General features: G+C 70.7%; 99 protein-coding genes and 1 pseudogene (2 of these 100 only partly in view). 41 read left to right on the top strand and 59 right to left on the bottom strand.

Annotated elements, in window-relative coordinates:
- A protein-coding gene (gene pdhA / locus QQX10_RS06425; protein ID WP_301119148.1) for a pyruvate dehydrogenase (acetyl-transferring) E1 component subunit alpha crosses the window boundary here: on the bottom strand, nucleotides 1-406 show its start. 722 nt of this gene lie to the left of the window's left edge; only the first 406 of its 1,128 coding nucleotides appear in the window; it begins with the start codon at nucleotides 404-406; its stop codon lies off the left edge, out of view.
- A 210-nt stretch (nucleotides 407-616) separates the two neighbouring features.
- On the opposite strand from pdhA, the gene QQX10_RS06420 reads away from it, so the two are divergent.
- From QQX10_RS06420 to QQX10_RS06405, 4 genes are read left to right on the top strand one after another with little or no spacing between them, the layout of a single operon-like run.
- Nucleotides 617-1,018 carry an FAD synthase family protein gene (locus tag QQX10_RS06420; RefSeq protein ID WP_301119146.1) on the top strand — a complete coding sequence of 134 codons (402 nt, stop codon included), beginning with the start codon at nucleotides 617-619 and terminating at the stop codon, nucleotides 1,016-1,018.
- A 38-nt stretch (nucleotides 1,019-1,056) separates the two neighbouring features.
- The gene (locus QQX10_RS06415; RefSeq protein WP_301119144.1) at nucleotides 1,057-2,328 is read left to right on the top strand and encodes a CDP-glycerol glycerophosphotransferase family protein; all 1,272 of its coding nucleotides are present in this window, start codon (nucleotides 1,057-1,059) and stop codon (nucleotides 2,326-2,328) included.
- On the top strand, nucleotides 2,325-3,494 hold the full coding sequence (locus QQX10_RS06410) for a CDP-glycerol glycerophosphotransferase family protein (protein WP_301119138.1): 1,170 nt from the start codon (nucleotides 2,325-2,327) through the stop codon (nucleotides 3,492-3,494). The genes QQX10_RS06415 and QQX10_RS06410 overlap by 4 nt, the downstream gene beginning before the upstream one ends.
- The gene (locus QQX10_RS06405; protein ID WP_301119136.1) at nucleotides 3,491-4,702 is read left to right on the top strand and encodes a CDP-glycerol glycerophosphotransferase family protein; all 1,212 of its coding nucleotides are present in this window, start codon (nucleotides 3,491-3,493) and stop codon (nucleotides 4,700-4,702) included. Before QQX10_RS06410 ends, QQX10_RS06405 begins: the two co-directional genes overlap by 4 nt.
- A 45-nt stretch (nucleotides 4,703-4,747) precedes the next feature.
- Here QQX10_RS06405 and QQX10_RS06400 read toward each other — a convergent pair whose 3' ends face one another.
- From QQX10_RS06400 to QQX10_RS06370, 7 genes are all read right to left on the bottom strand, one after another.
- The gene (locus QQX10_RS06400; protein ID WP_301119134.1) at nucleotides 4,748-5,488 is read right to left on the bottom strand and encodes an ABC transporter ATP-binding protein; all 741 of its coding nucleotides are present in this window, start codon (nucleotides 5,486-5,488) and stop codon (nucleotides 4,748-4,750) included.
- Nucleotides 5,475-6,341, bottom strand: coding sequence for an ABC transporter permease (locus QQX10_RS06395; protein WP_301119132.1), 867 nt, complete (start codon nucleotides 6,339-6,341; stop codon nucleotides 5,475-5,477). Before QQX10_RS06395 ends, QQX10_RS06400 begins: the two co-directional genes overlap by 14 nt.
- Before the next feature lie 12 nt (nucleotides 6,342-6,353).
- The gene (locus tag QQX10_RS06390) at nucleotides 6,354-7,106 is read right to left on the bottom strand and encodes an ABC transporter ATP-binding protein (protein WP_301119130.1); all 753 of its coding nucleotides are present in this window, start codon (nucleotides 7,104-7,106) and stop codon (nucleotides 6,354-6,356) included.
- The gene (locus tag QQX10_RS06385) at nucleotides 7,106-7,993 is read right to left on the bottom strand and encodes an ABC transporter permease (protein WP_301119128.1); all 888 of its coding nucleotides are present in this window, start codon (nucleotides 7,991-7,993) and stop codon (nucleotides 7,106-7,108) included. Before QQX10_RS06385 ends, QQX10_RS06390 begins: the two co-directional genes overlap by 1 nt.
- The gene (locus QQX10_RS06380; protein ID WP_301119126.1) at nucleotides 7,986-9,998 is read right to left on the bottom strand and encodes a glycosyltransferase; all 2,013 of its coding nucleotides are present in this window, start codon (nucleotides 9,996-9,998) and stop codon (nucleotides 7,986-7,988) included. The genes QQX10_RS06385 and QQX10_RS06380 overlap by 8 nt, the downstream gene beginning before the upstream one ends.
- Nucleotides 9,998-11,161 carry a UDP-galactopyranose mutase gene (gene glf, locus QQX10_RS06375; protein WP_301119125.1) on the bottom strand — a complete coding sequence of 388 codons (1,164 nt, stop codon included), beginning with the start codon at nucleotides 11,159-11,161 and terminating at the stop codon, nucleotides 9,998-10,000. Before glf ends, QQX10_RS06380 begins: the two co-directional genes overlap by 1 nt.
- Before the next feature lie 105 nt (nucleotides 11,162-11,266).
- Entirely contained in the window at nucleotides 11,267-12,847 is a 1,581-nt protein-coding gene (locus QQX10_RS06370) for a DUF2142 domain-containing protein (protein ID WP_301119124.1), read from the bottom strand.
- A gap of 162 nt (nucleotides 12,848-13,009) precedes the next feature.
- Between QQX10_RS06370 and QQX10_RS06365 the strand changes: the two genes are divergently transcribed.
- The gene (locus QQX10_RS06365; protein WP_301119123.1) at nucleotides 13,010-14,824 is read left to right on the top strand and encodes a hypothetical protein; all 1,815 of its coding nucleotides are present in this window, start codon (nucleotides 13,010-13,012) and stop codon (nucleotides 14,822-14,824) included.
- A 19-nt stretch (nucleotides 14,825-14,843) separates the two neighbouring features.
- On the opposite strand, the gene QQX10_RS06360 is transcribed toward QQX10_RS06365, so the two are convergent.
- The 9 genes from QQX10_RS06360 to QQX10_RS06320 all read right to left on the bottom strand — a co-directional run bounded on the left by QQX10_RS06360 (nucleotide 14,844) and on the right by QQX10_RS06320 (nucleotide 24,497).
- Complete coding sequence (locus QQX10_RS06360) at nucleotides 14,844-16,598, bottom strand: S-layer homology domain-containing protein (RefSeq protein ID WP_301119122.1); 1,755 nt, start codon at nucleotides 16,596-16,598, stop codon at nucleotides 14,844-14,846.
- Nucleotides 16,595-17,176 carry a hypothetical protein gene (locus tag QQX10_RS06355; protein ID WP_301119121.1) on the bottom strand — a complete coding sequence of 194 codons (582 nt, stop codon included), beginning with the start codon at nucleotides 17,174-17,176 and terminating at the stop codon, nucleotides 16,595-16,597. Before QQX10_RS06355 ends, QQX10_RS06360 begins: the two co-directional genes overlap by 4 nt.
- A 73-nt stretch (nucleotides 17,177-17,249) precedes the next feature.
- Complete coding sequence (locus tag QQX10_RS06350) at nucleotides 17,250-18,539, bottom strand: polysaccharide pyruvyl transferase family protein (protein WP_301119120.1); 1,290 nt, start codon at nucleotides 18,537-18,539, stop codon at nucleotides 17,250-17,252.
- Nucleotides 18,536-19,552, bottom strand: coding sequence for a lysylphosphatidylglycerol synthase domain-containing protein (locus QQX10_RS06345; RefSeq protein ID WP_301119119.1), 1,017 nt, complete (start codon nucleotides 19,550-19,552; stop codon nucleotides 18,536-18,538). Before QQX10_RS06345 ends, QQX10_RS06350 begins: the two co-directional genes overlap by 4 nt.
- Nucleotides 19,545-20,630: a nitroreductase family protein gene (locus tag QQX10_RS06340; protein WP_301119118.1), complete on the bottom strand. Its 1,086-nt coding sequence runs from the start codon at nucleotides 20,628-20,630 to the stop codon at nucleotides 19,545-19,547. Before QQX10_RS06340 ends, QQX10_RS06345 begins: the two co-directional genes overlap by 8 nt.
- Entirely contained in the window at nucleotides 20,627-21,598 is a 972-nt protein-coding gene (locus QQX10_RS06335) for a glycosyltransferase family 2 protein (RefSeq protein ID WP_301119117.1), read from the bottom strand. The genes QQX10_RS06340 and QQX10_RS06335 overlap by 4 nt, the downstream gene beginning before the upstream one ends.
- 52 nt (nucleotides 21,599-21,650) lie before the next feature.
- On the bottom strand, nucleotides 21,651-22,466 hold the full coding sequence (locus QQX10_RS06330) for a glycosyltransferase (RefSeq protein WP_301119116.1): 816 nt from the start codon (nucleotides 22,464-22,466) through the stop codon (nucleotides 21,651-21,653).
- Complete coding sequence (locus QQX10_RS06325; RefSeq protein WP_301144532.1) at nucleotides 22,459-23,397, bottom strand: glycosyltransferase; 939 nt, start codon at nucleotides 23,395-23,397, stop codon at nucleotides 22,459-22,461. Before QQX10_RS06325 ends, QQX10_RS06330 begins: the two co-directional genes overlap by 8 nt.
- A complete protein-coding gene (locus QQX10_RS06320; RefSeq protein ID WP_301119114.1) occupies nucleotides 23,394-24,497 on the bottom strand; it encodes a histidinol-phosphate transaminase in 1,104 nt (367 codons plus the stop codon). Before QQX10_RS06320 ends, QQX10_RS06325 begins: the two co-directional genes overlap by 4 nt.
- Before the next feature lie 38 nt (nucleotides 24,498-24,535).
- On the opposite strand from QQX10_RS06320, the gene QQX10_RS06315 reads away from it, so the two are divergent.
- Nucleotides 24,536-24,925 (top strand): phage holin family protein, encoded by a 390-nt coding sequence (locus tag QQX10_RS06315; protein WP_301119113.1) that lies wholly within the window; start codon nucleotides 24,536-24,538, stop codon nucleotides 24,923-24,925.
- 132 nt (nucleotides 24,926-25,057) lie between these two features.
- Here the strand turns inward: QQX10_RS06315 and QQX10_RS06310 are convergent, their stop codons facing one another.
- Together QQX10_RS06310 and QQX10_RS06305 are read right to left on the bottom strand one after the other, a co-directional pair.
- Nucleotides 25,058-26,380, bottom strand: a complete 1,323-nt coding sequence (locus QQX10_RS06310) for an alpha/beta hydrolase family protein (protein WP_301119112.1) — start codon at nucleotides 26,378-26,380, stop codon at nucleotides 25,058-25,060.
- Nucleotides 26,377-26,592: a hypothetical protein gene (locus QQX10_RS06305; protein ID WP_301119111.1), complete on the bottom strand. Its 216-nt coding sequence runs from the start codon at nucleotides 26,590-26,592 to the stop codon at nucleotides 26,377-26,379. Before QQX10_RS06305 ends, QQX10_RS06310 begins: the two co-directional genes overlap by 4 nt.
- Before the next feature lie 293 nt (nucleotides 26,593-26,885).
- Here QQX10_RS06305 and purB point away from each other — a divergent pair, with 293 nt between their 5' ends.
- Nucleotides 26,886-28,292, top strand: a complete 1,407-nt coding sequence (gene purB / locus QQX10_RS06300; RefSeq protein ID WP_301119110.1) for an adenylosuccinate lyase — start codon at nucleotides 26,886-26,888, stop codon at nucleotides 28,290-28,292.
- A gap of 134 nt (nucleotides 28,293-28,426) precedes the next feature.
- Here purB and QQX10_RS06295 read toward each other — a convergent pair whose 3' ends face one another.
- Nucleotides 28,427-29,119, bottom strand: a complete 693-nt coding sequence (locus QQX10_RS06295; RefSeq protein ID WP_301119109.1) for an MOSC domain-containing protein — start codon at nucleotides 29,117-29,119, stop codon at nucleotides 28,427-28,429.
- Between the two features lie 47 nt (nucleotides 29,120-29,166).
- Between QQX10_RS06295 and QQX10_RS06290 the strand changes: the two genes are divergently transcribed.
- Nucleotides 29,167-29,991 carry a CPBP family intramembrane glutamic endopeptidase gene (locus tag QQX10_RS06290; protein WP_301119108.1) on the top strand — a complete coding sequence of 275 codons (825 nt, stop codon included), beginning with the start codon at nucleotides 29,167-29,169 and terminating at the stop codon, nucleotides 29,989-29,991.
- A gap of 60 nt (nucleotides 29,992-30,051) precedes the next feature.
- On the top strand, nucleotides 30,052-32,520 hold the full coding sequence (locus tag QQX10_RS06285; protein ID WP_301119107.1) for a lysylphosphatidylglycerol synthase transmembrane domain-containing protein: 2,469 nt from the start codon (nucleotides 30,052-30,054) through the stop codon (nucleotides 32,518-32,520).
- 230 nt (nucleotides 32,521-32,750) lie between these two features.
- On the opposite strand, the pseudogene QQX10_RS06280 reads toward QQX10_RS06285, so the two are convergent.
- The 5 genes and pseudogenes from QQX10_RS06280 to QQX10_RS06260 all read right to left on the bottom strand — a co-directional run bounded on the left by QQX10_RS06280 (nucleotide 32,751) and on the right by QQX10_RS06260 (nucleotide 40,218).
- Nucleotides 32,751-33,991: pseudogene (locus tag QQX10_RS06280) on the bottom strand (IS3 family transposase).
- Nucleotides 33,992-34,058: 67 nt separating this feature from the next.
- Nucleotides 34,059-36,851: a DUF5695 domain-containing protein gene (locus QQX10_RS06275; RefSeq protein ID WP_301119106.1), complete on the bottom strand. Its 2,793-nt coding sequence runs from the start codon at nucleotides 36,849-36,851 to the stop codon at nucleotides 34,059-34,061.
- 135 nt (nucleotides 36,852-36,986) lie between these two features.
- Complete coding sequence (locus tag QQX10_RS06270; protein ID WP_301119105.1) at nucleotides 36,987-37,919, bottom strand: carbohydrate ABC transporter permease; 933 nt, start codon at nucleotides 37,917-37,919, stop codon at nucleotides 36,987-36,989.
- Nucleotides 37,916-38,758: a carbohydrate ABC transporter permease gene (locus QQX10_RS06265; RefSeq protein ID WP_301119104.1), complete on the bottom strand. Its 843-nt coding sequence runs from the start codon at nucleotides 38,756-38,758 to the stop codon at nucleotides 37,916-37,918. Before QQX10_RS06265 ends, QQX10_RS06270 begins: the two co-directional genes overlap by 4 nt.
- A 110-nt stretch (nucleotides 38,759-38,868) precedes the next feature.
- A complete protein-coding gene (locus tag QQX10_RS06260; protein WP_301119103.1) occupies nucleotides 38,869-40,218 on the bottom strand; it encodes an ABC transporter substrate-binding protein in 1,350 nt (449 codons plus the stop codon).
- Between the two features lie 332 nt (nucleotides 40,219-40,550).
- Between QQX10_RS06260 and QQX10_RS06255 the strand changes: the two genes are divergently transcribed.
- Entirely contained in the window at nucleotides 40,551-43,175 is a 2,625-nt protein-coding gene (locus QQX10_RS06255; RefSeq protein WP_301119102.1) for a DUF5695 domain-containing protein, read from the top strand.
- A gap of 66 nt (nucleotides 43,176-43,241) precedes the next feature.
- On the opposite strand, the gene QQX10_RS06250 is transcribed toward QQX10_RS06255, so the two are convergent.
- Nucleotides 43,242-45,149 carry a glycoside hydrolase family 127 protein gene (locus QQX10_RS06250; RefSeq protein ID WP_301119366.1) on the bottom strand — a complete coding sequence of 636 codons (1,908 nt, stop codon included), beginning with the start codon at nucleotides 45,147-45,149 and terminating at the stop codon, nucleotides 43,242-43,244.
- A gap of 159 nt (nucleotides 45,150-45,308) precedes the next feature.
- Here QQX10_RS06250 and QQX10_RS06245 point away from each other — a divergent pair, with 159 nt between their 5' ends.
- Nucleotides 45,309-46,373: a LacI family DNA-binding transcriptional regulator gene (locus tag QQX10_RS06245; protein WP_301119101.1), complete on the top strand. Its 1,065-nt coding sequence runs from the start codon at nucleotides 45,309-45,311 to the stop codon at nucleotides 46,371-46,373.
- 700 nt (nucleotides 46,374-47,073) lie between these two features.
- Here QQX10_RS06245 and QQX10_RS06240 read toward each other — a convergent pair.
- Nucleotides 47,074-48,291 (bottom strand): MFS transporter, encoded by a 1,218-nt coding sequence (locus tag QQX10_RS06240; protein ID WP_301119100.1) that lies wholly within the window; start codon nucleotides 48,289-48,291, stop codon nucleotides 47,074-47,076.
- Between the two features lie 104 nt (nucleotides 48,292-48,395).
- Between QQX10_RS06240 and QQX10_RS06235 the strand changes: the two genes are divergently transcribed.
- The 3 genes from QQX10_RS06235 to QQX10_RS06225 are packed head-to-tail and all read left to right on the top strand — an operon-like array spanning nucleotide 48,396 to nucleotide 51,224.
- Nucleotides 48,396-50,306: an FAD-dependent monooxygenase gene (locus QQX10_RS06235; RefSeq protein WP_301119099.1), complete on the top strand. Its 1,911-nt coding sequence runs from the start codon at nucleotides 48,396-48,398 to the stop codon at nucleotides 50,304-50,306.
- A 7-nt stretch (nucleotides 50,307-50,313) separates the two neighbouring features.
- Nucleotides 50,314-50,739 (top strand): MarR family winged helix-turn-helix transcriptional regulator, encoded by a 426-nt coding sequence (locus QQX10_RS06230; RefSeq protein ID WP_301119098.1) that lies wholly within the window; start codon nucleotides 50,314-50,316, stop codon nucleotides 50,737-50,739.
- Between the two features lie 44 nt (nucleotides 50,740-50,783).
- Nucleotides 50,784-51,224 (top strand): hypothetical protein, encoded by a 441-nt coding sequence (locus QQX10_RS06225; RefSeq protein WP_301119097.1) that lies wholly within the window; start codon nucleotides 50,784-50,786, stop codon nucleotides 51,222-51,224.
- 22 nt (nucleotides 51,225-51,246) lie between these two features.
- Here the strand turns inward: QQX10_RS06225 and QQX10_RS06220 are convergent, their stop codons facing one another.
- The 3 genes from QQX10_RS06220 to QQX10_RS06210 are packed head-to-tail and all read right to left on the bottom strand — an operon-like array spanning nucleotide 51,247 to nucleotide 54,490.
- Nucleotides 51,247-52,149, bottom strand: a complete 903-nt coding sequence (locus QQX10_RS06220; protein WP_301119096.1) for an aldose 1-epimerase family protein — start codon at nucleotides 52,147-52,149, stop codon at nucleotides 51,247-51,249.
- A gap of 58 nt (nucleotides 52,150-52,207) precedes the next feature.
- The gene (locus QQX10_RS06215; RefSeq protein ID WP_301119095.1) at nucleotides 52,208-53,905 is read right to left on the bottom strand and encodes an ABC1 kinase family protein; all 1,698 of its coding nucleotides are present in this window, start codon (nucleotides 53,903-53,905) and stop codon (nucleotides 52,208-52,210) included.
- Between the two features lie 51 nt (nucleotides 53,906-53,956).
- Nucleotides 53,957-54,490, bottom strand: coding sequence for a PadR family transcriptional regulator (locus tag QQX10_RS06210; protein ID WP_301119094.1), 534 nt, complete (start codon nucleotides 54,488-54,490; stop codon nucleotides 53,957-53,959).
- A gap of 269 nt (nucleotides 54,491-54,759) precedes the next feature.
- Between QQX10_RS06210 and QQX10_RS06205 the strand changes: the two genes are divergently transcribed.
- Entirely contained in the window at nucleotides 54,760-55,653 is an 894-nt protein-coding gene (locus tag QQX10_RS06205; RefSeq protein WP_301119093.1) for a cytochrome c biogenesis CcdA family protein, read from the top strand.
- Entirely contained in the window at nucleotides 55,650-56,261 is a 612-nt protein-coding gene (locus tag QQX10_RS06200) for a GyrI-like domain-containing protein (RefSeq protein ID WP_301119092.1), read from the top strand. Before QQX10_RS06205 ends, QQX10_RS06200 begins: the two co-directional genes overlap by 4 nt.
- 23 nt (nucleotides 56,262-56,284) lie before the next feature.
- On the opposite strand, the gene QQX10_RS06195 is transcribed toward QQX10_RS06200, so the two are convergent.
- From QQX10_RS06195 to rpsF, 7 genes are all read right to left on the bottom strand, one after another.
- The gene (locus tag QQX10_RS06195; protein ID WP_301119091.1) at nucleotides 56,285-56,845 is read right to left on the bottom strand and encodes a redoxin family protein; all 561 of its coding nucleotides are present in this window, start codon (nucleotides 56,843-56,845) and stop codon (nucleotides 56,285-56,287) included.
- Nucleotides 56,846-56,951: 106 nt separating this feature from the next.
- Nucleotides 56,952-58,325, bottom strand: coding sequence for a replicative DNA helicase (gene dnaB / locus QQX10_RS06190; RefSeq protein ID WP_301119090.1), 1,374 nt, complete (start codon nucleotides 58,323-58,325; stop codon nucleotides 56,952-56,954).
- Nucleotides 58,326-58,849: 524 nt separating this feature from the next.
- Complete coding sequence (locus tag QQX10_RS06185; RefSeq protein WP_301119089.1) at nucleotides 58,850-59,779, bottom strand: DUF559 domain-containing protein; 930 nt, start codon at nucleotides 59,777-59,779, stop codon at nucleotides 58,850-58,852.
- Nucleotides 59,780-60,245: 466 nt separating this feature from the next.
- A complete protein-coding gene (gene rplI / locus QQX10_RS06180; protein WP_301119088.1) occupies nucleotides 60,246-60,692 on the bottom strand; it encodes a 50S ribosomal protein L9 in 447 nt (148 codons plus the stop codon).
- Nucleotides 60,693-60,707: 15 nt separating this feature from the next.
- The gene (gene rpsR / locus QQX10_RS06175; protein ID WP_301119087.1) at nucleotides 60,708-60,944 is read right to left on the bottom strand and encodes a 30S ribosomal protein S18; all 237 of its coding nucleotides are present in this window, start codon (nucleotides 60,942-60,944) and stop codon (nucleotides 60,708-60,710) included.
- Between the two features lie 27 nt (nucleotides 60,945-60,971).
- Nucleotides 60,972-61,481, bottom strand: coding sequence for a single-stranded DNA-binding protein (locus QQX10_RS06170; protein WP_301119086.1), 510 nt, complete (start codon nucleotides 61,479-61,481; stop codon nucleotides 60,972-60,974).
- Between the two features lie 55 nt (nucleotides 61,482-61,536).
- Nucleotides 61,537-61,827: a 30S ribosomal protein S6 gene (gene rpsF, locus QQX10_RS06165; RefSeq protein WP_301119085.1), complete on the bottom strand. Its 291-nt coding sequence runs from the start codon at nucleotides 61,825-61,827 to the stop codon at nucleotides 61,537-61,539.
- Between the two features lie 206 nt (nucleotides 61,828-62,033).
- On the opposite strand from rpsF, the gene QQX10_RS06160 reads away from it, so the two are divergent.
- Entirely contained in the window at nucleotides 62,034-63,293 is a 1,260-nt protein-coding gene (locus QQX10_RS06160; protein WP_301119084.1) for a carboxylate--amine ligase, read from the top strand.
- A gap of 19 nt (nucleotides 63,294-63,312) precedes the next feature.
- Complete coding sequence (locus QQX10_RS06155) at nucleotides 63,313-64,353, top strand: lipid II:glycine glycyltransferase FemX (protein ID WP_301119083.1); 1,041 nt, start codon at nucleotides 63,313-63,315, stop codon at nucleotides 64,351-64,353.
- A gap of 17 nt (nucleotides 64,354-64,370) precedes the next feature.
- On the opposite strand, the gene QQX10_RS06150 is transcribed toward QQX10_RS06155, so the two are convergent.
- Nucleotides 64,371-66,728 (bottom strand): transglycosylase domain-containing protein, encoded by a 2,358-nt coding sequence (locus tag QQX10_RS06150; RefSeq protein ID WP_301119082.1) that lies wholly within the window; start codon nucleotides 66,726-66,728, stop codon nucleotides 64,371-64,373.
- A 227-nt stretch (nucleotides 66,729-66,955) separates the two neighbouring features.
- On the opposite strand from QQX10_RS06150, the gene QQX10_RS06145 reads away from it, so the two are divergent.
- Both QQX10_RS06145 and QQX10_RS06140 read left to right on the top strand, forming a co-directional pair.
- Nucleotides 66,956-67,543 (top strand): PadR family transcriptional regulator, encoded by a 588-nt coding sequence (locus QQX10_RS06145; protein ID WP_301119081.1) that lies wholly within the window; start codon nucleotides 66,956-66,958, stop codon nucleotides 67,541-67,543.
- Between the two features lie 16 nt (nucleotides 67,544-67,559).
- Nucleotides 67,560-68,654, top strand: a complete 1,095-nt coding sequence (locus QQX10_RS06140; RefSeq protein WP_301119080.1) for an inositol-3-phosphate synthase — start codon at nucleotides 67,560-67,562, stop codon at nucleotides 68,652-68,654.
- A 218-nt stretch (nucleotides 68,655-68,872) separates the two neighbouring features.
- Here QQX10_RS06140 and QQX10_RS06135 read toward each other — a convergent pair whose 3' ends face one another.
- The 8 genes from QQX10_RS06135 to QQX10_RS06100 form a co-directional block, all read right to left on the bottom strand.
- Complete coding sequence (locus tag QQX10_RS06135) at nucleotides 68,873-69,379, bottom strand: DUF805 domain-containing protein (protein WP_301119079.1); 507 nt, start codon at nucleotides 69,377-69,379, stop codon at nucleotides 68,873-68,875.
- Nucleotides 69,380-69,476: 97 nt separating this feature from the next.
- Nucleotides 69,477-69,854: a DUF805 domain-containing protein gene (locus tag QQX10_RS06130; RefSeq protein WP_301119078.1), complete on the bottom strand. Its 378-nt coding sequence runs from the start codon at nucleotides 69,852-69,854 to the stop codon at nucleotides 69,477-69,479.
- Nucleotides 69,855-69,881: 27 nt separating this feature from the next.
- Nucleotides 69,882-70,259 (bottom strand): DUF805 domain-containing protein, encoded by a 378-nt coding sequence (locus QQX10_RS06125; protein WP_301119077.1) that lies wholly within the window; start codon nucleotides 70,257-70,259, stop codon nucleotides 69,882-69,884.
- A gap of 107 nt (nucleotides 70,260-70,366) precedes the next feature.
- Nucleotides 70,367-71,047, bottom strand: coding sequence for an SDR family oxidoreductase (locus QQX10_RS06120; protein WP_301119076.1), 681 nt, complete (start codon nucleotides 71,045-71,047; stop codon nucleotides 70,367-70,369).
- Nucleotides 71,048-71,108: 61 nt separating this feature from the next.
- Entirely contained in the window at nucleotides 71,109-71,486 is a 378-nt protein-coding gene (locus QQX10_RS06115) for a DUF805 domain-containing protein (protein ID WP_301119075.1), read from the bottom strand.
- Nucleotides 71,487-71,595: 109 nt separating this feature from the next.
- Nucleotides 71,596-72,234 carry a LysE family translocator gene (locus QQX10_RS06110; protein WP_301119074.1) on the bottom strand — a complete coding sequence of 213 codons (639 nt, stop codon included), beginning with the start codon at nucleotides 72,232-72,234 and terminating at the stop codon, nucleotides 71,596-71,598.
- The gene (locus tag QQX10_RS06105) at nucleotides 72,231-72,689 is read right to left on the bottom strand and encodes a DUF805 domain-containing protein (protein WP_301119073.1); all 459 of its coding nucleotides are present in this window, start codon (nucleotides 72,687-72,689) and stop codon (nucleotides 72,231-72,233) included. Before QQX10_RS06105 ends, QQX10_RS06110 begins: the two co-directional genes overlap by 4 nt.
- 31 nt (nucleotides 72,690-72,720) lie before the next feature.
- Nucleotides 72,721-74,079, bottom strand: a complete 1,359-nt coding sequence (locus tag QQX10_RS06100) for an acyltransferase family protein (RefSeq protein WP_301119072.1) — start codon at nucleotides 74,077-74,079, stop codon at nucleotides 72,721-72,723.
- A gap of 35 nt (nucleotides 74,080-74,114) precedes the next feature.
- Here QQX10_RS06100 and QQX10_RS06095 point away from each other — a divergent pair, with 35 nt between their 5' ends.
- Entirely contained in the window at nucleotides 74,115-75,437 is a 1,323-nt protein-coding gene (locus QQX10_RS06095; RefSeq protein ID WP_301119071.1) for an MFS transporter, read from the top strand.
- Between the two features lie 64 nt (nucleotides 75,438-75,501).
- Here QQX10_RS06095 and QQX10_RS06090 read toward each other — a convergent pair whose 3' ends face one another.
- Nucleotides 75,502-76,038, bottom strand: coding sequence for an Lrp/AsnC family transcriptional regulator (locus QQX10_RS06090; protein ID WP_301144530.1), 537 nt, complete (start codon nucleotides 76,036-76,038; stop codon nucleotides 75,502-75,504).
- Nucleotides 76,039-76,169: 131 nt separating this feature from the next.
- Between QQX10_RS06090 and ald the strand changes: the two genes are divergently transcribed.
- Nucleotides 76,170-77,264 (top strand): alanine dehydrogenase, encoded by a 1,095-nt coding sequence (ald, locus tag QQX10_RS06085; RefSeq protein WP_301119069.1) that lies wholly within the window; start codon nucleotides 76,170-76,172, stop codon nucleotides 77,262-77,264.
- A 28-nt stretch (nucleotides 77,265-77,292) separates the two neighbouring features.
- Here the strand turns inward: ald and QQX10_RS06080 are convergent, their stop codons facing one another.
- On the bottom strand, nucleotides 77,293-78,195 hold the full coding sequence (locus QQX10_RS06080) for an endonuclease domain-containing protein (RefSeq protein WP_301119068.1): 903 nt from the start codon (nucleotides 78,193-78,195) through the stop codon (nucleotides 77,293-77,295).
- 321 nt (nucleotides 78,196-78,516) lie between these two features.
- Nucleotides 78,517-79,977, bottom strand: coding sequence for a CCA tRNA nucleotidyltransferase (locus QQX10_RS06075; RefSeq protein ID WP_301119067.1), 1,461 nt, complete (start codon nucleotides 79,975-79,977; stop codon nucleotides 78,517-78,519).
- 77 nt (nucleotides 79,978-80,054) lie between these two features.
- On the opposite strand from QQX10_RS06075, the gene QQX10_RS06070 reads away from it, so the two are divergent.
- From QQX10_RS06070 to QQX10_RS06035, 7 genes are all read left to right on the top strand, one after another.
- Complete coding sequence (locus QQX10_RS06070) at nucleotides 80,055-80,600, top strand: NUDIX hydrolase (protein ID WP_301119066.1); 546 nt, start codon at nucleotides 80,055-80,057, stop codon at nucleotides 80,598-80,600.
- Nucleotides 80,597-82,633, top strand: a complete 2,037-nt coding sequence (locus tag QQX10_RS06065; protein ID WP_301119065.1) for a DUF6049 family protein — start codon at nucleotides 80,597-80,599, stop codon at nucleotides 82,631-82,633. Before QQX10_RS06070 ends, QQX10_RS06065 begins: the two co-directional genes overlap by 4 nt.
- 1 nt (nucleotide 82,634) lies before the next feature.
- Entirely contained in the window at nucleotides 82,635-84,341 is a 1,707-nt protein-coding gene (murJ, locus tag QQX10_RS06060) for a murein biosynthesis integral membrane protein MurJ (RefSeq protein ID WP_301119063.1), read from the top strand.
- Between the two features lie 33 nt (nucleotides 84,342-84,374).
- Nucleotides 84,375-85,781 (top strand): protein kinase family protein, encoded by a 1,407-nt coding sequence (locus tag QQX10_RS06055; protein ID WP_301119062.1) that lies wholly within the window; start codon nucleotides 84,375-84,377, stop codon nucleotides 85,779-85,781.
- A gap of 130 nt (nucleotides 85,782-85,911) precedes the next feature.
- On the top strand, nucleotides 85,912-87,231 hold the full coding sequence (trxB, locus tag QQX10_RS06050; protein ID WP_436968571.1) for a thioredoxin-disulfide reductase: 1,320 nt from the start codon (nucleotides 85,912-85,914) through the stop codon (nucleotides 87,229-87,231).
- A gap of 91 nt (nucleotides 87,232-87,322) precedes the next feature.
- Entirely contained in the window at nucleotides 87,323-88,633 is a 1,311-nt protein-coding gene (locus QQX10_RS06040; protein WP_301119061.1) for an aminotransferase-like domain-containing protein, read from the top strand.
- Nucleotides 88,634-88,657: 24 nt separating this feature from the next.
- A complete protein-coding gene (locus QQX10_RS06035; protein ID WP_301119060.1) occupies nucleotides 88,658-89,608 on the top strand; it encodes a D-alanine--D-alanine ligase family protein in 951 nt (316 codons plus the stop codon).
- A 39-nt stretch (nucleotides 89,609-89,647) separates the two neighbouring features.
- Here the strand turns inward: QQX10_RS06035 and QQX10_RS06030 are convergent, their stop codons facing one another.
- The 8 genes from QQX10_RS06030 to rpmH all read right to left on the bottom strand — a co-directional run bounded on the left by QQX10_RS06030 (nucleotide 89,648) and on the right by rpmH (nucleotide 94,819).
- Nucleotides 89,648-90,634: a ParB/RepB/Spo0J family partition protein gene (locus QQX10_RS06030; RefSeq protein WP_301119059.1), complete on the bottom strand. Its 987-nt coding sequence runs from the start codon at nucleotides 90,632-90,634 to the stop codon at nucleotides 89,648-89,650.
- Nucleotides 90,631-91,491, bottom strand: coding sequence for a ParA family protein (locus tag QQX10_RS06025; RefSeq protein ID WP_301119058.1), 861 nt, complete (start codon nucleotides 91,489-91,491; stop codon nucleotides 90,631-90,633). The genes QQX10_RS06030 and QQX10_RS06025 overlap by 4 nt, the downstream gene beginning before the upstream one ends.
- A 348-nt stretch (nucleotides 91,492-91,839) precedes the next feature.
- The gene (rsmG, locus tag QQX10_RS06020) at nucleotides 91,840-92,487 is read right to left on the bottom strand and encodes a 16S rRNA (guanine(527)-N(7))-methyltransferase RsmG (RefSeq protein ID WP_301119057.1); all 648 of its coding nucleotides are present in this window, start codon (nucleotides 92,485-92,487) and stop codon (nucleotides 91,840-91,842) included.
- Between the two features lie 19 nt (nucleotides 92,488-92,506).
- Nucleotides 92,507-92,986, bottom strand: a complete 480-nt coding sequence (locus QQX10_RS06015; RefSeq protein WP_301119056.1) for a Jag family protein — start codon at nucleotides 92,984-92,986, stop codon at nucleotides 92,507-92,509.
- Complete coding sequence (gene yidC / locus QQX10_RS06010) at nucleotides 92,983-94,026, bottom strand: membrane protein insertase YidC (protein ID WP_301119055.1); 1,044 nt, start codon at nucleotides 94,024-94,026, stop codon at nucleotides 92,983-92,985. Before yidC ends, QQX10_RS06015 begins: the two co-directional genes overlap by 4 nt.
- A 14-nt stretch (nucleotides 94,027-94,040) precedes the next feature.
- The gene (gene yidD / locus QQX10_RS06005; RefSeq protein ID WP_301119054.1) at nucleotides 94,041-94,337 is read right to left on the bottom strand and encodes a membrane protein insertion efficiency factor YidD; all 297 of its coding nucleotides are present in this window, start codon (nucleotides 94,335-94,337) and stop codon (nucleotides 94,041-94,043) included.
- Entirely contained in the window at nucleotides 94,334-94,678 is a 345-nt protein-coding gene (gene rnpA, locus QQX10_RS06000) for a ribonuclease P protein component (RefSeq protein ID WP_301119053.1), read from the bottom strand. The genes yidD and rnpA overlap by 4 nt, the downstream gene beginning before the upstream one ends.
- 3 nt (nucleotides 94,679-94,681) lie before the next feature.
- Complete coding sequence (gene rpmH, locus QQX10_RS05995; RefSeq protein WP_301119052.1) at nucleotides 94,682-94,819, bottom strand: 50S ribosomal protein L34; 138 nt, start codon at nucleotides 94,817-94,819, stop codon at nucleotides 94,682-94,684.
- Between the two features lie 243 nt (nucleotides 94,820-95,062).
- On the opposite strand from rpmH, the gene dnaA reads away from it, so the two are divergent.
- The 9 genes from dnaA (at nucleotide 95,063) to QQX10_RS05950 (ending at nucleotide 107,792) form a co-directional block, all read left to right on the top strand.
- Entirely contained in the window at nucleotides 95,063-96,448 is a 1,386-nt protein-coding gene (gene dnaA / locus QQX10_RS05990) for a chromosomal replication initiator protein DnaA (RefSeq protein WP_436968572.1), read from the top strand.
- 418 nt (nucleotides 96,449-96,866) lie between these two features.
- A complete protein-coding gene (gene dnaN, locus QQX10_RS05985) occupies nucleotides 96,867-97,994 on the top strand; it encodes a DNA polymerase III subunit beta (protein WP_301119051.1) in 1,128 nt (375 codons plus the stop codon).
- Complete coding sequence (gene recF / locus QQX10_RS05980; protein WP_301119050.1) at nucleotides 97,994-99,145, top strand: DNA replication/repair protein RecF; 1,152 nt, start codon at nucleotides 97,994-97,996, stop codon at nucleotides 99,143-99,145. Before dnaN ends, recF begins: the two co-directional genes overlap by 1 nt.
- Nucleotides 99,142-99,690 (top strand): DciA family protein, encoded by a 549-nt coding sequence (locus QQX10_RS05975; protein WP_301119049.1) that lies wholly within the window; start codon nucleotides 99,142-99,144, stop codon nucleotides 99,688-99,690. The genes recF and QQX10_RS05975 overlap by 4 nt, the downstream gene beginning before the upstream one ends.
- Nucleotides 99,691-99,934: 244 nt before the next feature.
- Nucleotides 99,935-100,804: a DUF4190 domain-containing protein gene (locus tag QQX10_RS05970; RefSeq protein WP_301119048.1), complete on the top strand. Its 870-nt coding sequence runs from the start codon at nucleotides 99,935-99,937 to the stop codon at nucleotides 100,802-100,804.
- 183 nt (nucleotides 100,805-100,987) lie between these two features.
- On the top strand, nucleotides 100,988-101,503 hold the full coding sequence (locus tag QQX10_RS05965; protein ID WP_301119047.1) for a DUF4352 domain-containing protein: 516 nt from the start codon (nucleotides 100,988-100,990) through the stop codon (nucleotides 101,501-101,503).
- Between the two features lie 176 nt (nucleotides 101,504-101,679).
- Complete coding sequence (gene gyrB / locus QQX10_RS05960) at nucleotides 101,680-103,686, top strand: DNA topoisomerase (ATP-hydrolyzing) subunit B (protein ID WP_301119046.1); 2,007 nt, start codon at nucleotides 101,680-101,682, stop codon at nucleotides 103,684-103,686.
- The gene (gyrA, locus tag QQX10_RS05955; protein ID WP_301119045.1) at nucleotides 103,676-106,228 is read left to right on the top strand and encodes a DNA gyrase subunit A; all 2,553 of its coding nucleotides are present in this window, start codon (nucleotides 103,676-103,678) and stop codon (nucleotides 106,226-106,228) included. Before gyrB ends, gyrA begins: the two co-directional genes overlap by 11 nt.
- Before the next feature lie 190 nt (nucleotides 106,229-106,418).
- Nucleotides 106,419-107,792: an MFS transporter gene (locus QQX10_RS05950; RefSeq protein ID WP_301119044.1), complete on the top strand. Its 1,374-nt coding sequence runs from the start codon at nucleotides 106,419-106,421 to the stop codon at nucleotides 107,790-107,792.
- Between the two features lie 109 nt (nucleotides 107,793-107,901).
- Here the strand turns inward: QQX10_RS05950 and QQX10_RS05945 are convergent, their stop codons facing one another.
- A complete protein-coding gene (locus QQX10_RS05945) occupies nucleotides 107,902-110,403 on the bottom strand; it encodes an FAD-dependent oxidoreductase (protein WP_301119043.1) in 2,502 nt (833 codons plus the stop codon).
- Between the two features lie 240 nt (nucleotides 110,404-110,643).
- Between QQX10_RS05945 and QQX10_RS05940 the strand changes: the two genes are divergently transcribed.
- The 3 genes from QQX10_RS05940 to QQX10_RS05930 all read left to right on the top strand — a co-directional run bounded on the left by QQX10_RS05940 (nucleotide 110,644) and on the right by QQX10_RS05930 (nucleotide 114,420).
- The gene (locus tag QQX10_RS05940; RefSeq protein WP_301119042.1) at nucleotides 110,644-111,096 is read left to right on the top strand and encodes a Fur family transcriptional regulator; all 453 of its coding nucleotides are present in this window, start codon (nucleotides 110,644-110,646) and stop codon (nucleotides 111,094-111,096) included.
- A 39-nt stretch (nucleotides 111,097-111,135) separates the two neighbouring features.
- Nucleotides 111,136-112,653 (top strand): catalase, encoded by a 1,518-nt coding sequence (locus QQX10_RS05935; protein WP_301119041.1) that lies wholly within the window; start codon nucleotides 111,136-111,138, stop codon nucleotides 112,651-112,653.
- A gap of 219 nt (nucleotides 112,654-112,872) precedes the next feature.
- Nucleotides 112,873-114,420 (top strand): SulP family inorganic anion transporter, encoded by a 1,548-nt coding sequence (locus QQX10_RS05930; protein ID WP_301119040.1) that lies wholly within the window; start codon nucleotides 112,873-112,875, stop codon nucleotides 114,418-114,420.
- Nucleotides 114,421-114,558: 138 nt separating this feature from the next.
- Here QQX10_RS05930 and QQX10_RS05925 read toward each other — a convergent pair whose 3' ends face one another.
- Nucleotides 114,559-115,343, bottom strand: partial view of a DUF2156 domain-containing protein gene (locus QQX10_RS05925; protein WP_301119039.1) — the end only. The gene runs 1,558 nt beyond the window's last position; 785 of the gene's 2,343 nt are visible here — the last part of the coding sequence; the start codon falls outside the window, past its right edge; the stop codon is at nucleotides 114,559-114,561.

Genomic DNA, 115,343 nt, shown 5'->3' with positions numbered 1-115,343 from the left:
GCGTGTACAGGTGGAAGCCGTGCTCCGCCGCGTCCCACGCGCCGTGCTGCAGTCCGCGGAAGATGCGCAGGATCTCGGGCAGGTCCACGCCGCGGGTGAGGGCGATGCCGTGCTCGCGATAGGACGGGAACACGAAGTCGGACTCGCGCAGGGCGTGGCCGGCGCCGATCTGCGCGGCCTCCTGGCCGAGCGACGGCACCCAGAGCCCGAGCTCGCCCTGGCGCTGGAGGCTGGTGGCCTCCTTGTCGAAGGCCCGTACCACCGTCATGTCGTGCCACATCGCGAGCAGCGCCTCGAGATCGAGGTCCGCCGCGTACCGCGAGAAGCGCTCGTCCTCGAGGCGCTCGCCGTGGCGGTTCAGCAGCTGGACCAGACCCTGGTCCGAGAGCGGTCCGTGAGCGTCCACGTGTCCCTCCGTCCTTGCATCAATCTTGCGTGCGGCGGGGCCGCCGCACGAACCTACGCCATCGTAGGTTACGGAACCGTAGGTTTCAAGCGGACCCCTTGCAGCGCGCACGGGACGCGACGCTCCCGACCAAGGTCGCACCCCGGCCTCGGCGCCACGTGTAACCTTATGTTCACCTTCATTCCACCATTCTCGTCAGGGGGCGCAACCGTGGGCACTCGCGTGATCACCTTCGGCACCTTCGACGTGTTCCACATCGGTCACGTCAACATGCTGACGCGCGCGCACGAGCTCGGCGACCACCTGACCGTCGGCGTCTCCACCGACGATCTCAACTTCTCGAAGAAGGGTCGGTACCCGATCTACCGCGAGGAGCACCGCATCGGCATCGTCAGCCGCCTGTCCTGCGTCGACGACGTCTTCTTGGAGCACTCGCTCGAGCTCAAGCGCGACTACCTGATCGAGCACCGCGCGGACATCCTGGTGATGGGCGACGACTGGGCCGGCAAGTTCGACGAGTTCCGAGACGTCTGCGAGGTCATCTACCTGCCGCGCACGCGCGACATCTCCACGACCGAGATCATCGCGAACATCCGAGCGCTCGACCTGTAGGAGGCCCGGCCTCCTCCGCGCCCCTGGTCGACTCCGCGATGGACAACCTCGCCGCCACGGCAGCACGCGGCCTCATGAAGCGCTCCCCCGCGCTCCGACGGCGGATGCGCGCCGCCGTGCGGTCGGTGCGCCGACTGGGCACCCGACGCCACGGGCACGCACCCTTCGATCCCCGCACCGCGCTGTTCGAGTCGTTCCAGGCGCGCTCGTACGCCGGGTCGCCTCGGGCCGTGTACGAGCACCTGCTGGCCGACCCGCGCTTCGCGGACTGGCGGTTCGTGTGGGCGTTCCGTGAGCCTCCGGCGCCCACGCTGCTCTCCGGACCGCTGTCCGACCCTCGCACCTCCTGGGTGATCTACCGCCGTGCCGACTACCACCGCGCGGCCGCAACCGCCGGGTGGTGGATCACCAACGCGATCATGCCGGAGTACCTCGCGCTCGCGCCCGGGCAGCGACAGCTCCAGACCTGGCACGGCACCCCGCTGAAGAGGCTCGGGGCCGACATCATCGACAACACGACGACCGCGACCAGCGGCAAGAGCGAGATCGTGGAGCGCTACCGCCGCGCCGGCGAGGTCGCCACCTACCTGCTCAGCCCGTCGGGATTCGCGTCGCAGGCGTTCGCATCCGCGTTCGCGATGGACCCGGACCGGGCGGCGACCACGATCCTCGAGACCGGCAACCCGCGCAACGACGCGCTGGTGCACGCCGACGCCGCCGACGCGGCACGCACGCGCGAGGAGCTGGGCATCCCCCTGGGCGCACGGGTCGTCCTCTTCGCGCCGACGTGGCGCGACGATCAGCACTCGACCCGCCACGGCTACCGGCTCAGCCTGGGCCTCGACCCCGCGGAGCTCGCGGCCCGCCTCGGGCCCGACCACGTGGTCGTGCTCCGCGCTCACTATCTGGTGTCGGAGGCGATCGACGCCCGGTGTCTCCCCGACAACGTCGTCGACGCGTCACGTCACCCCGACATCAACGACCTGTTCCTCGCGAGCGACGTCCTGGTCACCGATTACTCGAGCGCGCTGTTCGACTACGCCCTGCTCGATCGACCCATGGTCTTCTTCATGCACGACCTCGACCGATACCGGGGGCAGCTGCGCGGGCTCTACCTCGAGCCCGACGACCTCCCGGGGCCGGTGGTCACGGATCTGGACGCCCTGGTCGACGCCGTCGCGACCACGGGCGAGCGCGCCGGCGACGAGGCCGCGGCGCGTGCCGCCTTCCGCGCGACGTACGCGACCGTCGACGACGGCCGGGCGTCCGGGCGCGCCGCCGACCTGCTCCTCGAGGCGCCGGCCTCATGATCTCCCTGGCGACACGCATCGGCGTCGAGGCGGCCGTGCGGCTCCTGCGCGGCGTCGACCTCGTCATCGGCCGCCGTCCCACGGAGGACCTGGTGGTCATGATCAGCCGCCAGCACCGCACCACCTCCGGCGACTTCGCGCGGATCCGCAAGGAGATCGCTCGCGCGTCGCCCTCGACGCGCGTCGTGGTGCTCAACCACCGCAGCACCCGCAACCCGTTCATCGAGGCCGCTCGGATCCTGCAGCAGACGAGGCTGCTCGGCGCGGCTCGCGCCGCGGTCGTCGACACCTACATCATCCCGGTGAGCGTGCTGCGCCCCCGGCCGCACCGGCCCGTGGTGCAGATCTGGCACGCGAGCGGCGCGATCAAGCGGTTCGGCGTCGCCTCCGTCGGCACCGACGAGGGAGCGTCGCCCGCGGTCGCGCGCGGGATGCGGATGCATCGGGGGTACTCCGCGATCGTCGCGGGCGGCCCCGACGCGGCGGCGGAGTTCCGCGCCGGCTTCGGCGTGCCCGCCGAGGTGGTCGTCGAGACCGGCCAGCCCCGTCACGACCGGCTGGGCGATCCGGAGCACTGGGAGGGCGCCATGCGCCGTCTCCGCGCGTCCTACCCCGACCTCGTGGGTCGCGGCGGCATCGTCGTCTACGCCCCGACCATGCGGCGCAACGCCGCGATCCGCTGGGAGCTCCTGTCCGCGGCCCTGCAGGACGCGGGCTACACGCCCGTCATCTGCCGCCACCCGCTCGACGGCCGTACCGCTATCCACGGCCCCGGGGTGGTCGACGGGAGCGCCGTCGCCACCTCCGACTGGCTCGCGGTCGCCGACCACCTGGTGACCGACTACTCGGCGCTCGCGTTCGACTCCGTCGCGCGGGACATCCCCACATGGCTGTTCACCTACGACATCGACGACTACCGGCGCTCCCCTGGGCTCTTCACCGACCCCACCGCCGACCTGGTCCCGATCACGTCCACGAGCCCGGCGGACCTGGTCGCGCGGATCGCCCGGCACGATGCGTCCGGATCGCCGGAGGCCGTCGCCATATGGGACCGCCTCCGCGCGGGGCACTGGGCGGTCACCGACGGGCTCGCGACCCGGCGGCTCGTCGGGCTGCTCGGCCTCGCCCCCGACGCCGTCCCCCCGCATCCCTCAGGAGCAGCATGAGGCTCTCGCACGACGCGCGTCGCGCGGTCGACCTGGTCCGCCAGGTCGCCGACCGCCGCCGGGCCGCGCACGCCTGGCGCGGGCTCGCCTCCGAGCGGGCGGTCCCGGACCGGGTCACCCTCGAGGCGGTGGTCTACTTCGCGGACCCGCCGGTCAACCTGTACCAGATGCGGCAGTGGTACGAGCCCCTTCGCCGTCTCGCGGAGCAGCACCCGGCGGCCGTCATCACGCGCACCATCGAGAGCGCCGTCGCGCTCGCGCGGGAGTGCCCGCTCCCGGTGATCCACGCGCACAGCGTCGCGGACATCGAGACGCTGGTCGACGCCAACGACCTGACCGCCGTGTTCTACGTCAACCAGAACACGCGCAACTTCCAGATGCTGCGGTTCCGCCGGCCCGCGCACGTGTTCCTCAGCCACGGCGAGTCCGACAAGGACTACATGGCGTCCAACCAGCTCAAGGCCTACGACTACACCTTCATCGCCGGAGATGCCGCCCGCGCGCGCCTCACCGGGAAGCTGGTCGGGTTCGACGTCGAGACGCGCACCCTCGAGATCGGGCGCCCGCAGCTCGACGTCCATCACGAGCCCCCTCTCCCGCTGCCCGATGACGACCGCCGGGTGGTCCTGTACGCACCCACGTGGGAGGGCGACCGCCCCTCGATGACCTACTCGTCGCTGGCCTCGCACGGGACTACGATGGTCCGGGCCCTGCTCGCGACGGGTCGCGACCGCGTGATCTACCGGCCGCACCCCCGGACCGGGATCGCGGACCCCCGGTTCCGCCGGGCCCACGACCAGGTGGTGCAGCTGCTCCGGGACGCCTCGCACGCGGACCCGGAGGCCGGGCACCTGGTGGACACCGAGAGCGCGTTCGGCTGGCAGCTCGACGCGGCCGATGCGTGCATCGCCGACATCTCCGCCGTCGCCTTCGACTGGCTCGCCACGGGCAAGGCGCTGGTGCTCACCGAGCCGGCGAGCCCCGACGCGCACACCGACGGGGACGGCATCGCCGCGACGCTGCCGACGGTGGCGCAGGACCGCGCGGCGGACGTGCCGATGCTGCTGACCGACGCCGACGGCGAGGAGCGGCGCGCGGAGCGCGCACGGCTCGTGCATCACTACTTCGGGGACACCACGCCGGGCGCGAGCATGGCGCGCTGGGTCGCCGCCGCCGAGCAGGTCATGGCGGAGCGCGCCGCCCTCTGAGCCGCGGGCGCGGCACGGTGCACGGCCGGCCGCCTCCGGGAACGGTCAGCGAGAGGCGTTGTACGCCTTGACGACCGCCTTCGGCTCCCCGTCCATGCGCAGCTCGCCGTGGTCGATCCAGAGGACGCGGGTGCAGGTGTCGCGGATGGACGACATCGAGTGGGAGACCAGGAACACGGTGCTCGCCTGGTCGCGCATGTCGCGGATGCGCTGCTCGCTCTTGGCCCGGAACTCCTTGTCGCCGACGGCCAGCGCCTCGTCGACCAGCAGGATCTGGTGGTGGCGCGCCATCGCGATCGAGAACCGCAGCCGTGCCTGCATGCCCGACGAGTACGTCTTCATGGGCAGGTCGATGAACTCCGCCAGCCCGGAGAACTCGACGATCTCCTCGCGGGCGGCCTCGACCTCCTCGGGGGTGAGCCCGAGCGCGAGACCGCCGAGCGTGATGTTCTTGTCCCCGGACAGGTCGGGGATCAGCGCGGCGTTGACGCCCAGGAGAGCCGGACGCGCGGAAGCGTAGACCGCTCCGGCCGCCGGCGACTGGAGCCCCGCGATCGCGCGCATCAGGGTCGACTTCCCGGACCCGTTGTGCCCGATGACGCCGATCGACTCCCCCTCGTCCACACGGAACGAGACGCCCTTGAGCGCGTGGACCACCCGCACGCCCCGCTGCCGGCGCAGCAGCGACGGGCGGTCCGCGGCGGCCTTGCCCGACGCGAACGAGCGGTACTCCACCTCGAGCCCGTCGACCACCACGGTCGGACGCCTGGTCTCAAGCGCGTCCATAGCGCTCCTCCGCCCGCCAGAAGAAGACCACTCCGAACACGAGAGTGACCAGCGCGGAGCCAGACGCGACCACCCACAGGAGAGGCTCGAGCTCCTGCGTGGTCTGGAGCGCTCCACGGCCGAGCTCGATGAACGCGTGGACGGGGTTGAACTGCGCGACCTGCAGCATCCAGGCCGGATGCGCCGGCGGTGCGAGCACCAGATCGATCGAGTAGAAGATGCCGCTCGCGTAGAACAGGATCCTGGTGATGATCGGGATCAGCTGGCCGATGTCGCGCAGGTGCACCGTGAGCCTCGCGGCGATCAGGGCGACCCCCAGGTTGAACATGGTCATCAGGGCGAGGATCGGCACCATCAGCAGCCAGTTCAGCGTCGGCAGCTCCCCGAACCCGATGAGGATCGCCACCAGCACCACGAGCATGGGGGCGAGCGTGTACAGCTCCTTGAGCACCGCCGATACCGGCAGCAGCATGCGCGGGAAGTGGAGGCTCCTGACCAGGGACACGTTGCCCGTCAGCGCCTTCGCGCCCTGCGAGAAGGACTGCGAGAAGAACGTGAACAGGAAGAAGCCGGTGACCAGGAACGGCACGAAGTTGTCCGGCCGCGAGTCGCTGGTCATGATGATCCCGAACACCGTGCCGTAGACCGCCGCCTGCAGCAGCGGGCTGATCACCACCCAGGCGATCCCCAGCCGCTGCTCGGAGAGCGTCGCCTCGAGCCGGTAGCGCGCGAGCGTGGTCGCGAAGCGGCGCCGATGCCAGAGGTCGACGAGGTACCGCCACAGGGACGGGCGAGCGCCGACGCGGGGAAGCCCCGCCTCGATCGCGACGGCCCGGTAGTCGATGTCAGCCAACGCGCCGCCCCCTTAGCCCTCGCCCCGCATGCGGCGCACCACCGCGTGCGGCTCATCGTCCATCACGACCACGCCGTGCTCGAGGAGGATCCCACGGTCGCACAGGTCGGCGACCATGTTGAGGTCGTGGCTCACGATCACGAGCGTCTTGCCCGAGGCGCGCAGCTCGCGGATCCGGTCCAGGCACTTGCGCTGGAAGGGCTCATCTCCCACCGCCAGGATCTCGTCGACCAGGAACACGTCAGGATCAGTGTGCACCGCGACGGAGAAGGCCAGGCGAAGGAACATGCCCGACGAGTAGAACTTGACCTCCTGGTCGATGAACTCCTCGATCTCGGAGAAGGCGACGATCTGCTCGAAGCGCGCCTCGATCTCGGCCTCGCTCATCCCGAGGATCGCGCCGTTCAGGTAGACGTTCTCCCGCCCCGTGAGGTCCGGGTGGAAGCCGGCCCCCACCTCGATCAGGCCGGCGATGCGACCGCGGACGCCGATCTGGCCCTCGTCGGGCGTGAGCACCCCGGAGATGCACTTCAGCAGGGTCGACTTGCCCGATCCGTTGAATCCCAGCAGCGCGACGGTCTCGCCCTGGCGGATGGTGAGGTTCACGTCCTTGAGCGCGGTGAACTCGTCGGTCTCCACCGTGGCGCGGCGCACCCACCGGGCCACGGTCTCCTTGAGCGAGTGGACGTGCCGGAAGCGGAAGCGCTTGACCAGGCCGTCGACGACGATCGCCTCGGGCGTCTCGATGGACGGGTCGGTTGCCATCACAGCTCCTGCGCGAAGTTGCGGGACAGGCGGGTGAACACGCGGTCGCCGACCCACAGCAGGCCCATGCACACGACGAGCGCGATGACCCCGCGCCACATGACGTGGTCGATCAGGGCGCCGTCCCGGACGCCGGGCTCGGCCGCCGGGTACCAGAAGGCCCGGTGGAACAGCTCGACGGCGATGGTGAGCGGGTTCGCCTCGTACAGGCGCGTGAGCCAGCTGTCGGCACCGAAGTGGTCGCGCACGAGCCCGATGTTGTACAGCACCGGCGAGAACCACACCGCGACCATGAGGATCAGGTCGACGGTGTTCTCGGTGTCGCGGAAGGCGACGTTGACCGCGCCGAACAGGAGGCCGAGCGCGAGCGCGAAGACGATCACGAGCACGGCGCCCAGGAGGGCCGCACCGAGCGCGGCGGGGTCGGGTCGCCACCCCGAGACGAGCGCGCCGATCACCAGGATGACCAGCTGCGGCAGGAAGTGCACGAGCGCGACGAGCACCGTCGACAGGGGGAACAGCTGGCGTGGCAGGAAGATCTTGCGCACCAGCGGGGCGTTGCCGACGACGGAGCGGGTCGCGTTGCCCAGGATCTCCGAGAACAGGTTGACGACGACGATGCCGGAGAACAGGAAGATCGCGTAGGGAGGGATCGAACGGGACAGCTGGAGGAACTGCCCCATCACGAAGAAGAACACGGCGAACTGCGCGCCCGGCTTCACATAGCTCCACGCGAGTCCGAGCACGGATGCCTGGTACCGGACGCGCAGCTCCTTGCGCACCAGCAGGGTCAGCAGGTAGCGATGGGAGACCAGGGTGAGGAGGCCGCGAGCGACCCCCGGCCGCTCCATCCCTTCGGGGAGCGGCCTCGGGGAGACCTCAGTCATCCTCGTCCACGCCGTTCGCCGCGAACGTCGCCTTCCACTGGTCGGGGGAGGTGAAGGAGTCCAGCGCGCCGCGGTACTCGGCCTGAAGGTCGTCCCACCTCGCGATCGCCTTGCGGTGCAGGTTCAGGCTGCGGCGGAGATAGGCGCTGAACAGCTCGCGATCGCGGACGTAGAGCGACACCCCGGTGCCGTCGGCCGAGGTCACCACCGCCGAGTCGATCTGCGACAGCCTCCACCACTTCGCGGCCATCGAGGCGACGCGCTCCTCGGGGATCGCGAGGGCCTCGTCACGGACGGGACGCAGCTGGCGCAAGGCGCCGACCGCCGCGCCGATCACGAACGAGACGGGGTTGGTGGGCCGCTCCGGGTCCCGCCCCTTCGACGGCGGACGATGCCGGCGCGTGATGGGGTAGGCGGCCGGGTCCTTGGTGACCACCGCGTCGGTGTGCTTCACGCGCATCGACCGCACCTCGCCGAGCGTGGTCCCGATGGTGCGGTGCAGGTGATCGGGGCCCTCGAGCAGCTCCTCGAGCGCCTTGAGCCGCAGCTCGACGGCCGAGTACTGCAGCGACAGCAGGTGCTTCACGTCGGAGGTGAAGCTGGCGCGCGGGAGCACCCCTCCCCGCTTGTAGGGCGAGTGCAGCAGCGCCGCGAGCCAGCGGTTGCGCTGGTGGTAGTACGCCTGCCAGTCGATCGAGTCGTCCTTGTCCGTCCACGGCACGTGCCAGACGGCCGCACCCGGCAGGGACACGGTCGGGATCCCGTGGGCGCCGGCGCGAAGCGCGTACTCGGAGTCGTCCCACTTGATGAACACCGGCAGCGACAGCCCCACCTCGCGCAGCGCGTGGGTGGGGATGAGGCACATCCACCAGCCGTTGTAGTCGCCGTCGTGACGGCGGTGGAGCCAGGTGGTCGCGCGCAGGGGGTAGGACCCGAAGTCGTGGCCCTCCTTGGTGCCCGCGGCGGGACCCCACCAGAACGAGTAGCGGTTCACGCGCTCGGCATAGGCGTGCAGCACCGACTTCTCGTGCATCGAGAACATGTGCCCGCCCACGATCGTCGGGATCCGGCAGAAGTTCGCGAAGGCGACCGCGCGAAGGATGCCCTCGGGCTCGGACACCACGTCGTCGTCGAGCAGCAGCACGTAGTCCGACTCGCTGGCGGCGAGGGTCTCCGCCATCGCGCGGGAGAAACCGCCCGAGCCGCCCAGGTTGCCCTGGCGCAGGTATGCCAGGCGGTCCCCCAGCACCTCGGCGGCCTGCGCGAAGCGCGGCTCGTCCTTGACCCGCTGGTTGCCCTGGTCGACCACGTAGATCCGGTCGATGACCCCGTCGAGCGACCGGTCCGCGCCCATGGTGAGGAGCTGGTCGACGCAGTAGTCGGGGCGGTTGAACGTGGTGATCCCGACCGAGGCGGTCCCGGTGACCCGCTCGTGCGCGGCGGACACGGTCCACTCGGCGCGAACCAGCCGCACGGGGCCGTCCGAGGCGAGCAGGTCGAACCAGTACCACCCGCCGTCGCCGAACGGCGCGAGCGGCAGGTCGAACTCGGACGCGCCGCCGTCGGACGCGACCATCTCGACGCGCTGCGCGTGCCCGCGCGCGTTCGACTTGTAGACGACCAGCGTCGCGGGTCCCGACAGCTCGACCACCAGACGGACCGTGTCGACGTCGGTCCAGCGGCGCCAGTAGGAGGCCGGGAACGCGTTGAAGTACGTCGCGAAGGACACGTGCGAGCCGTCCTCGAGCGCGAGCGCGCGCCTGCTGACGAGGGTGGCGCCCGCATCGTGCGGACTGATCGCGAGCACCGGGTCGTCGAACACCCCGGCCGCCTCGCGCTTGCGCTGCGCCTGCTCCGTCAGCACCTGCGCGCGCGCCTGCGTGAAGTCGACGTACAGCGGGAGGGTGTCCGGGTCCGAGTCGGTCGGGAGCACCACCCGGTGGACGATGCGGCGGTCGGCCGCCGCGTGCGCGGTGCTGCCCGCGGTCGTCGCCGTCGCGGTCATCAGGCCGCCTTCCCGCCGAAGATCGGCTCGAGCTTGTTGTCCACCATGGACAGAGCCGAACCGATCGCCATGTGCATGTCGAGGTACTGGTACGTGCCCAGCCGGCCGCCGAAGAACACGTCCTTCTCGCCGGTCATGAGGTCGCGGTAGCGCCCCAGCCGGTCGCGATCGGCAGGGGTGTTGACCGGATAGTACGGCTCGTCGCCTCGCTCCGCGAAGCGCGAGTACTCCTTCACCACGACCGTCCGGTCCTTCGGGTACCAGTCACGCTCGGGGTGCAGGTGCCGGAACTCGAGGATCCGGGTGTAGGGCACGTCCAGGTCGGCGTAGTTCATCACGGGGGTGCCCTGGAAGTCGCCCACGTTCAGCACCTCCTGCTCGAAGTCGATCGTGCGCCACGACAGGTCGCCCTCGGTGAAGTCGAAGTAGCGGTCGACGGGACCGGTGTAGACCACGGGCACCTGGCCGACCACGGCCGCCTTGCTCGCGTCCTGGGATGCGTCGAAGAAGTCGGTGTCGAGGCGGACCTCGATGCGCTTGTGGTCCGCCATGCGCTCGAGCCACGCGGTGTAGCCGTCGACCGGCAGGCCCTCGTAGGTGTCGTTGAAGTAGCGGTTGTCGTAGGTGTACCGGACCGGCAGGCGCGAGATCACGGACGCCGGCAGCTCCGTCGGGTCCGTCTGCCACTGCTTCGCGGTGTAGTTGCGGATGAAGGCCTCGTAGAGGGGACGGCCGATGAGGTTCACGCCCTGCTCGTCGAGGTTGGAGGGCTCCTTGCCTCCGAGCTCCGCGGCCTGCTCGCGGATCGCGGCCTTCGCCTCCTCGGGCCCGTAGGCGCTGCGGAAGAACTGGTTGATGGTGCCGAGGTTGATCGGCATCGGGAAGACCTCGCCGCGGTGGGTCGTGTAGACCTTGTGCACGTAGCCCGTGAACGCGGTGAAGCGGTTGACGTACTCCCACACGCGCTCGTTCGACGTGTGGAACAGGTGGGTCCCGTACTGGTGGACCTCGATCCCGGTCTCCGGCTCGGGTGCGCTGTACGCGTTGCCCCCGATGTGGGCCCTCCGGTCGATCAGGAGCACGTTGGCGCCGTGCTGCTCGGCGAGCCGCTCCGCGACCGTGAGGCCGAAGAAGCCGGAACCCACCACCACGACATCAGTCATGCGAAAACTCCCATGGTCGTCGTGCGCTCCTGGACGGGCGCACAGTCGCGTCAAGGCTACCTGCGGCCATGAGAGGCCAGCAAAACGGGCGGTCCTGGCGGGTCCTCAGGACGGGGCGAGGGCGGGGGCGACCGGGACGGTTCGCGCATCGTCGTCGGTGCCGCGCTGGACGGCGACGGCGGCCGCCGTGAGCGCGAGCGCGGCGAAGGCGGCGACGACCAGGACGTTCGCGACCACACCCGGCACCCCGAGCGCCGCGGACATGACCGCGAGGCCCTCGCCGACGGAGCCGGCCTCCGGCCAGAACCCGTGCAGCGCGACCATCCAGCCCGCGCACGCCACCGCGCCCAGGCCCAGCACGGCGACCGCTCCCCCGATCGCGGGCAGCGGCGCGCGCAGCCGCCGCTCGACCACGGACCAGCTGATCGCCACGAGGACGCCGAGGATCAGGATCGCGGGGAACAGGTATCTCCCCTGGATCCCACGGAACAGTCCGTAGTTCCAGTAGATCTCCCACGCGTGGTTGAGCGTGATGGCGAGCAGCGCCACCGGGTACGCCGCGAGCACCAGCAGGATCAGACGATGCCGGGAGCGGATGGCACCCACCACCACCACGAGGAGCGTGACGACGAGGGCGCCGGCCAGGTACCAGCCGGGGAGCGCGAGCGCGGGGTTGAGGGAGCCCCAGAAGGTCGAGTTGAGTCGCAGCAGCGCCGTGGTGACGAACTCGAGGAGGTCGTAGCCCTCGGCCGCGACGTCCTCCCGGCCGGATCCGAAGTTGCTCGGCTGGATCGCACCGTAGACCAGGAGGTTGCGCAGGTACCACCAGCCGCCGGTCGCGAAGGCGACCGCCATGGCGATCGCGGGCGCGATCAGGGCACGCCACCGCCAGCCGTGCCGGCGGACCGCCGGCACCGCGAGCGCGATCGCGACCACCGGGATCAGCGTGAGGAACAGCCCCTTGACGAACAGCCCCGCGCCCAGGGTCAGGCCGAGCACCGCCGCCCGCCGCCACGAGCCACGCTCCGAGTCCATGGCGACCACGCACTGGTGCAGCACCAGCGAGGCCAGGAGCACCGAGAGCGCGTCGTTCGACACCAGCGCGCCCACGTGGAAGTACTGCGGGATCGCCAGCACCGCCGCCGCTCCCACGAGCGCGCCCCGTGGGGATCCCGACAGGCGTCGTGCCGCGAGCGCGACAGGGATCGTGGCGAGCGCGACCCACAGGTCGCTGAGCAGCCGCATCGCGAGCAGCGCGTGGTCCCAGCTCCAGCCGTGCCCGCCGACGGCGGAGATCAGTCCGGCGGTGAGCCCGTAGTAGCCGGGAGGGTGCTGCGTCATCCAGTCCGGATCGTCGGCGATCCCGCGCGTGGACCCCTCGTGCTCGTCGAGCGCAGAGCGCTCGCCCGGGAGCGCGGGGGAGGCCTCGTCGCCCGCGAAGGGATGCCCGGCCTCGGACGCGGCGACGCGCACCGCGTCGAGCAGCGGCGCCTCCCGCGGTGCGGGCCACCCGCCGCCCTCCATGAGGCGCACCACCGAGTTGAAGTGGCGCGGCTCGTCGACCTTGGTGAACGGCTCGGCCATGAGGGACCATGCCGCTCCCACCAGCAGGACCAGCAGGGTCACGGAGGCGAGGCCGAGCCGCCAGGTCCGGCGCTCCCGCGCTCGCGTCTCGACTGCGCTCACGGCTGCCCATTCTGGCACGCGGCACCGCCGCATCGTCCGCCACCGTGCCGGGCGGGCACGGCAGGTATCCTCACGTACGAGCAGGACGCGCGTGCCCGTCGTCGCCGCGGAGGCCCGCCGGGCGCGGCCGGCGTGCGCAGACCCGACGAAAGGACGTGACGGATGCAGGCCGCCACCTCGGTGATGCCCACGACCCTCGGGTCCTCGCCGCTGCCCAGCCGTCTGCGGGACTCGCGGTGGTGGTGGGTGCTCGCCGCGGCCTCCGTCGCCATGCTCCTCCTCGCGATGTACGTCGTGTCGCGCTCCGCGATCGCGCCGCGGACGCCGTGGGACGAGAACGGCGTCCTCGAGCTCGCGCGCGTCTTCGCCGGCCAGGACGATGTGCCGCTGATGATCACCCGCGGGTACTACCCGCTGGCCTCGATCGTGATCGCGCCCATCTGGTGGTTCACGTCCGACGCGGCGACGGTCTACGCGTGGGCCAACCTGGTCTCCAACGTGGTGGGCTTCGCGACCATCCTGCCGCTGATCGGCCTGGCCAGGCGCATGGGCCTCTCGACGCCGCAGGCGATCCTCGCCTCTGCGGTCACGCTGACCCTCCCCGCGTACACGGGACTGGCCGACTACGTCCTGGCCGAGCAGTTCGTCGGCTTCCTGCTGGTGCTGGCCGCCTACCTCGCCTACCGCTACTGGGAGCGCCCGACCTTCGGGAGAGCGGGCCTCCTTGCGCTCGCCCTGCTCGCGGGGGTCTTCACGCATCCGCGGATGATCGTCGGGATCGGCGTGGCCGCGATCTGGCTCGCCGGCCTCCTGTTCTCCCGCACGCACCGGCTCACCGCAGGGGTCACCCTGGCGGTGCTCGTCCCGGCATCCCTGCTGGTCAACCGCGCCGCCAAGGCGCTCGCCGAGCTCGTGCTGTGGGGAGACTTCAGCCAGGGCGGCGCGCTGCAGCGGTCCCTGTCGGATCTCGATCCGGTGCTGATCATGAAGATCGCCTTCTCGCAGACCTGGGCGCAGCTCGTCGGCACGCTGGGCCTGGTGGCCTTCGGTGCCGTGGTGGTCGCGGTGTGGGCCGGTCGCGAGGTGCTCACGGAGCGCCGCTTCGGTCCCGGCGTCTTCATCCTCGGGCTGTCCCTCGCCGGGTGCCTGGTGTCGATCCTCAACTGGTCCAACCTCGGGGCTCACTTCTACAACGCCGAGCCGCGCCTGGACTCGTGGCTCTACACCCGCTACATCGCGCCGTTCGTGCTGGTGGTGATCCTGGCGGGCATCGCGGCCCTGCTGCGGCGCATGTCGCTGGCGCTGATCGGCATCGCCGTCGGGTCGACGGTCGTGGTCGTCGCGGGCATGCTGACGGTGTTCGCCGACTCGATCCCGACGTGGGGCTCCACCTACGGCCCGGGCAACGTGGCGGCGCTGCGCGCCTGGGAGGGCATGTGGCCGACCGAGCCGCACGCGATCCCGCTGACCCCGACGCTCACCGGGCCCAACCGGTTCTGGGTGATCGCCTCCCTCGTGGTGCTCGCGGCACAGGCGGTCACGGTCGTGCTGTCGCGCTGGCCCCGCGTCCTCGCGGGCGCCCTCGTGGTCGGTGCCGCCTGGTACGCGCACCTGTCCGACCCGTCGCTCGCACGTGAGCTGCCCGACCGGATCGAGTCCGGGATCGACCGTGTCGAGACGGTCAGCGACGGACTCGTCGCGATCGACGTGGACATCGACTGCGGCGCCAGCATCGCCGGCCGCGACACGACCGCCAACTGGGTGGGCTACTGGCTCTCGCCCCGACAGGTGGACCTGGTCGGCGACGAGGAGGCCTTCGCCGCGGACGTGGTGATCGCGTGCGACGACTGGGATCTCGCGGCCGACCTCGGCGCGCTCAACGTGCCCGACTCGAGCAACTACGGCTACAGCGTGTGGGTGCCCGCCGGCGGGCTCCAGGACAGCCTCGTGGACGCGGGCGTGCTCGCTCGTCCCTGACCGCCCCGGGCCCGCGGGCTCAGCCGTCGAGCTGGTCGAACCTGTACAGGAACGCCGCCATGGCGTCGCGACCGATGGTCGAGCCCGGCCGGTACTCCGCGCCCGCCGAGGTGTTCCAGCCGGTCGAGATGCCGGTCTCCGCGAGCCAGCAGATCTCCGTGTAGAACGGGTGGGACGGCGTGACGTCGACGAACGGCGAGCTGGTCGGAGCGACGTAGTCCTCGGGGGCCGCGAGCCGGTAGAGGAACGCGGCCATCGCGTCGCGGGTGATGTTCGACAGCGGGCGGTACTCGGCCCCGGCCGAGGTGCTCCAGCCCGTCGACACCCCCGTCGAGGCGAGCCACTCGATCTCGGCGAAGAACGAGGAGGTGGTCGTCACGTCGATGAAGCTCGACGAGCCCGGCGGGCTGTAGTCGGGCGCCGTGTACCGGTAGAGGAAGGCGGCCATCGCGTCGCGGGTGATCCTCGAGAGGGGGCGGTAGACGACGCCCTCGGTGGTGTCCCAGCCGGTCGACAGGCCCGACGACGCCATCCAGAAGATGGCCTCCGCGTGCTCGCTGTAGTCGTTCGACGCGGCGTTCGCGGACACGTCGGCGAACGGGTAGCCCACGACGACCGTGCCGCCCACGTACGCCGCGCGCACCTCGCGGAACTCGATGACGTTGACGCCGTCCTCCTTGACGCGGTCCGCGATGGGCCAGCCCCAGGCACCCCCGGGCCCGCCGGCCGCCTTGTACGCCGTCGCGATCGAGCCGTTGGGCACGTACGTGAAGATCCCGTCGGCCGTCTGGTACAGCGTGCCGTTGGAGAACCGCTGGTACCAGCCTCCGCCGTTCGCGTCGACGCGCACGCCGGCCGTCAGCGCTGCGCCCAGGACGTCAGCGCCGCCATGGGACTCGTACGTCGAGGCGAAGCGGGCCGCCACCGGGTAGCCCGTGGTCGGGCCGAACCAGGTCGTGTAGTAGTTGTAGAAGTTGCGGTTGCCGTACGACGAGCAGGTGTCGCCGGTGCCCCAGCCGGCCGCCAGCGCCGCCGCGTTCGGCGTGTAGGGCGTGTAGTTGTACAGGCCGGCCGTGGCCTGGTTCTTGATGACCACCTCGATGGTCGCCGTGCACGAGGCGGTCGCCGTGGTGTTCGCCGGGTGGATCTTCAGGTTCGTGGTGCGTCCGGCGACATGGCCGTAGCTCGTCGGGTTCGCCTGGTAGCGCTTGAACTGCTTCGCCGCGTTGTAGACCTGGTTGAAGAACCCGTAGTAGAGCTCCGCGCACGTGCCGCTGTCCGGGCACCCGTAGCCCATCGCCGACCGGTAGCGCCAGGAGCTCGGGTAGGTGTTCGTGACCAGGCCCTGCTCCTTCTGCAGGGTGACCAGGATCACCTTCTGGCTCACCCCGCAGGCGCGGGCGACGATATCGATCACCTTCGCGGCGGTCACCCCGGTGCGCGCGCTGATCGCCTTGCACAGCACGGTGCCGTCGGCGAGCACCGCGGCGTCCCGAGCCGCGAACTCCGTCACGTAGTCCTTGAGGCACACGATGTCGTCCGGATCCGCGTCTCGCTCGGGCTCGCACTCCGGGACCTTCTCGTCGAGGAAGGCCTGGATCTCCTTCGCCGTCATCGCGTCGGAGTCGTAGAACAGCGCGTCCGAGATGATCATCGACCGGTCGAACCCATCGGTGACGAGGGCCGCGGCGGGCTGCGCGGGCGCCAGCACGGCGACCAGGGTCGCGAGGCCCAGGACGAGCACGGTGAGCCTCGAGCCGACGGCGACGGTCATGGGATGTCCACCTCCTGGGGGGCCGAGGTCCCCTCGGCGGTGTCCGACCGGAAGGCGATCGTGAGCGCCCAGGTCCCGCTCGACAGGTCGTCGAGGTCGACGATCAGCCCGTCGCCGCAGCTGCTCGACGCCGCGGAGCGCGCTGACTGGCCGTTGGCCGTCACGGTGCGGTCACCCTTGGTCATGGTCATGAAGCAGAGGGCCCCGTCCTCGACGACGCCCTCGACCACCGCGCCGGCGGAGAACAGTCCGTTGGACACGCCCCAGCTGGTCACCGTGACCGTGACCTGCGCGCGGCTCTCCCCCGGTGCCGGCGTGGGGGTGGTCGCCGGGGGGTCGCTCGCGACAGCGTCCACCGTCGGCGTCGGCTCGGGGGTGGACGATGCGTCGGCGGAGGTGGCGCCCGCGCTCGGCTCGGACGGCGCCGCCGTCCCGGTGCCCGAGGCCTCCGCGGTGGGGCTCGCCGAGGCCTCGGTCCCGGCCGTCGAGGTGCAGCCCGACAGCACCGCACCGAGCGCCGCGGCGGATGCGGCGGCGATCAGGGTGCGGCGAGCGCGTGGCGTCGAGGTCCTCAGCATGGTCGGCCCATGCTACGTCCGTCGGCGGAGCCGCTGAGGCAGCCTCGCCGCGCGTCGCCGCGACTCCCAGGAACTAGCGCTCGGAGGGCGCGGGCGTGCTGAGGTAGCCCTTGATCGCGGCCTTCGCGGCGCGGCCGATCCGCCCCTCGCGGGCCACGCGACGGATGATGCCGAACTGCTCCATCGCGGTCTCGCGCACGGCGGGGACGGCCGTGGTGAGCTGCGCGCGGATCTCCTGCTTGGCCCGGTCGAGGTCGGTCATGCGCTCCTCGAAGGCCTCGACGGTGGCGTCGCTGGCCGCCATCGCCCACTCGGCCTGACCCACCTGGTCGAGCACCTCGCGGTACTTGTGCGACCAGCCGAGCACCAGGGTCGGCACGCCCTGCGCCAGCGAGGAGACCATGGCGTGGAAACGGGAGGCGACGAACAGGTCGCACTGCCCGATGAGCACGCGCAGGGCACCCGGCGTGAGCTCGCCCTCGGCGAAGCGCACCTTCTCCGGCGACGCGACGTTCGCGAGGATCTCGCGGCACACGGGGCCGTCGTTGTTGTGGAGCTTGTCGGGGTTGGGGCGCGTGGAGTGCGCGATGAGCAGGACCGGACGGCCCATGACCTCGGTGAGGTGGTCGATGTGGCGGACCACCTCGGCCACGTAGTCCTCGCCGCGCTTCGCGGCGGACTCGCGCAGCACCTGGGAGGGCGAGTAGCCCACCACATCGCCGCCCGCGAAGAACGAGGCGGGCACCGAGGCCTCCGCGATCTCGCGGTCCTCCGGCGTGATGTCGAGCGTGAACGCCATGTCCGCGCCGGCGGTGACGTTGGTGAGGCCCAGGCCCATGAGGTGCTCGTGCGTGATGGCGCCGCGCGAGATGATCGCCGCCATCTTCGGCAGGTAGATGCCGGCGAGCGCGCGGTTCACCGGGTTCTCGAACGGCCCGAGCGCCTGCGCGCACTTCACCACCGGCGTCCCGGTGTTGAGCGCGGGGAGGATGGACGCGACGTTGTAGATCAGGTACTTCTCGCGGCCGTCCACGAAGGTGATGCCACCCTCGTCGAGGAGCACGTCGGCATCGGCGATCGCGCCGACCTCGGGCACCGCCTTGCGGATCGCGTCGCGCGCCGGGGGCAGCAGGCGCCACAGCAGCGCGCCGCCGTTGATGAGCACGCCCAGCCGCAGGGGCGACGCATCCATGACCTCCACGTTGTCGTGCACGTTGAGGTCCGCGTCCGAGCGCGGGTACATGCTGAGGTGCGTGATCTCGACGTCGTCGCCCTGCGCGGTGAGATGCGCGATGGAGCTCTCGAGCATCGCGGCGGCGCCGCGGTTGCCGGAGAAGGCCGAACCGATGATGGCCACCTTCATGACTGCTGCCTCGTCTTTCGGGTCTGGAGGGTGAGGATGCCGTAGACGCCCGCGATCAGGGCGTCGGCGACGGTCGCGAGCACGCGTGCCACGAGCGAGACCACGATCGCCTTCTCGGTGCCGAGGTACGGCGCCGCGAAGAGGACGAACACGGCCTCCCGCACGCCGAGTCCGCTGGGCACGAACACCGCCAGGATGCCGACCGCGCCCGCAACAGCATAGGCCGCGGTCAACGGGAGCCACGACTCGGGGCCGGCGCCCGCGAGCGCCGCTGCGATGAACGCGATGCCCACGCCGTTGATCACCCGGGGCAGGAGGAACGCGGCCTGGAAGCGCATCGTCACCCCGAACGGGAGGAACAGGTCGCGGGGGACGTCACGCTTGAGCGTGCGTCGTCCCAGCACCGACACCACGCGGTGGAACACCGCGGGGTGGGTGGCGGCCGCGAGCGGCACCATGGCCGCGAGGGCGAGCCACACCGTCCCCGAGACCTCGAGAGAGCCGCCGCGGGCGAGGGCGAGGATGGCGACCATGGGGATGGTCGAGCCGAGCAGCAGGAAGGCGTTCTCGTAGACGACCGAGATGAGGATCACCAGCCGCGAGACGCCGCGCCGCTGCCCCCACACCACCTTGTTGAGGACGAACCCGACCTGCCCGGGCACGTACTTCAGGAGCCACGAGGAGAAGTGGACGCGGACCGCCTCGACGCCCGAGACCGGGGTCGGGTCGAGCCGGCGGACGATCCGTCCCCACAGGGTGCCGGAGACGGCCACGGCGAGCACGAACGCGACGGTCGCGGCGACCGCCCACCAGCCCAGCGAGAGGTCCTCCTCGCGGAGATTGTCCCAGTTGCTCGCCAGGGACCGGCCGAAGAAGTACGCGACCACGCCGATGACCGCGACCGCGACCGCGGTCCGCATCGCCCTGCCACGCCACCAGGGGGCGCGGCGCGCCGGAGTCGGCGAGCCGTCCGACGCGTCGAGGTCGTCGTCTCCCGCCGGGCTGTCAGCCAAGGGAGTTGTACGTCCTGATGTTGTCGATCTCCTTCTTCTTGGAGTACGCGACCAGGGCGTCGGGATCGGCGTAGCCGACGGCGATGAGCATGATCACCCGCTCGTGCGGCGCGAGGCCGAGGGTCTTCGCCATCTTCGCCTCGAGCGGCTCGAAGTCGGGCCAGTTGATGATCGAGGAGCTGAGGCCGAGCGTCTCGAGGGCGTAGATGAAGCCCATGGTGGCGAGCGACGAGTCGATGTACGGCACGTGGCGGTCCCGCGGCGAGAAGTAGTTCGACAGGTCGCCCTTGACCACGACGATCGTGGGGATCTGATGGCCGTACCCGGCGGCGCCGAACGGGATCCCCGACACGACCTTGACCTGCTCCGGCTCGTCGAACACCAGGAACTCGTACGGCAGGCGGTTGCAGGCGGAGGGCGACTGGCGTGCGACCAGCAGCGCCTGGTCGACCAGCTCACGCGGGACGGGCTTGTCCTGGAACCAGCGGATGGAGCGACGCGACTCGGCGAGCTGCAGCATCTGGTCGAACGTGATGTCGGTGCGTGCGAGCGTGCCCTGCGGATAGGGGCGCACGTCCGCGGACGACGAGTAGGCGGGCAGCGACTCGAAGCGGACGCGCGAGCGCGCGACGCCCGGGTCGTCGTCCGTGACGATCGAGAAGTACTCGGAGAGGACGTCGTAGGCCCACTGCATCTCGCCCGCATCGATGTTCGACACCGTGTGCGGCCGCTCCAGCGCGTGCGCGTAGAACTCGACCGTCTCCTCGATGTAGTCGCGCGCGAAGACCGCGCGGCGCGGCTGCATCAGGATGCCCTTCTCGAGCCGGTGGACGTTGCGACGGAGCTCCACGTGGTTCGCGCGGTGCGTGGTGAGGTTCCGGTAGTACGCGCGCCGGCCCGACAGGACCGCCCACTGCTCGCGGTTGTGCGTGGCGAAGCCCAGCAGCGAGTACGCCGTGGCGCCCACCCGCGTGGAGGCGGCGACCTCGAGGACGCCGCGGTTGGCGGCGTTGTAGGTCTTGCGGATGGCGGGGTTCGCCAGCGCGGTCTTGGCGATGCTCTTGAGCTTGCCGATCACGGGATCTCCTTGATTCCGACCCGCGGGGTGACGGGGCCGTACTGCTGCTCCTTGAGGCGTTCGAGCGCCTGCTCCTGGAGGATGCGGTTGGTCTTGGACAGGTCGGAGAGCACTCCGAGCGCGATGGACAGCAGCGCGCCGATCAGGAGCAGCGTGCCGAGCATGAGCGACTGGAAGTGGTTGCCGTGGTCGCCGGTGGCGAGCAGCACGGCGTAGCGCACGAACGGGTAGAGGCCGATCAGCCCGAAGACCCACGCCAGCGCCGCGAAGATGCTCCACGGCTTGAACATGATGTACGAGCGCAGGATCGCCTGGCCCGACTTCAGCATGTGCTCGAACATGTTCGAGAACAGCCGCGACTCGCGGGTCTTCGGGTTCGTGTCGATGGGCACGGAGGCGATGGACAGCCGCTTGTTGCCCGCCTGGATGATGGTCTCCATGCAGTACGAGAACTGCGTGACCACGTTGAGGCGGTAGAGCGACCAGCGCGAGTAGGCGCGGAAGCCGGAGGCGGCGTCGGGCAGGTCGGTGCCCGCCGCCCGGTTCACCACCCACGAGCCGAACCGCTGCATCGTCTTCTTGAACGGCGAGAAGTGCTCGATGGTGTGGGTCTGGCGGTCGCCGATCGCGATGTCGGCGACCCCGTCGAGGACCGGACGGACCAGATCCGGGATGCGCTCCTGCGGGTACTGGTTGTCGCCGTCGGTGTTGACCACGATGTCGGCACCGTGGGCGAGCGCGTAGTCGATGCCGTCGCGGAACGACTGCGCGAGACCCATCGGGCGCGTGTGGCGCAGCACGTGCGCGCCGAACTCGCGCGCGATCTCGCCGGTGCGGTCCGACGAGCCGTCGTCGATCACCAGGAGCTCGATCTCGTCGATGCCCTCGATCTCCGTCGGGATCCCTCCGAGCACGGTGGCGAGGGTGGCTTCCTCGTTGAGGCAGGGCACTTGGACGATGAGCTTCACGTAGGAAAGGGTAACGCGCACGGACCTGCGTGCACGCGCGCCCGCCTGCGGCTCAGTGCCCGAAGGCGCCGCGGTAGACGACCCGCCTCACGGCGGTCGGCATCAGGCGGTACGCGCCCCTCACCGCCAGGTTCCGCAGCTCCTGGGTGCGCGTGGTGAAGCCGATCCTCCGGAACGCGCGCTGCAGCTCGATCTCGGACTTGAACTGGTCCCATCCCCCGCGACGCCGGTAGGCGCCGGCGTCGACGCGGTACCCGAGCAGAGGCTCCGGGATGTTGTCCGCCTTCGCGCCCTGCATCAGCATCCGCGCGAACAGCCAGTAGTCCTCCATGCGGCCCATGGGCTGGTACCCGCCCGCGGCCGCCACCACCGAGCGCCGGTAGACCACCGTGGGGTGGTTGAAGGGCTGGTGGAAGCGGGCCGTCGCCCGGATCCTGTCGCCGACCGGCGGGGTCCGCCGCCCGACCACGTGGTCCATGTCCGTCTCGAACTCGTACAGGCCGGTGCCCACCAGGTCGAGGCCGGCGTCCATCGCGGACAGCTGCCGGGCGAAGCGACCGGGCAGCGAGATGTCGTCGGCGTCCATCCGCGCGACGATGTCGTGCGCGCTGGCCTCCAGGCCGCGCTCGAGCGCGCCGTAGAGGCCGATGTTGGTGTCGAGGGGCACCAGCGTGATGGTGGGATCCTCGCGCCTCACCGACGCCAGCACGTCGGCGAGCTCGTCGCCCACCGGTCCGTCCCGGACGATCACCACCTGATCGGGGCGTCGCGACTGCTCGTCGGTGCTCGACCGGTAGGCGGTGAGGAAGTCGCGCGCGCTGTCGCCGCGGTACACGGGCAGCAGCAGCGAGAAGGGCGATTCAGCCACGCGCTCTCCCTGCCTCCACTGCGGCGATGTCCGCCGCCACTGTACCGACATCGGCGAGCGCGGTGGCGTTGGGGCGCGGCACGGTGCGCCAGCCGTCCCGCCAGCCGCGCCGGAAGGCGTCGCGGAGCGTGGCACGGTCGGTCGAGCCGCGCCACGTCCGGGCCCACCGCAGCACCGTGGCGCCGCCGTACAGCGCCTTCTCCGCCGGGTTGAGGGACGCGGAGCGCCGCAGCATCCAGAGCTTGTTCCGCACCTCGTAGTAGAAGCGCGGCCCGGGGTCGACGTCGGTGCTGCCGAACGCCTTGGTCTTGTGGATCACCACCGACGCGGGCGCGTAGATGCCGTCGCGGCCGCGCAGCAGGCGCGTCGAGTACTCGAAGTCGTCGTTCCAGATGAAGTAGTCCGCGACCGGCAGTCCCTGCTCCCGCGCGGCATCCGCGCGCACCAGGATCGACACGAAGGAGGCGGAGCGCACCGGGATGCCCCCCGCCCGGGCGGCCGCCGCCCGGCGGCGGGACGATGCGAAGGGCCGCTGCCGCGGCGTGTTCATGGGGTGGTCGCGGCCGTCGTGCCAGACCACGCGGGACGCGGCGAGCACCGCGCCCGACACCTCGGCGGCCACGCGCAGCTCCGCTGCCGCGGTCGGGGTCGGCACGGAGTCGTCGTCCATGATCCAGATCCAGTCCGGCTCGTGGTGGACCAGCGCTCGCGCGATGCCGGCGGCGAACCCGCCCGCGCCGCCGGTGTTGCGGTCGAGGGCGACCAGGTCGACGTCCGTGGCGGCCGCCACGTCGCGCGTGCCGTCGGTCGACGCGTTGTCCACCACGACGATCCCGGCGAGCGGCTCCGTCTGAGCACGCAGGCCGTCGAGCACCTCGACCAGCAGCTCCGCGCGGTTGAAGGCGACGACGACCGCGACGACTCGGGTCACGTCGCCGCCCGGGGACCCTGCCAGGAGCCCAGCCGCGCGAGCAGCGCATCGTTCTCCGCCGGCGCGCCGATGGTGACACGGACGCCCTCGCCGGCGAACGGCCTCACGAGGATCGCCGGCTCGGAGGCGCCCAGGTGCTTGACCAGGTCGAGGGTCGCGGGGCCCACCGGCAGCCAGACGAAGTTGCCCTGCGCGTCCGGGACGGTCCAGCCGTCGGCGCGGAGCGCGGCGGCGACGCGCTCGCGCTCGGCGACCACGGCGGCCGCCCGCTCGAGGTAGGTCTCACGCGCGGCGAGCGCCGCGAGCGCGCCCGCCTGGGCCGGTCCGGACACCGAGAACGGGGTCACGCAGGCGCGGATCGGCGCGATCAGCCCGGCCGGTCCAACCGCGTAGCCCACGCGGAGCCCCGCGAGCGCGTACGCCTTCGAGAAGGTGCGCAGCAGCAGCAGGTTGGGGTGCCGGTCGAGCACGGCGGGACCGGAGACCGCGTCCTGCGCGCGGACGTACTCGACGTACGCCTCGTCGAGGACCACGAGCACGCGGGTCGGCACGGCCGCCATGAACTCCTCGAGCTCGGCCGTCGAGATGGTCGGACCGGTGGGGTTATTCGGCGAGCACAGCATCACCACGCGCGTGGCGTCGGTCACCGCCGCGGCCATCGCCGGGAGGTCGTGGCGGGCCTCGGCGGTCAGCGGGACCTTGACCGCCGTCGCGCCGGCCACCGCGGTGAGGATCGGGTACGCCTCGAAGCTGCGCCACGCGAAGATCACCTCGTCGCCCGGGCCCGCGTACGCCTGCAGGAGGTGCGCGAGCACCGCCACCGAGCCCGCGCCCACGACGACCTCCGCCGGGTCGCGGTCGAGGGACGCGGCGATCGCGGCCGTGATCTCGGTCGCGGCCATGTCCGGGTAGCGGTGGATCGCCTCGCTCGCCGCGGCGGCGGCGTCGACCACGCCGACCACGGGACCGTCCGGGCTCTCGTTCGAGGACAGCTTCACCGGCGGCACCGCGGAGCTGCCACGCGCGCCGGGCACGTAGGCGGGAAGCGCGGCGATGGCGGGCAGAGGCGTGGGCAGGGCGGTCTCGCGCGTGTCGGGCATACCCAGAAGCATGTCACCCCCGTGGAAGAATGACCGCCATGCGTTTCGTGCTCCTGTCAGCGATCACCGCCCTCGCCGTCTGGCTCGTGACCTTCCTGCCCCTGGGCGTGGTGGTCGACGGGGGCGAGACCGGCACGTGGGCCCGGATCGGGGTGTTCCTGCTCGTGGGCGCCGTGATGACCGCCGCGAACCTGCTCATCAAGCCGATCGTCGACGTCCTCACGCTGCCGGTCAAGATCCTCACACTCGGCCTGTTCTCCCTGGTGGTGGCCTGGTTCATGCTGTGGCTCACCTCGTGGCTCAGCACCCTGGTGCCCTGGGCCGAGCTGACCATCGGCGGCTTCTGGGAGACCGTGCTCGCCGCGCTGGTGATCTCGATCATCACCGCGATCCTGAGCGCGATCGTGCCCGGCGCCCGCCGGGACTGACGCTCCGCGACCGGCCCTCCACGATGGAGGATCAGTGCACGAAAGCCGCGGTTCTCGTGCACCGATCCGCCATTTCGCACCGGGGGCGCATGGCTGCGGCGACCGGGGCGCGACCGAGGTGCACGTGGCCCCTCATGACGCGGGCCGGTACACGCTGATCTCCGAGCGGCCCCCCGTCAGGTAGGCGCCGGCCGAGTCCGTCCAGGCGCGCACCGAGGGACCCGCGCCGCGGTCGACCAGCGCGCCGGTGGCGGCGTAGCCCTCGAGCGCGTGGGCCTCGGCCACGGTCCGCGAGCCGTCCGGGGCCTCGGCCTGCCCGGACCGGCGCCTGTCGTGCACCACCGTGACGCGGTCGCGCGTGTCGGGGTTCGCGCGCCCGTCGAGGCCGGGCACCACGTCGCGCGTGTTCTCGAGGTGCAGGACCGCGACCCCGGACGGCGTCGCGATCCTGCCCGTGGGGGAGCCGGCCGTGAGGACGTGGGTGATCCGGTAGCGGTCGGCGAGCGCGCTCGCACCCACCGCCGCGACGAGCCCGCCCTGGCTGTGGCCGGCGAGCATCACGGGCTCGTCGGGGGCGACGCCATGCGCGTCGAGGGCGTCGCGGACCGCACGGCCCGCGTCGGGGACCCCGCCGGTGACCGCGACCAGGTTGGCGTGAGCATCGGCGGGGTTGGGGTCCGTCACGCCCCAGTCCTGGGTGCCGGGGATGTACACGACGTGACGTCGCGACCCGTCGGACGCGGCGACCGTCTCGATGGCGACCGCGCCGCCGCCGAGCTGCTCGGTCCAGTCCAGGCGCCGCATCGTCCCCGCGACGCCGGCGTCCCGGAGCGCCACCGGGCGCGGGCCCGGCTCGGGGACCACCCCGCGGTAGTCGGGCTCGAGCGCCTCGGCGGCCGCGAGCGCGCCGGCGAGCGCCGCGACCGCGCGGTCGTAGTCCTCGACCCGGGCGGCGACCGTGGCGTGCGCGAGCTCGCCGTTCAGCCAGGAGGTGTGCGGCGGCAGGCCTCCGGGCGCGAGCCGGCGCGGACCGTCGTCCCACAGCAGCGACGCCGCGCCGATCGGGCTCGCGAGGGCCGTCGCGAGCACCGCGCCCCACCGCAGCCCCCAGCCGACGGAGCCCGCGGCGTCGGCACCCACCTCGCCCAGGCGGACGGCGAGGGACAGACCGGAGGCGGCCTCGCGCTCGGCCTCGGCGTAGCGCTCCACGGCGATCGCCAGCGCGGCGGAGAGCGCCCGGCAGCTCAGCGCGATCCCGGAGGCGCGGGCGGCGAGACCCGCCGGGCCGGCCCCCGTCGCGGGGCCGCCGGCTCGAGCCGCGGACGCGAGGGTCCAGACGGCGTCCTCGAGCTCGCCGCCCGCGAGCGCGAGCACCGCCTGCGCCCGCTCCAGGTCCTCGAGGCGGACCGCGAGCCCTGCGGCACCGCCGTACGACCAGAGCGGCTCGTCGCTCACGCGGCGGCCCGGAGCGCCGCGAGCGCCTGGGCGTAGGCCGCGTCGACCTCCGCGAGCAGCGTCGCGCAGGCCGCCCGGCGCTCGTCCAGGCGCTCCCGGTACGACCAGGCGCTCGGGCCCGCCCAGGCCGCGTCGTCCGCGGCGGCCAGCAGCCGCTCGGCGTGCGCGAGCTGGTCGCGGGCCCGGGCGAGGAAGCGGAGCGAGTCGTCCATGCGGTGGACGCTAGGCGGCGGACGTCCTGCCGGGGCGCGGGTCCTCGGTCGCTGGGGAGCGACGATGCGCGGCGCGCGGTTGGGGACGCCGCCCGCGCATCGTCCGCGCCCCACGCATCGTCCCCGGCCACGCACCGTCCCCGCCCACGCACCGTCCCCGCCCCCAGCGCACCCCCCTACTCGCGAGATGGCGATCCGGTGCACGAAAGCAGCGACTTTCGTGCACCGAGTCGCCATTTCGGCGGCTGGAGCCGCCCGACGCGCCGCCCGCGCCTGCATGGAACAATGTGCGCGTGACCTGGACCTCCCTCGCAGCCATCGAGCCCCCCATCGCCCTCGGCCCCCTCGACGGCCGCTACCGCGGCGCCGTCGCCGGGCTGGTCGACCACCTCTCCGAGCCCGCGCTCAACCGCATGCGCCTCCACGTCGAGGTCGAGTGGTTCATCCACCTGTGCGAGCAGGACGCGGTCCCGGGCGTCCGCCCTCTGACCGACGACGAGAAGGCGCTCCTGCGCGCGATCCCCGCGGACTTCGGCGCCGACGGCATCGCCGAGCACGCCGAGATCGAGAAGGTCACGGTCCACGACGTCAAGGCCGTCGAGTACTACATCAAGCGCCGGATCGAGGGCACGTCGCTCGCGCCGCTCAGCGAGCTGGTCCACTTCGCCTGCACCTCGGAGGACATCAACAACCTCTCCTACGCGCTCATGGTCAAGGGCGCGGTCGAGGACGTGTGGCTGCCCGCGGCGACGTCCCTGGTCGGGCAGGTCGCCGACCTGGCGCGCGCCGCCAAGGCCGTGCCGATGCTGTCGCGCACCCACGGCCAGACCGCCACCCCCACCACGCTGGGCAAGGAGTTCGCGGTGCTCGCGCACCGCCTGGGCCGCCAGCTGCACCGCGTCTCCTCCCAGGAGTACCTGGGCAAGATCAACGGCGCGACCGGCACCTTCGGCGCCCACACCGCCGCCGTGCCGGGCACCGACTGGATCGAGGTGTCGCGGACGTTCGTCGAGGGCCTCGGGCTCACGTGGAACCCGCTGACCACCCAGATCGAGAGCCACGACTGGCAGGCCGAGCTCTACGCCGACGTCGCCCGGTTCGGCCGCATTCTCCACAACCTCGCGACCGACGTGTGGACCTACGTGTCGCTCGGCTACTTCGCGCAGGCGACCACCAAGGGCTCCATCGGGTCGAGCGCGATGCCGCACAAGATCAACCCGATCCGCTTCGAGAACGCGGAGGCCAACCTCGAGATCTCGGCGGCGCTGCTCGACACGCTCGGTGCCACGCTGGTGACCTCGCGGCTCCAGCGCGACCTCACCGACTCGAGCTCGCAGCGCAACATCGGCCCCGCGTTCGGGCACTCGCTGCTCGCGATCGACAACGTGCGCCGCGGCCTGGGCACGCTGAGCGTGAACGAGGCGGCGCTGGCCGCCGACCTCGACGCCTCCTGGGAGGTGCTCGCCGAGCCGATCCAGTCGGCCATGCGCGCCGCCGCGATCGCGGGCGTGCCCGGCATGGAGAACCCCTACGAGCGCCTCAAGGAGCTCACGCGCGGTCAGCAGATCGACGCCGCCGCGATCCAGGCCTTCGTGGGCGGCCTCGAGCTGCCCGCCGAGACCAAGGACCGTCTCGCCGCGCTCACGCCGGGCGGCTACGTGGGCCTCGCCGAGACGCTGGTCGACCGCTTCCTGGCCTGACGGTCCTCCTCCCTGCCGGACCGTGCGCACGGAGCTCGCGGCGACACGCCGCGCGCGAGGGGACGATGCGGGGTCCGGCCCGGCGTGTCGACTTCACCTCCGTGCGGAGTGTCCGGGGGTGGGGGCTGCAGAAGTCAGGCGGTGAGGGGCGCGACCGGGTCGCCCACGCGGACGATGCCCGGGGTCGCCACCGTCGCGTAGACCGCCACGCACCCGTCCCGACGGTCGCCCAGCGGCTTGAGCCACCGCGTCCGCTCGGTCGCCCCGTTCTGCGCCTGGTCGATGACCCGACAGCGTGTGTTGCGCTTCACCACGTCGAGCGCGACGTCGCCCAGCCCGATCCGCGACCCGATCCAGCTCTCCTCGACGAACGGCTCGTCGGTCTCGACCACGACGTTGACGCGCAGGCGGCGCGGATCGGCGTCCGCGCCGAGCTCCGCCCGGCACCAGTCCAGGGTGGCCGTGCCCACGATCGACACCGGCTTCGCGTCGAAGAAGTCCGTCTCGCCCGGGGTCTCGGCCACCACGCGCATCGGCTCCCCCGTCGCCGCGGAGAGCTCGGCATCGAGCCCGGGCGACCCCGCCTCCCACGCGGCGTCGCCGCGGAGGACCACCACCGCATCGTCCCGCGCCGTGGCAGCGAAGCCGAAGATCGCCTCGTGCGGACGCCACCGCGACCCGCGCTTGCCCGCCGCGAACATCCCGTCCGCATCGACCACCGCGAACGCCCGGTCGTGCGCGAGCCCGCGGCCGTCCACGCGCACCGCGTCGATGTCCTCGCCGCCCATCGCCTTCACGGGGAAGCGGTGGAGGGAGACGATGCGCATGGCGCCAGCGTAGGCCGGGAACCCCCGCTCGTTAGAGTGGCGTGACGATGGACACCGCAGCCGCCCCGGTCGAGACCCCTCCCTCACCTCCCGCCGCGGGCGTGACGCTGCCCTCGAAGCGACGCATGCGCGCCGAGGTCTGGATCGTCATGGGCCTGTCGCTGGGTCAGACCGCGGTGTACGCGGCGGTGCGGCTCATCGAGCGGTACCTGGACTCCACACCCATCTCGGGCCAGACCACCACGCTGAACCCCAGCCGGTCGAGCATCGACGTCATCGACCTGATCCGTCAGCTGCTGACCATCGGCTTCGCGCTGGTGCCGGTCGCGCTGGCGCTGTACCTGCTGAGCCAGCACGGCGCGTCGGCCCGCCGGCGGTTGGGCCTGGTCGGCCCCGCGCGCGCCTGGTGGAAGGACCTGGGCTGGGGAGCGATCCTCGCGGCGATGATCGGCCTGCCCGGCCTCGCGCTGTACGCGATCTCTCGCGCATTCGGCCAGACCGTGACGGTCGACACGTCCGGCCTCCCGGACGCCTGGTGGGCGGCGACCATCCTGCTGCTGTCTGCCGCGGCGGCGGGCGTGCTCGAGGAGTTCGTGGTGGTCGGGTTCGTGCTGACGCGGCTCCGCGACCTGGGCCGGAGCCCCTGGACCGCGATCATCCTCGCGGCCCTGCTCCGCGGTGCCTACCACCTGTACCAGGGCTGGCCGATGGCGCTCGGGAACGTGGTGATGGGCCTGGTGTTCGGCTGGGTCTACGTCCGGCGCGGACGGCTGGCGCCGCTGGTGCTCGCGCACTGGACGCTCGACGCGGTCGCGTTCATCGGACCCGAGCTGGTGCCGCACGAGTGGTTGGTGCAGCTGGGCGTCGCCTGAGCGCGGCGAGCGGGTGCGTCCGCCCCGGGTCCCGGTACCGGCGGCCGTAGACTCGCGCACATGGCCGACGACACCGCTTCCGCCGCCGTGTCCTCGGACACCCCGGCCGTGCGCATCGTCGACGAGCCGCAGGCCCGCATCCGGCGCTTCACCGACCTGCTGGCGCTGGTCGGCACGGCGCTGGGCGTGGTCCTGGTGCTCTTCCTCGCGGAGTACGCGCTGAGCACCACCCAGGGCATCGCGCAGGACATCGCGGGGGTGTCGCCCCTGCTCCAGCGCCTGCTCGTGGCGCCGGTGAACCTCTTCAACGGCATCGTCGCGGTGATCATCCCGGCCACCCTGGTCATCGACCTGATCGTGCGCCGGGAGCCTCGCCGCCTCATTGAGGTGTTCGCGGCCGCGGTAGGCGCGTTCATCCTCACGCTGCTGCTCGCCGCCGGCCTGGTGCTGTGGGGCACGCCCGAGCTGGGCCTCAGCCTGACGCCCCGGGGGGCGGAGTCGCTGCAGCTCCCGAGCTTCGTGGCCGCGATCTCCGCGATGCTGACGGCGGCCGGCCGCCGCAACACCCGGCGCACGCTGTCGATCTCGTGGAACCTGCTGTGGCTCGGGCTCGCGATCGGCATCATCTTCAGCGTGGTCACCATCCCGTCGGCCCTGCTGACGGTGCTCCTGGGGCGCGCGGCGGGACTCGGCCTGCGCTACTGGCTCGGCTCCACCGCGGACCGCGCGTACGGCGATGCGCTGGTCGAGGGCGTGCGACGCGCGGGCTTCCACCCGCGCACGATGGTGCGAGCGGACATGGAGCATGTCCACGAGCACCCCGAGCTGGACGCCGTCACCGACGCGCTCGCGCGCACCCGTCAGGGTCGCGTCTACGCGATGACCACGGTCGAGCACCACCACCTGCTCGTGGTCGCCCTCGACGGAGACCAGCAGGCCGCAGGCTTCCTGTCCAAGCTGTGGGGATCGCTGCGGCTGCGTGGCGTCGACACGCGCGCCGACGTGTCGCTGCGGTCCAGCGCGGAGTCCACGGCCCTCGTGTCGCATGCAGCCCGCGTCGCCGGGGTGCGCACGGGCCGCGTGCTCGGCATGAGCCAGATCCGCGACACGATGCTGCTGGTCTACCAGCGCCCGCCCGCGGTCCGGCCGTTCGCGGACGTCCCGGAGGACGAGGTCGACGATGCGCTGCTGGACGCCATCTGGACCGAGGTGGATCGCGCGCACGGCGCCGGACTGTCGCACCGCCGCCTCGACGCCGACACCGTGCTGGTGGGCGACGAGGTGCCCGGCACGCTGCCGACCGTGTGGCTGACCGCCTGGGAGCTGGGCGAGGTCGCGACGTCGGTTCTCGCCAAGCGCATCGACGCCGCCCAGGTGCTGGCGCTCACCGCCGCGAAGGTGGGTCCGGAGCGCGCGGTCGACTCCGCCTTCCGCGTCCTGGGCGCCGAGACCGTCGAGCAGGCCGCCCCCCTGCTCCAGAGCATCGTCCTGCCGGCGACCACGCGGAGGTCGCTCCGGGGCAACCCCCACGGCAAGGTGCTCGAGGCGGTCCGCCAGGAGATCCTCGAGCGGTCGCCCGACGCGGAGGTGGGGTCGGAGAACATCGTGCGGTTCGGGTGGCGCACCGTCGCCACCATCGCGCTGGCGCTGGTCGCCGTCGCGGTCATCGCGGTGCAGTTCAACACCGAGGACTTCCTCGACGCCGTGCAGCAGGCGAACCCCTGGTGGCTGGTGGTCGGCTTCGCGTGGGCGCTGCTCACGTTCGTCGGTGCGGCGCTCGCGATGGTCGCGTTCAGCCCCGTCAGGCTGCCGTTCTCACGGGTGCTGCTCACCCAGGTCGCGGCGGCCTACGTCGCTCTCGCGGTGCCGGCTGGCGTGGGGCCCGCCGCGTTGAACCTGCGGCTGCTGACACGCCGGAAGGTCGCGACGCCGCTCGCCGTCGCGACCGTGGCGCTGGTGCAGGTGAGCTCCGTGGTGGTGACCGTGGTCGGCCTGGTGATCCTCACCGTGGTCTCCGGGGGCAACGGCGCGCTGGCGGCGCTGCCCTCGACCTCGATCCTCATCGGGCTGGGCGTGGTCGCCGCCGCGATCGGGCTCGCATTGACCGTGCCGCGGGTGCGCGCGTGGGCGGCGAAGCGGATCATGCCGACCGTGCGGCAGACGTGGCCGCGCCTGTCGCAGGTGCTCGGTCAGCCGTGGCGGCTCGGGCTCGGACTGCTGGGCAACCTGCTCCTCACCGTGGGCTTCGTGGGCGCGTTCCACGCCTCGCTGATGGCCTTCGGCCAGGACATGGCGATCATCGACCTCGCGGTGCTGTTCTTCGTCGGCAACGCGGTGGGCGCCGCGGTGCCGACGCCCGGTGGTCTCGGTGCCGTCGAGCTCGCGCTCACCACCGGCCTCACCGGCTCGGGCATGCCCTACGCCCTCGCGCTGTCCGCCGTGCTGATCTATCGACTCCTCAGCTACTGGCTGCGGATCCCCCTGGGCTACGTCGCCATGAAGTACCTGGAGGGCAAGGGCGAGCTGTAGGCAGTGTCGGTTGCCGGTCTATCTAGGCAAACGGCGCTAGTTCGGCAAAGTTGCCGTGCGAGTCTGGCAATTGCCGACTTGTGCAGCAGGTCCACTCGGCCGTCTGTGCGCCACGCCCGCCACACCGTAGTGCCGAACGGCGGCCGCCCAAACGCGCGCTTCGCACTCGTGCCGTCACGCTTCATGTGGGTCGCATCACCAGATCTGAATTGGCCTGAGTTTCGTTCCGCTCAGTTTCTTTGTCCGACAGACGCTACTTGGGCGGCTGCGAGGTCAGCGTAGTACTCGGCTTCAACCTCCTCGGGGGTGCGCATGCCGAGTTCGCCGTGGAGGCGCTGGTGGTTCCACCACCAGACGTATTCGAGGGTGGCGAGCTCGACCTGCTCGACGGTCCGCCAGGGGCCTCTCTGGCGGATCAGCTCGGTCTTGTAGAGGTTGTTGATCGCCTCGGCCAGAGCGTTGTCATACGAGTCGCCGACGGTTCCCGTCGAGGGTTTCGCGCCGAGTTCGACGACGCGGTCGGTGTAGACCATCGACTGATAGTTCGAGCCGTGGTCCGAGTGGTGCGTGAGCCCGGTGAGGTCGCCTCCGGCGTCCCATGCGGCCATGTCGAGGGCCTGCAAGGGCAGGATCTCGGCCTTCAGCGTCGAGGCGACGTTCCAGCCCACGATCCTGCGTGAGAAGACGTCGGTGACGAACGCGACGTAGGCGAAGCCCGACCAGGTGGCGACATACGTGATGTCGGCCACCCACAGACGGCGAGGAGCGTCGGCCCTGAAGTGGCGCTTCACGAGATCCTTCGGCAGAGCCGCGGCCGGGTCGGACTTCGTGGTGAAGACGCGTTTGGACTTCTTCACGCCCCGCACGCCTGCGAGCCTCATGAGCCGCTCGGTCTGGTCCCGCCCGATGTCCCAGCCCTGACGGCGCATGAGCGCATGCATCTTGCGCCGTCCGTAGACGCCGTAGTTCTCCGCGTGCAGACGGGCGACCTCGGGGATGAGCAGCTCGTCACGCAGCTGCCGTGCGGACGGTGTTCTGGTCTTCGCGGCGCGCTAGCCGCGCGCGGTGAGGAATCCCTGGACTGCCGGGCGCAAGACACGGCAGATGGGCTCGACCCCGAACTGATCCCGATGTTCATCAGTGAAGCGGATCATCTCGGTCAGGGGCGGTCGAGCTCCTTGGCGAAAAACACGCTCGCAGCCTTGAGGATCTCGTTGGCCTTGCGAAGCTCGGCGTTCTCGCGCTTGAGACGCTTGATCTCCGCCGCCGCGTCGGCGACGTTCGCGACCTTGCCGCCCGCGTTGGCCTCCATCTGGCGCTGCCACAGGCGAAGCGTCTCGGAACTCATCCCGAGCATCCCCGCCACGTGCCGCGTCGCCGAGGTCAGGTTCGGGTGATCCGGAAGCGCCTCCGCGAGCATTCGCAAGGCGCGCTCACGCATCTCCGGCGTGTATCGAGTCATGGGTTCCATCCTTGTCGATCAGACGGAACGAAACTCAGGCCAGTTCACTCAACCGACACGAGAGGCTGGGGTTCTTCTAGCGGCTAGCCGGAGCCAGCTCGCGAGTCAGCCGCACCTCGCCGGAACCGCCGGGCAGGTCGACGGTCGCCGTCCCCGCTCCACCTTCCACAGCGAGGCTGCCGGCGGCCTCGCCGTCGACCTCGACCGCGTACGTGCCGTCGACCGCACGGCTCAGCCGCATCGTGAAGGCGCCCCCTCCGGCCGCCCCGTGCTCGACGGCCAGGGTGATCTCCGTGAGCGCATTGTCGACCGTGGCACGCGCGTACCGCGCGCCGGTGAGCTCGAAGCGGAAGCCGCCGTGCTGGTAGAACGTGGCCCGCTGCCGCACGCCGTCTCTGGGGACGATGGAGAGGCCGCTGGCCGATGCTGAGAGGTCGCCGCCGTAGGCATACAAGCCCACGATTCGGTCTTCCACCACCGCCACCTCGGAAGCGCGGAGGCCTCCCCAGAATCCCAGGTCGGCCTCGCCCGACCACGCCCACCAGCCGTCGATCTGGGGCATGAACGCCCAGTTCGGCTCGGGGACGCCCAGCTGGCTCTGGTACTGCCAGGACGCCGCGCCGATGTTCGCCGGGTCAGCGCTGATCTGCCCGGCGTTGATGTTGGCCCAGCCGGCGAGGAGGGCGCCGTAGGTCGAGCGCATCGACTCGTCGAAGTCCCTGTCTCCCGCCGCCATCTCCTCGCGCAGGTAGTCCTGCTGCTGCCATGCGCCGAGCTGCGTCTCGTAGCCCAGGTTCCACCACGACTCGCCCATGTGACGGTTGTCCGAGCCGTAGTAGTACCAGAGCGGCTGCATCCCGCGCGCGGCCAGCGACGACCTCTGGACACGGTCCTTGAGCGCCTCATCGTCGTACATCTTCGCGAACACGTATGACGCTTCAAAGCCCGTGGTGTCGATGCTCGCCTCCGAGGCGAACGGGTACTTCTGCGCGAAAAGCGTCTCGCTCTTGGCGTCCAGCAGCGAGCGCAGGGCCGCCGCCTGGGCGATCATGCCCTCGCCGTCCAGCGCCGCGAGGATCTCGGGATAGGTCCCCTCGCCCATGAGGCCCAGGTCGTGCGCCGCGTCGCCAATTGGCGTCGGCAGCGGGATCTTGGTGAACATCGCCTCGAGGGTCCGGAAGGCCAGGTCGAGGTACTCGCGGGCGGGGCGGGCAGTCTCGAGGTTCGGGTACGTGGTCGCGACCTCGTACATCGCGACGTAGGTGTTGGCGATGTGCGTGTAGTTGTACGCCCGCCACACGCCCTGGTCGCAGGGAGTCCCGTCGCAGCCGTCGTACCAGCGGTAGACCTGCCAGGTGCGCTCCCCGTCCTCGGTTGCCGCCTGAAGGTAGCCCAGAAGGAAGCTGTCGATATACCGGTCGAGGGCGTCGATCTCCGCCTGGTCGGGGCTGGTGAGGTTCTTGCGGGCCAGGTACAGGGCGGGCGCGAGCCCCGAGTCGTCGGAGCCTCCCGCCATCCACTCCTTCCAGCCGCCGCCCGGGTAGTCGTGCCAGGACACGGGCTTGCCGGTCGCCATGCTCCACTGGAGAAAGGCTCCGTCGTAGTCGTGCTCCGTGCGCGCCTGCTGGTGATCCACGAGGAAACGGGCGTGGGAGTCGATCAGCGTCTCGACCGGCGCGATGGCGTAGTACTGAAGTACCGACGTGCGGCCGCCGTCGAACGTCACAGTGACCTTGTTCGGCCCGAGACGGGGCATCGTGAGCCGGTAGAGCTCGTACCCGTTCCGGGTCCCCACCGAGGTGACGGAGACGGACCGGCCGTCCTCACCTGCGACCCCCTCGATCCCGCCCGTGGCGCGCACGGCGAGGGTGACGTCCGTGTCGGTCGGCACCACCATCCCCGGGAGCGAGACCACGTCAACCACGCCCGCGTCGAACAGCACGTCGCGCAGGTCCGTGTAGTCCGCGGCCCACCGGAAGGTGAAGCCGTAGGACGCCGAGCCCCCGGCCGGCACGGTGCCGGACGTCGCCGGAAGGTAACCGCCGATCTTGCCCTCGCGCTCGGGCTGCAACACGGCGGAGTGGATCGCGAACGTCACCAATCCCTCCCACGCGGGATCCAGCTCGCCGAAGATGGTCTGTCCCGTCCGGCTCTTGTCGCGGAACTCCAGCGACGTGCCGGGCTTCGGCACCATCACCAGGAAGGGTCCTTCGCCGTTCGGACGCTGCCAGTACGCGTAGGAGCCGTCCCCCGCGACGTACGAGTGACGCACCACGTTCTGCTCGTAGATCGCGGTCTGGTCGCCGGCGTTCCACCATGCGTTCATCAGCATGGGTACGCCGAGGTCCTCGATGGTGAGCGGCTCCGATGAAGGGTTGGTCAGGGTGATCGACCAGTCGAAGACGTCGCGGTCCTCGCCGGTGAGCGCGTAGGTCTCCGTCAGGCCGAAGCCCCGGATGCCGTCCTCCCGCGCGGCCTCGCCGTCGTACGCGACCACCACGCGGTCGCCCGAGGACGCGACCGTGCGGATGTCGTCCGACGCGCTCGTCAGCCGCTCCGCGCCGTCGACCCGCATCACGAGGTCGCCTACCCAGCGCGAGTCGTCGATGTCCCAGTCCGGGTGGATGTCGGGATTGGCGACGAATGTGGTGCCGTAGGAATCCGCGGGATGCGAGAGCTCGAAGACTCCTCCGCTCGCGCCGTCGATCCCCACGCGGAAGGTGTCGGAGCTCAGGGTGGCCATCTGCTCGGGCGATACGGGCACGGGGGCGTCTCCATTCGTGACGAGGGCTCGGATGAGCATGGACGATGCGCCGGCGGTCACGATCGCGGCCGCGACGGTCAGCCCGATCCGGACAGGTCTGCGCATGGGCGTGTGAACCTTTCGTCGGCCGGGTGGACCGGCGGGCGGCGCGGGTGCCGCGGCGGGGATCTGGCGAACGCAAGGTCGCCCGCCGAGGGTGGGCGTCGCGGCCGGCGGTTCGCCGGGCCGCGGCGCCCCGCGTCAGCCTTTGAGGCCTGGGTTGAGGTTCGCGCCCTCGATGATCGGCTTCTGGAAGGTGAACAGGACGATCACGATCGGCAGGATGGTCGCGACGGACGCCGCCATCAAGAGGTTCCACTGCGTACCGTACGTCTGCTTGAAGGACGTCAGGCCGAGCGCGATCGTGTAGTTGTCGTTGCTCGTCAGGTAGATCAGCGGTCCTAGGAAGTCGTTCCACACCCCGATGAAGGTGAAGATCGCCACCACCAGGAGCGCGGGCTTCACCATCGGCATGATGATGTACCGCAGGATGTACCAGTGGCTCGCACCGTCCATCTGCGCGGCCTCGTCGAAGTCCTTAGGGATCTGCATCATGAACTGGCGCAGCAGGAAGATGTTGAACGCGCCCCCGCCGAACCATGCGGGCAGGGCGAGCGGCCAGAACGTGTCGATCGCGCCCACCTTGGACCAGCCGATGAACAGCGGCACCAGCGTGACGGCGAACGGCACCATCATGGTCGCGAGCGTCGCACCGAAGACCAGGTCGCGGCCGCGCCACTGGACCCGGCTGAACGCGTAGGCCGCGAGGAGGCTGGTCAGGAGGGTCCCGACGATGATCAGGAGCTCGAGGATCATCGTGTTGAAGAAGAACCGGATGAAGTTCGGGCTGGTGCCGAGCAGCGCCTCCGCGTAGTACTCGAAGGTGAACTGCTCCGGGATCCAGGTGGCCGGGATCTTGAAGACCTCGGAGTTGGCTTTGAATGAGGTGGAGACCATCCAGAAGAGCGGCAGCAGCGCCGCGAGGGATCCGATGATCAGAAGCGCATAAATCGTGGCCCGACCGAGGATGTGGCGCACCAGGTCGCCCGTCGATCGACGTGCCTTTCGCGTGGGCCGCTGCGGCGGGAGTCCGGCGACCTCGTGGACGCCTTGCGTGAGTTCGGGAGTGGTCACTTCTGCCTGCTCTCGTAGAAGACCCAGAGGCTCGAGGATCGGAAGGTGATCGCGGTAAGGATGAGCGTGATGAAGAACAGCAGCATCGCCAGCGCCGACGCGTAGCCCATCTGACCGCCCTGGAAGGCCCTCTGATAGAGGTAGAGGTTGAAGAACAGCGCCGACTGCCCGGACCCGCTGCCGATAAGGAAGCCCTGCGCGAAGGTCTGCATGGCGGCGATGATGCCGATCACCAGGGTGAAGAGGATGACCGGCGAGAGCATCGGCAGCGTCACGGCCTTGAACTGCTGCCATGGGCCCGCGCCATCCAGGGATGCCGCCTCGTAGAGCGTGGGCGAGATGCCGCGCCGCGCGGCGAGGAAGATCAGCGCCGAGCCTCCGACGCCCCACAGGTTCATCAGCACGAACGAGGGGATCACCAGATTCGGGTCCGAGAACCAGTCCAACGTCGGCAGGCCCACCTTCTCGAGGCCCTGGTTGACCAGGCCGTACGACGGGTCCAGCAGCCATAACCACACAACGATGACTGCGACGACCGGGAGGATCGACGGCAGGTAGAAGAGTACGACGAAGAGCCGGTTGAACCGGGTCTTCTGGTTGAGGAGCAGGGCCATCAGCAGGGCTCCGATGATGCCGGTGGGCACCGAGAGCAGCGCGAAGTAGAAAGTGACCCCGAGGGACTTGCCGACCAGCGGGTCGGAGAAGATGGCCCGGTAGTTGTCCAGTCCGATGAACTCGGGAGAGCTCAGGAGGCCCCAGTCGGTGAAACTGATCACCACGGCGGCCCCGAGCGGGAGGACGAAGAACACCACAAGGCCGAGGATGGCGGGGGTGGCCATCGCCACCCCCGCCGCTGCCTCGTGGCGACGACGCGTGCCCTTCCCGCGGCTGGCGTCGGCACGAGTGCCGGTGCGAGCCGAGCCGGTTGGCTTTCGAGTCGTCGCGTTCATCACTGCGCCTGGAGCATCTGGTCGACGGTGGGCTTGAACCCGTCGAGCGCGGCGCCGAGGTCGGGCACCAGGTCGGTGAAGTACCCGTTGATGCCATCGTCAGTCCACTGCACGGTGTTCCAGACGTTGATCAGGTCCCGGACCTTGCGGGACGGGTCGTCCATGACGATGTCGAGCGAGTTGTCGATCGTCTCCTCGAAGCCGAGCGGACGGTTGCCCGTGGTGAGCCAGGTCTCGCGGCCGTTGCCCTCCGTGGCGGCCCGGGTCGCGGGAACGCCGTCGTAGGCGGCCGGGTTGTTCTCTGCCTGGGTCGCGAAGTGCACGAACTCCGCCGCGAGCTCGGGATTCTGTGTCTTGGCCGAAACCACGAGCTGGTCGGTGACCGCCATCGACTTCGGGTCGCCGTAGGACGGGTAGAGCGCCATGCCGGCATCCTCACCCCACGCCTCGGTGACGGCCTGGAGGTTCCAGGTGCCGCCCGGGTACAGCGGGGCCTGGCGCGACTGCAAGACCACGTCGAGACCCATCGAGCTCAGGTTCGCCGGCGGGATGGACACCCCAGTGTCCGCGAGGGCCTTGATGTTCTCGTAGACCTCCACCGCGCTCGGGTCATTGAGCGTGAACTCCATCGCCTCCTCGTCGAACCAGTACGCGCCGTTCGACGCCAGCAGCGGCGCCGTCACCAGCGGGTCGGTGAGGATCATCGATCCCCAGCCGTCCCCCTCGGACGAGGGGTCCGACAGGGCCGTGGCGGCGGCCACGAAGTCATCCCACGACCAGGCCTCAGCCGGGTCGGTCGGGGGCGTATCGATACCGGCGGCGTCGAACGCGGCCTTGTCGTAGAACATCACCATGAGGTGGATCAGCGGCGAGAGTCCCCAGACCGACTCGTCCTCGCGCCAGATCGCGGGTTCGAGGTACTCGCTGTCGAGGTCGATGCCGAGCTCGTCGTACACAGGTGCGAGGTCGAGCAGCGTGCCTGCGTCGATGAAGCGGCCCATGCCCGCAGAGTTCATGAAGAACACGTCCGGGGTCTGGTTGGCCGCGACGAGGGTCTGGATCTTCGTGTCGTACTCCGCGGGCTGGTGGATGTACTCGATCTTCACGTTCTCGTGGCCGTCGGCAATGAAGGCGTCGCCGAGCGTCTTCCACTGCTCGGGTGCACGCTCGTCACCCCAGAACATGATCGTGAGGTTCTGGTCGCCGGCGGGCTGGCCGGGCTCGCCCGAGCTGCCACCGTCGCCACCGTCGCTCGACGAGCAGGCGGAGAGGGTGAGGGCGACGGCCCCCATGCCGGCGAGCATGGCGCCGGCGCCGGTGCGACGCCAACGGAAACTGCGCTGTCCCATGACATTCCTTTCAGTGTGTGGTGCGGCATCCGGCCGGCCTCGTCCTTGAGTGGCTGAGCAGAACACCTGACCGAGCTCCTTCGTCGAGCTCCAGTCTCCCCGATCGGCTTCCCCATTGAAAGGCCTTTCGACGATGACGGCGACGATACTCTCGCCGATTCGCCGATGTCAACAGCGCGGTGCCGTCGTCGCCGAATCGCCACCCATCATCCCTGTTGCTCGGGTGGGTCGCTGCGGGTACCGTTGGACGAAAGGCCTTTCATCCTGGCCTGGCCGTGCACCCCGACGACCGGGGCGCGCGGCCTCTACGCTTCAACGAGGAAGGGTCGACAGTGGCGCCTGAGGACGATGCGGTGGTGTGGGAGATCGGCGACCTGCGCGCGGGGTTCGACCCCGTGCGCGCGGCATGGACGTCGATGCGTTCGGCGAGCGATCGCCACGGCACGGAGTTCCTGCTTCCGGTGGACGATTTCGAGGAGTACGACGGTCCGGGCTCGCGCTGGCTGGGCACCGTGGGGATCGAGGTCGCGTCGCCCGCGGGACCCCCGGCCGCGTTCCTCACCTCGGAGCTCGCCGCGCAGCGCACGGTCTCCGTCGCGAGGGACCGCATTCAGGTGTCCTTCTCGCCGTCGGAGTCGACGTCCCACCTCTCCGTGACGCAGGAGTACCGGCGCACCGCTCAGGGCCTTCGATGGGACACCCTGATCCGCAACGACGGCGACGCCGCCGTCAAGCTCGCCCGCGTCGGGGTCCCGCTGCTCATGAACCAGTACTTCCGCGGGGACGACACGTACAAGTACGAGCAGTGCGTGCTGAGGCACGCGGCGATCTGCCATGCGAACTCGTGGTTCACCTGGGCGAAGTCGAGCGGCGACATGCCCCTGCTGGTGCTCAAGACGATGGGCGACACGACGATCGACAGCTTCGACGTCGCGCACGACGATCCGCGGTGGGGGCCCCGGAGCACCTTCTCGGAGTCGTTCGAGGGGCTCTACACGGCGTACCCCATCGACTCGGAGAACCCCGCGTTCGGCGTCGACGGGGACGGTCGGACGCTCGACCCCGGCGCAGAGGTCACCCTCTCGCTGCTGGTGTCGATGCAGGCGGACCACGAGGCCACGCACCGCTGGCTCGCGGCCAACGGGGGCGTCTACCTGGAGACGACCCCGGGGATGGTGCTCCCGGTCGGGCTCGAGGCGGCGGCGACGGTCTACGCCGACGCACGCCCGGACGTCACCACGGACCCCGCCGACATGGCGCTCGGAACGCTCGAGAGCCTCTGCGACGGCACCTGGCGGCTCCCGCTCACGCTGCGCGGCCACGGGCGGCGCACCCTGCGGGTGTCCGTCGGCAGCCATGAGTCCCGCATCGTCTTCTGGGGCATCGAGGATCCCGAGGCCATCTACTCGCAGCAGGCGGCGTTCATCGCCGAGCGGCAGTTCGAGACCGACCCCGCCGATCCGGCGTTCCACGGGCTGCTGATGTGGGACCTGGCCGGGCGCCAGCGCGTGAACGCGGCCTCGACCACGGACGTGCCGGAGTGGATGGCGGGGGGCAGCGACGAGATCGGCCTGGTCAGCGGCCTCTTCCTATCCGAGTGGAACGTGCACCGGCCCGACGAGGACCAGATCCGGACCCTGCAGGCCTACTGCAAGGACTTCATCGAGGACCGGCTCACCGAGCAGCCGGGCTGGCGCGTCCATCGCGCCGTGCCGTGGTTCTCGATGTTCGAGCCGTGGGCCGGCAACGGCGCCGACGACGTATGGCGTGCGTTCAACTACGTCCACGTGGCGAACACCTACGTGAACATGTACCGGATCGCGACGCTGTACCGCTACGACTGGCTCGACGCGCCCGTCGAGTGGCTTCGGAAGGCTTACTTCTACGCCCGCGCGATGTTCGCGTACTGGATGTTCCCCGACGGCGTCGGCGCCGACCGCTTCGGCAACATGGGCGAGCTCGGCATCGCGCTCGACCTGCCGGCCGCGCTCCGGCGGGAGGGGCTCGACCAGGAGGCCGCCCATCTCGAGGCGCTCGTCACCAAGAAGGCGATGCACTTCGCCGGCAAGGAGTACCCCTTCGGCTCGGAGATGGCGTACGACTCGACCGCATTCGAGGCGGTCTACGCCTACGGCAAGGCCGTGGGCGACCAGGCCGTGATGGAGAAGTCCGCGCGGGCGTCGCTGGCCAACCGCGGCCGCCAGCCCGTGTGGCACCTCTACATGACCGACCTGCGCGCCCACGGCGACAGCCAGTGGAACGCGAGCTACATGACGCAGCTGGGCGCGTACGCGCTGTTCGACTGGGCGCTGGAGCAGCAGCACGCGGACCCGGAGCTTCTGAAGGCCGCCTACGCGTCCTACCTGGCAGGCTTCTCGATCTTCAACTCCGGCGGCTGCCTGAGCGAGGCCCCCGAGAACCGTGGGGCAAGCGGCTGGATCGTGGTGGGCCATCACGGCGACCTCTCGGGTCGCGCAGGCGGCGAGGACCTCCTGCACGGCGTGGTGGCCCTCTCCGGCGAGAGCGCGCTGGGGTGGTTCGGGGCGCTGCGTTGCGCCGCCTCGATCGTGTACGCCGAGGAGGGCCGCGACGCGGGCCTCGGCTGCACGGTGACGGCAACCGGGCATGGCGTTACCGTGGTCCCGCACGACGGCCTGCGCGCACGCTTCTTCGACGTCGCTCGCGGGTGGGCGGTGGTCCTCGAGCGTGACGCCATCGTGGAGGTGCGCATCGCAGATGACGGTTGCGTGCTCGAGCTCGAGAACATCACCGCGGATGCCCACGAGCTTGCGCTCGAGGTCCGCGCGCCGAGCGCCGGGTCCTACGCCGTCGAGATCGACGGCCGGCGCCTCGACGGCGACGCGACGATGCGCCCCGGCTGGAACCGCGTCACCGTCGCCCTGCCGACGGGGGCGGGGGCGACTGTCTCGCTGCGCTCGGTCGCGACGGCGAGGTGACGTCGAGGGCCCCGAGACCTCGCAGTCTCGGGGCCCTCGACCCTCTCGTCGCGCGGGCGTTCCCGGCTACCGCTCCGGGAGCCAGACCGCCATGGTCGACTGCCCGCGGTTAGCCCACGCGAAGTACGGGATGGCACGGATCCACTGCGGCTGCAGGCGCGGATCCTCGGTCGAGTACAGCTGCCCGTCGGCGAGCGGCTCCACGCGCCTAGCGTCGGCGGCGATGGCGTGCACACCCGCGACAGGGCCCTCCTCGACCACGAGCGCGGCCTCGCGCGGGAGCACGATGCTGTGGGCGGGGACGCCGTCGAGGTCGACGCCCTCCAAGCAGTGGACCAGAGGGCCGCGCTGCAGGGCGACGCGCCCGGCGTCCGCAGCGACGCGAGGATCGGCGCGGACCCGGAAGGGTGCATCGTCGAACGACAGCTCCACCACGTCGCCCTCGGCCCACTCGCGTGTCAGGCGCGCATAGCCGTCCCGGACCACCTCGGCCAGCGCGATCTCCTCACCGTTCACTCGGACAGATGTCGTAGCCGACCACGCGGGGACACGCAACGCAAGCGTCCACGCGGCGTCCGCCTGCACGTCTCGGAAGGTGAGCGCGACACGGCCGTCCGCAGGCAGGGCGGTCGCGACGTCGACCGTCGCGCCGCCCCCGGCCGTGGTCGTCACACTGCCCCCGATGTAGAGGTGCACGGCGAGCTCGTCGTCGCCCTGGGCATACGCATAGGTCTGGAGGGACGCCAGCAGCCGGGCGAGGTTCGGCGGGCAGCACGCGACTCCGAACCACTCGTGACGATGCACGTCGCCGGCGCTGGCGAGCGGGTTGCCGTAGAAGTAGCAGACGCCGTCGGACGAGGCACCGGCGAGAACGCCGTTGTACAGGGCGCGCTCGAGCACGTCGGCATAGCGACCGTCGCGGGTGATGTTCGCCATGCGCTGCGCCCACATGACGAGGCCGATCGCCGCGCAGGTCTCGCCATAGCCGGTGTAGTTCGGCAGGTCGAAGGGAGCGGAGAAGCCCTCGATGGACGGGTCCGACCCGAGCCCGCCGGTGACGTACATCTTCCCGCCCACCATCGACTCCCAAAGTCGCTCGCAGGCGCTCAGGAGGCCCGGGTCGTCCGTGTCGACGGCCAGGTCGGCCATCGCGATGAGCATGTACATGGCCCGCACCGAGTGTCCGACGATCTCGGACTGCTCGCGCACGGGCAGGTGGGACTGGTTGTACTCCCGGAAGCGCTCGGCCTGCTGCTCACGGTTGCGGAACTCCCGGCTGAAGTAGCCGGGTGTACCGCGGCGCTCCAGCTCCGCCTCGAAGTAGTACGGCTGCGTCCCACGAGCGTCGATCATGCGCTTGGCGAGTTCCACATACCTCGCATCCCCGGTGGCGCGCGACAACTTCACGAGCGCGAGCTCGATCTCCTGGTGGCCGTCGTAGCCGCCCTCGCAGGAGCCGCCCGGTCCGAACTCCCGAACCACCAGGTCCGCGTAGCGACGGACGATGTCGAGGAAGCTGGTGCTACCGGTCGCGTCGAAGTGCGCGACCGCGCCCTCGATGAGATGGCCGAGGCAGTAGAGCTCGTGGGCGTCGCGCAGGTCGGTGAAGCGCTCACCGGGCTTCACCACGGTGAAGTAGGTATTGAGATAGCCGTCAGGCTGTTGCGCCCCGCGGAGCAGATCGATGGCCTCGTCGACCGATGCCTCGAGGTCGGGATCGGGGTGCGTCGCGAGCGTGTAGCTGGCGGCCTCGATCCACTTGCCGATGTCGCTCTCCCAGAAGATGTGGGGCTCGCCGGGGTCGCCGGGTCGCCATGCGAGCCTGAGGGCTTCGAACTGACCGCCCGTCCGTAGCTGGTGCTCCTGCTGCGGGATCGTATGTGCGCGCACCGTCTCGCGCCGGGGCGCCCAGAACCCGTCGGCGATGACCGCGTCGCGCAGGGCGAGCGGCTGGAGCGTCGAAATTGTCGTCATGGTGGTCACAGTCACACCTTCCTCATCAGGCACCGTTGCACGCTGAAGGTCTATAGTTGCGAAAGGCCTTTCGCTGAGTCGAAGGTACGGTCTTCCCGGGAACGATGTCAACCAGGAGCGGCCACCCCGACGCGCGGTAGCGGGCACTACACTGCGACGATGGAGACAGGCGTGACGAGCGATTCCCCCAGCAAGGCTGCGCGCGCGACCACGCTCTCGGACGTGGCGGCGGCCGCGGGTGTCTCCATGGCTACGGCATCGAAAGCCCTCAACGGCAAGCGGGGTGTCAATCCGTCGACGCGCGCCCGGGTCGAACAAGCGGCTCAGGACCTGGGCTTCTACCCGAATCAGCAGGCGCGCAGCCTGATGTTCGGTCGCAGCGGATCGATCGGGCTGCTCACCACCGACCTCGAAGGCCGATTCTCCCTGCCGATCCTCGCCGGCGTCGAGAGCGCGCTGCGCGACGGAGAGGCCGTCGCGATCATGGCGAATGCCAGCGGCAGCGCGGAGATGGTCGACCGCCACGTCCACGCGCTGCTCAGCCGTCGCGTCGACGGCATCATCTACGTCGCCAGGGGCACCGAGCCCGTCTTGCCGCTGCCGGACAGCATCAAGGTGCCTGTCGTCTATGCCTACGGCCCATCGACCGACGCGGATGACGTGTCGATCGTGGCGGATCACCGCGGCTGTGGCCGTCTCGCGGTGGACCACCTCATCGACGTCGGATGCCGCGCCATCGCGCACATCGGCGGCCCCGACGACCCGGCCACGATCGGCTACATGGCCGCCCGGCTCCGCGCCCGCGGCACCTTGGACGGCCTGGCCGCGCGCGGCATGGACCCGGTCCTCAACCGCCCGCTCTTCGGCGACTGGACGGAAGCCTGGGGGTGGGAGGCGGTCGAGCAGCTTCTCGCCCGCGACGTCGAATTCGACGGACTCGTCTGCGCGAATGACCAGATCGCCCGCGGCGCGATCGACTGTCTCGCCGCCAGGGGTATGCGGGTGCCCACCGACGTCGCCGTCATCGGGTTCGACAACTGGGCGCCCGTAGCCCAAACCGCTCGCCTGCCGCAGAGCTCGGTCGACATGAACCTGGACGAGCTCGGCCGGGTCGCGGCGCGCGCCGTGCTCGACCCAGATGGCTTCCCGCAGGGCAGCACTCGCGTCGCTGGCAGAATCGTCGCCCGCGAGTCGACGGCCCACGCATCGCTCAGCACTCCCTAGTCCCCGGCCCTCCCGGCCCTCGTCCGGAACCGGGTCTGTCGGCACTACATCCATCGTTCACCGAAGTGGTCCAAGATGTGGGGCCAGCGCAACCACGTCGAGACACTCAACGAGGACGTCAAGGAAGATGGCTCGGACGACACGAGCCGCCGCCAACGCGTCCCCGCCAAGCGGCCCTCTTGGCAGCGCACACCAACATCAAGCGGTTCGGGCGTGGTGAACGGATAGGCGGCATCTGCTGCAGCATCGATCGACTCCGGTCGCCCGATGCTGGGGCAGACCCTACCTACTTGCCAGTGCTCACTACCGCTCGGGCCTGACTCAACGGACGGGCGTCGCGCGAGGAGGCGGACCCGACGCGGAAGCACGCGACAGGCACGTGCCGCCTGCTAGCGGGTCCGCCTTGGGCGTGATGCCTGACTCGTGCCACCGGGGACACTAGCGCCGCGAACCGCCACTCACGAGCCCTTCGCGGGCACGGCCGGCCGCTCTGGGTTGTCTCCTACAGCCTCCAAGGTAGTCGCGACCCTCGACGCCGGCGGCAAAATCCCCAGGTAGAGCGCTCCGTGAAGGAATTGCCAGGATATGGCGCTCTCCCGCCCAACCGCCGGGAGCTCAGTCTGAACACGGGCGCACATCGTGGCAACCTGCCAACCTAGGCCCCTACCCGACAGTAGGCAGGCCTCGCGCCGAGCCCGTCCTACGCCTCCGCCCGCTCCGCCTCGAGCGGTCGTGCGGCCGGCACCACCAGGATCGCCACGAGCGAGACCACCCCGACGGCCAGCAGGGCGTCGAGCACGCCCACCCGGTCGCCGAGGAAGCCGATCAGCGGCGGACCGATCAGGAACGCGCCGTACCCGATCGTGGACACGACGCTGAGGCGCACCGCCGCGCGCGCCGGGTCGTCCGCCGCGGCCGACATCCCCACCGGGAAGCCCAGGCTCGCGCCCACGCCCCACACCGCCACCCCGATGAAGGCGAGCCACGGCGGCCCGAACACCACGAGCGCGCAGCCCACGATGGCGGTGGCGAACATCACCCGTAGCACCGCGATGCGCCCGAAGCGGTCGAGCAGTCCCGTGCCGACGATGCGTCCCGCGGTCATGAAGGACAGGAACACCGCGAGCGCGACCACGCCAAGCGCGTTGGACGTCTCGTGACCGTCGACGAACGCGACGGCCATCCAGTCGTTGGCGACGCCCTCGGTGAACGCCGCCGCCAGCACCATCAGCCCGATCAGCAGGGTGCGGGGCTCGAGCCACGGCGACCGCGCCTTGCCCCCCGTCGGCACCGCCTCCGTCGCGCCCTCGTCGTACGCCGGCAGGAACCGCCTGGTGAGCGGTACCACCGCCACCATGCCGGCCGCCGCCGCGACTCCGATGTGCACCCCCACCGGCACCGCGAGCCAGGTGAGCAGCGCCCCGACCAGCGCGCCCACCACGGTTCCACCCGAGAAGCCGGCGTGGAACCACGGCATGACGGAGCGGCCGAGCGCCTGCTCGACGATCGACCCCTCGAGGTTCTGCGCCACGTCCCAGCCGCCGATGCCCAGCCCGACCAGGAACAGGGGCACCATGAGGACGGGGATCGGGGCATGCGCCTCGACGGCGATGCCGGCGCCGATGAGCCCGGGCAGGCTCACCCCCATCCCCAGCAGCACCGTGTTCGCGGCGCCGATGCGGTGCGCGATGCGGCCCGCGACAGGGAGTCCGCACAGCGACCCCACGGAGATCGCCAGCAGGAGCAGCGACAGCTGGCCCGGCGTGAGGTCCAGCAGGTCCTTCACGTCGGGCACCCGTGCCATCCAGGTGGCGAAGGCGAAGCCGTTCACGCCGAAGACCAGGAGCGTCGCTGTCCGCGCGGCGCGCCCCCGCCCGACGTCACGCGTCCAGTCGGCGGGCTCTGCGCTCAGGCTCATGGGCTCAGCATCGCAGGTCGGCCCGCCCCACCCCTCGACATCGTTGGGGTACTGACTATATGATCGGGGAGTCCCCCGCAGGCATCGATCAAAGGAGATCGGCCATGCAGTTCTACCGAGACGGCTACCGCCCCGGCGACCCTGACGTCCAGCCCCCGAGCCCCGAGGCTCTCGCCCGCCCCGACAGCCTCCCCGAGGAGGTCGACGTGCTGATCGTCGGCACCGGGCCCGCCGGCACGGTGCTCGCCGCGCAGCTCGCCGCGTTCCCCGGCATCCGCACCGGGATCATCGAGCGGCGCGACGCCCCGCTCGAGGTCGGCCACGCCGACGGCGTCGCCTGCCGCACCGTCGAGATGTTCCAGGCCTTCGGTCTCGCGGATGCGCTGGTCCGCGAGGCGTACTGGGTCAACGAGGTGCGCTTCTGGGGCCCGTCGGAGACGGACCGCGACCGGATCGTCCGCACCGGCTGGGTCGAGGACACGCCCGCGGGGCTCAGCGAGTTCCCCCACGTGATCGTGAACCAGGCCCGCATGCAGCAGTACCTGCTCGACCACGCCGCAAAGCAAGCGAGTCGACTGACTGTTGACTACGGGCTCGAGCTGGTCGACCTGCACCTGGGCGACGACGGCGACCCGGTCACGGCGACGATGCGCCGCACGGTGGGGGAGCGCACCGGCGAGGAGGTGACGATGCGGGCGCTCTACGTCGTCGGCTGCGACGGCGCCCGCAGCAACGTCCGCCGCGCGATCGGGCGCGAGTTGGTCGGCGACGCCGCCAACCACGCGTGGGGAGTCATGGACGTGCTGGCCACCACCGACTTCCCGGACTGGCGGACCAAGAACGTGATCCAGTCCGCGGGCAAGGGCAGCCTGCTGATGATCCCCCGCGAGGGCGGCTCCATGGTCCGCTGCTACGTCGACCTGGGCGAGGTTCCCGCGGGCGACTCGGAGATCAGGAAGACCACCGCCGCGCAGCTCACCGACGTCGCCAACGCGATCCTCCATCCCTATTCGATCGACGTGCGCTCCGTCGCCTGGTCCTCGGTCTACGAGGTGGGCCAGCGCGTCACCGACCGCTTCGACGACGTACCGGCCGACCAGGTCGGGCTGCGCGACCCCCGTGTCTTCATCGCGGGCGACGCGTGCCACACGCACTCCGCGAAGGCCGGCCAGGGCATGAACGTGTCGATGCAGGACGCGTTCAACCTGGGCTGGAAGCTCGTCGCCGTCCTCACCGGACGCGCGACGCCGGACCTTCTCGCGACCTACTCGGAGGAGCGGCAGACGGTCGCGAAGGACCTCATCGAGTTCGACCGCTTCTGGTCCGCCTTCATCGCCCAGCCCACCGTCGACCCCGACCACCCCGAGCGCGGCGGCGTCACGTCCGAGCAGATGCGCGAGGAGTTCGCCCGGCAGGGCCGCTACACCGCCGGCCTCGCGACGCGCTACCGGCCCTCGACGCTGACGGGCGAGAGCACGCACCAGGGCCTGGCGACCGGCTTCGAGATCGGCGCCCGCTTCCACTCGGCCAGAGCGATCCGCGTCGCGGACGCCCGCCCCATGCATCTCGGCCACGCCCACGTCGCGGATGGCCGGTGGCGCGTCTACGGCTTCGGCGACCGCGGAGGTGTCGAGCTGCGCGCGCTCGCGGAGTGGCTCACGGACTCGCCCGACGCCCCGACCCACCTCTTCCGCGCTCCCGGCGACGCCCTCGATGCGGTCCTGGACGTCCACGGCGTCCTCCGCGCCGGGCACCACGACCTCGACGTCACCGGCCTGCCCGAGATCCTGCTCCCACGCTCGGGTCCGCTCGGCCTCCAGGACTGGGAGAAGGTATGGGCGATCGATCCCGCCGACGACATCTTCGCCGCCCGCGGCATCGGCGACGCCGGGGCGCTCGTCGTCGTCCGGCCCGACCAGTACGTCGCGCACGTGCTCCCGCTCACCGCCCGCGAGGAGCTGACCGCCTTCTTCCGGGGCGTCCTCGTCGAGCAGCGGGCGGCGGCGGTGCGATGATCGACCGGTGAACGACCCCGACCAGGAGCCGCAGCGCCACACGGGCTATCTGATCCGGCGCGCGCAGCAGGCGCACGTCGCGACGTGGACTCGGATGGTCTCCACGGAGATCTCGAGCGTCCAGTATTCCGTGCTCGTGATCCTCGACCAGCGCGGGGAGGCGAGCCAGCGCGACCTGTGCGACGCGGTCGACCTCGACCGGTCCACCATCGCGGATCTGGTGCGGCGCATGGAACGTCGCGGTCTCATCGAACGGCGACGGGACCCCGACGATGCGCGGCGCAACACCGTGTCCCTGACCGCCCTGGGCAGGGCGGAGCGGGAGCGGCTGCGGCCGCTCGTGGCGGCCGCCGACGCGGAGCTCACCGGCGCGCTCGCCCCCGCCGAGCGGGAGGCGCTGCGCGAGGGGCTGCGGCGCCTGCTGGCCAGGTGACGTTCTGTCATATTCCGGACTCATCGACCCTCTACGGTGGCCTCATGGCCGTCATCGATCCGGACGAGGACCCGCTCGAGCTCGAGACGGAGGAGTTCCGCGAGATCTACGCCGAGGACCCCACGGTCGCCGACCTGGTGCACGCCGCCGTCCTCGCGGAGCACCCGGAGCGCCCGGCGCTGGCCGACGCGGTGGTCGACTCGCTGGTCGCGGGACACGACATGCATGAGGACGAGGCGCCGATCGTCGAGATCCTGGACGCCTGCCTGCGGCTGATGCCGCTAGACGCGGTGGTCGAGCACCTGCGCGGGCTGCAGCGGGACGCGCTCGCCGACCTGCTCGAGGCCACGCCCGCCGAGGCCGGGCGCTGGCTTCACGAAGGAGGCTGGGCGGTCCACGACGATGCGGGGACCGAGGTCGCGTTCATGTTCGCCCGACGCGACAGCGGCCGGGCGTGGGTGCAGCTGTTCGACGGCACGCTCTGACCGGCCGGCGCCGGTCCGCCGTTCAGACCAGGCGCATGCCCCACACGAAGGTGTGCTCGGCGCCAGGCTCGAGGGTGATGAGGTCGTCGCCGGTGCGGAACGCGTCCGCGATGCAGGTCATCGGCTCGATCGCGACGCCCGCACGGTGCACGCCCTCGACCACGTCGCCGGTGCACACCTGCCACGCCTTCGCCTCGGGGCCGGCCCAGATCTCGACGGTGGAGCCGTCCGCCCAGCCCAGGCGCGCCCACGAGCGGCCCTGGCCGTCGGGGATCACGTCCACCCACGCATCGTCGAACGCGACGCCGTCGAGCGACCATGCCGCTCGCAGGTCGAAGTCGCCGTCGACGGGAACGCTGCCGGTGGGGAGGAGGCGGTCGTCGACGGTCACCCTCGAGGATGCGTCGAGCTGCAGCGTGCACCGGTCCACGGGCGTGCCACCGGGCGCGAACCAGGGGTGGAAGCCGAGCCCGTAGGGCAGGGCGCGGGCGCCGACGTTGCGGGCGACCGTCGTGATCGTCAGACCGTCCTCGCCGAGCGCATACGTGATCGCGAGCGCCAGCTGGAACGGGTAGCCGGGGCTGGCGGGCAGCTCGTAGGCGAGGGTGACGGCCGTCTCCGAGACGCTGTCGACGCTCCAGTTCGCCCAGCTGACCAGGCCGTGGAGCGCGGTGCCGCGGCCCGGCTCGGACACGGGCACCTGCAGCTCCTCGCCGTCGAACGTGTACTTCCCGTCGCGCAGGCGGTTGGGCCACGGTGCGAGCACCATGCCGTGGAAGGCCGCCGGCAGCTCGTCCGCGGGGAAGGGGATGACCACCTCACGGCCGCCCACGACGTACTCGCGCAGCGCGGCGCCGACGGTCGCGATGGTGGCGGTCTGCTCGCCGGAGGTCAGGGTGATCTGGTCGCCCGAGATGAAGTCCATGCCGCGAACATATCGCGTCGCGACCGGGACCGCGGCACGGCCCGGGGAGGCGCGAGGGCTACCTGCCGCGCCGTCCCGCGAACACGGTGTGAAGCAACGGCACCGCCGACCCGATCATGAGGAACGTGCCCATCCCGGCGTTGTCGGCGTGCAGGCGGGCACCGGCGATCAGGAGCGCGGCGAACACCAGCGCCGAGATCAGCCGGCGGATGCTCCGCTCCGCCCTGTCGAGGGTCTTCTCCAGCTTGGGCATGGTCACCGCGAGCGAGCCGTCCTCGATCCGGCTCAGCGCGGCGTCGACCCGCTTGGGCAGCCGGTACGCGATCCGCGCGACGTCGCCGACCTCACGCGCGACGTCCCCCACGATGTCACGGCCCTGATCGCGGATCAGCTGGCCTGCGTACGGCTCGACCGAGTCCCACACGTTGTAGGCGGGGTTCAGCGCGCTGCACACGCCCGAGGTCAGCGACACGGCACGGATGATCAGCAGGAAGTTCTCCGGCAGCTGGAACGGCAGCGTCAGCATGAGGTCGGAGAACTCGAGGGCGAAGTCGCGGAACTCGCGCGGGTCCACCTCGCGCAGCTGCGCGAACCCCATGCCGCCGAACCGGGCGAACACCTGCTCCATGACCTTCTCGAGCTCGACCGAGTCGGCGCTCGGCAGCAGCACCCCCGCGTCGTGCATCGCCGCGACCATGGCGTGGCCGTCGCGCGACGCCGCCGCGATGATCAGGGCGCGCAGCGCCCCGCTGAGGCGGTCGGGGACCTCGCCCATCATCCCGAAGTCGACGAACGTCAGGGCGAACGATGCGGCGCGGCCCTTCGCGTCGCGCGGCCCCGGCGTGACGAAGAGGTTGCCCGGGTGCGGGTCGGCGTGGAAGAAGCCGTGGAGGAAGAGCTGGTCGAACATCACGTCCGCGAACACCGTCGCGACCTGCGCGGGGTCGATCCCCGCGGCGCGCAGCGCGTCGTGATCGGTGATCTTGATCGCGGTCACGTCCTCGAGCGTGAGCACCTGGCGGGACGTGCGCTCCCAGGCGATCCGGGGTGCCCGGACCCGCGCGTCGTCGCGGAAGTCGGCGGCGAAGCGCTCCGCGTTGGAGGCCTCGTGGAGGTAGTCGATCTCCTCGAGGCTGACCGCGGCGAACTCCTCGACCAGCGTGGGCATGTCCGTGCGGTCGGAGACCAGCCGCACGCGCGCCATCCAGCGCCCGACGCGCCGCAGGGCCGCCAGGTCGACCGCGACGATGCCCGCGATGCCCGGCCGCTGCACCTTGACGACGACGTCGGCGAACCCGGCCTCCCGCGCATCGTCCGGGCTGAGGCGGGCGCGGTACGCCTGGCCGAGCGACGCCGCGGCGACCGGGACCTCGTCGATCGCGGCGAACACCTGGCTGAGCGGCAGGCCGAGCTCGGCCTCCGCGAGCGCCCGGATCCGGTCGAACGGCACGGCTGGGACCTCGTCCTGCAGGTCCTCGAGCTCCTTGGTGAGCTCCGGCGGCAGCACGTCGAGCCGGGAGGACAGGAACTGGCCCAGCTTGATCATGAGCCCGCCGAGCTCGACCGCGAGCGCACGGAAGCGGACCGCGAAGCGACGCATCCGACGATCGCGGCTGCGTGCCGCCAGGCCGGCGAGGCCGATCTGCGGCAGCAGGATCTCGAACCACCACGCGATCGCGAGCTGCCAGGAGGCGAAGCGCAGGATCCGGCGGTAGCGGGCGCGGTCGAACGTGGCGTCCCGCGGGCCGTCGGTCACTGCGCCTCCCGGATCCCGCCGGCCCGCGTGGCCGGGCTGTCCGGCGATGCGTCAGTCCTGCGCGAGGATCGAGTAGATCTTACGTCGGGCGTCGGCGAGCACCTCGGCGGCCTGCGCCTGCTGGGCCTCGCTACCCGAGCGAGCCACCTGCGCGACCGCCTGCGCCAGGTCGACGCCGGCCTTGGGCACCGGGCCCATGTTCAGGCTCTCCTTGAACGAGGGGATGTCCCACGGCGCGTCGTCCGCGGCCGCCTCGGCGACGGGACGGCCCTCCTCGGTGAGGGTGTAGACCTTGCGGTCGTTCTGCATCGACTGGGTGATCAGGCCCTCGTCGGCCAGGAGCTGCAGGGTCGGGTACACGCTGCCGGCGCTGGGCTTCCACCTGCCGCCGGTGCGCTCCTCGATCTCGCGGATGATCTGGTAGCCGTGCATGGGGCCCTCGACCAGCAGCGCGAGCACGGCGTTGCGGACGTCGCCGCGGCCCATGCGGGTCCCGACGCGCTTGTCGAACTGGCTCTTGAGCTGCTCCATGGCGTCCCACATGGCGTCGGCGGGGTTGCCCCCGCTCTTCCAGGTGCTGTTCATGATGACCTCCGAACGATCGTCGACGACACTGAACGATGTATCGCTATTGTCGCTCGGGCGGGCCGCGAGCGCAAGGGGAGCCGCGAATCGTCCGCGCTGCGGCCCGCGCATCGTCCGCCCGGCGAAATGGCAGATCCGTGCCCGAAACCGCGACGTTCCGTGCACGGATCCTCCATTTCGCGGCGCGGTCCACGCGACACGCAGACCCCGCCCATCCACCGCCTCCCCGGCGCCGAACCGTGGGAGCGTGTACCCACGAAGGAGGCCCCATGCTCGACGCCGACACCGCGTACGCCCTGCTGCTGGGCGCCGTCGCGGCGTTCAACCCGTGCGGCTTCGCGCTCCTGCCGGCCTACCTCACGCTGATCGTGACCGGCTCCGCCGGCGCGGTCGGGGGAGACGATGCGGGGGTTCCGCGCGCGATCGCGCTGCGGCGCGCGCTGGGCTTCGCGCTGGCGATGACCGTCGGGTTCGTCGCGGTGTTCCTCGCGTTCGGGCTGCTCTTCGCGGGGGTGTCGCTCGGCCTGCAGGCGTCGGTGCTCCCGGCGGTTTCCTACGTGACGATCGTGCTCGGCGTGCTGGTCGCGATCCTCGGCGTCCGCATGGCCTGGCGCGGCGAGCTCTCGGGTCCCGGGCTGGGCGCGCTGGCGCGCGGCTCCCGCGCGCCCGGCCGCACGTGGCTCTCCCAGGCCGCGTACGGCGCATCGTTCGCCGTCGCGTCGCTCAGCTGCACCATCGGGCTCTTCCTGGTCGTGGTCACGCAGGCGCTCGGCGCCGGGGGACCGGTCGCGACCATCACGCCGTTCGTCGCGTACGGGCTCGGGATGGGGACGGCCGTGGTGCTGGTGTCGCTCGTGGCCGCCCTCGCCGGCACCGGTGTCGCCGCGGCGCTGCGCCGCCGCACGCCGCTGCTCATGCGGATCGGCGGGGTGCTGATGGTGCTGGCGGGCGTCTACGTCACGCTCTTCGGGCTCGCGGAGGTGCTGCCCCGGTTCGGCATCGACGCGCTCGACCCCGTGATCGCGGTCACCACGCGCTGGCAGTCCGCGGTGACGTTCGCGGTCCAGGACTGGGGCACCCCGGTGCTGGTGGGGCTGGTCGTGCTCGCCGTGGGAGCGGCCGTTACGGTGGAGGTGGCGGCGCGACGAGCGGAGGCGCGGTGAGCGACAAGGTCGACTTCAAGCGATCCGACCCCGGCTTCCGCGCCCGCGCGGGAGCCTGGTCGGAGCTCGACGTGCCCGAGCGCCGCCTCGTCGCCGTCGACGGCACGGGTGATCCGAACGGCCCCGCCTTCGCCGAGGCCCTCGCCGCGCTCTACCCGGTCGCCTACGCGCTCAAGTTCGCATCCAGGACCGCGGGGCGCGACTACGTGTTGCCGCCGCTCGAGGGGCTGTGGTGGGCGGAGGACATGACCACCTTCACCTCCCGCGACAAGGGGGCGTGGAGCTGGACCGCCATGCTCATGGTGCCGCCCTGGCTCGACGATGCGGCGGTCGCCGATGCGGTCGCGGTCACGCGCGCCAAGGGCGCGCCGGCGCGGCTCGACGATGTGCGCGTCCTCACGCTCGCCGAGGGCCGGTGCCTCCAGACGCTGCACGTGGGGCCGTTCGACGCCGAGGGGCCCGTGCTCGCGCAGCTGCACGCCGAGGTGCTGCCCGCGGCCGGGCTGGTCGAGGCCGGTCACCACCACGAGATCTACCTGTCCGACCTGAGGCGCACCACGCCTGCGAGGCTGCGGACCCTGCTGCGCCAGCCGGTCCGCGCCGCCTGACTCTGGGGGTCGAGCCGGACTCGTCAGCTCGCGGCGAGCTCCTCCGCGCGGGTGACGATCTCCTCGACGGTCGTGCCCGCGCCGGTCACCGTGACCATGCCCGAGTCGTCGAGGAACACGAACGTCGACTGGGACGCGACCTCGAAGTACCGCCAGGTGTCGCCCTCGAGGTCGACCACGTGCGTCATGTCCTGGACGCCGTACTCGTCGATGAACTGGTCGACCTGATCCTCGGAGTCGGTCAACCCGGCCACCCCGATGAACTCGACGCCGTCGGGGAGCTGCGGCAGCGCCTCGTTGACGAGTCCCGCCTGGCGCTGGCACGTCGGGCACCACGGCGCCCAGAACCACAGGACCGTGTCGGTGCCGGCCAACGATGCGGGGTCGAAGTCGGCTCCGTCGATGATGGCCGCCATCGCGGCATCGCCGTCGGTGCCGGTCATCATGGCGTCGTCATCGGTGGGCTCGGTGGACGCCTCGGGCGTCATCACAGCATCCTCGGAGGTCGCTGCAGCGCCGGGCGCGGCCGCGTCCTCCGCCGTGCCGCCGCTCGCGCATCCGGCGAGCACCAGCAGCCCCGCCATGGTCGTTATCGTCGCCGCAACCGCGGCCCCGCCTCGTCGCATCGTCCCTCCCCAGGATCGTCCTGCGAGGTCTTCGGAGACCCCGGTGGACCGGATGGGTGCGACCTCAGAGGTCCCGCGCCATGTCGGTGAAGTGCGCGTAGTCCTTGCGGAACGCCACCTCGATGGTGTCGGTGGGTCCGGCGCGGTGCTTGGCGACGATGAAGTCGGCCTCCCCGGGGCGGTTCTCGCGGTCGTAGACGTCCTCGCGGTGCAGGAGGATCACGATGTCCGCGTCCTGCTCGATCGCACCCGACTCACGCATGTCCGACAGCATGGGCTTCTTGTCGCCGCGCTGCTCCGAGCCTCGGTTCAGCTGCGAGATCGCGATCACCGGCGCCTCGACCTCCTTCGCGAGCAGCTTGAGCGCACGGGAGAACTCCGAGACCTCCTGCTGACGGGACTCGACCTTGCGACCCGAGGTCATGAGCTGCAGGTAGTCGACCACGATCAGCTTGAGGTCGTGCTGCTGCTTGAGGCGGCGGCACTTGGCGCGGATCTCCATGAGCGACATGTTGGGGCTGTCGTCGATGAACAGCGGCGCCTTCGCGACCTTCGCGGCGGTCTGGGCGAGCCGCTCCCAGTCGCTCGGCCCCATCGGGCCCTTGGTCAGGCTCGACAGCTTGACGCTCGCCTCGGCGGAGAGCATGCGCTTGGTGATCTCCTCGCGGCTCATCTCGAGGGAGAAGATGACGGCGGCCTTGTTGTGGTGGATCGCGCACGAGCGCGCGATGTCGAGACCGAGCGTCGACTTTCCGACCGCGGGTCGGGCCGCGATGACCACCATCTGACCGGCCTGGAGGCCACCCGTGAGGTCGTCGAGGTCGCGGAAGCCCGTCGGGACGCCGAGCATCTTGCCGTCGCGCGAGGACGCCGCGTCGACCTCCTCGAGAGTGCGCTCCATGATCTCGCCGATAGGGAGGTAGTCCTCGGAGTTGCGGCGCTCGGTCACGGCGAAGATCTCAGACGAGGCGGCGTCGACGATCTGGTCGACCTCCGAACCCTCGCCGGCGTACCCGAGGTTCGCGATCCGCGTGCCTGCCTCGACCAGCTTCCGCAGGATCGCCTGCTCGCGCACGATCCGGGCGTAGTAGCCTGCGGACGCCGCCGACGGGACCGAGGCGATGAGGGTGTGGAGGTACTCCGCTCCGCCGACCCGCGCCAACTCGCCCCGGCGCTGCAGCTCGGCGGACACCGTGAGCGCGTCGACGGGGTCTCCGGTGTTGTACAGCTTGACCGCGACCTCGAAGATCGTCTCGTGCGCGGGCTTGTAGAAGTCGTCGCCGCGCACGGCCTCGATGACGTCGGCCATCGCGTCCTTGGACAACATCATCGAGCCGAGGACCGACTGCTCGGCCTCCAGGTTCTGCGGCGGCACGCGATCGAACGTGGCGCGCTCGCCGCCTCCGGCGTACGCGGCCTCGAGCTCGTCGACCGACATCGTGCTCCCTCTCCTGTACGGGTGAGCCCCGGACGCCATCAGTGTCGCGCGGGGGTCAGACACGCGAATGTAGAGCGCCCGGCGCGGCGGCTCAAATCCGCGAGCGCCCCGACCGTGGACGGACCGTGGAGAACTCGTTATCCACAGTGGAGGAACCGTGGACAACTCCCTGGGGAGGGTGTGGAGGAAAATGTGGATGAACCGTCAACGTGACGTTTAACCCTGTGCCTGCCAGGGATTTCGCTGGACGCACCGCTGTGGAAACCGCGGGGGACAAAGTCCTCGGCGTGTCGCGCTTCGGCGTGTCGGCGCGCGGTGCCGCAATCCGCATCGTCCCGCCGCCGCGGGCGCCCTCCCGGACGCGCGCCATGCGAACGTTCACACGCCCCGGGACGACCCCGCGCGCCCGACCTGCCCCGCACTCCTCCAACCCGGCCCTCCGCCGAAATGGAGGATCCGTGCCCGAGACCGCCCTCTTTCGGACGCCGATCGGCCACTACACCTCCTTGAACCGGCCCCAGCGCTCAGGCGAGATCTCGCAGCCGGACCGCGACGATCCGGTCGAGGGTCCGGCGGCACCACTCGGGCCGGTCTCTCAGGTCTCGGTACCGGTAGCGGACCGTCTGGTAGCCGAGCGCGCTGAGCTCGACATCGCGCCGGTGGTCCCGAGCCACGTCCTCCGGGGCGCCGTGATACGAGTCGGAGTCGATCTCGACCGCCAGGCGGGCCCGACGATGGAGCATGTCGACAGGCCGCCCGCGCCCGTCACCGACGACCGGGACCTGCCGTTCGAACTCGTCGTACCGTGGATGGCGGAAGACCTCGCGCCGTGCCATCACCTCACCGGGCGACTGCGCCCCGTCGATGAACTCGCCGAGAATCGCCAGGAGCTCGGCACGCTGGGGGACCTTGCCGCGCCCGGACGAGGCCTCCGCGATCGCCGCAGGTGCCGCGCATCGCAGCCACAGCGCGTCGTACAGGACCGCGCGCCGCCGCTCGACCGGGGCGCGCGCCCAGGCGTCGACCACCGCATCCGGCGGCGTCAGCACGCGGCAACGGCGAAGCGTCCACGCGGGCCCTGGAGCGGGGATGCGACGTGCCTGGATCCATGGGGCGCGGGGAGCGTGGCTGCTCGGGTCGACGATCACCTGGACCACGCGGGGCGCCGGGTACGCGTCGTTCACCAGGTGCAGAGCAGAGCGGCCTGCGATGGTGGCGCGCCCTCGCGAGGCCAGCGTCACCGCATGGCAGAGCACGCGGTGATCCGTCGCCAGGTCGGCGGGCGCGTAGACGCCGGGCAGCAGTCGCACCAGCACGCCGCTCTCGACGGCCCGCTCCAGCAACCGCCGCCCGAGCACGCGAAGCAGCGCACCTCGGGGCGCCGCGATCCTGCCGCGCCGCATCCGATCGACCTCGTCGGTCAGACGTGCCACGAGCGCCCTGTGAGTCCCCATGGCCAGATCGTGGGCCGGCATCGGCGGGCGCGGCGTCGGTCGACCGGCGGCGGGCACGGGCGGGAACGCGCGGGGGCCTGTCGACATCGGTCCTCGCACCGGAGACCTGGTGAGCCCGCCGAGCCGCCGGCCGCCAGGCGCCCGCTGAGCCGAAATGGACGTTGAGTGCACGCAACGCGGCCGTTTCGGGCACCAGAGCTCCATTTCGGGACGCGGCGGCGGGACGCGGCGGCGGGAAGCGGATCAAGCGGCGGGAAGCGGATCAAGCGGCGGGAGGCGGAGCGGGCGGGAAGCGGGTCAGGCGGCGGAAGGCGGCCGCGGGCGGTGGGAGGTGGGAGGTGGAGGCGTCAACGGAGCCGCGGCTCGCGCCCGACGCCCGACACCCGCCCCGACATGCATCGAGGCCCGGCGCCCCGCCCCCGCTAGGGGACGGCGCGCCGGGCCTCGAACGCGTGTGTCGCGAGGACTACTTCGCGGCGACCACCTGGACGGTGACCTTGGCCGCGACGTCGCTGTGCAGCGAGACCTTGACCTCGTACTCGCCCAGCGCCTTGATCGGCTGCGCCACGTGGATGCGACGCTTGTCGACCTTGGCGCGGTCGCCGATGGCGTCCGCGATGTCGGCGGGCGACACGGCGCCGAAGAGGCGGCCCGACTCGCCGGCCTTGACCGAGACCACCACGGGCGAGGCCTGGAGCGCGTCGCGCGCGGCCTGAGCACCCTCGATGGACGCGATCTCCTTGGCGCGCTGCGCCTTGCGGAGGCCCTCGATCTGCTTCTCGGCACCCGCCGACCACGGGGTGGCCAGCTTGCGGGGGACGAGGTAGTTGCGGGCGTAACCGTCCTTGACGTCGACGACGTCGCCGGCGATGCCGAGGCCGGAGACCTCGTGGGTCAGGATGACCTTAGCCATGAGACAGACCCCCGATCAGCGGCCGGAGCCGGCGTAGGGGAGGAGCGCCATCTCACGAGCGACCTTGATCGCCCGCGCGATGTCGCGCTGCTCCTGGACGGTGACACCGGTGACGCGGCGCGAACGGATCTTGCCGCGGTCGGAGATGAACTTGCGAAGCAGCGCGGTGTCCTTGTAGTCAACCTTGTCGACCTTGGCGGCCTTGAGCGGGTTGACCTTCTTGCGCGGCTTGCGGATGTCGTGCTTAGCCATGTGAAGACTCCTGATGAAAAGTACCTGTTAGAACGGGGGCTCATCCGACGCCGGGGCGGTCGCCCACGGGTCGTTGCTCGAGCCTCCGGCGGGCGAGCCGCCGCCGTAGCCACCACCGAAGCCGCCCGACTGGTTGCCGCCGCCCCCGGAGAAGCCGCCTCCGCCGCCGCCACCGCGCTGCGTGCGCGTGACCTTGGCCGTGGCGTACCTCAGGGACGGGCCGACCTCGTCGACCTGCATCTCGGTGACCGTGCGCTTCTCGCCGTTCGCCTCCCACGAGCGGGCCACGAGACGGCCGGTGACGATCACGCGCATGCCCTTGGTGAGGGACTCTGCGACGTTCTCGGCGGCCTCACGCCAGAGGGAGCACCGCATGAACAGGGTCTCCCCGTCCTTCCACTCGTTCGACTGACGGTCGAACGTGCGGGGGGTCGACGCGACGGTGAAGTTCACGACCGCGGCGCCGGAGGAGATGAATCGAAGCTCGGGGTCACCGGTGAGGTTGCCCACCACCGTGATCTGAGTGTCGCCTGCCATGTGTGTTCCCTCGGTTTCGTGTATTCGCTGGTGAGAGTCGGGATGCGGGCCTGGACTAGTGAGCGTCCGGGCGGAGCAGCTTGGTGCGAAGGATCGCCTCGTTGATGCCGAGCTGGCGCTCGAGCTCCTTGGCGGTGGCGGACTCCGAGGTGAAGTTGATCACCGCGTAGATGCCGTCAGCCTTCTTCTTGATCGGATAAGCGAGACGGCGACGGCCCCAGATGTCGACCTTGTCGACGGTGCCCTTGTCGTTGCTGATCACGGTCAGGTACTTGTCGAGCGACGGAGCGACGGTCCGCTCGTCGATCTCGGGGTCAAGGATGACCATCATTTCGTACTGGCGCATTGATACCCACCTCCTCTGGTCTGGTCGGCTGCGGTCTTTCCGCAGCAGGAGGGTTGCGTCTGTGGCCGAGGCCACCGAGCAATGGTACCGGCACCAGGTCCCGAGGCGCCACATGCCTGTGGAGGGGACGCAGGGACGATGCGCCGGTCGCCCCGGGAGCGGCGCGCGCCTCCGTCTAGACTGACGAGTCGAATCGGGAGGTGCGGGTGAGGCAGGTACTGGTCGTCGGGCTCGGCGGGGACATCGGGACCTACGCGTTCCAGCGCGCCGCGCATGAGCGGTTCGGCTGGCCGTCGCTGGTGGTCGGGCCGCGCGTCACCACCTTCGGTCGCCACTCGACGCTCGCGCGGTGGATCATCGAGCCGGACATCTTCACCCCGGAGACGCTGCTCGCGCGGCTCGACGCGATCGCGGCGGAGCATCCCGACCACGACCTGCTCCTGTTCACCAACCTCGACTGGCACGTCCGCGTGCTCGCGGAGCACCGCGAGCGGCTCGACCCGCGGTGGATCGTCCCGTTCCCCTCGCTCGCGGCCTTCGACCTCGTCTCCTCCAAGGTCGCCTTCGCCCAGGCGTGCGACCAGGTCGGCATCCGCACACCCTTCACGGTGGCCGTGTCGTTCGGCGACGCGGCCGCGGTCGGTCCCGCAGACGCCGTCGCGCAGCTGCGCGAGCGCGACCTCGCCTACCCGCTGATCGGCAAGCCCTCCAACAGCGCGGACTGGTTCGCGATCGAGTTCCCGGGCAAGCAGAAGATCCATCACTTCGAGTCCGAGGCCGAGCTGGTGGACGTGCTGGCCCACCTCGAGGAGCGCGGCTACCCGTCGGAGTTCCTGGTCCAGGAGTTCGTGCCGGGCGACGAGACCCACATGCGCTCGCTCACCGCCTACCGCGACCGCGCGGGCCAGGTGACGCTCGTCGCGGGCGGCCAGGTGCTGCTCGAGGAGCACACTCCGGGCACGCTCGGGATCCCCGCCGCGATCCTCACGGGCGTCGACCGCGAGGCCTTCGACCAGGCGGCCCGCCTGCTCGACCACATCGCCTACGAGGGCTTCGCGAACTTCGACTACAAGGTCTCGAGCCGCACGGGCGAGAAGGTCTTCTTCGAGGCCAACCCGCGCATCGGCCGCAACAACTTCTACGTGACGGCCTCGGGCGTCAACGTCGCCGAGGTGCTCGCCCGCGACCTGCTCCCGGCGCATGTGGACGGCGCCCCGGCGCCGCTCAGCCCCGAGCGGGACGTGCTCTACAGCGTGGTGCCGTACCGCTTCCTGCTGCGCTACCTGCTGGACCCGGGCCTGCGGGCGCGCGTCCGCACCGCGAAGCGCCGCCACGGCGTCCATCACCCGCTGCGGTACCGGGGCGACGCGAGCCTCAAGCGGCGCCTGTGGGTGCGGTCGGTGGACCTGCGCCTGGTCAGCAAGTACCTCCAGCACTACCCGCGGCCCACCGAGTCCGGCTTCTGACGCGGATAGTCTCGAGCCCATGAGCCTGCCCACGCCGCTGCGCGTCGAGGACGTGTCCGACGACCGGTTCCTCGAGCTCGCCCGCCGAGGCCCCCACCCGGTCCCGATCGAGCAGGCGCCCGCGTGGGACGCGTACGACGCGGCCGTCTGGGGCCGCGAGCACCTCGCCCGCCTCGCGGTGATCGGGGCGGACGATGCGCCGGTCGCCGTCGTGTCCCTGTCGCGTTACGAGGTGCGCGGCTTCCCCTACGTGTGGGCGAAGCACGGTCCGATCGTCCTGGTCGAGCAGACCCCCGAGAACGAGAAGGCGATCCGGGACGCGCTGGTGGCCGCGCTGCGCGAGCGCTACCCGTGGGCCGTGTTCGCCCGCCTGCACGCGCGCCACGCGGCGGGCGACCTGCACGAGCTGCTCCAGACCGTCACCTTCGACCACACGGTGTACGTCGACCTCACCGCGCCCGAGGACCAGATCATGGCGTCGTTCTCGAAGCGCGGACGGTACAAGATCCGGCGCACGCTCAAGGACGAGGCGATGACGGTCGCCGAGGAGACCGGCCTGACGGGCGAGCAGTTCGAGGAGCTCTACGAGATCTACCGCGAGACCGCGGCAGGGGCGGGCTTCGGCATCTTTCCGGCGGAGATGTACCTGACGATGCTCGACACGCTCAGCCCGCACGCGCGGATCTGGGTGGCCCGCCGTCACGACGCGGGGCCGGACGGCGACCTGGCCCCCGGCCGTGCCGTGGCCTGGGTCATCGCGGTGGTGCACGAGGACGGCGGCACCGACTACTACGCGGCGAACAACCTCGAGGCGCGCGACACGAACGCGGCCCTCCGCCTCAAGTGGGAGATCCTCACCACGCTCAAGGCGGAGGGCGTCCGCGAGTACGACCTGTTCGGCGTCGGCTCCGAGCGCGCCCCGCAGCTCATGGGCGTGCGGGAGTTCAAGCAGCAGTTCGGCGAGATCGTCGAGTGCGACGGCGCGTGGGACGTGCCGCTCAAGACAGTGCGCTACCGCGCGCTCACGACGGCGCTCCGCCTCAAGCGCGCGATCCGCTGACGGACGGACCCTGGCCCTCAGCCTCCGAGCGCTCCGTCGACGGCCGTCCCCGTGCCGTTGCCGTTCCCGTTGCCGTTCCCGTTGCCGTCGCCCGACGCGCCGGCGGTCACCGACGGCTCGGGAGTCGCGCTGGGCTCCGGGGTCGGGGTGGGCTCGGCGGTCTCGGTCGGGCTCGGCGTGACGATCGGCTCGGAGGTCTCCGTCGGCGTCGGGCTGGGGGTGCTCGACGGGGTCGGCGTGGGTGTCGAGATCACGCCTCGGTCCTCGCCGACGTCCGCCCGGGGCGCGAACGAGGCGACCTCGTAGTCCTCGAGGATCGGGCCCATCATCTCGACCCAGATGTCGGCGGGCACCGAGCCTCCGGTGATCGAGCTGTAGCCGCCGAAGGGGGTGATCTGCTCGACCGAGCCGTCCTCGCCCACCTGGTAGAGCGACACCGCGCCGACGATTTGCGGGCTGAAGCCGATGAACCACGCCGAGCGGTTGTCGTTCGACGTTCCGGTCTTGCCGCCGAGGGGACGGCCCAGCGCCGCCGCCTTGCGCGCGGTGCCGCTGTTGACCACCTGCTGCATCGCGTAGGTCGCGTCAGCGATCACGTCCTCGTCGAACACGCGCTGCGCGTGCACCTCGTGCTCGAACACCGTGGTGCCGTCCGTGTCGACGACCGTCTGCACGCTGTACGGATCCTTCTCCAGGCCCGTGTCCGCGATGGTCGTGTACGCGTGCACCATGGCCAGCTGGGTCGGCGACGCCGTGCCCAGCACGTTGGCCGGGTTCGCGTCGAGACCCACGGTGTCCTCGGGAAGGCCCGCCGCGATCGCGACGTCCCGGACCTTGTCGTTGCCGACGTCGACGCCGAGCTGCGCGTAGTAGGTGTTCACGGACTTCTCGGTCGCGGTGATCATGTTGATGCGCCCGTAATTGGTGCCGCCGAAGTTGCGGACCTGGTTGTCGAAGCCCTCGACGGTCATCAGGTTGTCCGAGGTGTAGGTCGTGTTGAGCGACCAGCCGGTGGACAGCGCCGCGATCATCGCGAAGGGCTTGAACGTCGAACCGGCCTGCGCGATGTCCTGCGTCACCGCGTTGCGCTGGACGGTCAGGTAGTCCGCGCCGCCGTACATCGCCGTGATGGCGCCGGTGGTGGCGTCCACCGTGCTCGCCGCGACGTGAAGGTTGTCCGCGTGATCCTCGGGCATCGCCGCGACGGCGTCCTCGACCGCCTGCTGGTGGTCCGGCTGGAACGTGGTGACGATCCGGTAGCCGCCGAGCTCGATCTCCTCCTGGTCCACGTCGAGCACGCTCATCGCCTCGTTGATCGCGGTCCGCAGCAGGTACCCGGTGGGCCCGGCGAACGTGTCCGCGGCGACGTACTCGACGGTCTCGGGGAAGGTCTGCGCATCACGCTCGTCCTGGGTGATGAACTCGCCCTCGACCATGCCGTCGAGCACGTAGTTCCACCGCTGCTCCGCCTTCTCGGGGCTGAGGCGCGGGTCCCAGGCGCTGGGCGCGGGGATGATCCCGGCCAGCATCGCCGCCTCCGAGACGCTCAGCTCGGACGCGGGCTTGGCGAAGTACGCCTGCGCCGCGGCGTCGATGCCGTAGGCGCCGCGCCCGAAGTAGATGGTGTTCATGTAGTTGCAGAGGACCTCGTCCTTGGTCTGCTCCGAGTCCACCTTGAGCGCGAGCAGCGCCTCCTTGATCTTGCCGGGGATGTCGGTGGTCGTCTCCCCGAAGTAGTAGCGCTCGACGTACTGCTGGGTGATGGTCGATCCGCCCTGCTTCTTGCCCAGCACGACCGTGTTGAACAGCGCGCGGGCGGTGCCGAAGAAGTCGATGCCCGGGTTCGTGTAGAAGCTGCGGTCCTCCGCCGCGACGATCGCGTGCGGCACGTGGTCGGGGAGCGCCGCGCAGTCGATGATGTTGCGGTCGACCTCGCCGATCCGACCCATCTCCGTCTCGCCGTCCGCCCAGTACACGGTGGACGCCTGTGCGAGCGCCACGTCGGACGCCTCGGGGACCTCGAGCCGCGAGTAGACGACCATGAGCGTGATCGAGCCGACCGCGATCGCGACGAGCCCGGCGATGAGCGCGCCGATCCCGACGCGCTTGAGGACGCGCTTCCAGCGCGGGCCCTCCGGCTGCTTCGTGGGCCGCTTGCCGCCGCCGCTCCCGCCGGCGCCGCCGCCCTTGCCGCCGGACGATGCCCCGGTCGCCGTCACGCCCGTCTGCACCCAGCCGCTGGTCGGCTTGCTCGCCGCCGCGCCGGTGGTGGGCCGGGTCGAGCGCCGCTGGGGAGCGCTCGACGAGCGCGGGGCGGTACCGCCGGCGGCGGTGCGGGTCGTGGGCCGTCGGGGCGGCTGGGCGCTATCGGTCACAGGTCCACCTTAGAGATCGAGGCGTCGGGCAGGCCGGAGCCGGGGTGCGGGCTCCGCATCGGTGTCATAACGTTCACCTCCCCGCATTCGTGACCCAGCGGGGCGGATTCGCGTGTCACGATTCCGTGATGTATCTTCTCCGATGTATCAGTTCGATATAACTAGCCGTTCGATCGACGCGCAATTCCGCGCGCCGAGGATCCACCACGGCGGAGAGGAGGGCGACCGTGGCCAAGACCGATGTGCTCACGCTCGCCATCCTCGGGATGCTGCGCGAGCAGCCCCTCCACGGCTATCAGATCCGCAAGCGTCTCGGCGCCCAGCTGGGACCCTTCCGCGCGCTGAGCTACGGGTCCCTGTACCCGTGCCTCAGGCGCATGGTCGACGCGGAGCTCATCACCGTCACCGGTGAGGAGCCCGCCTCGTCCGCCCCCGCATCGTCCCGGCGTGCCCGGATCGCGTACAGCCTCACCGAGGCGGGACGCGCCCGGCTGGCGGAGGAGCTCGCCTCCTCCGGCGCGTCGTCCTGGGACGACGACACGTTCGATGTGCGCTTCTCCATGTTCGCGCACACGGACTCCGCGACCCGGCTGCGGATCCTGGAGGGACGGCGCAGCCGTCTCTCCGAGCGCCTGGAGGAGGTGTCGGACGGTCTCAAGCGCATGCATGAGCGCCACGACGCCTACACCGCCGAGCTGCAGCGCCACGGCCTCGAGCAGGTCGAGCGCGAGGTCGAGTGGCTCGACCGGCTCATCGAGAATGAACGATCCGCCCCCGGCGGTGACAACCCCGGCTCCGCCTCGGCGGGCCGCTGATCCAAGGAGACATCACATGGCCAAGCTTCGTGCCGCGATCGTCGGCGTGGGCAACTGCGCCACGTCGCTGATCCAGGGCGTGGAGTTCTACAAGAACGCCGACGCCAACGAGACCGTCCCGGGCCTCATGCACGTGCAGTTCGGCGACTACCACGTCTCGGACATCGAGTTCGTGGCGGCGTTCGACGTGGACTCGCTGAAGGTGGGCAAGGAGCTCGTCGAGGCGACCCAGTCCTCCGAGAACAACACCATCAAGATCTGCGATGTGCCGAAGACGGACATCCAGGTCCAGCGCGGCGTCACCCTCGACGGCCTGGGCAAGTACTACCGCCAGACCATCGTCGAGTCCGACGAGACCCCGGTCGACGTGGTCCAGGTGCTCAAGGACACCGAGGCCGACGTGCTCGTCTGCTACCTCCCCGTGGGCTCCGAGGAGGCCGCCAAGTTCTACGCGCAGTGCGCGATCGACGCGGGCGTGGCCTTCGTCAACGCGCTGCCCGTGTTCATCGCGTCCGACCCGGAGTGGGCCGCGAAGTTCCAGGAGGCCGGCGTGCCGATCGTCGGCGACGACATCAAGTCGCAGGTGGGCGCGACCATCACGCACCGCGTGATGGCGAAGCTGTTCGAGGACCGCGGGGTGCGCCTCGACCGCACGTACCAGCTGAACGTCGGCGGCAACATGGACTTCAAGAACATGCTCGAGCGCGACCGCCTCGAGTCCAAGAAGATCTCGAAGACCCAGGCCGTCACGTCCAACATCGACAACGGCCCGCTGGCCGGCGTCAAGGACGACCGCAACGTGCACATCGGCCCGTCGGACTACGTCGCGTGGCTCGACGACCGCAAGTGGGCGTACGTGCGCCTTGAGGGCTCCGCGTTCGGCGAGGTGCCCCTGAACCTCGAGTACAAGCTCGAGGTGTGGGACTCCCCGAACTCGGCCGGCATCATCATCGACGCCATGCGCGCCGCGAAGATCGCCAAGGACCGCGGCATCGGCGGCCCGATCCTGTCCGCCGCGACCTACTTCATGAAGTCCCCGCCGGTGCAGACCGAGGACACCCTCGGCCGCCAGCACCTCGAGGAGTTCATCGCCGGCACGCGCGAGCGCTGATCAGCGCATCGCTCGGCCGCTGAGCTGAGGCGAACGAGACCCCGGGTCCCCGCTGTGGGGGGACCCGGGGTCTTCGCGTTCACCGGGCCGGCCGGTGGTCTCTCCCCGCCCCCCCGCGAAATGGAGGATCGGTGCCCGAAACGGCCGGGTTCCGTGCACCGATCCGCCACCGGGGAAGCGGCGGGTGGTCGACACGGGGCTGAGCCGGGGTGGCCGCGCTACTGGACCGGCGGCACGGGCGGGTAGCCCGGCTGCTGGGGCCACCCGGCCACGGGCATCCGCTCGGCGGCCTTCGGGTCGGGCCCGTAGCGGTTCGGACCGGCCTCGCCGTCCATGATCGCCATGATCAGCGGCACGATCCCGAGGCCCACCAGGTTCAGCCAGAGCCAGTGCCCGGTCTGCCCGACGTCGTGGAGACGTCGCACCCAGACCGCGAGGCTGAGCCCGAAGGAGGCGAGGCCGAGCAGCAGCGCGAAGCCGTACACCGCGAGGACGGGGCCGGCGACGTCGGCGACCGCGGAGTCGGAGATCTCGCCTGTGGTCGAGTCGATCGAGGCGAGCGCGGGGGCCAAGGCCGCGACCAGCAGCACCGCGACGATGATCCCGACCGGGATGCTCACCAGCTGCAGGAACAGGTAGAACCACCAGAACTCGGCGCGGCGCGCGCGTCCCTGGAGGCTCGTGAGGTGGCGGAACACGTGCCGGATGGACTCTCCGAAGGTCATGGCGTCACGGTAGCGGCCCGCCCCGGGCCGGCGGCGGCACCGACACGACGACGGCCGGACCCCCGTCGGGATCCGGCCGTCGCGACGATGCGGTGGCTCAGGCCTTCGGATCGGGCCCGTAGTCGTTGCCGCCGACGTTGCCGGGGATGAAGGCGACGATCAGGGTCAGCAGCGGGACGAACCAGCCGACGATCGACACCGGCCCTGCCCAGCCGATGTCCTGATACCGGCGCCACTGCAGCGCGATGTTCGGCACCAGGATGAAGAGCCCGTACAGGACGATCAGGGCGACCAGCACCCAGCCGATCAGCGTGTACTCGTTGGTGTCGCGGTCGATGCCGACCGCGCCGATCAGGATGCTGAACACCACCGAGATCAGGATGTTGACCAGGGCGAAGCCCCAGAACTCCTTGCGGCGTGAGCGACCGGTGAACTGTGCGTACTTGCGGATCACGTCCGCGTAGCTGTGGAACATCGTGAGCTCCCGTGGTCGAGGCGCCGGTCAGGCCTTGGGGTCGGCGCCGTACTGGTTCTCGCCGACGTTGCCGGGGATGAACGAGACGATCAGGGTCAGCAGCGGGACGAACCAGCCGACGATCGACACGGCGCCCGCCCAGCCGATGTCCTGGTATCGGCGCCACTGCAGCGCCAGCGACGGGATCAGCACGAACAGGCCGTAGACGACGATCACGGCGACGAGCACCCAGCCGATCGCCGTGTAGGTGCCGGCGTCGGCATCCATGCCGACGGTCGCGAGCAGGATCGCGAGGATGGTGACGATGATCGCGTTGATCACGACGAAGCCCCAGTACTCGAGCCGGCGCGAGCGGCCGCTGAACTGGGCGTACTTGCCGAGCACGTCCTTGTAGCTGCTGAACATTGTTCTCTCCTAGGTTCGCACCCGACGCGGCGCCGGGCCACGCTCAGCCTACGGAGGGACGGTGTCGCGGGGAAGCACCACGCGGGGCCCTGTCAGGCATGACGCCGTCAGAGACGGCCGGCGGCGGCCCGATCGAGCGCCTCGCCCACGGGCACCGGGCCGGTGACGACCTCCCACTGGTGGCCCGCCGTCGCCGGACGCGCGAGACAGCCCGCGATCACCTTGGCGACGTCGATGCGAGGGATCGTGTGGTGCGGAACCTCGGGTCCGAGGTTCACACAGCCGGTGCCGACCGCATCGGTGAGCGTGCCCGGGCGGATGATGGTCCACGCGAAGCTCGACCGCCGCAGCGCCTCGTCGGCGCGACGCTTGGCCTCGACATAGGCCGTCCACACCTCGCCGAGCCCGGGGTCCGGCGGGTTGTCGACGCCGATCGCGGAGACCTGCACGAACCGGTGGACGCCGCGGAGCATCGCCGCCTCCTGCGACTTGAGCGATCCCTCGAGGTCGACCGTCTGCTTGCGCTCGGCGTTGCCGTCAGGTCCGCCGCCCGCGCTGAAGACGATCGCGTCGCAGCCGCCGAACGCGGCGGCGAACGCCGCCGGCTGGGCCGCCTCGATGTCGAGCCTGCGTGGGATCGCGCCCATGGTGCCGAGCTCGGACAGCTGGTCGTCATGCCGGGCGAGGGCCACGACCTCGACTCCCTCGTGCAGCAGCAGCGGGATCAGCTTGCGGGCGATCTTGCCGGCGCCGCCGACGATGGCGACGCGCTCGATGGAGTGGGCCATACCTCCACCTTGGCCCCGTTCGCGCCGGATGTCATGTCGGGGGTCGGGACGATGCCCGGGTTCAGGACTTCGGGTCGTCGCCGTACGCGTTGGGGCCCTCGGTGCCAGGGATGAAGCCGATGATCCACATCACGAGCGGGATCACCAGGCCGATGATCGCGACCGCTCCCGGCAGGCCGACGTCCTGGCATCGACGCCAGTTCACCGCGAGGGTCGGCACGATGAACGCCAGGCCGAGCACGATCAAGATGCCGAGCGAGATGGCGGCGAGCGGGTTGCCCTCACCGCTGTTCGCGACCATCGCGGCGCTGATCCCGTAGATGATCGACAGCACGACCACCATCGCGGTGATGGTCAGGTGGTAGCCCCAGAACTCGCTCCGGCGCGACCGGCCGCTGAACTGCGCGTACTTCGACATCGCGGTGGTGAAGCCGTTCATCAGATCTCCTCCTGGTGGGTCCGGGTGCTGCCTGGCTGTCCTCACCCTAGCCAGGCATCACGGTGTTTCCGGGCGCCACGCGCGGGCCTGCGCCGCGCCGATCGACAGGTCAGGCGACCCGCCGCGACAGCAGCACCACCACGCCGAGGGCCGCGATCATCCCGCCGCCGGCGGCGCGCACGCGCGCGAGCCGACCGGGCGAGCGCGCGAACCAGTCGCGCGCGCCCGAGGCGATCAGAACGTAGACGCCGTCGGAGACGACCGCGAGCGCCGCGAAGATCGCCCCGAGCAGCAGGATCTGCGCCGCGACGGGTCCGCGGTCGGGGTCGGCGAACTGCGGCAGCACGGCCGCCACGAAGACCAGCGTCTTCGGGTTCGTCACCCCGACGGTGAACGACTCGGCGAGCAGCCGTCGCACCGACGGGGCCGCCGTCCCATCGTCCTCCGCCTCGAGCCCCTCGCCACGGTGGCGGATCGCCTGGATCCCCAGCCAGATCAGATAGAGCCCGCCGATCACCTTGAGCACCACGAACGCCGCCTCCGACGCCGCGACCAGCGCGCCGACGCCGACCGCGACCAGCGCCGCGTGGACCAGCGGCCCCGCCGCGTTGCCGACCACCGAGACCAGCGCGGGACCGCGACCCAGGTGCAGCGCGCGGCCCACCACGAACAGCACCGACGGCCCCGGGATCACGATCACGACGACCGCGAGCGCGGAGAAGGCGAGCAGGGTGTGCGGCGCGATCACGCCGTCGCCCGCGACGGGACGGGCACCAGGCGCGGATCGGGTCCGTGGCGGTTGGAGCCGGTCTGGCCGCGCATCGCGCACATGATCAGGACCACGATGCCGAGCCCGATCAGGTGGAGCAGCAGCCACCACGCGGGCTGGCCCATGTCGTGCAGGCGGCGCGACTGCACCGCGAGCGCCGGCACCGTGTAGAGGAGCGCGTAGGCCAGCAGCACGCCGATCGCGGCGGTGAACGCGCCCCAGCTCACCGCGGTCGGATTGATCGCGGGGTCCTCCGCGGGTCCGGTGATCGAGCCCTCGAAGGCGGCGCTCCACAGCAGCAGGAAGGCGATGTTCGCGGGGATCGCGAGCAGCACGCCGTAGAGCACGAACCACCACATCTCGCTGCGGCGCGCGCGCCCGCGGAACGTCGCGTAGCGGCGCAGGCACCCGCGCACGGCCTCCATGAACCCCATGGATGCTCCCCTCTGCCCCCCGCGGGTCACTCTACGACCGGCGCGGACGCCGCACCACCGCGACCCGTGCCAGGGCGATCGCCAGCGCGGTGAGCACCGCGGCCGACCAGACCGTCATCGGCAGCACCGCCACGTGGCCCACGTAGCCCGAGACGACCCCGCGGAAGCCCACGACCGCGAAGCCCAGCATGGCGACGATCGCGCAGGCGACCGAGACGGCGGCGACCGTGGCGCGGCCCGCGCCCGGTCCCGCCAGGGCCGCGCGCGCCGGCGGCCGGTCGAAGCGCCGCCAGGCCAGGACCAGCAGGCCGACCAGGAGCAGGAACGCCGGCAGCATCGCGAGCTTGCCCCACCAGAACGATGCGGTGGTGGGGTCGCCCGCGAGGTCGACGCCCGCCCCCCACAGGACGGCGTGCAGCGCGACCAGGGCTGAGAAGTGCCACAGGAAGGCGGTCATCGCGACGGCGCCGCCCGCGACCACGACGGTCCACGCCCGGCGCCGGGCCAGGAGCCGCCTCGCGGGTCCGCGCAGCAGGAGGGCCAGGCCGGCCTGCGCGCACGCGAACATGAGCAGTGCCGTCGTGGGCGGCGCGAGGTTCGACAGCGGCTCGCCCGCGTACGAGACCATCGACCACCCGTACGGGCCCCATGTGACCAGGCCGAGCAGGGCGACGGCCCCGACGCCCAGCATCGTCCCTCCCAGACGGCGCGGGCCCACCCGGTCGGCGACGCCGTCGGCGTAGTGGAACCCGAGCTGGTGGATCGCGAGCCACACGAAGGCGAAGTTCAGCCACTTGACGCCGTCGATGCCTGCGGCGAGCCGCAGCACGTCGACCGCGACGGCGGCGCTCGCCAGGGCGCCGAGGGTGAGGCGCGGGGCGCGCTCGTGCGCGGCGAGCAGCGCCGGGGCGAAGGCCGCGGCGATCAGGTAGATGCCGATGAACCACAGCAGCTGGCCCGAGATCTGCAGCAGCGGACCGGTGGCGGGCGAGTCCGGCCAGGCGAGCTCGATCGCCGCGCCCAGCACCATCCACACCGCGACGAACACCGCCGTGGGCATCAGCAGCCGGCCGATGCGTGCGTGCACGAAGTCGGCGTATCCCCCTCCCCGCGCCCGGAGGCTCCGCCACGAGGTCGCATGCGCGAACCCGCCGACCACGAAGAACAGCGGCATGACCTGGAACAGCAGCGTCAGCGGGCGTGTCCAGGTCGCCGTCTCCAGGACGTTGGCGACCACCACCGTGCCGTCGGCGTGATCGAGGACCACCGCCGCCATCGCGAAGTGCCCGAGCACCACGCCGATCAGCGATCCGACGCGGATCAGGTCGACGAACCGGTCACGAGTGTCCGGTGTCGCGTCCACGGCGGCGGAAACCGCGCCTTCCCCCATGGTCCGATGCTATCGACGCCCCCTAGGGTGGGCGCGTGACCCTCGCCCGCGACCTCGGCCGCCTGTGGCACGCGCGCGGGTTCCGGCGGCTGACGTACTCCCGGCTGCTGTCCCAGGGCGGCGACGGCATGTTCCAGGTGGGCATCGCCACCGCCTTCTTCTTCGACCCGACGCAGGCGGCGTCGCCCCCGGAGATAGCGATCGGATTCGCGGTGCTGCTGACGCCGTTCACCCTGGTCGGACCGTTCGTCGGGCCGCTGATCGACCGGTGGCAGCGTCAGCGCATCCTGCTGGTGGGCAACCTGGTGCGGCTCGCGCTCGCCGGGGTGATCGTCGCCGTGCTGCTGCTCGACGGCCCGCTCTGGTCGCTGTACGCGCTCGCGCTGCTGACCCTGTCCGTCAACCGCTTCCTGCTGGCGGCGATGTCGGCCGGCATCGCGCGCGTGGTCCCGACCGACGAGCTGCTCGCCGCCAACGCGATCATGCCCACGCTGGGCACCATCGCCGCGGCCGCCGGGGCCGCGGTCGGCGGGGTGGTGACGTTCCTCTCTCCCGCGGCCTCGGACAGTTCGCTCGCGTTCACGGCGCTGGCCGGCGCGGGGGTCGCGTTCGGGCTGGCCTCCTGGGCGTCCACGCTGCTCGGGCGGACCGAGCTGGGTCCCGAGCACCCGCTGCAGGCGCTGCACCCGATCGAGCAGGTCCGCGCCCTGGTGGGAGAGCTGGCCGACGGCGTCCGCTACCTCCACCGTCGCGGGACGCCCTTCCACGCGCTCGGGGTGATGAGCGCGCAGCGCCTCCTGTACGGGCTGATGTTCGTGGCCGCGATCCTGATCTCCCGCCACGTGCTCGGCGATCCCGACCGGCCGGAGCAGTCGCTTGGGGCGTTCTCGATCGTGCTGGGCTTCGCGGCGGTCGGATTCGGGCTCGCCGCGATCCTCACGCCCTGGCTCGGACCCCGCGTGGAGAGGCAGCGGTGGATCCTCGGCTGCCTCGGCGTGGGCGCGCTGGGCCAGGCCCTGCTCGCCGTGTCCGCGGCGCCGTGGACGCTGCTCGCCGCCGCGGTGATCGTCAGCTTCGCGGTGCAGGGCGGGAAGATCGCGGTCGACACGATCGTGCAGCGCGACACCGCGGACCACGTGCGCGGGCGCGCGTTCGTGCTCTACGACATGGCGTACAACGTCGCGTTCATCCTCTCGGCGGTGATCGGGGCGCTGGTGCTGCCGCCGTCGGGCTACTCGGCGTTCGTCATGGCGGGGGTCGCGGTGGCGTACCTCGCGGTGGCGGCGCTCTACGCGCAGGCGCCGCGGGTGCCCCGCCCGGTCCCGACCCCCCCTTCCGGCCGGGACAGCCAGTACTGATTCTCGAAGCCGTTCGGCCCCTGCGGGACGGTCAGTACTGGGGAGCCGCGCATCGTCCCCCCCCCTAGGCCTCGCCCCTCATCGCCGCGAAGCCGCCGCCACCCAGGTGCTCGAGCCCGGTGAGGTGCTCGAACACGATGTTGGTGTGGGTCGACGCAACCGCCGGGTCCATGCTCAGCTCCTCGGCGACGAAGTCCCGCAGCTGCGCGGTGCCCGTGCACGCCACGTGGATGAGGAAGTCGACCTCGCCGCCCATGAACGTCACCGACAGCACGTTGGGCAGGCGGATCACCTTGCGGGCATAGGCCTTGATCTGGGGCCGGGCCTGCGCGCGCAGGCGCACATAGACGATGCCCTGGACGTCGAGCCCGAGCGCCGCGTAGTCCACGCTCACGTGCGAGGACCGGATCACGCCCGCCTCCTTGAGCGCGCGGACGCGGGCATGCGTGGTCGACGGCGAGACGTGGAGCCGGGCCGCGAGCGCCGCGTTGGTGATCTGCGCGTCGCGCATGAGCTCCCAGAGGATGCGCTCGTCGAGCTGGTCGAGGTCGGGGTGCCGAAGATTCGTCGGCGCGGACGGCCTGGTGGGCTGGTGATCCACGGATTCTTCCCTCTTCTCCGACTTCTTGGACAATTTGTTCGCCCAGTCTTGATTGTGCCGCAGATCCTCCAAGAATTGGCGAGTCACATGAAGACGATGCGGGACGGCCCGCGTCCCAACGAGGAGAGACCATGCGCATCGGCGTTCCCCAGGAGATCAAGAACAACGAGAACCGTGTCGCCATCACGCCTGCCGGTGTGCGCGAGCTGGTCGCGGCCGGCCACGAGGTGCTGGTCCAGTCCGGCGCGGGCCTCGGCAGCGCGTTCACGGACGCCGAGTACGTCGCCGCGGGTGCCTCGATGGTCTCGGTCGACGAGGCCTGGGGTGCGGAGATGGTGCTCAAGGTCAAGGAGCCGATCGCCGCGGAGTACGGCTACCTGCGCGAGGACCTGCTGCTCTTCACCTACCTCCACCTCGCCGCCGACGAGGCCCTCACCCGTGCCCTGGTCGAGGCCGGCACCACGGCGATCGCCTACGAGACCGTCGAGCTGGCCGACGGCTCGCTCCCGCTGCTCGCGCCGATGTCCGAGGTCGCCGGTCGCATGGCCACCATGGTTGGCGCGTTCTCGCTGCAGTCCAGCCAGGGCGGCCGCGGCGTGCTGCTCGGCGGGGTCCCCGGGGTGCGACCGGCGAAGGTCACGGTGCTCGGCGCCGGCATGTCCGGCCAGAACGCGATCGCCCAGGCGGTCGGCATGGGCGCCGACGTGACCGTGCTCGACCTGTCCGTGCCGCGCCTGCGCCACCTCGACGCGCTGTACGCGGGCCGCGTCAAGACCGTGGTCTCCTCGGCCTACGAGGTCGAGCAGGCGTGCCTCGAGGCCGACCTGGTGATCGGCGCCGTGCTGGTGGCCGGCGCCAAGGCCCCCAAGCTGGTGTCGCGCGAGCTGGTGTCGCGCATGAAGCCGGGCTCGGTGCTGGTCGACATCGCGATCGACCAGGGCGGATGCTTCGAGGACTCGCGGGCCACGACCCACGCCGAACCGACGTTCGCCGTCGAGGGGTCGACCTTCTACTGCGTCGCCAACATGCCGGGCGCGGTGAGCAACACCTCGACCCTCGCCCTCACCAACGTGACCCTGCCCTACGCCGTGCGCCTCGCGAACGACGGCTGGGAGGTCGCCACGGCCAAGGACCCCGCCCTGGCGCGCGGCCTCGCGACGGTGGGCGGCAGCATCGTCCACGGCCCGGTGGCGTCGGTCTTCCCGCAGCTCCCCGCGGCGGTCTGACCCTCCCTCCCCTCCCCGGTCGGGACACTCAGTACTGGTTCTCAGCCAGGCGTGCTCGCTCCGGGACCGCCAGTACTGACGCAGGGGTGGCGCTCCGTGCCCGCAGGGTCCGCAGCGCCACCTCCCTGCACCACGCCGGCCGCCCCATCACATCCGGATAGGTGAAGCGCAGGGTCAGGACGCCCACGGACGCGAGCAGGGCATCTCGTATCGCATCCTTGCGCCTCTCCGCCGGGCTCGAATGGCCGCGTTCACCGTCGAACTCGATCGCGGTCAACGTCGTCGCGTCGAAGGAGTCGATCCGAAAACGTTGGCCGTCGACCTCGATCCGGTGCTGCCGCTCCAGGCCCGCGAAATCCGGTCCCCTGAGCACCGATCGGCCGCCGCGTTCCTCCAGATAGCTCTCCGCTCCGCTCTCGGCGTCGGCAAGCCGTGCCACCAGCTCACGTCGAGCCGTCAGGCGCGGCGTGCGCGCCAGGGCGTCCCAGATGTCCTGGGGCGAGACGAGGCCCAGGCGCATCGGCGCGTACAGCGCTTCAGCCCGCGACCCCGCTGGCAGCTCTGCGTGCGCCTGAAGCACGGCTGTCGCAGGATCGACCACGCGAAGTCCCGCCACGTCGAGGAGGCCGGGCATCGATACCTTGCGCCGCACGCGAAGCCACGCGGGCCCGCGAGGCCTGCTGTCCCACGGCGCGACCAGGCTCACCGTCCCCGGCGAATCGACCGCTCCCCACGCAGACAAGGCCGACACGCCGGCAAGGCCGCTGCTCGAACCGGCCCACCGAAGCGCCGCGAGCGACCTGGGCCGCCATCCGGCCGCGTGCAGCGGGGACGTGTACTGGTCAGGCAGGAGGCGCACGATTCGGCGGTCGGCGATCGCTCTCGCCAATCCGTCACGGCTGGCGAACGCCGTGAGGTCCGCGAAGGACATGGGCGTAAGACTCCGGGCGAGCGTGGATTCGAGCTCTCTGATCCCCATGGCGCGAGCATCGTGGCCATCCACGCCCGCGGGGCGGTCGCGCGCGAGCCGGTGGAGCTCCCCGGTCCACGCGCGGGCCTGGGGGCATCGGGCGTGATCGGTACCGCGGATCCCGCTGCCCTTAGGCCCAGACGCTGATCAGTACTCAGCGTCCCGTGGCGGGCTCGGATGCATGAGAACCAGTACTCCATGTCCCGGCAAATGGGGGCGGAGTGGGGCGGGGGCGGGCGGAGGGGCGGGGCGAGTGGGACGGTGATGGCGGGCGGGCGCCGGTCAGGCGCCTCGCGACTCCCACCATGCCCGCAGCTCGGCCTCCGCGCGCTCCTCGCCCAGCGGCCCGTGCTCCATCCGCAGCTCCAGCAGATGCTTGTACGCGGCACCCACCTCGCGCCCCGGGGCGATGCCCAGCAGCGCCATGATCTGCGTGCCGTCGAGGTCGGGGCGGATCGCGTCGATCTCCTCCTGCTCGCGCAGCTCGGCGATGCGCGCCTCCAGGTCGTCGTACGCGAAGGACAGCCGGTCGGCCTTGCGACGGTTGCGCGTGGTGACGTCCGCCCGGGTCAGACGATGCAGGCGCTCCAGCTCCGCTCCCGCGTCCGCCACGTACCGGCGCACGGCCGAGTCGGACCAGCGGGCGTCCGCGTAGCCGTGGAACCGCAGATGGAGGAAGACCAGGTGCTGGACCGCCTTGATGGTGTCCTTGTCGAAGCGCAGCTCCTTGAGCCGCTTGGCGGTCATCTTCGCGCCGACCACCTCGTGGTGATGGAACGAGACCCCGCCGCCGGGCTCGAGGCGGCGCGTCGGCGGCTTGCCGATGTCATGCAGCAGCGCCGCGAGCCGCAGCACCAGGTCGGGACCGGGCACCGGACCCGACGCGTCGGTCTCCAGGTCGATGGCCTGCTCGACCACGGTCAGCGTGTGCTCGTACACATCCTTGTGGTGATGGTGCTCGTCCACCTCGAGCTTCAGCGCGGGAAGCTCGGGCAGGACATGCGCGGCGAGACCGGCGTCCACCAGCGCCCCGAGCCCGGCGCGGACGTCGGCGCCGAGCATGAGCTTGACCAGCTCGTCCCGCACCCGCTCCGCGGACACGATCGCGAGGCGGTCCGCCATCGCCGCCATCGCCGCGAACGTGCCGGGCTCGATCTCGAACCCCAGCTGGGACGCGAACCGCGCCGCCCGCATCATGCGCAGCGGGTCGTCCCCGAACGACACCTCGGGGTCGATCGGGGTGCGCAGCAGGCCCCCGGCGAGGTCCTCCAGGCCGCCGAACGGGTCGACGAACTCGAGCGACGGCAGCCGCACGGCCATGGCGTTCACCGTGAAGTCCCGCCGGGCGAGGTCGCCAGACAGCGAGGAACCGAACGCCACCACGGGCTTGCGCGTCGCTCCGTCGTACTCGTCGGCGCGGTAGGTGGTGACCTCCACCACGACCGACCCGCGACGGCCGCCGATCGTCCCGAACTCGCGTCCCATGTCCCAGGTGGCGCGCGTCCATCGCTTCAGCAGCCGTTCCGTCTGGTCCGGGAGCGCGGAGGTCGCGAAGTCCAGATCGGCGGAGGAACGGCCCAGGAACGCGTCGCGCACCGGACCCCCGACCAGAGCGAGCTCATGGCCGGCGCCGGCGAACAGGTCGGCCAGCTCGGCCACGTCCGCGGGAAGGGCCCCCCACAGTCCGGCCGCGCGCTGGCGGAGGACGTCGAGCGAGGGCACAGAGGGGGCGCGGGAGGTCACGCGCACCAGTGTCCCAGATGGTCACAGCGGCGGTCCCGCCTCCACTCGCCCTCACCGAGCGTCGTTAGAGTGGGGCCATGCCAGTCCCGTCCGCGCCGCGCCCCGGCTCCGTGCCGTTGCCGCCGGCGGGGGCGTCGCTCCGGCAGCGCCGCGACTCGGTCGCGCATCGCGCCCCTCACCTCCCGGTGAGCAACGAGACCTCCGCGGGCGGGATCGCCGTCCGCGTCGAGGACGGCGTCGCCTACGCGGCGTGCATCGGACGCCGCAACCGTGCCGGGCGACTCGAGTGGTGCCTGCCGAAGGGCCACATCGAGGAGGGCGAGACGCCCGAGATCGCCGCGGTGCGCGAGGTGGCCGAGGAGACGGGCATCGACGCTGAGATCATCCAGCCGCTCGGCATCATCGACTACTGGTTCACGGGCGACGACCGCCGCGTGCACAAGGTGGTGCACCACTACCTGCTCGAGGCCAAGGGCGGGATCATCACCACGGAGAACGACCCGGACCACGAGGCGGAGGTCGCCCGGTGGATCCCCGTCTCCACGCTCGCCCAGGAGCTGGCGTATCCGAACGAGCGCAAGATGGCGACCGCCGCGGCCCGGCTGCTCGCCATCACGCCGTGACCGGAACCGGCGCCATGACCGTGCCGCGCCCGTTCGCGCGCCTGCTCGCCCTCGCGTCCGCGCTCGCGCTGGGCGCGGGCGTCGCCCTCGGCGCCGCCGCTCCCGCGACCGCGACGCCCACCCCGGACGCGTCGGACACGCCCGCGCCGAGCGCGTCGAGCGCCCCGACCGCGGAACCGGCGGTCCCCGTCGGCACGCTGACGGCCGAGCTCGTGATGTACCCGGCGAGCGTCGCGGAGCCCGGCGGGTCGATCCGCGCCCTCGCGCGCATCACCAACGGCACGTCGGAGGCGCTGGACGATGCGGTGCTCGAGCTCGCGCTGACCACCGCACCGCTGACCTCGACCACCGCGGTCGACCGCTTCCTGTCGGCCCCGTCGGGCCTCGCCACGGTCGGCACGACGCCCGTCGGCGCCGCCGTGCCCACGGCCCCGGACCCGGACGCCGACCCCGACGCGGAGCCCGCCACCGTGCATCGTCTCGCCGCGGGCGGCAGCACCCTCGCCGCCGTCGCCGCGGCGGGCGAGGATCTGGGCCTGCCGGACGATGCGTGGGGGGTCTACGGCCTCTCCGTCACCCTCGTGGCGGGCGGCGTGCGCACCACGATCTCCACCGGCGTCATCACGTGGGCCGGCGACGGGATCCCCGAGCTGGAGGCGGCGATGCTCGTCACCGCCGCAGGCCCCGGTGCGGCGATGTCGACGGTGACGGACGCGCCCGGGCTGCAGGACGTCGCGATCGCCACGGACGGGACCCAGCTGATCGGGCTCGATGCGGGTGGCGTCGCCCTGTCGGGCCGCACGGTGCTGCGGATGCCCGCGTACGTCCCCGACGTCCTCTCCCTCGCGCACGCGGGCGACGACTCGCTCCTCGCGTTCGCGGTCGAGCGTGCGCGCGGGACCTCGACCTCCGCCACCCACGACTCCGCCTGGATCTCGCCGGTGGTCGGACTCGATGCGGCGACGGTCGCGCTGCTCTCCTCCGGGGGCGCGAGCGCAGCGCTGCTGATGGATGGGTCGGCGACGGCGGGTGAGGCAGCGATCGAGCGCGAGGCGGAGACGGGGCTCGCCGTCCTGTCGCCCGAGCCGACGCTGTCGGCCGTGGTCGCCGCCGAGGCCGCGCTCGAGACCCCCGCGACCGCGGTCGCCACGGCCGCGCTGATCGCCGCCGACGCGAGCGGGCCCGTGCTGATCGCGCCGGATCCCGGCTGGCTCGCCCTGGGCGCGGACCCCGCGGCCCTGACGGCGATCGCGGAGGCGCCGTTCGTGACCACCGTGGACGTCACCTCGCTGCTCGCCGACGCCGCGGCCCCCGCGCTGACCGTGCCTGCGGACGACCAGCTCACCGACGCGGACGTGTCCACGTCCGCCGTGGTCGGACAGGTCCATCGGCTCGAGCGCGGCAACGCCCTCGCGGTCACCGTGGAGGACCCCGAGAGCGTGCTGGGCCCGCTCGGCACCACGCTGCTCGAGCCGCTGGCGACGTCGCTGCGCGACGAGCCGGAGCGGCGGGAGGCCGCCCTCGCCGGCGCGACGGCCCGCGCGGAGGACCTGCTCGACTCGCTCTCGGTTCCCGCCGGCTCCGACATCAACCTGATCGCGGCCAAGGGCTCCGTGCCGGTGAACGTGCGCAACGAGCTGACGGTGCCCGCGGAGGTGACCGTCGACGTCACGTCCTTCTCTCCCAACCTGCAGGTCCGCGACGCGCCGACCGTGACCGTGCCCGCCTCGTCCTCGATGACCGTCCTGGTCGAGGTGGAGGCCGTGTCGACGGCCGACGTGAACGCCGCGATCGTGCTGCGCAACGCGGACGGGACCGCGCTGGGCCCCAGCACCGCGCTGAGCGTGAGGGTGCGCGCGGACTGGGGCAACGCCGTCACGGCGGTGTTCACCGCGGGCCTGGTGCTGCTGCTCATCATGGGCGTGATCCGCACCATCCGCCGCGGGCGCAAGGACACCCGGACCGGCCCGCAGCCCGAGGCCGGCGACGCGTCCGCGCCTGCCGGGACCTCGACCTCGGGGGACGATGCGTGACATGAGCGAGAACGAGCCCGTCCCCCCGGGCGACGAGGAGCCGCCGCAGCCGCGGCGACGGTCGCTCGGGAGGAACACGGCGATCATGGCGTCGGGGACCATGGTGTCCCGGGTCCTCGGGTTCGTCCGCAACGCGATGCTCGCCGCCGCGATCGGCGTCACCGGGATGGCGGCCGACGCGTACGACGTCGCGAACAAGATCCCCAACGCGCTGTACGCGGTGGTCGCGGCGGGCGTGCTCAACGCGGTGCTCGTGCCGCAGATCGTGCGCGCGTTCCGCCGCCCGGACGGCAAGCGCACCGTCGACCGGATCGTCACGCTCGGCGTGTTCGGCTCGCTCGGGCTGACGGTGCTGCTGACGCTGGCCGCGCCCGTGCTCGTGCTGATGTACACCCATGGGTGGGGAGCCGAGCAGCGCGAGCTCGCCGTCGCCTTCGCCTTCTGGTGCATCCCGCAGCTGTTCTTCTACAGCCTCTACACGATCCTCGGCCAGGTCCTGAACGCCCGCGAGCAGTTCGGCCCCTACATGTGGGCTCCCGTCCTCAACAACGTCGTCTCGATCGCGGGCCTGGTGGCGTATCTCGCCTGGTACGGCCGGCTCGCGGTGGACCCTGACCTGTCGATCGGCGAGCTCCCCGACACCGGCTGGGATCCGGCGCGCATCGCGCTGCTCGCCGGCACGGCGACCCTCGGCATCGCCGCGCAGGCGCTGATCCTGATCTGGCCCCTCAGGCGCGGCGGCTACCGCTGGACGCCCGTCTGGGGCGGGCCCAAGGGAGAGCTCCGCGGGGTCACCTCGGTCGCCGGTTGGGCGCTTGGCGCCGTGCTCCTCGACCAGGTCGGCGTGCTCTACGCGACGCGCGTCGCCGGCGCCGCGCCTCTCGAGGACCCGGGATCCTCGATCGCGGGCAACGCCGCCTACTTCAACGCGATGATGCTCTACCTCCTGCCGCACTCCCTGGTAGTGGTCTCGCTGGTCACCGCGCTCGCGACGCCCATGGCCAGGCACGCGGCCGCCGGCGACACCGTCGCGCTGCGCCAGACCACGGTGCGCGGCATGCGCATCGTCACGGTCTTCTCGCTGTGGTCGACGGCCGTGCTGATCGGGCTCGCCCCCGCGATCGTGAGGATCGCGTTGCCGGTGCAGAGCGCGGACGAGGTCTGGGCCGTCGCCCAGGTCCTCATGGGCCTCGCCCTCGGGGCGGTCCCCCTCGGGCTCCTGCTCGTCTTCAAGCGGGTGTTCTTCGCGCTCGAGGACGGGCGGGCGGTGTTCCTGATCCAGATCCCGGTGACCATCGCGTGGCTCGGCGGCATCTTCCTGGTCCACAACACGCTCCCGAACCGCTGGTGGACCGCGGGCGTCGCGGTCGCGCTGAGCCTGTCGAACGTCATCGGGGTGGCGCTGCGGGCCAACGGCGTGCGGGTCAGGCTCGGCGGCCTGGACATGCCGACCTACCTGTGGATGGCGGCGCGCTCGCTGGTGGCGGCGGGCCTGACGGGCTGGCTGGGCTGGTCCCTGCTCCGGTTCATCCCCGCCCCCGACCCCCTGGACATCGGCCGGAGCCTGCTGATCGCGTTCGGCGCGCTCGTGGTGATCGTGCCGATCATGGGGCTCGTCTACCTGGCGCTGCTGCGGCTGCTGCGCGTGCCGGACGCCGCGCAGTTGGTCGCCCCGCTCACCCGACGTCTGAGGCGCCGGATACGATAGGCGCAGTCGTCAGGATCCGGGGGTGCAGGTCAGGTGCTGGTAGGGAAGGTCCTCGGGGCACGCTTCGTGCTCCGGGAGGAGCTCGATCACGACATTCCTGGTATCCAGAGGTTCCTGGCGCATGACGAGCGGCTCGACCGCGCGACGGTCGTCGACCTGATCGACTCCCCCGAGGCGGCGGCGGTCCGCAACGTCGCGACCCGCGCGTCGCGCCTGCGGGACCCGCGCCTGGCCCGCGTGGTCGCGACCGGCGCGGAGGAGCTCGACGGTGCCTCGGTGACGTACATCGCCTCGGAGCACGTGCCGGGCTCGCGGCTCGACACCGTGCTCGCGGAGCGGGTGCTGGATCCCCGCCGCGCCGTCGCCGTCGTCGGCGGCGCCGCCCGCGCCCTCGCCGCCGCCCGCGCGGAGGATCTGCACCACGGGATCCTGAGGCCGCGCTGCATCACGGTCACCGAGCGCGGCCGCGTCGTCGTCGCCGGCGTGGGCATCGAGGCCGCCGCAGCGGCCCGCGCGGGCCTGCCCACCGACCCGAGCGAGCATGGCGACGCGCGCGTCCTCGGCGAGATCCTCATCCGCGCGCTCACCGGGGTCGACGTCGCCACCGCGACGGAGGCGGACCTGCCCGACGCGCTCGCCGCGCGGCCGCGTCGGCTCGCGGCGCAGATCCTCGCGGGCGACGGACCGCGGTCGCTGGACCAGGTGATCGTCTCGCTGTCGCCCTTCGACTCGCGTGCCCTGGTCGGCTTCAGCTCCGTGTGGCCCGTGCTCGACCTGACGCCCGAGAAGGAGCGCGAGCGGCTCGAGTCCGAGGAGCGTGCGGCCACGGCCGCCGAGGCGGCACGGCAGGAGCGGCTCGCCGCCACCCGCGAGATGCTCGACGAGGACACCCTGCCGGCCGCCGAGGCCGCCGCCGTCGCCGCCGTCGCGGTCGAGCACGCCTCCCCCGAGCTTCAGGAGACGGTGCGCCAGATCGAGGAGCACCGCGTCGAGACCGGCGAGCAGCCGGAGGTCGCGCCCGAGCCTCCGGTGGAGGACGCTCTGCCGCCCGGCGCCCACGTCCAACCGGACGGGGCGGCGGACAAGTACGAGGCCGGCTTCGACACCCTCGAGATCATGGTCGCGGCGCAGAACGTCACGCGCGACCAGTCGACGTGGGAGCTCGTGCTCGAGCGCCTCTCCACGCGCTGGCCCCAGTCCCGGTCGCTCGCGCGGAGCCTCGAGCGTGCCCAGGAGCGGGCGAACTCAGGTGGCCCCCTGGACGGCTCCAAGATCGTGATGCTGCTCGCCGTGATCGGAGTCGTCGCAGCCGTGATGGTGGCCTGGTCGCTGCTCGACTCCCCGCTCGACCCGAGCATCCGCATCGAGATCGACCCGACGTTCACCCCCGCCGGGGATGTCGGCACCGCATCCCCGAGCCCCAGCCCATCCGCCGGGTGACCGAGCACGAATCCCCACCTGACAGGGCCGGTTCTCCCGCGGGAACACACGCCCCGTACCATCTGTTCATACGTCAGCCCGTCCGCGCTCGAGCGGACAGGTGCGCACAAGCCAATCGCAAGGAACGAACGTGAGCGACACCCGCAACCTCATCATCGTCGGATCCGGTCCTGCCGGGTACACGGCTGCCATCTATGCCGCGCGTGCGGGGTTCGCCCCGCTCGTGGTGGCGGGCTCGATCACCGCCGGTGGTGCGCTGATGAACACCACCGAGGTGGAGAACTTCCCCGGATTCGTGGAGGGCATCCAGGGTCCGGAGCTGATGGAGACCCTGCAGGCCCAGGCCGAGCGCTTCGGCGCCGAGGTGCTGTTCGACGACGTGACGGCGCTGGACCTGACGGGGCCCGTGAAGAAGGTCACCACGGGGATGGGCAAGGAGTTCACCGCGAAGGCGGTCATCCTCGCCACCGGGTCGGCGTACCGGGAGCTGGGCCTGGAGGACGAGAAGCGCCTGTCGGGCAAGGGCGTGTCCTGGTGCGCCACCTGCGACGGGTTCTTCTTCCGTGACCAGACGGTCGTGGTGGTCGGCGGCGGGGACTCCGCCGTGGAGGAGGCCACGTTCCTGACGCGGTTCGCGTCCAAGGTGTACCTGGTGCACCGTCGTGACGAGCTGCGGGCGTCGAAGATCATGGCCGACCGTGCCAAGGCCGACCCGAAGATCGAGTTCGTGTGGAACTCCGAGGTCATCGGCCTGGACGGCGACGTCAAGCTGTCCGGCGTCCAGGTCCGCAACCGCGTCACGGGCGAGGAGTCGGTGCTGGCCGCGACGGGTCTGTTCGTCGCGATCGGTCACGAGCCCCGCTCGGAGCTGGTCAAGGGCGTCATCGACACCGACGACGCGAACTACGTCCAGGTCATCGGTCGGACCACCGCGACCAACGTCGACGGCGTGTTCGCGTGCGGCGACCTGGTCGACTCCCGCTACCGCCAGGCCATCACCGCCGCGGGCTCGGGCTGCGCCGCCGCCCTCGACGCCCAGCACTACCTGGACGGTCTCGCGGACGCGGCCCCGGCCGAGGTCGTCGAGGAGTCCGCCCCCGCCCCGGCTGCCGCCGCGGAGCTGCCCTCGACCCCCGTCGCCGCCACCGTCGACACCTTCCAGAACGAGGTGCTCGGCTCCGACGTGCCCGTCGTCGTGGACTTCTGGGCCACCTGGTGCGGCCCGTGCCGTGCGGTCGCGCCGATCCTCGACGAGCTGGCCGAGGAGTACCAGGGCCGCCTCAAGGTCGTGAAGGTCGACACCGACGAGAACCCGCAGCTCGCGATGGCCTACGGCGTCACCTCGATCCCGACCATGAACTTCTTCAAGGGCGGCGAGGTGGTGAAGTCCGTCGTGGGCGCGCGTCCGAAGCCGGCCCTCACCCAGCTCTTCGACGAGGTCCTGTCCTAGCCGACGCATCGTCCCGCCGCGGACCGCGCGGCCACGGAAGGGGTCCGGTCGCCTTGCGACCGGACCCCTTCCGTCATGCGAGACTTGCGCCATGACGGAACCGACGCCGACTCCCCGCGAGGGCACGCGCCTGGACCCCTGGTACGGGTCCTACGCCCAGCGCGCGCACCAGATGCGCGCCTCGGAGATCCGTGCGCTGTTCGCCGTCGCCAGCCGGCCCGAGGTGGTGTCGCTGGCAGGCGGCATGCCGTTCATCGGGGGGCTCCCGCTCGAGGAGCTCGGCGAGATGACCCGCAGGATCATCGTCGAGCAGGGCGAGGTGGCCCTCCAGTACGGCTCCGGTCAGGGCGACGAGTCGTTGCGGGAGAAGATCCTCGACGTCATGGCGCTCGAGGGCATCCAGGCGCACCCGGACGATGTGGTGGTCACCACGGGCTCGCAGCAGGCGCTCGACCTGGTGACGACCGTCTTCATCGACCCCGGTGACGTCATCGTCGCCGAGGCTCCCTCGTACGTGGGCGCGCTCGGGGTGTTCCGCGCTCACGAGGCCGACGTGGTCCACGTCCCCATGGACGCGGAGGGGCTCATCCCCGAGGCGCTCGAGCAGACGCTCGCGCGCTTGAAGGCCGCGGGCAAGCGGGTGAAGTTCCTGTACACGGTGCCGAACTTCCACAATCCCGGCGGCGTGACCCTGACGCTCGAGCGTCGCCCGCGGATCCTCGAGATCTGCGCCTCCTACGGGGTGCTCGTGCTCGAGGACAACCCCTACGGACTGCTCGGCTTCGACCGGGATCCCCTTCCCGCGATGCGGTCGATGAGCCCCGAAGGCGTCATCTACCTGGGGTCATTCTCCAAGACCTTCGCTCCGGGCTATCGGGTGGGCTGGGCGGTCGCGCCGCACGCGGTGCGCGAGAAGCTGGTGCTCGCGTCCGAGGCCGCGATCCTGTCGCCGTCGAACGCCTCGCAGATGGCGATCGCGACCTACCTGGAGCATTTCGACTGGCAGGGCCAGATCAAGAAGTTCCAGGTGCAGTACCGCGAGCGCCGGGACGCCATGATCTCCTCGCTCGGTGAGCACATCCCCGAGGCGTCCTGGAACGTTCCCGACGGCGGGTTCTACGTGTGGGTGAAGCTGCCCGAGGGCCTGGACGCGAAGTCGATGCTGCCGCGCGCCGTGACCGCGCGGGTCGCCTACGTCGCCGGCAGCGCGTTCTACATCGACGGCTCCGGCACGGATCACATGCGCCTGTCCTACTGCTTCCCCACCCCCGACAGGATCCGCGAAGGGGTACGCCGGCTCGCGACCGTGGTCGACTCCGAGCTCGAGACGGTCCGCATCTTCGGCAACCCCGGAGGCGCCCGTGAGGGCACCGTCGACTTCCCCGCACCCGACATCTTCTGACCCGCTCCCACGGAAGGGGAACCCATGCACGCGATGATCCTGGCCGGCGGTCTCTCCCATGAGCGCGATGTCTCCATCCGCTCGGGGCGCCGGGTGCACGATGCCCTGCGAGGCTCCCTCGACCGGGTCTCGCTCCAGGACGTCGACACCGAGCTCATCCCCTCGCTTCGGTTCGGCGGCGTCGACGTGGTGTGGCCCCTGCTCCACGGCGCATCCGGCGAGGACGGGTCGTTGCAGGCGCTGCTCGAGCTCGTGGGCGTCCCCTACGTGGGGACCACCTCGAAGTCCGCACGTGTCGCCTGGAACAAGGCTGTGGCGAAGGCGGTGCTGGGGCGCTCCGGCATCTCCACCCCCGACTACGTCACGCTTCCGCAGTCCCTGTTCCGTGAGGTGGGGGCCGAGCACGTGCTCGACCTGATCGTCGCCCGCTTCGAGCTCCCCGTGGTGGTCAAGCCGGCGCGCGGCGGCTCGGCGCTGGGCATCTCCGTCGTGCACAAGCGCGAGGACCTGGCGCGCGCGATGGTGCACTGCTTCGCCTATGGCGACACGGCGCTGGTCGAGCGGGCCGTCGAGGGCATCGAGGTCGCGATGAGCGTGCTGGGGACGGGGGACGATGCGCGGGCGCTCCCCGGCGTCGAGGTGGTGGTCGACGGCGAGTACGACTACGACGCCCGCTACAACCCCGGTCGCTGCGAGTACTTCGCGCCGGCCCGCCTCACCGACGAGCAGTCCAGGATCGCCTCCGAGACCGCCCTGCTGGTGCATCGGACCATGGACCTGCGGGACGTGTCGCGGGTCGACATGATCCTCGACTCCGAGGGCCGCGCTCAGGTCATCGACATCAACGTCGCGCCGGGGATGACCGAGACGTCGCTGCTGCCCCAGGCGGCCGAGGCGGCGGGCCTGGATCTGCCCACCGTCTACCGGGAGCTGGTGGAGACCGCCGCCGCGAGGGGTCCCGTCACTGCAACCTGACTATCACCCCTGGTAGATGATGGTTAAGGTCGCTGCCCGCTAGCCCTTGAGGACGCCCGGGTCGGCGGGATCGATCATCGACACGATGCGGTTGAGGTCCTCGACCGAGCCGAACTCGATGGTCAGCGATCCCTTCGAGCGCCCGAGCCGCACCTTGACCCGTGTGTCGAAGCGGTCGCCCAGGCGGGTCCCGAGCTGGTCGAGCGCCTCCGTCCTGCCCCCCTGGCGGACCGCCGCCCGACGCTGCTTCGGGGCGTCCACGCCGAGCGCGACCGCCTCCTCCGTCGCGCGCACCGACAGGCCCTCGGCGACGATCCTGGTGGCGAGATGCTCCATGGCCTCCGGCGAATCCAGACCGAGCAGCGCACGCGCGTGGCCGGCGCTGAGGACCCCCGCCGCGACGCGACGCTGGACGGGTGCCGGAAGGCGGAGAAGACGGAGCGTGTTCGAGATCTGGGGGCGCGAGCGGGAGATCCGGGTCGCCAGCTCCTCGTGGGTGATCCCGAAGTCGTCGAGCAGCTGCTGGTAGGCGGCGGCCTCCTCGAGCGGGTTGAGCTGGCTGCGGTGGAGATTCTCGACCAGCGCGTCGCGCAGCAGGTCCGTGTCTTCCGTGTCGCGCACGATCGCGGGGATCTCGGCGAGGCCGGCCTCCTTGGACGCGCGCAGGCGACGCTCGCCCATGATGAGCTCGTAGCCCTCCCCCGCGGGGTTCGGTCGGACCACGATCGGCTGGAGGACGCCGATCTCCTTGATCGATCCGACCAGCTCGGCCAGGGCGTCCTCGTCGAACACCGTGCGCGGCTGGCGGGGGTTCGGCACCACCGCGTGCGGATCGATGTGCGCGAAGCGGGCGCCAGGAACGGGGACCAGCTCGCCGTCCTCGCTGATCTCCGTGATGGTGGGCAGCGCCTGCGTGGTGGTGTCGGAGAAGAACATGTCGTGAGGACGCTCGGCGGCACCCTCGCTCGGCTCTGTGGGGATCAGGGCACCGAGGCCACGTCCGAGGCCGCGCTTGGGCTTGCTCACTGGGTGCTCTCCGCTCCCGCGGCGCCGCGCACCGCGATGTCTCGTGCGATCGCCATGTAGGCGACGGCGCCTGACGAGTGGGGATCGTGGGTGATGACGGTCTGACCGAACCCGGGTGCCTCCGAGACCCTCACGGATCGGGGCACGGTCTGCTCCAGGGTCTGCGTCGGGAAGTGGCTCCGGACCTCGTCGGCGACCTCGCGAGCCAGGTTCGTGCGGCCGTCGTACATGGTCAGCACGATCGTCGACACGTCCAGAACCGGATTGAGGTGCTTCTTGACCATCTCGACGGTCTTCATGAGCTGCGTCAGCCCCTCCAGCGCGTAGTACTCGCACTGGATCGGGATGAGCACCTCGGTGGCGACCACCATGGCGTTCAGCGTCAGGAGACCGAGGCTGGGCGGGCAGTCGATGAAGATGTAGTCGAGGCCCTTGCCGGGGCCATCGAGCAGCTCCCTGAGGGCGTCATGGAGACGGAACTCACGTCGGACCACCGAGACGAGCTCGATGTCCGCGCCGGCCAGGTCGATGGTGGCGGGGACGCACCACAGTGAGTCGAGGTCAGGACACTTCTGCGCGACGGAGTGCAGCGGCACCTCGTCGAGCAGCACGTCATAGATCGACGGCGTGCCCGAACGGTGCTCGACCCCGAGCGCGGTCGACGCATTGCCCTGGGGGTCGGTGTCGATGACGAGCACGTTCGCGCCGCGCTTCGCCAGGGCGGCGGCGACGTTGACGGACGTGGTGGTCTTGCCCACGCCGCCCTTCTGGTTGGACACGGCGAAGACCCGGGTCTGACGGGGACGGGGGAAGGGGCTCGCCTCCAGCTCCTGGCGCTGGCGCTCCGTCGCGATCATCTGCGCGGCCAGCGGGCTGCCCTCGAGCTCGAGGTTGGCGAAAGCGTCTCCTGTTTCACGTGAAACACCGTATCCGGGTGCATCGAGCGGTGTCTGCCCCTGACTCGAATCTTGTTCGTGGAGTTCCACTCACGTCCCTTCCCAGTCGAACGCGCGCCCTCGGGGGCATCGCGTTGTTTCACGTGAAACGGCCCGCGCGCCACCGCGTCCGGAGGCGCCCACGCAGGTCCACGACTCTACCTCAGCCCGCATCGGCGTGGGCCATCCGGACACCGCGCTCCTGTGGACAACGTCGACCTCCGGCGCGATTTCACGCACGGAGCGCTGTGGAGAGCGTTGGGGAGAAGCTCAGACGCGTGTGAGGGTCACGACGGTGGTCGGCTCCACGCCCTCGATGGTTCCCGCCTCGTGGACCTCCCCCACGAGCCGATGCTTGCGCAGCGTGTACTTCGCACGGTCGATCTCGTCCTGGGCGCTGCGACCCTTGAGGAGCACCATCGAACCCGTGGGCGACAGCAGCGGGCTGCACCACTTCACCAGCTTGTCGACGGCCGCCACCGCACGCGCGGTGATGGCGTCGGCCTCGACCGACTCCGCGACCTCCTCCGCCCTGCCCCGCAGGATGCGCACGTTGTCGATCCCGCAGTGCCGCGAGGACTCGAACAACCACTGCACCCGACGTTCCATGGGTTCGATGAGGACGTAGTCCCGCGAGGGGTCCATCGCAGCCAGGACCATGCCCGGCAAGCCCGCACCGGAACCCACGTCGGCGACCACCCCATCGGGCAGGAAGGGCATCACCGCGGCGGAGTTGAGGATGTGCCGTTCCCAGAGCCGCGCCGGCTCCCGGGGTCCGATGAGCCCCTTCTCCGGACCCTGCTCCGCGAGCAGCTCGGCGAAGGCGAGCACCCGGGGATAGGTGTCACCGAGGAACTCGCGCACCGCCGATGACCCGTGGAGCGGGTCATCGGCGAGGGTCGCCTGCTGCTCGGTCATCGCTGTTTCACGTGAAACGTCAGGCGGGGAGCACGACGACGTGACGCTGCGGGTCCTCACCCTCCGACTCCGACTGGAGCCCGGCCTCGAGGACCACGTCGTGCACGACCTTGCGCTCGAAGGCGTTCATCGGCGACAGGGCCACGCGGTCGCCGCTCTCGCGCACCTGAGCGATCGCCTCGCGAGCGAGCTCTGCGAGACGCTCACGGCGACCCGCGCGGAAGTCCGCGATGTCGAGCATGAGACGGCTGACCTCGCCGGTGTCGGCCTGCACCGCCAGACGCGTGAGGTCCTGGAGCGCCTCGAGCACCTCGCCCTCGGGACCCACGAGCCTCTTCAGGTCCTGGCTCGGCCCTTCCGACACGACCGCGACCTTCGCGCGACCCGCCTCGACCGAGATGTCGATGTCGCCGTCCATGTCCAGGATATCCAGCAGCTCCTCGAGGAAGTCCGCGGCGACGTCGCCCTCGGCCTCGAGCTTCTTGATGTTGTCGCTCATGACTTGTCCTTGTCCTCAGAGTCGTCGGGATCGTCCGCGGGGGTGGCGCCGTGCTCCACCACGGTGGGCTTGCTGCCACCCCGATTCTTGCGCTTGGGCTGCTGACGCTGCCCCGACTTCTTCTCCTCGATCTCCGGCAGGGCGTCCTGGTCGATGACCACGACATCCGGGTCCTCGCCGCGTCCGATCGCCTTCTTCCGGCGCTTCGCCTCCTTGCGGGCCTCGAGCTGCTTGGCGGCCTCGGAGCCCGGCGTCGGGTTGTTCCGGATGACGTAGAACTGCTGGCCCATGGTCCAGAGGTTCGTGGTGGTCCAGTAGATGAGGACACCGATCGGGAAGTTGGGTCCGGTGATGACGAAGATGAACGGCAGCGCGTACATGAGGATCTTCTGCTGCTGGGCCATCGGGCCCTCGAGCGCGCTCGCCGGCATGTTCTTCATCGTCAGCTGACGCTGCGTGGTGAAGGTGGTCGCCACCATGGCGACGATCAGCACCACGGAGAGGATCTTCGCCGAGGCGCCCTCGGAGCGGAAGAACGTGTCGGACAGCGACGCACCGAACAGCGTCGCCTGCTGAGCCGACTCCCGGAGCGCATCGTCCAGCAGGCCGATCTCACCCGACGCCGCGCTGATGCTGCCGGACCCCTCGAGCCCGTTGAGCACGCGGAAGAGGGCGAAGAAGATCGGCGCCTGGACCAGCATCGGGAGGCACGACGAGAAGGGGTTCGTCTTGTGCTTGGAGTAGAGCTCCATGGTCTCGCGGCTCATGGCCTCGCGAGACGCCTGATCCTTCTTGCCCTTGTACTTGTCCTGGATCTTGCGCAGGTCGGGCGCGATCATCTGCATCGCGCGGGACGCCTTGATCTGCTTGACGAACAGCGGGATCAGAGCCGCGCGGATGGTGACCACGAGGCCGACGATGGCGAGGGCCCAGGTGATGCCCGCATCCGGGTCGAGACCCACCAGCGAGAAGAACTTGTGCCAGATCACCATGACGTTGGCGACGACCCACTCGAGCGGGTACAGGATGGTGTCGATCATGAAGACGCGGATCCTTAAATCGGGTGAGCGGAGGTCTGGTCGGCCGCCATCGCGGCATTATTCCTCGTGAGGCGAAATAGGCGCTCGCCGCGAGCCGGGACATCGTCGACGCCACCGTGGCTCCAGGGGTTGCAGCGCAGCACACGCCAGCCCGCCATCAGCGAGCCGAGGACGGCACCGTGCACGCGTACGGCCTCCATGCCGTAGTGCGAGCAGGTGGGGTGGAACTTGCACGTCGGGCCCGTGAGCGGCGAGACGGTCAGCTGGTAGACGCGGATGAGGCCGCTGATCGCACGCTGCGCCACGTTCATCGCGACGCCTTGCGCACCGCGGAGCCCAGCGCATCGTCGAGCTCGCGCGCCAGCGTCGAGAACTCGGCGTCCGCGGCGTCCGGCAGGGCCCGCACCACGACGCGGGAGCCCGCAGGCAGGTGGTCGATGCGGTCCGCCATGAGCGCGCGAAGGCGCCGCTTCACACGGTTGCGAACCACGGCACCTCCTACGGCCTTAGATACAGCGAAACCGGCCATGCGTTCCGCATCGCCGGTCAGCGCGATGTGCACCACGAGGGTGCGGCGGCCTGCCCGCGTCCCGCGGCGCATGGCGGACTGGAAGTCCGCGGATGCGCGCAACCGGGATCGGGCGGGCAGCAAGCCTTAGGCCGACAGGGCGCCGCGGCCCTTGCGGCGGCGGGCAGCCAGGATCGAGCGGCCGGCACGGGTCCGCATACGCAGACGGAAGCCGTGCGTCTTGGCACGCTTGCGGTTGTTCGGCTGGAAAGTCCGCTTGCTCACGGGTAACTCCACGACGTTTCAGGGGATGGTCAAATCAGCGCACTAACGTTACGCGCTGGAACCCAGGTGGTCAAATCACAGGTCTGACCTTGGGCGTCCTACCCGAACAGGATAGGCTCCACCATCACGGGTCGGCATCATGTGAACGACACGCCCATAGTCGGGTAACGAGCACATGACGAGCCATGCACCGGTTGTGAAGAAGTCTGTGGAGAGTCTGCCTGGGGGTGAAGGCGAGTGGCGGTGGAGCCTGCGTCGGAGTCGATCGACGGGATCTGGAGGCGCGCGGTCGACGCCGTCGCCGAGGACCGTACGGTCGGCCAGCAGGGGATGAGCTTCCTGCGCCTGGTCAAGCCCCTCGCGGTGGTGGAGGACAACGTCTTCCTGGCCGTCGCGGAGGACTACACCAAGAACTACGTCGAGACCACGCTCCGCGGACCCGTGACGGAGGCGCTGAGCGAGGTCATCGGCCGGGACATCCGGATCGCGGTCACCGTCGACGCCTCCGTGCGTCCATCCGCATCGTCCTCTCCCGAGACGGACGATGCGCCGCCGCCCCAGATGCGACGGCCGGAGCCCGTGCCCTCGACCGTCATCGAGGACCCGCACCTCAACCCGCGCTACACGTTCGACACCTTCGTCATCGGCTCGTCCAACCGCTTCGCCCACGCGGCCGCGCTCGCCGTGGCCGAGTCGCCGGGCAAGACCTACAACCCGCTGTTCATCTACGGCGGCTCGGGCCTGGGCAAGACCCATCTGCTCCACGCGATCGGCCACTACACGAGGCACCTCAAGCCCCAGACCCGAGTGAGGTACGTGAACTCGGAGGAGTTCACCAACGACTTCATCAACTCGATCCGTGACGACCGCTCGCTCAGCTTCAAGCGCCAGTACCGCGAGGTCGACGTGCTGCTGATCGACGACATCCAGTTCCTGCAGGGCAAGGAGCAGACGCTCGAGGAGTTCTTCCACACGTTCAACGCGCTGCACAACGCCGGCAAGCACGTCGTCATCACGTCCGACGTCAGCCCCCGCAACCTGGACGGCATCGAGGAGCGCATGCGCACCCGGTTCGAGTGGGGCCTCATGACGGACGTCCAGCCGCCCGACCTCGAGACCCGCATCGCGATCCTGAGGAAGAAGGCGGCCGCGGACGCGGTGCAGGCGCCGTCGGACGTCCTGGAGTACATCGCGTCCAACATCACCAGCAACATCCGCGAGCTCGAGGGCGCGCTCATCCGGGTCACGGCGTTCGCCGCGCTGAACCGGCAGCCGGTCGACCTCAGCCTGGCCCAGGTGGTCCTCAAGGACCTCATCTCCGACGACGACTCGGAGATCACCGCGTCGATGATCATCGGCAAGACCGCCGAGTACTTCGGGATCACGCTGGAGGAGCTGACGGGGACGTCGCGCTCGCGCGTCTACGTCACGGCGCGACAGATCGCCATGTACCTGTGCCGGCAGCTGACCGACCTGTCGCTGCCCAAGATCGGCGAGCACTTCGGCGGCAAGGACCACACCACCGTCATGTATGCGGTCAAGAAGGTCGAGGACCAGATCGCGCAGCGGCGCCAGATGTACAACCAGGTCAACGAGATCCACGCGCGCATCAAGCAGTCGCGGGCCTGACAGCCCCCTCGAGCGCCCGGAACGGGTGCTCCCCCGGCGTCCCGGTGTCGGATTCCGACTGAGTCGTGCTTCTCACAATTGTGGATAAGTCTGTGGACGCCCGTGGATGACGTGCTGAGCGCCCTTGGGAGGCGTTGTGAAGAATGACAGGAATCCTGTGGTCGTGATCCGCGCCTCCACCGGCCACCCGGGTCCATCCACCGGTCTCATCCGCAGGTCGCGCACATCCCGATTCTTGTCATTTCCAGCGCAGACGATGGAATTCCACAGATTCCACGATGCCTACAACGACTACTCATCTTCTCTCTACCTGTTTTCCCCATGGACCTTCATCTGCGCCGCTCCCGGCCGGCCCGGCCCGCCTCCACTCAGCGTCGGAGGCGTGGCATAGTCTGTGCTCAGACCCGAGGAGAGACCCATGAAGTTTTCCGTCGAGCGCGACGTCCTGGCTGACGCCGTCGCGTGGATCTCGCGCGCCGTTCCGGCGCGCCCGCCCGTCCCCGTGCTGGCCGGCGTGCACATCACCGCGACGGAGGACGGGCTGGTGCGGCTTGCGAGCTTCGACTACGAGGTCTCCGCCCGCGGAGAGTTCCCCGCGTCCGTCGAGACGGCCGGCGAGGTGCTCGTCTCGGGGCGCCTCCTGCGCGAGATCTCCAACGCGCTTCCGCACAAGCCGGTCGAGCTGTCGCTCGAGGGCACCAAGGTGTCCGTGACCTGCGGCGCCTCGCGCTTCACGCTCGCGACCATGCCGGTGGACCAGTACCCCACGCTCCCCGAGCTCCCCGAGCACTCCGGCACCATCGACGGCACCGCGCTCCAGCAGGCCGTCGCCCAGGTGACCGCGGCGGCGTCGCGCGATGAGACGCTGCCGATCCTCACGGGCGTCCGCGTCGAGATCGAGGGCTCGCACATCTCGCTGCTCGCGACCGACCGCTACCGTCTCGCCCTCCGCGAGCTCGAGTGGAAGCCGTCGAAGTCCGACATCAGCACCGTCGCGCTCGTCCGTGCGAAGACCCTGGCCGACACCGCGAAGGCGCTCGGCGCCGGCGACGTGACCGTCGCGCTGAGCTCCGGCCAGGGCATGGACCTCATCGGGTTCGAGGCCGGCGGCCTGGTCACCACCTCCCTGCTGATGGACGGCGACTACCCCGCGGTGCGGCGCCTGTTCCCGGACTCGAGCCCCATCAAGGCCGTGGTCAAGACCTCCGAGCTCATCGAGGCGACGCGTCGCGTCGCCCTGGTGGCCGAGCGCAACTCGTCGGTCCGCCTCGCCTTCGCCGAGGGCGAGGTGACGCTGGACGCGGGTCAGAGCGACGACGCCCAGGCGTCGGAGGCGCTCACCGCCACCCTCGACGGCGACCCCATCACCGTCGCCTTCAACCCGCAGTACCTGCTCGACGGGCTGAGCGCTCTCGGCAGCGAGTACGTGCAGCTGGGCTTCACGCAGGAGACCAAGCCGGTCGAGTTCGTCGGGCTCTCGGAGCCGGGCGGCGACGTGGCGGCCGAGTTCCGCTACCTGCTGGTGCCCATCCGTATCGCCTCGTAGTGCGCGTCACCCACCTCCAGCTCGCCGACTTCCGCTCCTACGCCGAGGCCGAGGTCGAGCTGGGCGCGGGCGTCACCACGTTCGTCGGTCGCAACGGCCAGGGCAAGACCAACCTGGTGGAGGCGCTCCGGTACCTGTCGGTGCTCGGCTCGCACCGGGTCGCGTCGGACGCACCCCTGATCCGGTTCGGCGCCGAGCGCGCGGTGGTGCGCGCCAAGGTCGAGAAGTCGGGGCGCTCCCTCGCGCTCGAGGTCACGCTCGTGGGCGGCAGGGCGAACCAGGCCCGGCTGGGACGCGCGCAGGTCAGGCCACGCGAGCTCATCGGCATCCTGAGGACCGTGCTGTTCGCTCCCGAGGATCTCTCCCTGGTCAAGGGCGATCCCGGAGGCCGACGCCAGTTCATGGACGAGCTCTGCGTCGCAATGCAGCCCACGCTTGCGGGCGACCTCGCCGACTACGACCGGGTGCTGCGTCAGCGCGGGTCGATGCTGAAGACCTCGAGGAACGCGCGCGGCGATCTCACCATGCTCGACATCTGGGACGAGAAGCTCGCCGACCTCGGAGGTCGGATCGTCGCCGCGCGCCTCCGGGCGGTCGCCGCGCTCGCGCCGCACGTGTGGGCGGCTTACCTCGACGTGGCCCCTGACGGCGGTGACTGCCGCATCTCCTACGCGACGTCCCTGGGCACGGATCTCGAGCCCGACTCCGCGGCGCTCGCCGGCGCGCTGCTCGACCAGCTGAGAGAGCTGCGTCCCAAGGAGCTCGAGCGCGGCGTGAACCTGGCGGGTCCCCATCGCGACGACCTGGAGATCCGCCTGGGCGAGATGCCCGCGAAGGGCTATGCGAGCCACGGCGAGTCGTGGTCGTGCGCGCTCGCCCTGCGCATCGGCACGTACGACCTGCTCACGTCGGAGACGGGTCCCGACTCCGAGGACGACGGCGAGCCCGTGCTGATCCTCGACGACGTGTTCGCCGAGCTCGACTCGACGCGGCGCTCCGCGCTCGCGTCCCGTCTCGAGCGGGCGAGCCAGGTGCTCATCACGGCGGCCGTCGCCGACGACGTGCCGGCGGCGCTCGCCGGCGCGGTGATCCCGGTGACCAAGGGACACGTGGGCGAGGAGCCCGCTCACCTCGACGGGGCCGACGCATGACCGACGACCAGCCCGACGCCGATCCGCCCGAGGCACCCGACGCATCGTCCGACCCGTCCACGCTCGCGCGCGACGCCATGGAGCGGGCCCGAGCCTCCGCCCGGGCGCGCGGTGCGACCCGTCGGGGCGCGGGACGGGCCCGACGCGACAAGCACGCCAAGCGCGAGGCGACGGAGCCCTACGGCTCGGGCCGCGATCCCCAGCCGATGAGCGGCGCGGTCGAGTCCCTGCTGCGACGCATGGGCTGGACGGAGCAGATCGAGGTGACCTCCGTGACGGCCCGGTGGCGCGAGGTGATCGGCGACCGCATCGCCGATCACTGCGAGCCGCTCGGCTTCGACGACGGCGTGCTCACCGTGAAGGCGAGCTCCACGGCGTGGGCGACCCAGCTCCAGCTGATGAACGGGCAGATCCGCCACCGCATCAATGAGGAGTTCGGCCGCGAGATCGTGACGGAGCTGCGGGTGCTGGGTCCGACCGCGCGGTCGTGGACCAAGGGCCCGCGGTCGGTGAAGGGGCGCGGACCCCGCGACACCTACGGGTGACGATTCGCCAATAACGACCATATAACAGGGGTGATGTGACGAATCGCACGTTGGCGGAGGCGCCTCTATCCACCTGACGTCGATAGGCTCGAGAAGACTCCTGAGGCATCGCGACCAAGTGTCGGGGCCAACGGGGAATGCATGGGGGGCCTGCATCCGCGCCGTTCGTTGTCGCACGCCTACCTCCGTGCGCATCACACGAACAAACGTCGCTCCTGAGGGCGCGGCAGCTGAGGAGCAGACCATGTCAGAGCAGACACCCGTACCTACCGCGCCCGCGCCCGCCGCACCTGGAGCCACCTTGCCGCCCAAGAAGGGGCTGGCGGTTGCCGCGCTTGTGCTCGGCATCGTCGCCATCGTCGGCGCATGGATCCCGATCCTGAACATCGGCTCGATCGTCATCGCGCTCGTTGGCGTGGTCCTGGGCGTCATCGCGATAGTGCAGGCGGTGAAGGGAAAGGCTGCTGGCAAGGTCATGGCGATCGTTGGCACGAGCCTCTCGGCGCTTTCGATCGTGATCGCGATCGTCGTGAACGCTGCGACCGTCGCAGCCGTTGATGATGCTCTGGACGAGCTCGACGACCAGAGCACCATCGGGGTGGTCGACAGTGAGACGGACGACGCGTCTGGTGATGAGGCGACGTCGAACGTGGACGAGGAGCCCGCTGCAGACGCGGTGGGCACTTGGGACAACCCTGGCGTGCTCGGTGACGCGACCGTGTGGACTGTCGCGCAGGGTGAGGACTCCTGGGAGATCACGTTCGACAGCATCGACATCGTCGACGCGATCACCGGTGACGACGGCCAGAAGGTCGCCGTGATCAGCGGAACGGCCACCCCGACCGCGATCTCGGACGGCCCCACCTCGAACTGGGCGACGTTCCCCATGATCGGACTGATGGCTGATGGTGCAGCGGTGGACGACACCTACGATTTCGCCGACACGGACTTCCTCGGTGCGGACTTTCGCTCCACCGTGGACCTCGAGGCGACCGCCGGCACGACTATGAACTGGTACACCACAGTCGGGCTTCCCGCCGGCGTGGTGCCGGAGATTGTGACGGTCGAGACGTTCTTCGGTTCGGACGCCGTCTACCTGGTGACGGGGCTCTAGTCGAGCCGACCGCGCGCGAGTCCACTCAACGGAGCCGTGACATCCCTCAGGGTGTCACGGCTCCGTCGCGTTGCGACAGCTCGTCAGCTCAGATCGACAGATCGTGCACGATCGCCGTCGGGAACGCTCCCAGTGCCCGATCGTTGTCTCACCAGCGCACCGACGCGTCGAGAGGAGAGCGCCATGAGCGAGCTGCACACCCTTGTCGCCGGACTCTCGTGGAACGAGCCGGCCACCGCATCGTCCCCCGACGGCGGACGCCGACGCCGGCAGATCGCGACCGGGATCGGCGCCGCGATGCTGAGCCTCGCCGGCGGTGCGCCGGGCGTCGCCGTGGAGGTGGGGCAGGCCGACTGGGCGGCGGACGACGCGGTCGCGCAGGAGAACATGTTCAACTCGGCCGCGCCGGCCGGCACGAGCTACGTGATGGTGCCCGTGACCGTGAGCAACGGGGACGGGGACGCGGTGGTGCCGCGGGCGGTCGTGTCCGTGACCTACCGCGCCGAGGACGGCCGCACGTTCAGCCCGGAGCGGCAGGTGGTCCCGGCCGACCTCGACGAGATCGCGGAGCTGGCGCCGGGCGAGACCGCGACAGGCAACGTGCTGTTCGCCATCCCCGACGACGCACGCGGGGCCGGCGCCTGGGTGGTCGAGCTGTCGACCGGCGACGGCGCCGAGCTCGCCTTCACCGCGCTCTGAGAGCGTCGCGGGAGCCCGCTCCTCGGCGCCTTCGCTGAGAGCGTTTGCGCCTGGGTGGTCCCCTGCGGGCAGAAATGCCTGTGCAACGCCGCGAATCGGCCCTCAGAGCCACTAGAATGGCCTGAGACAGGACGCGACCCCTCTCGGGGCGCGTCAGCGGCTTGAAAGGCGAATCTGTGGCGAATAGCGAGGAGCGGGCGAACGAGCCCGCCTACGGCGCCGAGAACATCACCGTCCTGGAGGGCCTCGAGGCCGTCCGCAAGCGCCCCGGCATGTACATCGGGTCGACGGGTGAGCGCGGTCTCCACCACCTGGTCTACGAGGTTGTCGACAACTCCGTCGACGAGGCCCTCGCCGGGTACTGCGACACGATCACCGTCACGCTCCAGGAGGACGGCGGCGTCAAGGTCACGGACAACGGCCGCGGCATCCCCGTCGACATGCACCCGACCGAGGGCAAGCCGACGGTCGAGGTGGTCATGACCATCCTCCACGCGGGAGGCAAGTTCGGAGGCGGCGGCTACGCCGTCTCCGGCGGTCTTCACGGCGTGGGCATCTCGGTGGTCAACGCGCTGTCCTACAAGGTCGAGACCGAGGTCAAGCGCCAGGGCCACGTGTGGCGCCAGGCCTTCGCTGAGGGCGGCAAGCCGCAGGGCACGCTGGTCAAGGGCGAGGCGACCGAGGAGACCGGGACGCAGCAGACCTTCTGGGCCGACCCGCTGATCTTCGAGACCACCGACTACGACTACGAGACGCTGCGCGCCCGCTTCCAGCAGATGGCGTTCCTCAACAAGGGCCTCTCGATCACGCTCACCGACGAGCGTCCTGAGCACATCGCGCCCGAGGACGATGCGGCGGACGATGGGGACCACCCCACGTCGCGGACCGTGACCTACCGGTACGACGGCGGCCTGGTCGACTACGTGGGCCACCTCAACTCGGCCAAGAAGGCGGAGCTGGTCCACGCCGAGGTCATCTCCCTCGAGTCCGAGGACACCGAGAAGAAGATCTCGCTCGAGATGGCCATGCAGTGGACGAACGCCTACTCGGAGTCCGTGTTCACCTACGCGAACACCATCTCCACGACCGAGGGCGGCACCCACGAGGAGGGCTTCCGTGCGGCGCTCACCACGCTGGTGAACAAGTACGCGCGCGAGAAGTCGATCCTCAAGGACAAGGACGACAACCTCACCGGCGACGACGTCCGCGAGGGCCTGACCGCCGTGATCTCGGTCAAGCTGGGCGAGCCGCAGTTCGAGGGCCAGACCAAGACCAAGCTGGGCAACACCGAGGCCAAGACCTTCGTGCAGCGCGTGGTCTCGGAGCAGCTCACCGACTGGTTCGACGCGCACCCGAACGAGGCGAAGGAGATCATCCGCAAGGCGATCCAGGCCTCGCAGGCCCGCATCGCCGCCCGCAAGGCGCGCGAGGCCACCCGACGCAAGGGCCTGCTCGAGTCGGGCGGCATGCCCGGCAAGCTGAGCGACTGCCAGAGCCGCAACCCCTCCGAATGCGAGATCTTCATCGTCGAGGGAGACTCCGCCGGAGGCTCCGCGAAGCAGGGTCGCGAGCCGTACAACCAGGCGATCATGCCCATCCGCGGCAAGATCCTTAACGTCGAGCGCGTGCGGCTCGACCGTGCCCTGTCGAACCAGGAGGTCCAGGGCCTCATCACCGCGTTCGGCGCGGGCATGGGCGAGGACTTCGACATCTCGAAGGCGCGCTATCACAAGATCGTGCTGATGGCCGATGCCGACGTCGACGGCCAGCACATCCGCACGCTGCTGCTCACCCTGCTGTTCCGCTACATGCGCCCGCTGATCGAGGCCGGCTACGTGTACCTCGCGCAGCCGCCGCTGTACAAGATCAAGTGGTCGAACTCCCCGCACGAGTACGTGTACACGGACCGTGAGCGCGACGCCCTGATGGCGGACGGGCTCGCGAACGGCAAGAAGATCCCCAAGGAGAACGGCGTCCAGCGCTACAAGGGTCTGGGCGAGATGGACCACGAGGAGCTCCGCGTCACCACGATGGACCCGGCGACGCGCACCCTTCTCCAGGTCTCCATGGACGACGCGGCCCAGGCCGACGAGATCTTCTCCGTGCTGATGGGCGAGGACGTCGAGTCCCGCCGCAGCTTCATCCAGCGCAACGCGAAGGACGTGAGGTTCCTTGACATCTGAGACTGGCGACACCGTGGAGCACGGTCGGATCGAGGCGGTCGACCTCAACACCGAGATGCAGCGGTCCTACCTGGACTACGCGATGTCGGTCATCGTCGGCCGTGCCCTGCCGGAGGTCCGCGACGGCCTCAAGCCCGTGCACCGTCGCGTCCTGTACGCGATGTTCGACGGCGGCTACCGCCCGGACCGCGCCTTCTCGAAGTGCTCGCGCGTCGTCGGCGACGTCATGGGCAAGTACCACCCGCACGGCGACAGCGCGATCTACGACACGATCGTCCGCATGGTGCAGCCGTGGTCGCTGCGCTACCCGCTGATCACCGGCCAGGGGAACTTCGGCTCCGCCGGCAACGACGGCGCCGCGGCCTCGCGGTACACCGAGTGCAAGATGGCCCCGCTCGCCATGGAGATGGTGCGGGACATCGACAAGGACACCGTCGACTTCGAGGACAACTACGACGGCCGCGAGCAGGAGCCCACGATCCTGCCGTCGCGATTCCCGAACCTGCTGGTCAACGGCTCCGCGGGCATCGCGGTCGGCATGGCGACCAACATCCCGCCGCACAACCTGCGCGAGGTCGCCGAGGGTGTGCAGTGGCACCTCGACCACCCGGACGCGAGCCGCGAGGAGCTGCTCGAGGCGCTCATCGAGCGCATCCCCGGCCCCGACTTCCCCACCGGCGCCACCATCCTGGGACGCAAGGGCATCGAGGACGCCTACCGCACCGGTCGCGGCCTCATCACCATGCGCGCGGTGGTGAACATCGAGGAGATCCAGGGCCGCATGTGCCTGGTGATCACCGAGCTGCCGTACCAGGTCAACCCGGACAACCTCGCGATCAAGATCGCCGATCTGGTCAAGGACGGCAAGGTCTCCGGCATCGCCGACATCCGTGACCAGACCTCGGGCCGCACCGGCCAGCGCCTCGAGGTGGTGCTCAAGCGCGACGCGGTCGCGAAGGTGGTGCTGAACAACCTCTACAAGCACACGCAGCTGCAGGAGACGTTCGGGGCGAACATGCTCGCGATCGTCGACGGCGTGCCGCGCACCCTGTCGCTCGACGGCTTCATCCGCCACTGGACCGCGCACCAGCTCGAGGTCATCCAGCGGCGCACCGCGTACCGCCTGCGCGAGGCCGAGCGCGAGGCCCACATCCTGCAGGGCTACCTCAAGGCGCTCGACGCGCTCGACGAGGTCATCGCCCTGATCCGCCGCTCGCCCACCGTGGACGAGGCCCGCGCGGGACTGATGGAGCTGCTCGACGTCGACGAGGTCCAGGCGACCGCGATCCTCAACCTCCAGCTGCGCCGCCTCGCGGCCCTGGAGCGCCAGAAGATCACCGACGACTACAACGCGCTCATGACGGAGATCGCGGACCTCAAGGACATCCTCGCCAAGGATGCGCGCCAGCGCACGATCATCTCCGACGAGCTCGCCGAGATCGTCCGCCGGTACGGCGACGACCGCCGCACGGAGATCAGCCCCTTCGAGGGCGACGTGTCGATGGAGGACCTCATCGCCGAGGAGGAGGTGGTGGTCACCATCACCCGCGGCGGTTACGTCAAGCGCACCCGCTCCGATCAGTACCGTGCCCAGAAGCGCGGCGGCAAGGGCGTGCGCGGCGCGACCCTGCGCAGCGACGACGCGGTCGAGCACTTCTTCGTCACCACCACCCACCACTGGCTGCTGTTCTTCACCAACCTGGGTCGCGTCTACCGCGCGAAGGCGTACGAGCTGCCCGAGGGCGGCCGAGACTCCAAGGGCCAGCACGTCGCGAACCTGCTCGCGTTCCAGCCGGGCGAGGAGATCGCCCAGGTCCTCGACCTGCGCACCTACGACGACAAGCCCTACCTGGTGCTCGCGACCAAGCGCGGCCTGGTGAAGAAGACGGAGCTGAGCTCCTACGACTCCAACCGCTCCGGCGGCCTCATCGCAATCAACCTGCGCGAGGTCGAGGGCGAGGACGGCGAGGCCCGGCCCGACGAGCTGGTCTCGGCGCGCCTGGTCGCACCCGAGGACCGGCTCATGCTGGTCTCGCGCAAGGGCCAGTCGCTCACCTTCGAGGCGTCGGACGATGCGCTGCGCCCCATGGGCCGCGCGACCTCCGGCGTGAAGGGCATGAGCTTCCGCGACGACGACGAGCTGCTCGCGCTCGACGTGGTCACCGAGGGCTCCTACTCGTTCGTGGTCACCGAGGGCGGGTACGCCAAGCGCACCGCCGTCGACGAGTACCGGGTCCAGGGCCGCGGCGGCCTGGGCATCAAGGTCGCGAAGCTCGCGGAGGAGCGCGGCGACCTGGTCGGCGCGCTGCTGGTCGAGGACAACGACGAGGTGCTCGTGATCATGGAGGGCGGCAAGGTCATGCGCTCGTCCGTGGGTGAGGTGCCGGCCAAGGGCCGCGACACCATGGGCGTGATCTTCGCCAAGCCCGGCAAGGGCGACCGCATCATCGGCATCGCGCGCAACGTCGAGCGCAACCTCGACGGCGACGAGCCCCTCGAGGGCGAGGCGGGGCCGGAGCCGGAGGCCCAGGCCGGCGAGTAGCCGTCGCAACGTCTCGAACCCGACGCCGCATCGTCCCTCCCGGGACGGTGCGGCGTCGGCATTCGCCCCGGGTTCGGCGCGCTCATGAAGCGATTCGTGTCGATGTAGGGTCGCGCAGCCGCCCCATGAAGAGATTCGTGCACCAGCGATTCGACACCCGCCGTTCACCCGGGTGCGCCACACTGACCCCATGAGCGACCAGCCGACACTGCCGTCGATCGCCGATGCCGAGGGCGTCGCACCCATCCCGCGGAAGCGGGTGTGGGCCTGGGCGCTGTGGGACTGGGCCACCCAGCCGTTCAACACCGTCATCATCACGTTCGTGTTCACGGCGCTGTACCTGACCAAGGACAGCTTCATCGACCCGGAGATCGCGGCCCTGGGCAAGGGCGCTCCCGAGTACGACGCCGCGATCGACCAGCTCACCTCCGGCCTGGGATGGGGCCTCACCGCGGGCGGCATCCTCATCGCGGTGCTGGCGCCGGTGCTCGGCCAGCGCGCCGACGCGACGGGTCGCCGCAAGGCGTGGCTGGGGTGGATGACCCTGCTGCTCGTCGGCGCGATGCTCGGCCTCTACTTCGTCGAGGCGTCGCCCGACTTCTTCTGGCTCGGCGTAGGCCTCATCGGGTTCGGAGCGATCGTCGGCGAGGTCGCCGGCGTGAACTACAACGCGATGATCGTCGAGGTCTCCACGCCGTCCACCATGGGCCGCGTCTCCGGCCTGGGCTGGGGCCTCGGATACATGGGCGGCATCGTCGCGCTCGTGATCGTGGTGGTGCTCGACCTGTTCGACTGGTTCGGCATGGACACCTCGAACGGGATGGCCTACCGGCTGATCGCGGTCGGGTGCGCGGTGTGGACGGTCGCGTTCGCGTGGCCGCTGTTCGTGCACGTCCCGGAGGCGAAGGCGTCGGAGCGTCCCCGGGTGGGCCTGATCCAGGGCTACGCGGTGCTGTGGTCCGACCTGCGCGAGCTGTGGCGCGACGCGCGCGGGACGCTGTGGTTCCTGCTCTCGAGCGCGGTGTACCGGGACGGCCTCGCGGGCGTCTTCACCTTCGGCGCGGTCATCGCGGCCGTCGCGTTCGACTTCTCGGACCAGGAGGTGATCATCTTCGGCATCGCGGCCAACCTGATCGCCGGCCTGTCCACCATCGTCGCCGGGCGCTTCGACGACCGCCTCGGCCCCCGCATCGTCATCCTCGCCGCGCTCGGCACCATCGTGGTCTCCGGCATCGTCATCGTGATCCTCCACACGACCGGCGCGTGGGTGTTCTGGCTCTTCGGGCTCCTCCTCAGCGCCTGCGTCGGCCCCGCGCAGGCGGCGTCGCGCTCGCTGCTCGCGCGCGTGGCCCCGTCCGGCCGCGAGGCCGAGGTCTTCGGCCTCTACGCCACCACCGGCCGCGCCGCATCGTTCATGGCGCCCGCGATGTGGGCCGGCACCATCGCGCTGCTCGGCGGCACCATCTGGGGAACGCTCGGCGTGATCGCGGTGGTCGCGGCGGGCATGGTGCTGCTGATGTTCGTGCGCACCCCGGCGGACAAGGGCGCGCGCGTCGACGCCTGACCCGCTCGCCACCCCCGAACTGCTCCGCACGGATCTGCGGGCGACACGCCGACGCCGCACCGTCCCGGGGAGGGACGATGCGGCGTGTCGGTTCGAGATCCGTGCGGCGTCAGATGAACAGCGTCGTGCCGCTCTCGTTCGCCTCGCCCAGGAACGTCGCGACACCCGCGAGCTCGACGCCGTCGAGCAGGTCGGACTGCGACATCCCCAGCAGATCCATGGTCATGGTGCAGCCGAGCAGGCGGGCGCCCCCGTCCTGGGCCGACTTGATCAGCTCGGGCAGCGACGGGACGTCGTTCTGCTTCATGACGTTCTTGATCATCGCGGTGCCCGCGCCGGCCATGTGCATCTGCGACAGGGTCAGCTTCTCGGCGCCGCGCGGCATCATGGCGCCGAACATCTTGTCCATCATCTTCTTCTCGCGCTTGGGCGGGTCCGTCTTGCGCAGCGCGTTGAGGCCCCAGAAGGTGAAGAACATCGAGACCTCGTCGCCCATCGCGACCGCGCCGTTGGCGATGATGAACGCCGCGAGCACCTTGTCGAGGTCGCCGCTGAAGACGACCATCGAGGTCTTGTTCGCTCCCGAGGACGTCGCGCCGGTGCGGACCGGCTCGACGCCGCCCTTGCGGAAGGTCCCGACGAAGCCCGGGCCCTTCGGCTCGAGCGCCACCAGGGTGTGGCCGTTCTTCGAGGCCCAGGCGGGACCGTCGAGCGCGAAGCCCGGGTCGGAGACGGTCACGCGGATCTCGTCGCCCGCGTTCGCCTCCTTCATCGCGTTCGCGAGGCGCATGATCGGGCCGGGGCACGCCAGGCCGGTGCAGTCGAGGTCCTGGACCTGGCCGGTGGCCGCCGCGACCGCCGAGGCGACCGAGACCTTCTCCGCGTAGTTCTCCATCGGGGGCTGCGCGGTGTACTGGTCGGCCGGGTTGTCGTGGACGTGGCCGAACGTGGTCGAGCCGCCCGACAGCGTCGCGACGTCGGTGAACCCGTTCTGCACCAGGATCCGGTGGGCGAGGTAGGAGCGGAAGCCCACGGCGCAGTACAGGCGGATCGGCTGGTCCTTGTCCTCCCAGCCCTTCACCGCCTCGCGGAACGTGGCCAGCGGGACGTTCTCCGCGCCGGGGAGGTGGTGGATGCCGTACTCCTCGGGGGTGCGGACGTCGACCAGGCGGGCGCCTTCGGCGAGCGGCCACTCCTCCGGGTACCAGAGGGTGAAGTCGCCGCGGATGGTGTTCGAGGCCACGAAGCCGGCCATGTTGACCGGGTCCTTCGCGGAGCCGAACGGCGGCGCGTAGGCGAGCTCCTGCTCCTCGAGGTCGAACACGGTCATGCCGGCGCGGATCGCCATGGCGAACAGGTCGAGTCGCTTGTCGACGCCGTCGAAGCCGCAGGCCTGGGCGCCGTAGATGGTGCCGTCGGTCGGGGAGAACAGCACCTTGATGTGCATCATCGCGGTGCCGGGGTAGTAGCCGGCGTGGCCCGAGGGGTGCACGTGGACCACGCGGTGCTCGACGCCCGCGGCGTCCAGCTGGCGCTTGGTCGCGCCGGTGCCGCCGGCGACCATGTCGAACACCTTGACGATGCTGGTGCCCTGGGTGCTCTTGTACTCGGTCTCGCGGCCGCAGATGTTCTCGGCGGCGACGCGGGCCTGACGGTTGGCCGGGCCGGCGAGCGGCGCGAGGTACGCGCCGGGGAGCACCGGGTGGGGGGTCTCGACGGCGTCGCCCGCGGCGTAGATGTCGGGGTCGGAGGTCTGCATGTGCAGGTCGACCTTGATGCCGCCGCGGTCGCCCAGCTCCAGGCCGGCCGCCTTGACCAGCTCCACGGCGGGCTTCACGCCCGCGGCGAGGATCACCAGGTCGGCCTTGAGGACGGTGCCGGAGTTGAGCTCGACGCTGACCCGCTCGTCGCCGTCCTTGTCCGACAGCGGCTGGAAGGCCGCCGCTGCGGTCGAGAGGTGCAGGCCGATGCCCCGCATGCGCAGGTGCTGCTCGACGGGGGTCGCGATCTCGTGGTCGACGGGCGGCAGGATCTGATCGGAGAGCTCGACCACCTCGACGCGCACGCCGCGGTGGTGGAGGTTCTCCGCCATCTCGAGGCCGATGTAGCCGGCGCCCACCACGACCGCGGTCACGGTGCCGCGCTTGCCGTTCTTCTGGGCGGCGACCGCGGTGTCGAGGCGGTGCTTGATGCGGTCCATGTCGCCGATCCGGCGCAGGACCTCGACCGCGGGGTGGTCGATGCCGGGCAGCGGCGGGCGGACGGCCTCCGCGCCCATGCACAGCGCGAGCTTGTCGTAGGTCTCGGTGTACTCCTTGCCGGAGTCGACCTCGCGGACGGTCACCGTCTTCTTCTTGCGGTCGATCGCGACCACCTCGGTGGCGATGCGCACGTCGATGTTGAGCGACTCCCGCAGGCTCTCGGGCGTCTGCAGCAGCAGGCGCGACCGCTCCGAGATGACCTCTCCCACGTGGTACGGCAGGCCGCAGTTCGCGAACGACACGTGGTGGCCGCGCTCGAAGACGACGATCTCGGCGGACTCGTCGAGACGACGCGCCCGTGCCGCGGTGGATGCTCCGGCGGCGACACCGCCGACGACGACCAGCTTCATGATGCCTCCTGGGGTATGGGATCTGAGCACGACGATATCCCCCGGGGTATCTCCCGGCGCGGGTCCAAGGTCACGTTCAACGCGCCATCGCCGTTCGTTGGACAGGTACCGATCTGCAGGGACGATGCGGCGGCGGGCGGGTGCCCGGCGCCCCGCCTTCCATCCTGGTGCGCCGGGCATCGTCGCGCGACCGGACGCCATCATTTGAATCAATCAAAAGAAGGGGATAGGCTTCCACCCATGTCCTCCACCGACGCGCGCGCCCTCCTCAGGGAGGCGTCCCTGCGCGTCACCGAGCCCCGCGTCGCCGTGGTCGAGGCGCTCGAGGGCCACCCGCACGGCTCGGCCGACGAGCTCTACTCCGCCGTCGCCCGGGTCCTGCCCACCACCTCGAAGCAGGCCGTCTACAACGTGCTCCACGACCTCGCGGACCACGGCCTCGCCCGCCGCATCGAGCCCGGCGACCACCCCGCGCGCTACGAGCTGCGCGTGGGCGACAACCACCACCACGTGGTGTGCCGCGGCTGCGGCGTGATCGCCGACGTCGACTGCGTCGTCGGTCACGCGCCCTGCCTCACCCCCAGCGTCGATCACGGCTTCGCCGTGGTCGAGGCGGAGGTCGTCTTCTGGGGCCTGTGCCAGGCGTGCACCCGTGCACGTGAGGCCACCCCCGAGCCGTCGCCCGCCATCTGAACGTCCCCCGCCACCTACCGCAAGCTAAGGAGCGCTCCCATGTCGGAGAAGTTCACCACCACCAACTCCGGGGCACCGGTCGCCTCGGACCAGCACTCGCTGACCGTCGGCAACAACGGCGTCACCGCGCTGACCGACCACTATCTGGTCGAGAAGCTCGCGCAGTTCAACCGTGAGCGCGTCCCGGAGCGCGTGGTCCACGCCAAGGGCGGCGGCGCCTTCGGCACGTTCACCACCACCAACCCGGAGATCGCGAAGTACACCCGCGCGGCGCTGTTCCAGGACGGCGTGCAGACCGAGATGCTCGCACGCTTCTCCTCGGTGGCCGGCGAGCACGGATCGCCCGACACGTGGCGCGACCCCCGCGGCTTCGCGCTGAAGTTCTACACGACCGAGGGCAACTACGACCTCGTGGGCAACAACACCCCCGTGTTCTTCATCCGCGACGGCATCAAGTTCCCCGACTTCATCCGCTCGCAGAAGCGCCTGCCGGGCTCGCACATGCGCGACAACGACATGCAGTGGGACTTCTGGACGCTCCAGCCCGAGTCGGCGCACCAGGTGACCTGGCTCATGGGCGAGCGCGGCCTGCCCCGCTCGTGGCGCGAGATGCAGGGCTACGGCTCGCACACCTACCAGTGGATCAACGCCGAGGGCGAGCGCTTCTGGGTGAAGTACCACTTCAAGAGCCAGCAGGGCGTGCACGGCCTCACCATCGAGGAGGCCGGCCAGCTCGCGGGCTCGGACGGCGACCACCACATCCGCGACCTCTACGAGCACATCGAGGCCGGCGACTTCCCGCGCTGGGACCTGTTCGTGCAGATCATGCCCTACGAGGACGCGAAGACCTACCGCTTCAACCCGTTCGACCTCACCAAGGTGTGGCCGCACGGCGACTACCCGCTGATCCCGGTGGGCGTGATGGAGCTCAACAAGAACCCCGAGAACTACTTCGCGCAGATCGAGCAGGCGACGTTCGCCCCGTCGAACTTCGTCCCCGGCATCGGCGCCTCGCCCGACAAGATGCTGATGGCGCGCATCTTCTCCTACGCCGACGCGCACCGCTACCGCGTGGGCACCAACCACGCCGACCTGCCCGTGAACTCGCCGCACGCCGCGGACGCGAACGGTCACTCGTACGCGAAGGACGGCGCGATGCGCTACTCGTTCGCCTCGGCCTCGACCCCGGTCTACGCCCCCAACTCGGTGGGCGGCGCGCACGCCGACGCCGAGCGTGCGGGTGACGCGGGGAACTGGGAGTCGGACGGCGAGCTGGTCCGCGCGGCCGCCACGCTGCACGCCGAGGACGACGACTTCGGTCAGGCCGGCACCATGTACCGCGAGGTGTTCGACGACGCGGGCAAGGCCCACATCCTCGAGCAGATCACCGGCCACGTCGGTGCGGTGAAGTCGGACGAGATCCGCGAGCGCGCGATCCAGTACTGGACCAATGTCGACGCCGACCTGGGTGCGAAGCTGCGGGCGAACCTCGCCGCCGAGGGCGCGCCCGTCGAGGCCGGCGAGCCCGGCACCGGCGTCGAGCCCGTGACGGTCTGATCGCTCCCGGAGCATCCGGAGGCCCGGTCACCGCGAGGTGGCCGGGCCTCCGTGCCGTCCGGGCCCGCGCATCGTCCCGCCGCGGACGATGCGCTGCTCCCGTGGGCGCGCAAGGCGGGCTTGGTACCCTGGGCGCGGCCGATGCAGGCCTCCCCCTTACGCTCGCGGCGCCGTCGCGCGCTCCCGCACGTCCCGCAGTCCCCCACCACCGGAGTCCTCATGTCGCCCGAGACCGACCAGTCCCGCACGCCCACCGGCGTTCCCGAGGCCACCGGACGCTGGGGCGTCCTGTGGCGGCCGCGCACCTGGCGCCTGCCGGAGGGCTTCGGTCCTCGCGTGCTCCGCACCGAGCTGGTCTCGGGCCTGATGGTGGCGCTCGCGCTGATCCCGGAGGCGATCTCCTTCTCGATCATCGCGGGCGTGGATCCGCGCGTGGGCCTGTTCGCGAGCTTCACCATGGCGGTGTCGATCGCGTTCCTGGGCGGCCGTCCGGCGATGATCTCGGCGGCGACCGCCGCGGTGGCGCTGGTGGTGGCGCCCCTGGCGCGCGAGTACGGCCTGGACTACCTCATCGTCGCGGTGGTGCTCGGCGGCCTGATCCAGGTCGCCTTCGGCCTGCTCGGGGTCGCGAAGCTGATGCGGTTCATCCCGCGCTCCGTCATGGTCGGATTCGTCAACTCCCTCGCGATCCTCATCTTCCTCGCGCAGCTGCCGCATCTGACCGATGTGCCGTGGGTCGTGTACCCGCTGGTCGCGGCCGGGCTCGCGGTGATCGCGTTCTGGCCGCGACTGACGGCGGTGGTCCCGGCGCCGCTGGTCGCGATCGTGCTGCTGACCGTGGTGACGGTGACCGCGGCGATCGCGGTGCCGACGGTCGGCGACGAGGGCGCCCTTCCCGAGGGCCTGCCCGGCCTGTTCATCCCCGACGTGCCGGTCTCGTTCGAGACCCTGCAGATCGTCTTCCCCTACGCGCTGGGCCTGGCGCTGGTGGGTCTGCTCGAGTCGCTCATGACCGCGAAGCTGGTCGACGACATCACGGACACCCACTCCGACAAGACCCGCGAGGCGTGGGGCCAGGGCGCGGCCAACGTCATCACCGGTCTGTTCGGCGGCATGGGCGGCTGCGCGATGATCGGCCAGACCATGATCAACGTGAAGGCCGGCGGCGCCCGCACGCGCTTGTCGACGCTCGCGGCCGGCGTGTTCCTGCTGGTGCTGATCCTGCTGCTCGGCGACGTGGTCGCGATGATCCCCATGGCGGCGCTGGTCGCCGTGATGATCTACGTGTCCTGGGCGACGTTCGACTGGCACTCGATCCGCGTGTCGACGTTGAAGCGGATGCCCAAGTCGGAGACCGCCGTCATGCTGGTGACGGTGGCCGTCGTGGTCCTCACCCACAACCTCGCGTACGGCGTGGTCGCGGGCGTGGTGCTCGCGTCGGTGCTGTTCGCGCGTCGCGTCGCGCACCTCGCCGAGGTGGTCGGCGGGGAGGTGAAGGACGGCGTGCGCCGGTACACCGTGCGCGGCGAGCTGTTCTTCGCGAGCTCGAACGACCTCTACAGCCAGTTCGACTACGCCGGCGACCCGGAGAAGGTCGTCATCGACATGTCGGGCTCGCACGTGTGGGACGCCTCGACGGTCGCGGCGCTCGACGCGGTCGAGCACAAGTACTCGCTGCACGGCACCGAGGTGGAGATCGTGGGCCTGAACGATGCGTCGCGCGAGTTCCACGGCCGCATGACCGGGCACCTGGGCGCGGGGCACTGACCTCCGGGCAGTACTGACCGTCCCGGGGCGGACGATGCGCGGGCCTGGGCAGTACTGAGCGTCCCGGCAGGTGCTGGGTTGGGTTGGGCTGGGCCGGACGATGCGGGGTCGGGCGGGCCGGGGCCGGGCGGGTCTCGCTCAGTCCGGGCGGCTGACCGCCGCCTTCACCAGGTCCGCCGCGGTGGCGTCCGGGAGGTAGGCCCGCAGGATGCCGAGCGCGATGCCGGGCAGCCCGACCTCGTCCTGGTAGGCGAGGTACAGCGGCCGGTGCTCCGGCTTGAACTTGGCCTTGAAGCGCTCGAGCGAGGTGAAGCCGTAGTACGGCTCCATCTTGTCCGCGAGGATGTCGAGGAGCTTCTCGACCGAGTTGTCGACCTCGCCCGAGTAGGACAGCGGCGCGGCGGAGAGCGAGATGAACTCGTAGCCGGCCTCCTTGTACTGGACGGCGCTCTCCGCGATGAGGAACTCCATGACCCCGCTCATCACGCCGTCGTCGAGGCGGCGCTTCATGATGTCGATGGTCCAGCCGACCACGAAGCCCTCCCGGTAGACCGGCATCCAGCTGGTCATGCCGTGGACGGTGCCGTCCTCGTCGACCGCGAGGTGCATCTCGACGTTCGGGTCGTCCGCCTGGGGCAGGTCGCCGAGCGTGAAGCCCATCTCCGGCAGCGACTTGTCGCCGGCCCACTGTGCGGAGATCGCCTCCATCTGGTCCTTGAGCCCGCGGGGCGCCTCGGCGTAGCGGACCACGCGCATGGTCACGCCCTCGCGCTTGGCGCGGTTGATCGCGGAGCGCACGTCCTGCCACTTCTTGCCGGTGAACGCGAGGTCCGGCAGGCGCACCACGGTGTCCTCGGCCACCTGGAGCGACTTCCAGCCCTGCTCCGACAGCTCGGAGCGGGCGCGCTCGGACACGGCGAAGT

Origin of the sequence: Demequina lignilytica, assembly GCF_030418305.1 — a bacterium.
Classification (GTDB): domain Bacteria; phylum Actinomycetota; class Actinomycetes; order Actinomycetales; family Demequinaceae; genus Demequina; species Demequina lignilytica.
This window is presented reverse-complemented; position numbering and strand designations above follow the sequence as displayed.

Bases quoted from the DNA above. Each gene is read 5' to 3' on its own strand.
- QQX10_RS06415 (WP_301119144.1), top strand. From the start codon at position 1,057: ATGGACAACCTCGCCGCCACGGCAGCACGCGGCCTCATGAAGCGCTCC.
- QQX10_RS06410 (WP_301119138.1), top strand. From the start codon at position 2,325: ATGATCTCCCTGGCGACACGCATCGGCGTCGAGGCGGCCGTGCGGCTC.
- QQX10_RS06405 (WP_301119136.1), top strand. From the start codon at position 3,491: ATGAGGCTCTCGCACGACGCGCGTCGCGCGGTCGACCTGGTCCGCCAG.
- QQX10_RS06400 (WP_301119134.1), bottom strand. From the start codon at position 5,488: ATGGACGCGCTTGAGACCAGGCGTCCGACCGTGGTGGTCGACGGGCTC.
- QQX10_RS06390 (WP_301119130.1), bottom strand. From the start codon at position 7,106: ATGGCAACCGACCCGTCCATCGAGACGCCCGAGGCGATCGTCGTCGAC.
- QQX10_RS06385 (WP_301119128.1), bottom strand. From the start codon at position 7,993: ATGACTGAGGTCTCCCCGAGGCCGCTCCCCGAAGGGATGGAGCGGCCG.
- QQX10_RS06380 (WP_301119126.1), bottom strand. From the start codon at position 9,998: ATGACCGCGACGGCGACGACCGCGGGCAGCACCGCGCACGCGGCGGCC.
- glf (WP_301119125.1), bottom strand. From the start codon at position 11,161: ATGACTGATGTCGTGGTGGTGGGTTCCGGCTTCTTCGGCCTCACGGTC.
- QQX10_RS06365 (WP_301119123.1), top strand. From the start codon at position 13,010: ATGCAGGCCGCCACCTCGGTGATGCCCACGACCCTCGGGTCCTCGCCG.
- QQX10_RS06360 (WP_301119122.1), bottom strand. From the start codon at position 16,598: ATGACCGTCGCCGTCGGCTCGAGGCTCACCGTGCTCGTCCTGGGCCTC.
- QQX10_RS06355 (WP_301119121.1), bottom strand. From the start codon at position 17,176: ATGCTGAGGACCTCGACGCCACGCGCTCGCCGCACCCTGATCGCCGCC.
- QQX10_RS06350 (WP_301119120.1), bottom strand. From the start codon at position 18,539: ATGAAGGTGGCCATCATCGGTTCGGCCTTCTCCGGCAACCGCGGCGCC.
- QQX10_RS06320 (WP_301119114.1), bottom strand. From the start codon at position 24,497: ATGCCCGACACGCGCGAGACCGCCCTGCCCACGCCTCTGCCCGCCATC.
- QQX10_RS06315 (WP_301119113.1), top strand. From the start codon at position 24,536: ATGCGTTTCGTGCTCCTGTCAGCGATCACCGCCCTCGCCGTCTGGCTC.
- QQX10_RS06305 (WP_301119111.1), bottom strand. From the start codon at position 26,592: ATGGACGACTCGCTCCGCTTCCTCGCCCGGGCCCGCGACCAGCTCGCG.
- QQX10_RS06295 (WP_301119109.1), bottom strand. From the start codon at position 29,119: ATGCGCATCGTCTCCCTCCACCGCTTCCCCGTGAAGGCGATGGGCGGC.
- QQX10_RS06290 (WP_301119108.1), top strand. From the start codon at position 29,167: ATGGACACCGCAGCCGCCCCGGTCGAGACCCCTCCCTCACCTCCCGCC.
- QQX10_RS06285 (WP_301119107.1), top strand. From the start codon at position 30,052: ATGGCCGACGACACCGCTTCCGCCGCCGTGTCCTCGGACACCCCGGCC.
- QQX10_RS06275 (WP_301119106.1), bottom strand. From the start codon at position 36,851: ATGCGCAGACCTGTCCGGATCGGGCTGACCGTCGCGGCCGCGATCGTG.
- QQX10_RS06265 (WP_301119104.1), bottom strand. From the start codon at position 38,758: ATGGCCACCCCCGCCATCCTCGGCCTTGTGGTGTTCTTCGTCCTCCCG.
- QQX10_RS06260 (WP_301119103.1), bottom strand. From the start codon at position 40,218: ATGGGACAGCGCAGTTTCCGTTGGCGTCGCACCGGCGCCGGCGCCATG.
- QQX10_RS06250 (WP_301119366.1), bottom strand. From the start codon at position 45,149: ATGACGACAATTTCGACGCTCCAGCCGCTCGCCCTGCGCGACGCGGTC.
- QQX10_RS06245 (WP_301119101.1), top strand. From the start codon at position 45,309: ATGGAGACAGGCGTGACGAGCGATTCCCCCAGCAAGGCTGCGCGCGCG.
- QQX10_RS06240 (WP_301119100.1), bottom strand. From the start codon at position 48,291: ATGAGCCTGAGCGCAGAGCCCGCCGACTGGACGCGTGACGTCGGGCGG.
- QQX10_RS06235 (WP_301119099.1), top strand. From the start codon at position 48,396: ATGCAGTTCTACCGAGACGGCTACCGCCCCGGCGACCCTGACGTCCAG.
- QQX10_RS06225 (WP_301119097.1), top strand. From the start codon at position 50,784: ATGGCCGTCATCGATCCGGACGAGGACCCGCTCGAGCTCGAGACGGAG.
- QQX10_RS06220 (WP_301119096.1), bottom strand. From the start codon at position 52,149: ATGGACTTCATCTCGGGCGACCAGATCACCCTGACCTCCGGCGAGCAG.
- QQX10_RS06210 (WP_301119094.1), bottom strand. From the start codon at position 54,490: ATGAACAGCACCTGGAAGAGCGGGGGCAACCCCGCCGACGCCATGTGG.
- QQX10_RS06205 (WP_301119093.1), top strand. From the start codon at position 54,760: ATGCTCGACGCCGACACCGCGTACGCCCTGCTGCTGGGCGCCGTCGCG.
- QQX10_RS06195 (WP_301119091.1), bottom strand. From the start codon at position 56,845: ATGGCGGGGCTGCTGGTGCTCGCCGGATGCGCGAGCGGCGGCACGGCG.
- dnaB (WP_301119090.1), bottom strand. From the start codon at position 58,325: ATGTCGGTCGACGAGCTCGAGGCCGCGTACGCCGGAGGCGGCGAGCGC.
- QQX10_RS06185 (WP_301119089.1), bottom strand. From the start codon at position 59,779: ATGGGGACTCACAGGGCGCTCGTGGCACGTCTGACCGACGAGGTCGAT.
- rplI (WP_301119088.1), bottom strand. From the start codon at position 60,692: ATGGCTAAGGTCATCCTGACCCACGAGGTCTCCGGCCTCGGCATCGCC.
- rpsR (WP_301119087.1), bottom strand. From the start codon at position 60,944: ATGGCTAAGCACGACATCCGCAAGCCGCGCAAGAAGGTCAACCCGCTC.
- QQX10_RS06170 (WP_301119086.1), bottom strand. From the start codon at position 61,481: ATGGCAGGCGACACTCAGATCACGGTGGTGGGCAACCTCACCGGTGAC.
- rpsF (WP_301119085.1), bottom strand. From the start codon at position 61,827: ATGCGCCAGTACGAAATGATGGTCATCCTTGACCCCGAGATCGACGAG.
- QQX10_RS06155 (WP_301119083.1), top strand. From the start codon at position 63,313: ATGAGCCTGCCCACGCCGCTGCGCGTCGAGGACGTGTCCGACGACCGG.
- QQX10_RS06140 (WP_301119080.1), top strand. From the start codon at position 67,560: ATGGCCAAGCTTCGTGCCGCGATCGTCGGCGTGGGCAACTGCGCCACG.
- QQX10_RS06135 (WP_301119079.1), bottom strand. From the start codon at position 69,379: ATGACCTTCGGAGAGTCCATCCGGCACGTGTTCCGCCACCTCACGAGC.
- QQX10_RS06130 (WP_301119078.1), bottom strand. From the start codon at position 69,854: ATGTTCCACAGCTACGCGGACGTGATCCGCAAGTACGCACAGTTCACC.
- QQX10_RS06125 (WP_301119077.1), bottom strand. From the start codon at position 70,259: ATGTTCAGCAGCTACAAGGACGTGCTCGGCAAGTACGCCCAGTTCAGC.
- QQX10_RS06120 (WP_301119076.1), bottom strand. From the start codon at position 71,047: ATGGCCCACTCCATCGAGCGCGTCGCCATCGTCGGCGGCGCCGGCAAG.
- QQX10_RS06115 (WP_301119075.1), bottom strand. From the start codon at position 71,486: ATGAACGGCTTCACCACCGCGATGTCGAAGTACGCGCAGTTCAGCGGC.
- QQX10_RS06105 (WP_301119073.1), bottom strand. From the start codon at position 72,689: ATGGGGTTCATGGAGGCCGTGCGCGGGTGCCTGCGCCGCTACGCGACG.
- QQX10_RS06100 (WP_301119072.1), bottom strand. From the start codon at position 74,079: ATGGGGGAAGGCGCGGTTTCCGCCGCCGTGGACGCGACACCGGACACT.
- ald (WP_301119069.1), top strand. From the start codon at position 76,170: ATGCGCATCGGCGTTCCCCAGGAGATCAAGAACAACGAGAACCGTGTC.
- QQX10_RS06080 (WP_301119068.1), bottom strand. From the start codon at position 78,195: ATGTCCTTCGCGGACCTCACGGCGTTCGCCAGCCGTGACGGATTGGCG.
- QQX10_RS06070 (WP_301119066.1), top strand. From the start codon at position 80,055: ATGCCAGTCCCGTCCGCGCCGCGCCCCGGCTCCGTGCCGTTGCCGCCG.
- murJ (WP_301119063.1), top strand. From the start codon at position 82,635: ATGAGCGAGAACGAGCCCGTCCCCCCGGGCGACGAGGAGCCGCCGCAG.
- QQX10_RS06040 (WP_301119061.1), top strand. From the start codon at position 87,323: ATGACGGAACCGACGCCGACTCCCCGCGAGGGCACGCGCCTGGACCCC.
- QQX10_RS06035 (WP_301119060.1), top strand. From the start codon at position 88,658: ATGCACGCGATGATCCTGGCCGGCGGTCTCTCCCATGAGCGCGATGTC.
- QQX10_RS06025 (WP_301119058.1), bottom strand. From the start codon at position 91,491: ATGATCGCGACGGAGCGCCAGCGCCAGGAGCTGGAGGCGAGCCCCTTC.
- rsmG (WP_301119057.1), bottom strand. From the start codon at position 92,487: ATGACCGAGCAGCAGGCGACCCTCGCCGATGACCCGCTCCACGGGTCA.
- QQX10_RS06015 (WP_301119056.1), bottom strand. From the start codon at position 92,986: ATGAGCGACAACATCAAGAAGCTCGAGGCCGAGGGCGACGTCGCCGCG.
- yidC (WP_301119055.1), bottom strand. From the start codon at position 94,026: ATGATCGACACCATCCTGTACCCGCTCGAGTGGGTCGTCGCCAACGTC.
- yidD (WP_301119054.1), bottom strand. From the start codon at position 94,337: ATGAACGTGGCGCAGCGTGCGATCAGCGGCCTCATCCGCGTCTACCAG.
- dnaN (WP_301119051.1), top strand. From the start codon at position 96,867: ATGAAGTTTTCCGTCGAGCGCGACGTCCTGGCTGACGCCGTCGCGTGG.
- QQX10_RS05975 (WP_301119049.1), top strand. From the start codon at position 99,142: ATGACCGACGACCAGCCCGACGCCGATCCGCCCGAGGCACCCGACGCA.
- QQX10_RS05970 (WP_301119048.1), top strand. From the start codon at position 99,935: ATGTCAGAGCAGACACCCGTACCTACCGCGCCCGCGCCCGCCGCACCT.
- QQX10_RS05965 (WP_301119047.1), top strand. From the start codon at position 100,988: ATGAGCGAGCTGCACACCCTTGTCGCCGGACTCTCGTGGAACGAGCCG.
- QQX10_RS05950 (WP_301119044.1), top strand. From the start codon at position 106,419: ATGAGCGACCAGCCGACACTGCCGTCGATCGCCGATGCCGAGGGCGTC.
- QQX10_RS05945 (WP_301119043.1), bottom strand. From the start codon at position 110,403: ATGAAGCTGGTCGTCGTCGGCGGTGTCGCCGCCGGAGCATCCACCGCG.
- QQX10_RS05940 (WP_301119042.1), top strand. From the start codon at position 110,644: ATGTCCTCCACCGACGCGCGCGCCCTCCTCAGGGAGGCGTCCCTGCGC.
- QQX10_RS05935 (WP_301119041.1), top strand. From the start codon at position 111,136: ATGTCGGAGAAGTTCACCACCACCAACTCCGGGGCACCGGTCGCCTCG.
- QQX10_RS05930 (WP_301119040.1), top strand. From the start codon at position 112,873: ATGTCGCCCGAGACCGACCAGTCCCGCACGCCCACCGGCGTTCCCGAG.